The organism is Cupriavidus sp. MEYA8 (assembly GCF_059278825.1).
Genome location: NZ_JCAEMD010000003.1, coordinates 1 through 113165, shown reverse-complemented (window position 1 = coordinate 113165; position 113165 = coordinate 1). Strand labels below are relative to the sequence as shown.

Annotated in this window: 92 protein-coding genes and 26 pseudogenes (1 of these 118 running past the window's edge); 57 read left to right on the top strand and 61 right to left on the bottom strand. The window is 62.1% G+C overall.

The window, feature by feature from the left end; all coding sequences use genetic code 11:
- From AC5WJ1_RS28465 to AC5WJ1_RS28445, 5 genes and pseudogenes are all read left to right on the top strand, one after another.
- Window positions 1–438 (top strand): annotated as a pseudogene (locus tag AC5WJ1_RS28465) (Ig-like domain-containing protein) (its annotated part extends 888 nt beyond the left edge of the window); the annotation flags it as partial.
- Window positions 439–780: 342 nt separating this feature from the next.
- Window positions 781–1593 (top strand): calcium-binding protein, encoded by an 813-nt coding sequence (locus AC5WJ1_RS28460; RefSeq protein ID WP_494477389.1) that lies wholly within the window; start codon window positions 781–783, stop codon window positions 1591–1593.
- A 117-nt stretch (window positions 1594–1710) separates the two neighbouring features.
- Complete coding sequence (locus AC5WJ1_RS28455; protein ID WP_494477294.1) at window positions 1711–3141, top strand: TolC family protein; 1431 nt, start codon at window positions 1711–1713, stop codon at window positions 3139–3141.
- Between the two features lie 55 nt (window positions 3142–3196).
- Window positions 3197–4980 (top strand): annotated as a pseudogene (locus AC5WJ1_RS28450) (type I secretion system permease/ATPase); the annotation flags it as partial.
- Window positions 4977–6149: a beta-barrel domain-containing protein gene (locus AC5WJ1_RS28445; RefSeq protein WP_494477293.1), complete on the top strand. Its 1173-nt coding sequence runs from the start codon at window positions 4977–4979 to the stop codon at window positions 6147–6149. The pseudogene AC5WJ1_RS28450 and the gene AC5WJ1_RS28445, both read left to right, overlap by 4 nt.
- Before the next feature lie 250 nt (window positions 6150–6399).
- Here the strand turns inward: AC5WJ1_RS28445 and AC5WJ1_RS28440 are convergent.
- Window positions 6400–7040: pseudogene (locus AC5WJ1_RS28440) on the bottom strand (IS6 family transposase).
- Window positions 7041–7330: 290 nt separating this feature from the next.
- Between AC5WJ1_RS28440 and AC5WJ1_RS28435 the strand changes: the two are divergent.
- The gene (locus AC5WJ1_RS28435; RefSeq protein ID WP_494477292.1) at window positions 7331–7954 is read left to right on the top strand and encodes a class I SAM-dependent methyltransferase; all 624 of its coding nucleotides are present in this window, start codon (window positions 7331–7333) and stop codon (window positions 7952–7954) included.
- Here the strand turns inward: AC5WJ1_RS28435 and AC5WJ1_RS28430 are convergent.
- From AC5WJ1_RS28430 to AC5WJ1_RS28380, 11 genes and pseudogenes are all read right to left on the bottom strand, one after another.
- Window positions 7910–9004: pseudogene (locus AC5WJ1_RS28430) on the bottom strand (CaiB/BaiF CoA transferase family protein). The gene AC5WJ1_RS28435 and the pseudogene AC5WJ1_RS28430 sit on opposite strands and share 45 nt — an antisense overlap.
- A gap of 155 nt (window positions 9005–9159) precedes the next feature.
- Window positions 9160–9642: a hypothetical protein gene (locus tag AC5WJ1_RS28425; RefSeq protein WP_494477291.1), complete on the bottom strand. Its 483-nt coding sequence runs from the start codon at window positions 9640–9642 to the stop codon at window positions 9160–9162.
- A 298-nt stretch (window positions 9643–9940) separates the two neighbouring features.
- A complete protein-coding gene (locus AC5WJ1_RS28420) occupies window positions 9941–10801 on the bottom strand; it encodes an ABC transporter permease (protein ID WP_494477290.1) in 861 nt (286 codons plus the stop codon).
- Window positions 10794–11978 (bottom strand): ABC transporter substrate-binding protein, encoded by a 1185-nt coding sequence (locus AC5WJ1_RS28415; RefSeq protein WP_494477289.1) that lies wholly within the window; start codon window positions 11976–11978, stop codon window positions 10794–10796. The genes AC5WJ1_RS28420 and AC5WJ1_RS28415 overlap by 8 nt, the downstream gene beginning before the upstream one ends.
- Window positions 11979–12020: 42 nt before the next feature.
- Complete coding sequence (locus AC5WJ1_RS28410) at window positions 12021–12935, bottom strand: ABC transporter ATP-binding protein (protein WP_494477288.1); 915 nt, start codon at window positions 12933–12935, stop codon at window positions 12021–12023.
- Window positions 12932–14116: an acyl-CoA dehydrogenase family protein gene (locus AC5WJ1_RS28405; RefSeq protein ID WP_494477287.1), complete on the bottom strand. Its 1185-nt coding sequence runs from the start codon at window positions 14114–14116 to the stop codon at window positions 12932–12934. Before AC5WJ1_RS28405 ends, AC5WJ1_RS28410 begins: the two co-directional genes overlap by 4 nt.
- Entirely contained in the window at window positions 14113–14679 is a 567-nt protein-coding gene (locus AC5WJ1_RS28400; RefSeq protein ID WP_494477286.1) for a carboxymuconolactone decarboxylase family protein, read from the bottom strand. Before AC5WJ1_RS28400 ends, AC5WJ1_RS28405 begins: the two co-directional genes overlap by 4 nt.
- A gap of 177 nt (window positions 14680–14856) precedes the next feature.
- Window positions 14857–15921 carry an AraC family transcriptional regulator gene (locus tag AC5WJ1_RS28395; RefSeq protein WP_494477388.1) on the bottom strand — a complete coding sequence of 355 codons (1065 nt, stop codon included), beginning with the start codon at window positions 15919–15921 and terminating at the stop codon, window positions 14857–14859.
- A gap of 290 nt (window positions 15922–16211) precedes the next feature.
- Window positions 16212–16864, bottom strand: a pseudogene (locus tag AC5WJ1_RS28390) (IS6 family transposase).
- A 466-nt stretch (window positions 16865–17330) separates the two neighbouring features.
- Window positions 17331–18347, bottom strand: coding sequence for an IS110 family RNA-guided transposase (locus tag AC5WJ1_RS28385; RefSeq protein WP_494477285.1), 1017 nt, complete (start codon window positions 18345–18347; stop codon window positions 17331–17333).
- A 199-nt stretch (window positions 18348–18546) separates the two neighbouring features.
- Window positions 18547–18723, bottom strand: coding sequence for a hypothetical protein (locus AC5WJ1_RS28380; protein WP_494477410.1), 177 nt, complete (start codon window positions 18721–18723; stop codon window positions 18547–18549).
- On the opposite strand from AC5WJ1_RS28380, the gene AC5WJ1_RS28375 reads away from it, so the two are divergent.
- Window positions 18649–18879: a hypothetical protein gene (locus tag AC5WJ1_RS28375; protein WP_494477387.1), complete on the top strand. Its 231-nt coding sequence runs from the start codon at window positions 18649–18651 to the stop codon at window positions 18877–18879. The two genes, AC5WJ1_RS28380 and AC5WJ1_RS28375, sit on opposite strands and share 75 nt — an antisense overlap.
- A 10-nt stretch (window positions 18880–18889) precedes the next feature.
- Here the strand turns inward: AC5WJ1_RS28375 and AC5WJ1_RS28370 are convergent, their stop codons facing one another.
- Window positions 18890–19597: a response regulator transcription factor gene (locus AC5WJ1_RS28370; RefSeq protein WP_494477284.1), complete on the bottom strand. Its 708-nt coding sequence runs from the start codon at window positions 19595–19597 to the stop codon at window positions 18890–18892.
- 26 nt (window positions 19598–19623) lie between these two features.
- Between AC5WJ1_RS28370 and AC5WJ1_RS28365 the strand changes: the two are divergent.
- Window positions 19624–19806: pseudogene (locus AC5WJ1_RS28365) on the top strand (IS6 family transposase); the annotation flags it as partial.
- A gap of 67 nt (window positions 19807–19873) precedes the next feature.
- On the opposite strand, the gene AC5WJ1_RS28360 reads toward AC5WJ1_RS28365, so the two are convergent.
- The 8 genes from AC5WJ1_RS28360 to AC5WJ1_RS28325 all read right to left on the bottom strand — a co-directional run bounded on the left by AC5WJ1_RS28360 (window position 19874) and on the right by AC5WJ1_RS28325 (window position 28668).
- Window positions 19874–20338: a PaaI family thioesterase gene (locus AC5WJ1_RS28360; RefSeq protein ID WP_494477283.1), complete on the bottom strand. Its 465-nt coding sequence runs from the start codon at window positions 20336–20338 to the stop codon at window positions 19874–19876.
- A gap of 101 nt (window positions 20339–20439) precedes the next feature.
- Entirely contained in the window at window positions 20440–21423 is a 984-nt protein-coding gene (locus AC5WJ1_RS28355) for a Bug family tripartite tricarboxylate transporter substrate binding protein (RefSeq protein ID WP_494477282.1), read from the bottom strand.
- Window positions 21424–21526: 103 nt separating this feature from the next.
- Window positions 21527–22291 carry an SDR family NAD(P)-dependent oxidoreductase gene (locus AC5WJ1_RS28350; RefSeq protein ID WP_022540126.1) on the bottom strand — a complete coding sequence of 255 codons (765 nt, stop codon included), beginning with the start codon at window positions 22289–22291 and terminating at the stop codon, window positions 21527–21529.
- A 154-nt stretch (window positions 22292–22445) separates the two neighbouring features.
- Window positions 22446–23612: an acyl-CoA dehydrogenase family protein gene (locus tag AC5WJ1_RS28345; RefSeq protein WP_494477281.1), complete on the bottom strand. Its 1167-nt coding sequence runs from the start codon at window positions 23610–23612 to the stop codon at window positions 22446–22448.
- A gap of 173 nt (window positions 23613–23785) precedes the next feature.
- Complete coding sequence (locus AC5WJ1_RS28340) at window positions 23786–24898, bottom strand: CaiB/BaiF CoA transferase family protein (RefSeq protein WP_494477280.1); 1113 nt, start codon at window positions 24896–24898, stop codon at window positions 23786–23788.
- Window positions 24899–24997: 99 nt separating this feature from the next.
- The gene (locus AC5WJ1_RS28335; RefSeq protein ID WP_494477279.1) at window positions 24998–26128 is read right to left on the bottom strand and encodes an acyl-CoA dehydrogenase family protein; all 1131 of its coding nucleotides are present in this window, start codon (window positions 26126–26128) and stop codon (window positions 24998–25000) included.
- A gap of 52 nt (window positions 26129–26180) precedes the next feature.
- Complete coding sequence (locus tag AC5WJ1_RS28330) at window positions 26181–27767, bottom strand: AMP-binding protein (RefSeq protein WP_494477278.1); 1587 nt, start codon at window positions 27765–27767, stop codon at window positions 26181–26183.
- Between the two features lie 70 nt (window positions 27768–27837).
- Entirely contained in the window at window positions 27838–28668 is an 831-nt protein-coding gene (locus tag AC5WJ1_RS28325; protein ID WP_494477277.1) for an IclR family transcriptional regulator, read from the bottom strand.
- Between the two features lie 89 nt (window positions 28669–28757).
- Here AC5WJ1_RS28325 and AC5WJ1_RS28320 point away from each other — a divergent pair, with 89 nt between their 5' ends.
- The 10 genes and pseudogenes from AC5WJ1_RS28320 to AC5WJ1_RS28275 form a co-directional block, all read left to right on the top strand.
- Complete coding sequence (locus AC5WJ1_RS28320) at window positions 28758–29969, top strand: acetyl-CoA C-acetyltransferase (protein ID WP_494477276.1); 1212 nt, start codon at window positions 28758–28760, stop codon at window positions 29967–29969.
- A gap of 63 nt (window positions 29970–30032) precedes the next feature.
- Window positions 30033–32177, top strand: coding sequence for a 3-hydroxyacyl-CoA dehydrogenase NAD-binding domain-containing protein (locus AC5WJ1_RS28315; protein WP_494477275.1), 2145 nt, complete (start codon window positions 30033–30035; stop codon window positions 32175–32177).
- A gap of 28 nt (window positions 32178–32205) precedes the next feature.
- The gene (locus tag AC5WJ1_RS28310; protein ID WP_494477274.1) at window positions 32206–33183 is read left to right on the top strand and encodes a Bug family tripartite tricarboxylate transporter substrate binding protein; all 978 of its coding nucleotides are present in this window, start codon (window positions 32206–32208) and stop codon (window positions 33181–33183) included.
- Window positions 33184–33291: 108 nt separating this feature from the next.
- Window positions 33292–34083: an enoyl-CoA hydratase/isomerase family protein gene (locus AC5WJ1_RS28305; protein ID WP_494477273.1), complete on the top strand. Its 792-nt coding sequence runs from the start codon at window positions 33292–33294 to the stop codon at window positions 34081–34083.
- A 103-nt stretch (window positions 34084–34186) separates the two neighbouring features.
- Window positions 34187–35101 (top strand): hydroxymethylglutaryl-CoA lyase, encoded by a 915-nt coding sequence (locus AC5WJ1_RS28300; protein ID WP_494477272.1) that lies wholly within the window; start codon window positions 34187–34189, stop codon window positions 35099–35101.
- 4 nt (window positions 35102–35105) lie between these two features.
- Complete coding sequence (locus AC5WJ1_RS28295) at window positions 35106–35810, top strand: hypothetical protein (protein WP_494477271.1); 705 nt, start codon at window positions 35106–35108, stop codon at window positions 35808–35810.
- Between the two features lie 46 nt (window positions 35811–35856).
- On the top strand, window positions 35857–36543 hold the full coding sequence (locus AC5WJ1_RS28290) for a UPF0149 family protein (protein WP_494477270.1): 687 nt from the start codon (window positions 35857–35859) through the stop codon (window positions 36541–36543).
- Between the two features lie 186 nt (window positions 36544–36729).
- Entirely contained in the window at window positions 36730–37020 is a 291-nt protein-coding gene (locus AC5WJ1_RS28285; protein WP_494477269.1) for an IS4/Tn5 family transposase DNA-binding protein, read from the top strand.
- A 127-nt stretch (window positions 37021–37147) separates the two neighbouring features.
- Window positions 37148–38592: pseudogene (locus tag AC5WJ1_RS28280) on the top strand (enoyl-CoA hydratase/isomerase family protein).
- Window positions 38593–38640: 48 nt separating this feature from the next.
- Window positions 38641–39251 (top strand): annotated as a pseudogene (locus AC5WJ1_RS28275) (3-hydroxyacyl-CoA dehydrogenase family protein); the annotation flags it as partial.
- 405 nt (window positions 39252–39656) lie between these two features.
- Here AC5WJ1_RS28275 and AC5WJ1_RS28270 read toward each other — a convergent pair.
- Window positions 39657–39836: pseudogene (locus AC5WJ1_RS28270) on the bottom strand (DDE-type integrase/transposase/recombinase); the annotation flags it as partial.
- 392 nt (window positions 39837–40228) lie between these two features.
- Window positions 40229–40462 carry a hypothetical protein gene (locus AC5WJ1_RS28265; protein WP_494477268.1) on the bottom strand — a complete coding sequence of 78 codons (234 nt, stop codon included), beginning with the start codon at window positions 40460–40462 and terminating at the stop codon, window positions 40229–40231.
- A gap of 171 nt (window positions 40463–40633) precedes the next feature.
- Here AC5WJ1_RS28265 and AC5WJ1_RS28260 point away from each other — a divergent pair, with 171 nt between their 5' ends.
- The 10 genes and pseudogenes from AC5WJ1_RS28260 (at window position 40634) to AC5WJ1_RS28215 (ending at window position 48055) form a co-directional block, all read left to right on the top strand.
- Window positions 40634–41326 carry an IS6 family transposase gene (locus AC5WJ1_RS28260; RefSeq protein ID WP_494477267.1) on the top strand — a complete coding sequence of 231 codons (693 nt, stop codon included), beginning with the start codon at window positions 40634–40636 and terminating at the stop codon, window positions 41324–41326.
- A 213-nt stretch (window positions 41327–41539) separates the two neighbouring features.
- Window positions 41540–41833 carry a hypothetical protein gene (locus AC5WJ1_RS28255; RefSeq protein ID WP_494477266.1) on the top strand — a complete coding sequence of 98 codons (294 nt, stop codon included), beginning with the start codon at window positions 41540–41542 and terminating at the stop codon, window positions 41831–41833.
- A gap of 106 nt (window positions 41834–41939) precedes the next feature.
- A pseudogene (locus AC5WJ1_RS28250) lies at window positions 41940–42157 on the top strand (transposase); the annotation flags it as partial.
- A gap of 444 nt (window positions 42158–42601) precedes the next feature.
- Window positions 42602–43864, top strand: a pseudogene (locus tag AC5WJ1_RS28245) (ShlB/FhaC/HecB family hemolysin secretion/activation protein); the annotation flags it as partial.
- A 151-nt stretch (window positions 43865–44015) separates the two neighbouring features.
- Window positions 44016–44693: a CsgG/HfaB family protein gene (locus AC5WJ1_RS28240; protein WP_494477265.1), complete on the top strand. Its 678-nt coding sequence runs from the start codon at window positions 44016–44018 to the stop codon at window positions 44691–44693.
- Between the two features lie 29 nt (window positions 44694–44722).
- Complete coding sequence (locus tag AC5WJ1_RS28235) at window positions 44723–45151, top strand: DUF4810 domain-containing protein (RefSeq protein ID WP_494477264.1); 429 nt, start codon at window positions 44723–44725, stop codon at window positions 45149–45151.
- A complete protein-coding gene (locus AC5WJ1_RS28230; protein ID WP_494477263.1) occupies window positions 45148–45807 on the top strand; it encodes a DUF799 domain-containing protein in 660 nt (219 codons plus the stop codon). The genes AC5WJ1_RS28235 and AC5WJ1_RS28230 overlap by 4 nt, the downstream gene beginning before the upstream one ends.
- Window positions 45808–45921: 114 nt before the next feature.
- On the top strand, window positions 45922–46185 hold the full coding sequence (locus AC5WJ1_RS28225) for a hypothetical protein (RefSeq protein WP_494477262.1): 264 nt from the start codon (window positions 45922–45924) through the stop codon (window positions 46183–46185).
- 545 nt (window positions 46186–46730) lie between these two features.
- A complete protein-coding gene (locus tag AC5WJ1_RS28220) occupies window positions 46731–47624 on the top strand; it encodes a DUF746 domain-containing protein (protein ID WP_494477261.1) in 894 nt (297 codons plus the stop codon).
- Window positions 47621–48055 carry a hypothetical protein gene (locus AC5WJ1_RS28215; protein WP_494477260.1) on the top strand — a complete coding sequence of 145 codons (435 nt, stop codon included), beginning with the start codon at window positions 47621–47623 and terminating at the stop codon, window positions 48053–48055. Before AC5WJ1_RS28220 ends, AC5WJ1_RS28215 begins: the two co-directional genes overlap by 4 nt.
- A 216-nt stretch (window positions 48056–48271) precedes the next feature.
- Here AC5WJ1_RS28215 and AC5WJ1_RS28210 read toward each other — a convergent pair whose 3' ends face one another.
- Window positions 48272–49402, bottom strand: coding sequence for an EAL domain-containing protein (locus tag AC5WJ1_RS28210; RefSeq protein ID WP_494477259.1), 1131 nt, complete (start codon window positions 49400–49402; stop codon window positions 48272–48274).
- 191 nt (window positions 49403–49593) lie between these two features.
- Window positions 49594–49722, bottom strand: a pseudogene (locus tag AC5WJ1_RS28205) (IS5/IS1182 family transposase); the annotation flags it as partial.
- 236 nt (window positions 49723–49958) lie between these two features.
- Between AC5WJ1_RS28205 and AC5WJ1_RS28200 the strand changes: the two are divergent.
- A complete protein-coding gene (locus AC5WJ1_RS28200; RefSeq protein WP_494477409.1) occupies window positions 49959–50279 on the top strand; it encodes a hypothetical protein in 321 nt (106 codons plus the stop codon).
- Between the two features lie 127 nt (window positions 50280–50406).
- On the opposite strand, the pseudogene AC5WJ1_RS28195 reads toward AC5WJ1_RS28200, so the two are convergent.
- The 4 genes and pseudogenes from AC5WJ1_RS28195 to AC5WJ1_RS28180 form a co-directional block, all read right to left on the bottom strand.
- Window positions 50407–51425 (bottom strand): annotated as a pseudogene (locus tag AC5WJ1_RS28195) (IS30 family transposase).
- Between the two features lie 87 nt (window positions 51426–51512).
- Window positions 51513–51638: a hypothetical protein gene (locus tag AC5WJ1_RS28190; protein WP_494477258.1), complete on the bottom strand. Its 126-nt coding sequence runs from the start codon at window positions 51636–51638 to the stop codon at window positions 51513–51515.
- A 20-nt stretch (window positions 51639–51658) separates the two neighbouring features.
- On the bottom strand, window positions 51659–52813 hold the full coding sequence (locus AC5WJ1_RS28185) for a thiolase family protein (RefSeq protein ID WP_494477257.1): 1155 nt from the start codon (window positions 52811–52813) through the stop codon (window positions 51659–51661).
- On the bottom strand, window positions 52810–53190 hold the full coding sequence (locus AC5WJ1_RS28180; protein WP_494477386.1) for a Zn-ribbon domain-containing OB-fold protein: 381 nt from the start codon (window positions 53188–53190) through the stop codon (window positions 52810–52812). The genes AC5WJ1_RS28185 and AC5WJ1_RS28180 overlap by 4 nt, the downstream gene beginning before the upstream one ends.
- A 123-nt stretch (window positions 53191–53313) precedes the next feature.
- On the opposite strand from AC5WJ1_RS28180, the gene AC5WJ1_RS28175 reads away from it, so the two are divergent.
- The 7 genes from AC5WJ1_RS28175 (at window position 53314) to AC5WJ1_RS28145 (ending at window position 64120) form a co-directional block, all read left to right on the top strand.
- Window positions 53314–54063 carry an IclR family transcriptional regulator gene (locus tag AC5WJ1_RS28175; protein WP_494477256.1) on the top strand — a complete coding sequence of 250 codons (750 nt, stop codon included), beginning with the start codon at window positions 53314–53316 and terminating at the stop codon, window positions 54061–54063.
- Window positions 54064–54225: 162 nt separating this feature from the next.
- Window positions 54226–56349 (top strand): acetate--CoA ligase family protein, encoded by a 2124-nt coding sequence (locus AC5WJ1_RS28170; protein ID WP_494477255.1) that lies wholly within the window; start codon window positions 54226–54228, stop codon window positions 56347–56349.
- On the top strand, window positions 56346–57959 hold the full coding sequence (locus AC5WJ1_RS28165; protein WP_494477254.1) for an acyl-CoA carboxylase subunit beta: 1614 nt from the start codon (window positions 56346–56348) through the stop codon (window positions 57957–57959). Before AC5WJ1_RS28170 ends, AC5WJ1_RS28165 begins: the two co-directional genes overlap by 4 nt.
- 28 nt (window positions 57960–57987) lie before the next feature.
- Window positions 57988–59145 carry an acyl-CoA dehydrogenase family protein gene (locus AC5WJ1_RS28160; protein WP_494477253.1) on the top strand — a complete coding sequence of 386 codons (1158 nt, stop codon included), beginning with the start codon at window positions 57988–57990 and terminating at the stop codon, window positions 59143–59145.
- Between the two features lie 166 nt (window positions 59146–59311).
- Window positions 59312–61294 (top strand): acetyl/propionyl/methylcrotonyl-CoA carboxylase subunit alpha, encoded by a 1983-nt coding sequence (locus AC5WJ1_RS28155; RefSeq protein ID WP_494477252.1) that lies wholly within the window; start codon window positions 59312–59314, stop codon window positions 61292–61294.
- Window positions 61291–63090, top strand: a complete 1800-nt coding sequence (locus AC5WJ1_RS28150) for an acyclic terpene utilization AtuA family protein (RefSeq protein ID WP_494477251.1) — start codon at window positions 61291–61293, stop codon at window positions 63088–63090. Before AC5WJ1_RS28155 ends, AC5WJ1_RS28150 begins: the two co-directional genes overlap by 4 nt.
- Window positions 63091–63124: 34 nt before the next feature.
- Window positions 63125–64120, top strand: a complete 996-nt coding sequence (locus tag AC5WJ1_RS28145; RefSeq protein WP_494477250.1) for a Bug family tripartite tricarboxylate transporter substrate binding protein — start codon at window positions 63125–63127, stop codon at window positions 64118–64120.
- 274 nt (window positions 64121–64394) lie between these two features.
- On the opposite strand, the pseudogene AC5WJ1_RS28140 reads toward AC5WJ1_RS28145, so the two are convergent.
- Together AC5WJ1_RS28140 and AC5WJ1_RS28135 are read right to left on the bottom strand one after the other, a co-directional pair.
- Window positions 64395–64910 (bottom strand): annotated as a pseudogene (locus AC5WJ1_RS28140) (thiolase family protein); the annotation flags it as partial.
- 88 nt (window positions 64911–64998) lie between these two features.
- A complete protein-coding gene (locus tag AC5WJ1_RS28135; RefSeq protein ID WP_494477385.1) occupies window positions 64999–65697 on the bottom strand; it encodes an IS6 family transposase in 699 nt (232 codons plus the stop codon).
- Between the two features lie 60 nt (window positions 65698–65757).
- On the opposite strand from AC5WJ1_RS28135, the pseudogene AC5WJ1_RS28130 reads away from it, so the two are divergent.
- A pseudogene (locus AC5WJ1_RS28130) lies at window positions 65758–66134 on the top strand (IS6 family transposase); the annotation flags it as partial.
- A 251-nt stretch (window positions 66135–66385) separates the two neighbouring features.
- Here AC5WJ1_RS28130 and AC5WJ1_RS28125 read toward each other — a convergent pair.
- Both AC5WJ1_RS28125 and AC5WJ1_RS28120 read right to left on the bottom strand, forming a co-directional pair.
- Window positions 66386–66457: pseudogene (locus AC5WJ1_RS28125) on the bottom strand (IS6 family transposase); the annotation flags it as partial.
- Window positions 66458–66560: 103 nt separating this feature from the next.
- Window positions 66561–67706: an ISAs1 family transposase gene (locus tag AC5WJ1_RS28120; protein WP_494477246.1), complete on the bottom strand. Its 1146-nt coding sequence runs from the start codon at window positions 67704–67706 to the stop codon at window positions 66561–66563.
- Window positions 67707–67910: 204 nt separating this feature from the next.
- Here AC5WJ1_RS28120 and AC5WJ1_RS28115 point away from each other — a divergent pair.
- Window positions 67911–68492: pseudogene (locus AC5WJ1_RS28115) on the top strand (IS30 family transposase); the annotation flags it as partial.
- 49 nt (window positions 68493–68541) lie between these two features.
- Window positions 68542–70758: an AsmA family protein gene (locus AC5WJ1_RS28110; RefSeq protein WP_494477249.1), complete on the top strand. Its 2217-nt coding sequence runs from the start codon at window positions 68542–68544 to the stop codon at window positions 70756–70758.
- Window positions 70759–70884: 126 nt separating this feature from the next.
- Here the strand turns inward: AC5WJ1_RS28110 and AC5WJ1_RS28105 are convergent, their stop codons facing one another.
- Both AC5WJ1_RS28105 and istA read right to left on the bottom strand, forming a co-directional pair.
- Window positions 70885–71631, bottom strand: a complete 747-nt coding sequence (locus tag AC5WJ1_RS28105; protein ID WP_494477248.1) for an ATP-binding protein — start codon at window positions 71629–71631, stop codon at window positions 70885–70887.
- Between the two features lie 5 nt (window positions 71632–71636).
- Window positions 71637–73160 carry an IS21 family transposase gene (istA, locus tag AC5WJ1_RS28100; protein WP_494477247.1) on the bottom strand — a complete coding sequence of 508 codons (1524 nt, stop codon included), beginning with the start codon at window positions 73158–73160 and terminating at the stop codon, window positions 71637–71639.
- 197 nt (window positions 73161–73357) lie between these two features.
- On the opposite strand from istA, the pseudogene AC5WJ1_RS28095 reads away from it, so the two are divergent.
- Window positions 73358–73927 (top strand): annotated as a pseudogene (locus tag AC5WJ1_RS28095) (IS6 family transposase); the annotation flags it as partial.
- Window positions 73928–74313: 386 nt separating this feature from the next.
- On the opposite strand, the pseudogene AC5WJ1_RS28090 reads toward AC5WJ1_RS28095, so the two are convergent.
- A pseudogene (locus AC5WJ1_RS28090) lies at window positions 74314–74568 on the bottom strand (transposase); the annotation flags it as partial.
- Between AC5WJ1_RS28090 and AC5WJ1_RS28085 the strand changes: the two are divergent.
- Window positions 74565–75219: pseudogene (locus tag AC5WJ1_RS28085) on the top strand (IS6 family transposase); the annotation flags it as partial. The pseudogenes AC5WJ1_RS28090 and AC5WJ1_RS28085 overlap by 4 nt on opposite strands.
- A gap of 124 nt (window positions 75220–75343) precedes the next feature.
- Here the strand turns inward: AC5WJ1_RS28085 and AC5WJ1_RS28080 are convergent.
- A pseudogene (locus tag AC5WJ1_RS28080) lies at window positions 75344–75489 on the bottom strand (IS6 family transposase); the annotation flags it as partial.
- Window positions 75490–75650: 161 nt separating this feature from the next.
- Between AC5WJ1_RS28080 and AC5WJ1_RS28075 the strand changes: the two are divergent.
- The 3 genes from AC5WJ1_RS28075 to AC5WJ1_RS28065 all read left to right on the top strand — a co-directional run bounded on the left by AC5WJ1_RS28075 (window position 75651) and on the right by AC5WJ1_RS28065 (window position 79323).
- Complete coding sequence (locus AC5WJ1_RS28075) at window positions 75651–76796, top strand: ISAs1 family transposase (protein WP_494477246.1); 1146 nt, start codon at window positions 75651–75653, stop codon at window positions 76794–76796.
- A gap of 419 nt (window positions 76797–77215) precedes the next feature.
- Window positions 77216–77530, top strand: a complete 315-nt coding sequence (locus AC5WJ1_RS28070) for an amino acid ABC transporter permease (protein ID WP_494477245.1) — start codon at window positions 77216–77218, stop codon at window positions 77528–77530.
- A gap of 804 nt (window positions 77531–78334) precedes the next feature.
- Window positions 78335–79323 (top strand): IS630 family transposase gene (locus AC5WJ1_RS28065; RefSeq protein WP_494477153.1). Its coding sequence is split into 2 segments (ribosomal slippage): window positions 78335–78785 and window positions 78785–79323, totalling 990 coding nucleotides; the frame shifts between segments, so codons are not numbered across the junction.
- Window positions 79324–79343: 20 nt separating this feature from the next.
- On the opposite strand, the pseudogene AC5WJ1_RS28060 reads toward AC5WJ1_RS28065, so the two are convergent.
- The 3 genes and pseudogenes from AC5WJ1_RS28060 to AC5WJ1_RS28050 form a co-directional block, all read right to left on the bottom strand.
- Window positions 79344–80014: pseudogene (locus tag AC5WJ1_RS28060) on the bottom strand (heavy metal sensor histidine kinase); the annotation flags it as partial.
- Between the two features lie 53 nt (window positions 80015–80067).
- Window positions 80068–80799, bottom strand: a pseudogene (locus AC5WJ1_RS28055) (IS6 family transposase).
- A gap of 482 nt (window positions 80800–81281) precedes the next feature.
- Window positions 81282–82214, bottom strand: a complete 933-nt coding sequence (locus AC5WJ1_RS28050) for an IS110 family RNA-guided transposase (protein WP_494477244.1) — start codon at window positions 82212–82214, stop codon at window positions 81282–81284.
- 198 nt (window positions 82215–82412) lie between these two features.
- Here AC5WJ1_RS28050 and AC5WJ1_RS28045 point away from each other — a divergent pair.
- A pseudogene (locus AC5WJ1_RS28045) lies at window positions 82413–82596 on the top strand (helix-turn-helix domain-containing protein); the annotation flags it as partial.
- Window positions 82597–82652: 56 nt separating this feature from the next.
- Here AC5WJ1_RS28045 and AC5WJ1_RS28040 read toward each other — a convergent pair.
- Both AC5WJ1_RS28040 and AC5WJ1_RS28035 read right to left on the bottom strand, forming a co-directional pair.
- Complete coding sequence (locus AC5WJ1_RS28040) at window positions 82653–83354, bottom strand: response regulator transcription factor (protein ID WP_494477243.1); 702 nt, start codon at window positions 83352–83354, stop codon at window positions 82653–82655.
- A 318-nt stretch (window positions 83355–83672) separates the two neighbouring features.
- The gene (locus tag AC5WJ1_RS28035; protein WP_494477242.1) at window positions 83673–83852 is read right to left on the bottom strand and encodes a hypothetical protein; all 180 of its coding nucleotides are present in this window, start codon (window positions 83850–83852) and stop codon (window positions 83673–83675) included.
- A 660-nt stretch (window positions 83853–84512) separates the two neighbouring features.
- Here AC5WJ1_RS28035 and AC5WJ1_RS28030 point away from each other — a divergent pair.
- On the top strand, window positions 84513–85913 hold the full coding sequence (locus AC5WJ1_RS28030; RefSeq protein WP_479947548.1) for an ISNCY family transposase: 1401 nt from the start codon (window positions 84513–84515) through the stop codon (window positions 85911–85913).
- A 302-nt stretch (window positions 85914–86215) separates the two neighbouring features.
- Here the strand turns inward: AC5WJ1_RS28030 and AC5WJ1_RS28025 are convergent, their stop codons facing one another.
- From AC5WJ1_RS28025 to AC5WJ1_RS28015, 3 genes are all read right to left on the bottom strand, one after another.
- Window positions 86216–86515, bottom strand: coding sequence for a hypothetical protein (locus tag AC5WJ1_RS28025; RefSeq protein ID WP_435384804.1), 300 nt, complete (start codon window positions 86513–86515; stop codon window positions 86216–86218).
- Window positions 86516–86527: 12 nt separating this feature from the next.
- Window positions 86528–87610: an IS630 family transposase gene (locus AC5WJ1_RS28020; protein ID WP_494477241.1), complete on the bottom strand. Its 1083-nt coding sequence runs from the start codon at window positions 87608–87610 to the stop codon at window positions 86528–86530.
- A 519-nt stretch (window positions 87611–88129) separates the two neighbouring features.
- Window positions 88130–89124 (bottom strand): IS630 family transposase gene (locus AC5WJ1_RS28015; RefSeq protein WP_464225665.1). Its coding sequence is split into 2 segments (ribosomal slippage): window positions 88130–88659 and window positions 88659–89124, totalling 996 coding nucleotides; the frame shifts between segments, so codons are not numbered across the junction.
- Window positions 89125–89884: 760 nt separating this feature from the next.
- On the opposite strand from AC5WJ1_RS28015, the gene AC5WJ1_RS28010 reads away from it, so the two are divergent.
- The 5 genes from AC5WJ1_RS28010 to AC5WJ1_RS27990 all read left to right on the top strand — a co-directional run bounded on the left by AC5WJ1_RS28010 (window position 89885) and on the right by AC5WJ1_RS27990 (window position 92520).
- Window positions 89885–90367 carry a DUF6884 domain-containing protein gene (locus tag AC5WJ1_RS28010; RefSeq protein WP_494477240.1) on the top strand — a complete coding sequence of 161 codons (483 nt, stop codon included), beginning with the start codon at window positions 89885–89887 and terminating at the stop codon, window positions 90365–90367.
- Window positions 90301–90642: a hypothetical protein gene (locus AC5WJ1_RS28005; protein WP_494477239.1), complete on the top strand. Its 342-nt coding sequence runs from the start codon at window positions 90301–90303 to the stop codon at window positions 90640–90642. The genes AC5WJ1_RS28010 and AC5WJ1_RS28005 overlap by 67 nt, the downstream gene beginning before the upstream one ends.
- Window positions 90639–90971, top strand: coding sequence for a hypothetical protein (locus tag AC5WJ1_RS28000; RefSeq protein ID WP_414224724.1), 333 nt, complete (start codon window positions 90639–90641; stop codon window positions 90969–90971). Before AC5WJ1_RS28005 ends, AC5WJ1_RS28000 begins: the two co-directional genes overlap by 4 nt.
- A 50-nt stretch (window positions 90972–91021) precedes the next feature.
- The gene (locus AC5WJ1_RS27995; RefSeq protein WP_494477238.1) at window positions 91022–91984 is read left to right on the top strand and encodes a tyrosine-type recombinase/integrase; all 963 of its coding nucleotides are present in this window, start codon (window positions 91022–91024) and stop codon (window positions 91982–91984) included.
- Window positions 91985–92094: 110 nt separating this feature from the next.
- On the top strand, window positions 92095–92520 hold the full coding sequence (locus tag AC5WJ1_RS27990) for an HU family DNA-binding protein (RefSeq protein ID WP_494477237.1): 426 nt from the start codon (window positions 92095–92097) through the stop codon (window positions 92518–92520).
- Window positions 92521–92591: 71 nt separating this feature from the next.
- On the opposite strand, the gene AC5WJ1_RS27985 is transcribed toward AC5WJ1_RS27990, so the two are convergent.
- The 3 genes from AC5WJ1_RS27985 to AC5WJ1_RS27975 all read right to left on the bottom strand — a co-directional run bounded on the left by AC5WJ1_RS27985 (window position 92592) and on the right by AC5WJ1_RS27975 (window position 94628).
- On the bottom strand, window positions 92592–93752 hold the full coding sequence (locus AC5WJ1_RS27985) for a 3'-phosphoadenosine 5'-phosphosulfate sulfotransferase (RefSeq protein WP_494477236.1): 1161 nt from the start codon (window positions 93750–93752) through the stop codon (window positions 92592–92594).
- Window positions 93721–94251: a hypothetical protein gene (locus AC5WJ1_RS27980; protein WP_494477235.1), complete on the bottom strand. Its 531-nt coding sequence runs from the start codon at window positions 94249–94251 to the stop codon at window positions 93721–93723. The genes AC5WJ1_RS27985 and AC5WJ1_RS27980 overlap by 32 nt, the downstream gene beginning before the upstream one ends.
- A 176-nt stretch (window positions 94252–94427) precedes the next feature.
- Entirely contained in the window at window positions 94428–94628 is a 201-nt protein-coding gene (locus AC5WJ1_RS27975) for a cell division protein ZapA (RefSeq protein WP_494477234.1), read from the bottom strand.
- Window positions 94629–94802: 174 nt separating this feature from the next.
- Here AC5WJ1_RS27975 and AC5WJ1_RS27970 point away from each other — a divergent pair, with 174 nt between their 5' ends.
- Window positions 94803–95114 (top strand): hypothetical protein, encoded by a 312-nt coding sequence (locus tag AC5WJ1_RS27970; RefSeq protein ID WP_494477233.1) that lies wholly within the window; start codon window positions 94803–94805, stop codon window positions 95112–95114.
- Window positions 95115–95431: 317 nt separating this feature from the next.
- On the opposite strand, the gene AC5WJ1_RS27965 is transcribed toward AC5WJ1_RS27970, so the two are convergent.
- Entirely contained in the window at window positions 95432–95911 is a 480-nt protein-coding gene (locus tag AC5WJ1_RS27965) for a transposase family protein (protein WP_494477232.1), read from the bottom strand.
- Window positions 95912–96144: 233 nt separating this feature from the next.
- Between AC5WJ1_RS27965 and AC5WJ1_RS27960 the strand changes: the two genes are divergently transcribed.
- Complete coding sequence (locus AC5WJ1_RS27960) at window positions 96145–98145, top strand: IS200/IS605 family accessory protein TnpB-related protein (RefSeq protein WP_494477231.1); 2001 nt, start codon at window positions 96145–96147, stop codon at window positions 98143–98145.
- A gap of 63 nt (window positions 98146–98208) precedes the next feature.
- On the opposite strand, the gene AC5WJ1_RS27955 is transcribed toward AC5WJ1_RS27960, so the two are convergent.
- The 6 genes from AC5WJ1_RS27955 to AC5WJ1_RS27930 all read right to left on the bottom strand — a co-directional run bounded on the left by AC5WJ1_RS27955 (window position 98209) and on the right by AC5WJ1_RS27930 (window position 104647).
- Window positions 98209–98394 carry a hypothetical protein gene (locus tag AC5WJ1_RS27955; RefSeq protein WP_494477230.1) on the bottom strand — a complete coding sequence of 62 codons (186 nt, stop codon included), beginning with the start codon at window positions 98392–98394 and terminating at the stop codon, window positions 98209–98211.
- Window positions 98387–98659, bottom strand: a complete 273-nt coding sequence (locus tag AC5WJ1_RS27950; protein WP_494477229.1) for a hypothetical protein — start codon at window positions 98657–98659, stop codon at window positions 98387–98389. The genes AC5WJ1_RS27955 and AC5WJ1_RS27950 overlap by 8 nt, the downstream gene beginning before the upstream one ends.
- A gap of 118 nt (window positions 98660–98777) precedes the next feature.
- Window positions 98778–101102 (bottom strand): sbcc family protein, encoded by a 2325-nt coding sequence (locus tag AC5WJ1_RS27945; protein ID WP_494477228.1) that lies wholly within the window; start codon window positions 101100–101102, stop codon window positions 98778–98780.
- Window positions 101090–101605 (bottom strand): hypothetical protein, encoded by a 516-nt coding sequence (locus AC5WJ1_RS27940; protein ID WP_494477227.1) that lies wholly within the window; start codon window positions 101603–101605, stop codon window positions 101090–101092. The genes AC5WJ1_RS27945 and AC5WJ1_RS27940 overlap by 13 nt, the downstream gene beginning before the upstream one ends.
- Before the next feature lie 177 nt (window positions 101606–101782).
- Window positions 101783–103264, bottom strand: a complete 1482-nt coding sequence (locus AC5WJ1_RS27935; RefSeq protein ID WP_494477226.1) for a metallophosphoesterase family protein — start codon at window positions 103262–103264, stop codon at window positions 101783–101785.
- A 93-nt stretch (window positions 103265–103357) separates the two neighbouring features.
- Window positions 103358–104647, bottom strand: coding sequence for a recombination directionality factor (locus AC5WJ1_RS27930; protein WP_494477225.1), 1290 nt, complete (start codon window positions 104645–104647; stop codon window positions 103358–103360).
- Between the two features lie 788 nt (window positions 104648–105435).
- Here AC5WJ1_RS27930 and AC5WJ1_RS27925 point away from each other — a divergent pair.
- The 3 genes from AC5WJ1_RS27925 to AC5WJ1_RS27915 are packed head-to-tail and all read left to right on the top strand — an operon-like array spanning window position 105436 to window position 107100.
- Window positions 105436–106002 (top strand): hypothetical protein, encoded by a 567-nt coding sequence (locus tag AC5WJ1_RS27925; protein WP_494477224.1) that lies wholly within the window; start codon window positions 105436–105438, stop codon window positions 106000–106002.
- Window positions 105989–106684, top strand: coding sequence for a hypothetical protein (locus AC5WJ1_RS27920; RefSeq protein ID WP_494477223.1), 696 nt, complete (start codon window positions 105989–105991; stop codon window positions 106682–106684). The genes AC5WJ1_RS27925 and AC5WJ1_RS27920 overlap by 14 nt, the downstream gene beginning before the upstream one ends.
- 5 nt (window positions 106685–106689) lie before the next feature.
- On the top strand, window positions 106690–107100 hold the full coding sequence (locus AC5WJ1_RS27915; RefSeq protein WP_494477222.1) for a polymer-forming cytoskeletal protein: 411 nt from the start codon (window positions 106690–106692) through the stop codon (window positions 107098–107100).
- 96 nt (window positions 107101–107196) lie between these two features.
- On the opposite strand, the gene AC5WJ1_RS27910 is transcribed toward AC5WJ1_RS27915, so the two are convergent.
- From AC5WJ1_RS27910 to AC5WJ1_RS27890, 5 genes are all read right to left on the bottom strand, one after another.
- The gene (locus AC5WJ1_RS27910; protein ID WP_494477221.1) at window positions 107197–107571 is read right to left on the bottom strand and encodes a hypothetical protein; all 375 of its coding nucleotides are present in this window, start codon (window positions 107569–107571) and stop codon (window positions 107197–107199) included.
- Window positions 107572–107834: 263 nt separating this feature from the next.
- A complete protein-coding gene (locus AC5WJ1_RS27905) occupies window positions 107835–108803 on the bottom strand; it encodes a DUF932 domain-containing protein (protein ID WP_494477220.1) in 969 nt (322 codons plus the stop codon).
- Between the two features lie 460 nt (window positions 108804–109263).
- Window positions 109264–110820 (bottom strand): hypothetical protein, encoded by a 1557-nt coding sequence (locus AC5WJ1_RS27900; protein ID WP_494477219.1) that lies wholly within the window; start codon window positions 110818–110820, stop codon window positions 109264–109266.
- Window positions 110821–110885: 65 nt separating this feature from the next.
- On the bottom strand, window positions 110886–111275 hold the full coding sequence (locus AC5WJ1_RS27895; RefSeq protein WP_494477218.1) for a hypothetical protein: 390 nt from the start codon (window positions 111273–111275) through the stop codon (window positions 110886–110888).
- Between the two features lie 75 nt (window positions 111276–111350).
- Window positions 111351–111731: a hypothetical protein gene (locus tag AC5WJ1_RS27890; protein ID WP_494477217.1), complete on the bottom strand. Its 381-nt coding sequence runs from the start codon at window positions 111729–111731 to the stop codon at window positions 111351–111353.
- 193 nt (window positions 111732–111924) lie between these two features.
- On the opposite strand from AC5WJ1_RS27890, the pseudogene AC5WJ1_RS27885 reads away from it, so the two are divergent.
- Window positions 111925–112038, top strand: a pseudogene (locus tag AC5WJ1_RS27885) (IS110 family transposase); the annotation flags it as partial.
- On the opposite strand, the pseudogene AC5WJ1_RS27880 reads toward AC5WJ1_RS27885, so the two are convergent.
- A pseudogene (locus tag AC5WJ1_RS27880) lies at window positions 112038–113165 on the bottom strand (IS110 family RNA-guided transposase); the annotation flags it as partial. The pseudogenes AC5WJ1_RS27885 and AC5WJ1_RS27880 overlap by 1 nt on opposite strands.

Below are 113165 nucleotides of genomic sequence, written 5' to 3'. Positions count from 1 at the left end.
ACCACCGAGCCAGGCAGCACCGTCAACGTCTATGACGGCACCACGCTGATCGGCACCGTCACCGCCGACGGCGCCGGCAACTGGACGCTCACGCCGACGCTCGTCGAGGGCAACCACAGCCTTACTGCCACGACCACCGACGCGGCGGGCAACACCAGTGGTGCCAGCACGCCGTTCGCCGTGACGGTGGATACCACTGCCCCTGCCGCATCCATCGCCGTCACGGGAATCACCGACGACACGGGCGTGGTCGGAGACTGGGTCACTGGCGATACCACGCCGATCTTCAGCGGCACCCTGGGCAGTCCGCTCGGCAGCGGCGAGACCGTGCAAGTCAGCCTGGACGGCGGCGCCACCTGGAGCCCGGCCAGCGTCAACGGGACTAACTGGTCGTGGTTCGCCCCAGGCCAACTCGCCGATGGTGGCTATACCCTGGAGACTCGGGTGGTGGACAACGCTGGCAACGTCGGCAACATCGCTACCCAGACCTTCACCATTGCGCATAATGTTGCCCCTGAAGCGGGGGTGACCGTTGCCGGCGGCCTGCTCGGCATCGCCGACGCTAACGTGCTGGGGCTGATCGACCTGAGTCAGCAGCAGTTCTTTACGGCCAGCGACTACAACGACAACATCCAGAATGTGGTGCTGCATTACGGTGGATTGGGCGGGATACTCTCCACGCAGCAGTTCGATGCCAACCTGGCGCTGGCCGCCGAGCTGGGGCTGCAATTCACCGTGACCAACAACCCTGGTATCCTTGGCCTCGGCGCATCGTCCGACATGACGATCACGGCGCTCGATGGCGGCCCGATCGACAATCTCAAGCTGAATGAGTTTCTCGCCTCGATCACCCTGGATAGCGGCGGGCTGGCTGGCACCAACGTGGACCTGCTCAACAGCATCAGCATCACGGCCACCGATTCCACAGTCCTCACGGGCTCAGCGACCGCCGGCCAGCTTCTGTCCGTCGGCGTCCTGACGACCCTGCTGGACAGTTCGCAATCATCCTCCATCATCGAGGGCACGTCAGGCAACGACACAGTCACGGGGACTGCGGGCAACGACCGCCTATACGGCTATGCCGGCGACGATACGCTGGATGCCGGCGACGGCAATGACCTGCTGCGGGGCGGCGCGGGTAACGACGTGCTGTTGGGCGGCGCGGGCAACGACATCCTGATCGGTGGCAGCGGCAACGATACGCTCACCGGCGGCGCCGGCGGCGACGTGTTCCTGTGGGAGGTCAACGCGGCGGATAACGGCGGCGGCAACGGTACCGACGTCATCACTGACTTCACGGTTGCCGCCAGCCCCGACGACCCCGCCGCCGACCGGCTCGATGTCTCTCACCTGCTGGTTGGCTACCAGGCGGATGCCGATGGCCCAGCGCACTATGTCAATGGAACGCCAACCATTGATGCCGGCGATACGATCGCCAACTACCTCACGGTCACCAATGTCGGCGGCAATACGGTCGTCACCATCGACCGCGACGGCAGCGGCACCGCTTTTGCGCCGCAAACTCTGGTCACGCTGAACAATGTGACGACCAACCTGGAGACGCTTCTGGCGAATCATCAGATCGTAGTCTGAACGGCGTGTCCGCAGAGGCGTGCCTGCCTCTGCGGACAGGCTTCAAGCGGGAATGCCGGCTGGCATTCCCGGCTCGCGATGCGCGAGCTGCCGTGCCCTTGTCTGCCCGCGAAGTTCATGACGCCCCCTTTCTTCACCCGTTTGGCATGCCCTCGTCCACAGTTGAACTCCTCCTTGCCCCGGCAAGGCTCCCCGCTTGCCCTGCCGCTCGTGCTCGCCGTGATAGCGGCCATCGCTCCCGCACAAGCCGGTGCCGTGGCGTTCGCCGCCGATATGCCCTACCCGGCGCGCGCTGCGCCCGAAGCGCAGGCAGCCGGCCCGGTCCGCCGGGTTGCCATTGACGGCCTGACCTTGCGAAATGCGGTCGGCATCGCGATCTCGCGCCACCCCGACATCAGCCGCGCCAATGCCGTCGTGGCTCAGAGCACGTCCGAGGTAGAGGTGGCGCGGGCCGCCTGGTACCCCAAGATCGAATATGGCGTGCTGCCCGGCTACGGCGGCGGCTTCGGCAGCGGCGGCAACAGTAGCGGGGCCCGTGCCACGCTTGCCGTCAAACAGCTACTCTACGACTTCGGACGCACCGCGAGCCGGGTCTCGGCAGCTGACGCTACACTGAACAAGCAGCAATATCTGCTTGCCGACACGGTTGAAACGGTGGCCTACAACACCGCAGCCAGCTTTATCGAGCTCGCGGCAAGCCAGGACGTGATTGCTGCCGCCAAGCGTCAGGTCGCCGCCCTGGGTGAAATACGGGTAAAGATCGTCGACCGGGTCAAAGCCGGGCTTTCGGTGTCTTCCGACCGCAACCTCGCTGACGTTGCCATCCTGCGCGCACAAGCCGAGGTGCTGAAGGCGAATACGCGCTTCGATGTTGCCGCCTCAAAGCTTGCGGAGCTAATCGGCACGCGGCCGCAACGGGTCAGCAATCTCGGCGCGAGCGCCGAGTATGTACGGCGGCTTGGTGATACTGGCCTGGATACCGAGGGGACGCCATCGGTCCTCGCCGCCGGCGCTGCCAGGGATGCTGCCGAGGCAAGGCTCCGGCTGGCCGAGGCCGAGCGATTTCCCTCGATCGGCATCGGCTTCAGCCGTTCGGTGTCGACTGGGCGCGCCAATGCCAACGACGATACCTGGGTGGGCTTGTCACTGACCGGTGACTTCTCGCTGGGCAATCTGGCCCAGCACCGGATCGCGGCTGCCGAGGCCGACCGGCGCGCGGCGTCGGATGCGCTCGAGAACCAGCGGCTGGTGACGCGAACCGCGCTCAACGCCGCCGCCACCGAGGCTGCCGGCGCCGCGGCGCGGTTGTCGAGCTACGAGCAGATCATTGGCCTGTCGCACGCCTCGCGCGATCTTTACTGGCAGGAATACATGCTGAACAAGCGATCGCTGACTGAAGTCTTCAATCCGGAGCGCGAGATCTTCCTCGCTGAGGTCGAATGGACCAACGCCATTGCCGACGGCCTGCTCGCGCAGATCAAGACCTACGTGGCAGTGGGCAAGCTGGTGGAACTGCTGCGCGAGCACGGAGGACAACGCGATGAGTGAAGCCGCTCCCCCGGAATCGAACCGCCCGGCCGCCGGGCCGGCGCTTGAACGCGACCCGTCGCGGCACCGCCGCGTGGATGCCTACCTGGCCGAAAGGCCCGAATCCTGGCTCAGAGACATCTTCGCCGGCCACTGGAAAGGCCTGCTCGAGCTCGGCGCCGGTTCGCTCTTCAGTAACCTGTTGGCGATCGCCACCTCGCTGTTCGCCATGCAGGTCTGGGACCGCGTGGTTCCCGCACGCTCCACCCATATGTTGTGGGTGCTGGCTTCCGGCGTGGGCCTCGCGCTCCTGCTCGAACTGGTGCTCAGGACGGCGCGCGTCTCCATTGCGGACCATCTCGGCAAGCAGGCCGACCTGAAGCTCTCGGCGATGTTCTTCACGCGCGTGCTCGATATCCGCAACGATGCCCGCCCCAAGGTCGCCGGGCACGCTGATCGCGCAGTTGCGCGACCTGGAGCAACTGCGCGAGCTGCTCACCTCAAGCACCCTGGGCGTGCTGATCGACCTGCCCTTTGTCGCCGCCTTCCTGTTCATCATCTGGATCCTGGGCGGGCCGCTCGTGCTGGTGCCCCTGGCGGCGATCCCGTTGCTGGTGCTGCCCGGCATCGTGGCCCAGATTCCGCTGTCAAGGCTGTCGCAGCAGGGACTTGCCGAAGCCGCGCTCAGGAACGCCATCCTGATGGAATCCATATACCGCGCCGAAGACATCAAGGCGCTGCAGGCAGAGCCGCGCTTCTGCCTGCTGTGGGACCGCGCCAACCAGGTCAGCGCCAACATCGGCCTGAAGCAGCGTTGCCCTGGCGGGGCTGCTGATCAACATCTCGCAGACGGCACAGCAGCTCGCCTATGTCGGCGTGCTGATCGCCGGGGTCTATGGCATTCTCGACGCCAGCCTGTCTTTTGGCGCGGTGCTGGCCTGTTCCATCCTCACCAGCCGCACCATTGCGCCGCTTTCCCAGATTCCCGCCGTGCTGGGGCGCATCCAGAATGTCCGCGCCGGCAAGCTCGGGCTGGACCGGCTGCTGTCCCTGCCGGTCGACCATGACGCAAATAAGGATACCTATCACAAGCCGTCACTGTACGGCCGCTACCAGTTCGACGACGTGGTCTACCGCTTCGATCCACAGGACCGGCCGGCGCTGGTCGTGCCGCGGCTGACGATCAAGCCCGGTGAACGCATCGCCATCCTTGGCCGCGTCGGCGCCGGCAAATCCACGCTGCTGCGGCTCGCCGCCGGCCTTGCCGTGCCCGGCCAGGGCCGTGTCCTGCTAGACGACACGCCGATGGCGCTGATCGACGTCGACGATATCCGACGCAATGTCGGGGCGGTCCTGCAGGATTCGAGCCTGTTCTACGGCTCGCTGCGCGAGAACCTGCGCATCGCCAATCCGCAAGCCAGCGACGAGGATATCCTGGCGGCCATGCACCTGTCTTGCGCGGACCAGCTCGTGCTCAACCAGCCGCACGGGCTTGACCTGACGCTGCGCGAAAGCGGGCTGGGCCTGTCCGGCGGCCAGAAGCAGGCGCTCATCTTGGCGAGGACCTTCCTGCGCGCACCCAACGTGCTGTTGCTGGACGAGCCAACCGCCTCGCTGGACGAAGCCACCGAGCATGCGGTCATCAATCGCCTGAAGAACTGGCTCGGCCATCGGACGCTGATCGTTGCCACCCATCGCTATTCCGTGCTGGCGCTGGTGGACCGGATCCTCGTCATCGACGGCGGACGGATCGTGCGCGACGGCCCGAAGCACGAAATCCTGATGGCCCTGAAAGGCGAAGCGGCTGCCGAAGGACCCGGCCAGGCCCAAGCGGCCGTGGCGGCGGAGGCAACACCATGAGCGGCCATTCCACCTCAACGCGCGGCGAACAAAGTGGCCCGCCGGCGCGGCTTCTTCTATGGCTGATCATCGCGGCAATCTCGGCCTTCTTCGTCTGGGCGGCCTTTGCCGGGCTCGATGAAGTTGCCGTTGGCGAGGGCAAGGTGACGCCGGCTTCCAAAGGCCAGGTGATCCAGAGCCTGGAGGGCGGCATCCTGTCCGAGCTGGCGGTGCGCGAAGGCGACGTGGTCGAGGCCGGCCAGAAGCTGGCCACGCTGGACCCTGTGCAGGCGCGCTCCTCGATGGAAGAGACACTTGAACGCATCGCCGCATTGCAGGCACGCGCTGCACGCCTGCAGGCTGAAATGAATGACCGCGGCGAAGTCACCTTCCCTGCCGAGCTGGCCCGGGACACCGCCGTTGTCGACCGCGAGCGCCAGTTGTTCGTGGCGAACCGGCGGGCCTTCAAGGAGAACGTCGCCAATCTTCGCGAGCAGTTGCGCCTGGCCGAGGACGAGCTCAGGATCGCAATGCCGCTGCTGAAGAGTGGCGCCACCAACGAGGTCGAGATCCTGCGGCTGAAGCAGAAGGCCGCCGAGTTCTCCACCAAACTGGCTGCCACGCAGAGCGAATACTATGTTGCCCTCAAGGCGGACTACGCCACCACGATGGCCGACCTGGGGCCGCTGCTGAAGATCCGCGAGGGCCGCGCCGACCAGTTGCGCCGCACCGTGATCACCTCGCCCGCGCGCGGCATCGTCAAGGATATCCGGGTCTCCACGATCGGCGGCGTGATCGGCGCGGGCGGCGTGCTGATGGAGATTGTCCCGCTCGGCGACCAGTTGCTGATCGAGGCGCGCCTGAGCCCGAGGGATATCGCCTTTATCCATCCAGGCCAGGACGCTACGGTAAAGATCACGGCGTTCGAGTCATCGGTGTATGGGTCGCTGCCTGCCAGCGTCCAAAGGATATCTCCGGACACGATCGAAGACCAGGTCGACAGGCGCATCTACTACTATCGCGTCTACGTGCTTACAGAGCATGGCTACCTGGAGACGAGGGACGGCAAGCGCCATCCGATCATGCCCGGCATGGTCGCGACCACGGAAATCAGGACCGGACGCAGGACCGTTCTGCAGTACCTGCTCAAACCACTGAATCGCGCGGCGGAGGCACTGCGCGAGCGATAGCACCAGCTTGCCCCCGGGTTCGCCACCGTCACGGATGCCCTGAACGAGCCTCCGGCTCGGAACGTCGATCCCGACCCCGAGATCAGGCTCGGTTTTATCGCAATAAGCCTCCGGTAGAATGAGCCGGTATTCGAACTCAGGCAAGGTGGGCAGTGGTGATGAACGCGGAGATTGCGAAGGTATTGAAGCGCCTGGGCTCTGTCGCAATAAAGCGAGCGAGGGCGGAACGAAGCCTGGGGGCACTGTTGCCTTATGCAGCCAGGGAATAGAACTGCTGCGCAGCCGACGGATTGCTCCCTTCGTGGCACTGCATTTGGCCTTTGGCGCTCATATGCATGAGCTCAATGCCGCCCAGCAAGATGCGGGCGCAGCGGAAGTCCTTGAAGCCAAGCATTGGTCGAGTCTGGCGCTTGATGGCCCGATGGTCCTGCTCGACGATGTTGTTCAGATATTTGACCTGTCGAATGGCGATGGGAGCTCCCTGCTCGGCGTTGATGTCGCGCAGGGCCGCCAGGTTGGCCGGGCTGCCGTCGATGGTCACTGAGTCGGGCTGGCCGTTATGCGCGATGGCCTTCTCGAAAAACCGCCGCGCCGCAGCCTTGTCACGCTGGGCGCGCAGCAGGAAGTCGATGGTATGGCCCGCCTTGTCGACCGCCCGCTACAGATACTTCCACTGGCCGCGTACCAGGATGTAGGTCTCGTCCATGCGCCAGCTTTTCCCCACCGGGCGCTTGCGAGAGCGAAAGATCTTGTTTTCAACGCCGGCAGCAATTTCAGCGCCCAGCGGTGCACGGTCGAATGGTCAACCGAGATGCCACGCTCGGCCATCATTTGCCCGAGATGACGCAGGCTCAGCGGGTAGGCCACATACCACCGCACGCAGGTCAGCATCACCTCCAGCGGGTAGTGCAGACGCTTCAATACCTTCCCACTTCCAAGTTCATGACCGCTGCCAACACCTGCTGAATTCGACAGCGGCCCATTCTACCGGAGGCTTATTGCGACAGAGCCGTCGGCCGAGACCAGCGATGTTCAGCCACCCGCCGGTAATTCCTGGCTGTCTGTCTATGGTGTCAAGACGAGCCGGTCGCATCGCGACGGAACACCGACTCGAAGTTGGGTGCAATCTAGAGGCCATGCAGGCGCTAGAATCTTAGCGAACCAATCTCCGGGGGAAAGGGATGCAATCGAAGACTCATTGGGAACACATCTACACGGCGAAATCGTCTACTGAAGTCAGTTGGTATCAGCCGCACGCGACGCTGTCGCTGGGTCTGATTAAACGAATCGGCCTCGGGCTGGATACCGCGATCATCGATGTCGGCGGCGGCGCATCAACGCTGACAGATGATTTGGTCGCTCTTGGTTACCACAACCTCTCCGTGCTGGATCTCTCCGGCGAAGCGCTGGCCGTGGCGCGTAGACGGCTCGGAGAGAAAAAGTCCGGGCTCGTGCAATGGATTGAGGCTGATGTCACTTCTGCCCCATTGCCAGAGCGGTCCTTTGATGTTTGGCATGACCGCGCGGTGTTTCACTTCCTCACAGACGAGGCCGACCGCTGCGCGTATGTCGATCAGGTAATGCGTGCGGTAAAGCCGGGCGGCCACGTAATCGTCGCCACCTTCGCTCCTGACGGACCCTCCGAGTGCAGCGGTCTTCCAGTAGTCCAGTACGACGCGGGTTCCCTACACAGTGAATTCGGCCCGGCATTCAAACTGGTCGAACACGACGAAGAAGCACACGTCACGCCGGCGGGGCGCTTACAGCATTTCATCTACTGCCACTGTGTTATTAAACCGCATTGACCTGAGTCCGTCACCGCTGTCGGGAAGCGACGAGTCACCGAGAAACGCAGCGGGCTGCGCAGCGAAGGCGCATCCACGCCCCTTGCATGCGGCATGCTTCACCAGGAGTTCACGGTGCTGCACCTGCGGATCGGCAAAGACTTCGTCCATGCGGTTGATCGGCCCGCACGGGACGACTGCGCGTTCTAGCACGGCAAGCAGGTCCGCGGATTTCCACGTGCCGATGCGCGCATCGAGCAGCTCGCGTAGCTGCGGCCGGTTGTCGACGCGGCCCGTGTTCAGGCGGAAGCGTTCATCCGCTATCAGTTCCGGGCAGCCCAGCACTTTGCACAGCGCGGCGACCTGGCCGTCGCTGCCGACGCCGATGATCAGCTGGCCGTCGGCGCGGCGGAACACCTCCGACGGGGCCGCCACCGGATTGGTGTTGCCCACGCGCTGGGGTACCTTGCCGGTCATGTGGTAGCCCAGGGCCAGGTGTCCGTTGGCCGCGACCGATGCATCGATCATGGCGGCATCGATGTACTGGCCTTCCCCGGTGGCCTGCCGATGGTAGAGCGCACCCATCAGGGCGACAGAGGCATAGAGGCCGGTCTGAATGTCTGTCAGCGGAATCGCGGTGCGCATCGGCGCGGCCCCCGGACTGCCGTCGGGCTGGCCACAGGTGCTCATCAGGCCCGCCATGCCTTGTAGGACGAAATCATAAGCGGGGCGCGTGGCATAGGGGCCGTCGGCGCCGAAGCCGGTCACCGAACAATAAATGATGTCGGCGCGCACGGCGCAGATCGATTCGTAGTCCAGCCCGTACTTCTTCAGACTGCCGGCCTTGTAGTTTTCCACCACCACGTCGCATTGCGCGGCGAGGCGGCGTACCAGCTCGGCGCCTTCCGGCTGCGAGATGTCGACGGTGACAGACTACTTGCACCGGTTGCAGCACAGGAAGAAGGCTGAGTCGTTGGTCTGCTGGCCATTGGCGTTGGTCAGGAATGGCCCCAACTTGCGGGTGTCGTCGCCATCGCCGGGCTTTTCGATCTTGTAGACCGTGGCGCCCATGTCGGCCATGTTCTGCGTGGCCCAAGGCCCGGCAACGACGCGGGTTTCTCGAACTCAAGATCGAAGAACTGGTCGTTGCCCACACGTGCCGAGTTCGACTTCGGCCAATTCAACTTGAGGCTTACTGCGACAAAACCTGTCTTCAGATGTTCTGGTCAGACGGCCTGCTTGAGCGCATCGCAGTCATCCATCTCTGCCTTCAGAGCGACGGTCCGCGCCAGGTCCAGAAGTTCAGCGCTTGGCAACCGCTCGGTGTACCGGCGCAGCGCTTCAAGGCATGTGCGACAAGCATCGATATCGGCCTGCGTGAGGGCATCGCCCTCAGCAAGCGTGGCACAGGGCCGCTGTAGCGGCGCCACGCCAGCGCAGATTCCGGGCGCGCGTATTCCGGCAATCACAAAGATTTCGGTCCACAAGTCGATCATCTCGTCAACCGCGATCGACTGGCCAGCCTCGAAGTAGTGCGTCCGTATCTTGCCCTCATTATTGACGTCGAAGGCTTTCCCGGTTTCCAGCCGGGCAAGAATGAGTTCCATTGGCGCAAACTTGCTCAGTTTCCACGGTTGGAGGCGCATGCCGGCGGCAGGTTCGTATCCGCGCGGCCGATAAGCCTTGCGGGGCTTCTTCGACTTAGCCATCGGCTCTACTTCGGTCGAGTCAGTTCGCACAAGGCCGTTGACTGCATAGCTGGGCCTCCCAGCCTGTGAGTTCGCGCCGCTGCGGCCCATAGCGGTGCGTCGAGGTGTGCAGCGTTTCCAACTTCCCACTGAAAGCACCTACATGAGCGCAATCCTCCGGGGCATCAAAGTCCTCGACCTGATGTGCCCGGCGCGGTCTGGCAGACTCGAACCGGGCGCTTTCCATAGATTTCCTGCGAGCTACTTCCCGGCTCTTTCAGCTTTTTCCTGCCAGGGTCGATGACGATGTGGGCACCACTCACTCATCGGCTATCGCGCCGCTAAAGCGACGGTAGATGAAGCGTGCCGCCCAGTCGAGTGCGAAGCCGAGCACGCCGATGACGAGAATGACGGCCGTGAGTTCCGAATAGGCCAACCGGTCGCGAGTGTCGAGAATCAAATAGCCCAGTCCGGCGTTCACGCCCAGCATTTCTGCCGGTACCAACACGATCCAAAGAATGCCGATGGCAAGACGTACGCCCGTCAGCACATGAGCGGCAATACCCGGCACATACACGTGCCAGAGCATTTCCCAGCGGGTGGCTGCGAGGCTCTCCCCCAACTGCACCCAGCGCCGGTCGATTTGCGTAACGCCTGAGGCGGTGCTCATCACCAGCGGCCACAGCGCCGCAAACGCCAGCAGAAAGTACACGGCAGGGTCACCAACGCCGAGCGACATCACCGCGATCGGCATCCACGACAACGGCGATATCATGCGCAGGAATTGCAGCGAAGGTGTGATCGTCGCATTGAGCCAGCGGATGCGTCCGATCAGAAAGCCGAGCGGCACACCCAGCACCAGCGCCCATGCGAGACCGAAACCGATGCGTCGAAAGCTCGCCAGAATATGCAGGCTCAGTTGCTCGTCTCGAAACAGATCGGGAAGCGCGGTCAGTGCTGCCGCCGGTGAGAACTGTGCGGCCAGCGAGCCCGGCGTGGTCAGCAGCGAGACGCTGAGCCACCAGATTGCGACAATGCCCGCCAGCCCCGCCAAACCGAGCCAAGCGCGGCGGCCGCTTGGCGCGGCGTTCGCGGCGCCCGCGCCATTCGGTGCCTGCACGTCCGACACACCGGACACGCCGGGTTCAGCGCTCGCCTTTGCGGACATTAGGTCAGACAACGATGACCTCCTGACGCGTAAAGCCATCCGGCAACCCGAAGGCCTTCATGCCGCCCGCAGCCGCAATGCTCTTCTTCACGAAGCGGTCGTCGACCAGATCGCGTGCGACAAATGCTGGGTCGAGCTTGGCAAGGAACTGGGTGTTGCCTTCCACCTGCGTCTTCTGCATATGGCGCACGAGAGCTTCGGTGTAGCTGGGGTACGGATACGGTTGGAAGTCGACGCGATTCACGTGCCAGTTGGCATGCACGATCGCCTTGTCAGCCAAATAGCGGCCTTCTTCCGCCGCGGCCGGGGCCAGCACGCGCTGCAGTACCTGGAACGGATGCGGCGTGTAGCGATTCTCCCCTTCCTTCGAGAGCAACATGGCAGCGTCTTTCGGATGTGCACGTGTCCATGCCTGCGCCTTCACGATCGCGTCGACGACCTTCTGCGTCCACTCGGGGCGCGCGCTCAAATCGCGCTCATGCATCGTGACCACGCAGCACGCATGGTTCTTCCATACGTCGCCGGTAAAGCGCAGCACCTTGCCGACCTTGAGGTTCTCAGCTGCGGCGTTAAACGGCTCCGCCACGATATAACCGGCAATCTGCTTGGCAGCAAGCGCCGGCGGCATGTCCGACGGGGCCATCACGATCAGATTGACTTCATTGGCTGCAAGGGCGCCCGACTTCTTGAGCACCGGCGTCAAACCGTTTGTCGCCAGCACGCTTTGCAGAACCACGTTATGAATCGAATACCAGAACGGCACGGCAACCGTCTTGCCGCCAAGGTCGCTCACTTTGTTGATGTCGTTCGTCACAGTGATGGCACTGCCGTTGACGTGGTTCCATGCCACGACCTTCGCCTGCGCCTGACTGCCGTAACGCGCCCAGACCGTCATCGGCGAGAGCAGGTGAACGACGTTGACCTGCCCCGAGAGAAACGACTCGATCAACTGCGCCCAGCTGCGCAGCAGTGTCGGCTTCTCCGCCTTGATACCCGCCTGCTCGAAGTACCCGTTGTTGTGCGCGACGAGCAACGGTGTGGCATCGGTCAAAGGCAGATAGCCGATGCGCAACGGTGCATCGGGCTCGGCAGCCGCGCGTGCTGCGGCCGAGGCCAGCAGCGGTGCAGCACCTGCCACGGTCATCATCGAAGCAAGTTTGAGCCATTCACGGCGGGAAATTTGGCACATGAAGTAGAGATCCCCGTAGGTCTGGTCGGTGTGGTTGGATGTTTACCGCGCGTGAGGTGCAGTGTCTGACACGTCTGCCGCATGCGTCGTGTCGCGGGACATCGCGCGTTGCAGCGCTTGCAGGATTTCGATGCGCAGCGCGCTCAGCGCCTCCACCTGGGTGTCACGCGGCGCGGGAATGTCGACGCGCCATTGCGCGAGCGTACGGCCATGATTGCCGAGCAGCACGATGCGGTCGGAGACGAGCAGCGCTTCGTCGATATCATGCGTGACCAGCACGGTTGCCGCGCCGGTATCGCGCACGACGGTGCCTAACAAGCGCTGCATGTCGGCGCGCGTGACTTCATCGAGTGCACCAAACGGCTCGTCAAGCAGCAACGCACGCGGTTGACGCGCAAGGCAGCGCGCAAGCGCAACGCGCTGCGCCATGCCCCCCGAGAGCTCGCGCGGGTGCAGATGATGCGCATGGGCAAGGCCAACTTCTGTGAGTGCCGCATCGATGCGCTCACGACGGGTATCGCGCGACAACTTGGGCTGGCGCGCAAATGTGAGGCCGAAGGCCACATTGCGTTCGACCGAGAGCCATGGTAGCAGGCAGGGGTCTTGAAATGCGAGCGCGATGTCGGGGCGGGGGCCGCTCAGAGGCGTTCCGTCGACATCGACGCTGCCGGCACTCGGCGGGAGCAGTCCGGCGGCAATGCGCAGCAGCGTCGACTTGCCGGAACCGCTCGGACCCAGTACGGAAACGAGTTCACCGGGAGCAACGCTCAGATCGACACCCCGCAGAATCTCTCGCGGCCCGTAGGCCAGTCCGATGTTGCGCAGCGTGAGGAAAGGCGAGACGTTTGCGGTTGCGGTTGCGGTCGCAAACGCAGTCACAGCGCGCGAGGCATCCTTGTGCGCCGGGGCGATGAACGTATCGGAATGCGCGCGTTGCGTCGCCGTGGGTTGGGTCATGACGCGGTTCCGGTACTGGATCTCGCGGGAGCTGCCGCGAGTTGCGCAGCCTCCGCCCGCTGGGCCGCCAGTTGATCCTTCAACTGCACGAGACTCGGGGTCACGATCGGCACAAAGGCCGCTTCGCGTTGGCGGCGAGCAACGCCTGACAGTCCGCGCAGATAGCCACGTCCGCCGCCCGTTTGCACTTCAAGTGTGGCGGCATCGTGAACAACGCGCGCCAAGGCGATGCGCAACTCGAACAGCTCTGCAGGGGCTGTGACGAACTCGCCCTGGGCGACGCCTGACTTCAGACGCGTGGCCAGCATATCGAGCTGGTCTGCGAGTGCGCCAACCTCGTCGGCCACTGCCCCGCGCGCAACCGGGCCACCGTCGTTCGTCCCGGCAAGACTGCGGCGCGCGAGGCCGAGTGACATACCGCATTGCAGTCCGAGGAACGCCGGTCGCACGCGCACAAGCCAGGTGGGTGCGTTGTCGGTAATGCGATCGTTGTCGTCCAGCGGCGTGCCGGACATTTGCAGCGCAGCCGTGTTGGTCCCGCGCAGGCCGATCAGGTCGAGATCGTCGCTACGCGTCACACCCGGTGCGTCGTGGGCAATGGCGAAGATCGACGGCGGGCCGCCTGTCTCGTGGTCGGCGGCGGCTGCCGCCACAAAGCTCTGCTTCCGCAGGTTGGTGATCCACGGCAAGCCGCCGCTCACATGCCACGCGGGCGCTGCGCCATCGCTGCTACGATCGGTCGCGCGAATTTGCAGCGGTTCGATTGCCGACAGAAATTTCATCGCGTTCGACAGCCCTGTCGCTCCGGCAAGTTTGCCCGTGAGCAGCGCCGGCAGCAAGCGCTCGCGCAGGCCGCGATTCGGGCTTTGCAGCAGGTACTCGATAAATGTACGCTGACCCCACAGCACGAACGCTGCTGCGAACGAGTGGTTCGCCACTTCCGCGATACTGTCGATGGCATCGTCGATCGTGCCACCAGCCCCGCCCAGTTCCGTGGGCACGCCAATGCGCAGCAGGCCGGCTCGCGCCAGTTGCGGCACGACGTCGGCGCTCAGCGTGGCATCGGTGTCCAGCGTTTCCGCATGGGCATCGAGCCACGTGGCAAGCGCAGGTGCCCGGGCCGCGAGGCCGTTGGGAGCTTCTTTGGCGACAGGGGTGGAGGGGCTGGCGTGCGTGCTCATTCCACTTGACCTTTCGGCTCCCAGCGATACGCGGCCAGTTGCGGATTCAGTTCGTTTTGCGAGAGATTGTTGGCGAAGTTGCACAGCGTCGCGAGCGATACGCCGAGCACCACTTCGAGGGCTGCCCTGTCGTCGAAGCCCGCCGCCTTGAATGCTGCGAATTCGGCGTCGGAGACTGCGCCGCGTGTGGCGATTACGGCGCGGGTGAAGACTGCAACGGCATCCAGCTTTGCGTCGGACAACGTCTGTTGATCGCGGATTTCATGGACCAGCGCTTCGGGAAGCTGAGCCTTCTTGAGTGCCACGGCCGTGTGGCCCGCCACGCAGAAGCCGCAGCCATGAATGCCTGCTGCCGTGATCTGCACGACCTCGCGCTCGGCAAGCGTCAGGCTCGCGCGGCCGTTGATCGCCCCCACCGTCAGGTAGGTCTCGAGTGCCGTCGGCGCATTGGCGAGCGAGGCCACCAGGTTCGGCAGGAAGCCATTCGCCGCAAGCGACTTTTCCAGAAACGGACGGCTCGCCTCGGGGGCGGTCTCAAGGGTATTCAATGGCAGTCGGCTCATATCGGGCTCCTCACAGTCGAGCTTCCATTGTGCAGAGGCGCAGCCAGGCACTCAATGCGCGCGCGTCTGGAAATCCTGCGGATTCGTCTCTCATACGACGGGCGACGGTGGCCGTGTTATGTCCGGGGATCCGCAACGCGGCGTTGTTCTTCACGTCCTCCACGTGAGGCGAGCGCGTCAATGTAACGCGTAATGCGTGACAGTTGCGTCGGAGGACGGCGGTGCCGAAAGAGTGGCCGCGCTGTTGTCCGGGCTCGCTTGGCGGCGCCACGCGCCCGGCTGCATGCCCGTCACTCGCTTGAAAGCCTGCGCGAACGCCGACTCGGACTGGTAGCCGACCTGTTCCGCAGTCTCCGACAACGACACGCCAGCGCGCAGCAGCGCCGCCGCCGTTTTCATACGCACAAGCGTCACGAATTGCGCCGGCGGTTGGCCGCCGATTTCGGCAAACTGCTTGCAGAATCGTGCGCGCGACATGTGCACGAATTCCGCCATGGTATCAGTCGTCCAGCGCTCGCCCGGCGACTCGATGATGGCGACCGCGAGTCGGCAGAATACGTCGCGTCGCATCAGGCGCCACATGCCCGGCGCGAAATTCTCGGCATACACGGCTTCGCGCAACGCATAGTAGAAAAGCAGGTCGGTCAGACGAGCCAGTAACGGCGATGGCGTCTCGCCCGGGCGGCGCGCTTCCGCTTGAATCAGCGCGAATACCTGTGTCAGCCCGTTATGCCGGCCACTGTCCCGTCGCGCAATGATCGGGTTCGGCAACATACCCAATACTAACGCGTCAAGATCAGTGCGGAATTCGAAGAACCCGCAGGCGAGGCCTACTGAGGGGGGGGTGGGGTATGCTTTGTTCGCTTGGTGTTCTTCGTACGTTTGGCGATCTCGCGAAGGCAATGCCGTCATCTGGCCCTCCCGCGCGGAAAAGTCCACCGGAGGTTTTGCATGCGAAGACAAACAATGACTGATGTCCGAGAGAAGGAACACCGCATCGCCCTTGTTCAACCTGATCGAACGCGACAGCTGCGCGCCATCCGCACCTAAGTGGAGATAGCACTCGCCATCCAACACCACATGGAAACTCGCCCGCTGATGCCCCGCCGTCGACGCCTGAAACACCCCGCAATATTCCCCCACATGGAATAACGTGCTCTTTAATTCAAGCCCCGCCAACAACCAATCCGCAACCGGATCAGGATGCGCAGGATGTTCCATCGATACCGGCTCTCGCGACATGACTTCCAACTCTTGACTCGTGCTGCCAAAACCCCTAGCAAAACGTTATGCTCCCAGCCCACATGCCAACCGACAACTATTTTTTGGTTGGATGCTTATGATTCGGAAGTCGATGTGGGAGGGCGCGGCGGTGGAAGGGCGACATTGCTTCATTTGCAACACCTCTCCCTACTCGCGCGGCGGCTCTGTCGCAATAAGCGAGCGAGGGCGGAACGAAGCCTTGGGGCGCTGTTGCCTTATGCAGCCAGGGAATAGAACTGCTGCGCAGCCGACGGATTGCTCCCTTCGTATCACTGCATTTGGCCTTTGGCGATCTTATGCATGAGCTCAATGCCGCCCAGCAAGATGCGGGCGCAGCGGAAGTCCTTGAAGCCAAACATTGGTCGAGTCTGGCGCTTAATGGCCCGATGGTCCTGCTCGACGATGTTGTTCAGGTACTTGACCTGGCGAATGGCGTTGGGCGTTTCCCGTTCGGCGTTGAGGTCGTGCAGCGCCGCCAGGTTGGCCGGGCTGCCGTCGATGGTCACCGTGTCAGGCTGGCCGTGCTGCGCGATGGCCTTCTCGAAAAACCGCCGCGCCGCAGCCTTGTCACGCTGGGCGCGCAGCAGGAAGTCGATGGTATGGCCCGCCTTGTCGACCGCCCGGTACAGATGTAGGTCTCGTCCATGCGCCAGCTTTTCCCCACCGGGCGCTTGCGAGAGCGAGTGTTCTTATTCAACGCCGGCAGCAACTTCAGCGCCCAGCGGTGTACGGTCGAATGGTCAACCGAGATGCCACGCTCGACCATCATCTCCTCGAGATGACGCAGGCTCAGCGGATAGGCGACATACCACCGCACGCAGGTCAGCATCACCTCCAGCGGGTAGTGCAGACGCTTCAATACCTTCCCAACTTCCGAGTTCAAGACCGCTGCCAACACTTGCTGAAATCGACACCGGCCCATTCTACCGGAGGCTTATTGCGACACCCATTAGTCGGCCGAAGTCAAGGCGCAAATCTTCCCCATCGCCGGATTGGCATGATGATGATCATTTTCATCGTCATGCCAATCCGGCGAAATTCCTTCCGTTATCCTGTCGCAGGCTGCCTGCAGGGCCAGCGGTATCGCATCCGTTTTCTCGCGCCTGGTTGCGAACCGGATCGCACCAGACACCCATCGGGATCAAGCGATCGGCGATGAATTGTCGATCGCCCTGGCGGCGGTGCCGCCCCAGAGAAACGTTGGTGCCAGACAAGGTCCAATGGGTTTCAGAACCGTGGCTGTTGCCTGCGCAACGCCAGTCAAGCGTGGCTCATTGTCTAGGCGACCCGGTTATCTGCAAACAGGAAGCGGGGCAAAGGGAAGACCCAATCAGAGCCATGGCTTTTCACCAGTCGCAATACCGGGCTCGTTCCCCTTGCACCGCCTTTTAGCCAAAGCAGCGGGTTACGTCAAATGGCTTGTGCTCCCGAAGCATGTGATAGCAGGCGCGCGCCAGCTTGTGCGCCAGCGCCTTGATCGCGACAATCCCGTTACGTGCACGTTTCTTGCGCTCGTAAAAGCGCCTGGCTTCCGGGCACGAGCGCATGGCGAAGTTCGCCGCCTCGACAAATGCCCACGCCAGATACTTGTTGCCGTTCTTTGTATTGCCTTCGCCTTTCTTCCTGCTATTGCTTTCGCGCCGGCTGTCCACACAGCGGCAGTACGAACTGAAATCACCAACCTCGGTGAAACGCGAGATGGTTCCGGTTTCCAGCATGATCGTGGTTGCCAGAACCGGACCAATGCCGGGCACCGACTTCAGCAACACGTAGTCGGGTTGCAGTTTCACCCGCTCCATGAGTCGATTCTCGAGGATTTCGATCTGCTCCTGCAAGGTTTGCATCACCGCCAGATTGGCCTGCATCGCGAGTGCCACATCCGGTGCAAAGCCGAATTCGCTGACCTGTGTCTGGTCCAGACGCTTGACCCGTTCACCCCGCATCTGCCCACCAGTGTGGCGTGAGAACAGGTTCTCGATCGCGAGGATCTGGGCCGTTCGACACTGCACCAGTTGCATGCGCTTGCGCGAGAGATCGCGCACCGGACGTTCTTCTGCTGGATAAAGGTAGCCTTCTGGCAATAGCCCCAGACGCAGCAGTTGTGCGAGATGGGCAGCATCCGCGAAGTCCCCACTATATTTCAACCCCTCGTACTGCTTGATCGCTGCGGGGTTCGCCAGATGCACTTGGTAGCCATCTTTTATCAGGCCATCAACCAGCCAGTACCAATTAAACGTGGCTTCGATTACCACCCCCACCAGCTCGTCACGATGCGGCGCCAGGGCCGTCCGGATCTGGACCGGATCGTTTGGTAACCGCCGCTGGTAGATAACCCGGTCAGCTTCATCGCTGACCACAACCACACTGTTGTTCGAGTGCAGGTCGATTCCACTAAACTTGTTCATGCCGGCCTCCTGTGCGTCACGTCAGTTCGCAACTCGACTCTACGCCAGCCGTTCGACCCGAACGGAGGAGAGGCCGGCTATATGATTATCAGAGCCCGGGAGGCGTCCACATAAGCGGCTCGAAGAGCGAAGCGGTGCGATGGGGAGAAGTGGTGAAGAAGAAGGGGTGAGGCTGGAGTAGATGAGGGCGGCGTGGTTGTCAGGCGAATGCACGCCTGACTGTCGCGCTTCCGTTGCTGACATAAAGGGAAGCGCTTTGCTTCCCTTCTTCACCTTGTGCCTGCAGGCGACCATTCCCGCGGTGTGTGACGTAACCGCCGAGGCTATCCTGACCGAAATCGGCGTCGACATGACGCGCTTTCCCGATGCTGCCCATCTGATATCCTGGCCGGCCTTTGCCCACGTAACGACGAGAGCGCGGCAAGCGGCGCAGCACCCGCGTGCGCAAGAGCGGTGCATGGCTGAAGAGCACACTGGTCACCGCTGCATGGGCCGACATTCGTCCACCCTTGAATCTTCAAACTGGCTCTAAAAATTATAATTCAATAATTAATGACGTCCAGTCGATATCCGATCGTATAGATGCCCTTCAATAATACGCCGGTGTCTGGGCCAAGCTTGAGTTTGCGCCTGATCTTATAGATGTGTGTATCTAGCGTGCGAGAGCCGAGGCTCTCTATGCATTGTCCCCATACGCGGACCAATACCGTCTCTCTAGTTACAATGGAGCCGACATTCCTAAACAGCAATTCTACAATCTCATATTCTTTTGGTGAAAGCGTCACCTGCTCATTTTTTAGTAGTACTGTCTTCTCCGAGCAGTTGATCAGGTAGTCGCCCAACCTTATATTGCTTTCATATTCTGTTATAGCCTGATAACGCCGCACGACATTGCTGATCCTAGCGATTAGCTCTGATTCTTGCGGAGGCTTTGCAATATAGTGATCAGCCCCAGCCTCGAAGGCCTTTACAACATCGTGCTCCAAAGTGGAGTTTGTCAGCATTACTATCGGGAGACGATTACAGTTACGTCTGATCCAGTGAACTATCTCCAACCCATCAATATCCGGCAGGCGTCTGTCCAATAGGATCACGGAGGGTAGGCGTCGACGTAGCGCATATAGGGCCTTCGCCCCATCGTGAAAGACAACGACTGAGAACCGAGATCTTTGAAGAACAAATTTTAGGTAATTTGCTTGTTCTTCATCATCCTCAACGACATATATCAAAATGGATCTTTCTTCGGACATAATTGCGCGAACTTATTATTTATTTTATAAAACGTTTCGCTGACCCGAAGCGCACGCAGGCTTTGCTCTCCCACTCCGGTTCCGATCCGCCAGCACTTCGCCCTCAAGCGGCAGCTGCTGCGCGCTTCGCTTTACCGCGACACCTCGGCGCTCGCTTCTCGGCATGGCGCGAATTCACCGAACTCACCCAAGATCCGACTGCCGCATGAGGCGGAACTTCACCCCCCGTCCTATTGCGGCCAAAACTCGGCCAACGTTACAGTGCCCCTGATTGGGCTATACCCGCGGCGCAAACGCCGCAAAGATCGCGGTGGCCCGCACCAGGCAACGATCGCCCGCAAAAAGTCGGCACGTCCCGTAACGCAGGCGCGAGCCAAGCTTGTCGAACTCCACCCGTGCTTCGACCCAGTCGCCAAGGCGCGCCGAGTCCAGATAGTCCAGGCTCAGGTTCACTGTGACGGCGGTCGCTGACCGCCCCATTTCCAACAACATCATTGCGCCGATCGCTGTATCCGCGAGGGTCGCCAACATTCCGCCATGGGGCATACCAAGGGGGTTCAGGTGGCTTTCGTCGATACGCACCCCAAGCGTTCGACGCTCCTCGTGAACATAGAGCTCGCCAAAGTTTGCCATGTACCCGCCTCGCTTGCGAAAGGCGACAAAGCCTTCCGGCACGCCGGCATGTGTTTGCGGCGTATCAGCGCAAGAAGCTTCAGTCATAGAGATCTCAATTGCAGTCATGGTTTCATCCACAGAAGCGCGAACTGCGCCAGGCTACTCGCGGCAACTTGCAACCGGCGATTGACTTGCCCAGCGCTGCACTGCGCGCCGCTTCGATCAGCCTAGTCAAGACTCAGACTCGAATGACGGACGATCTGGCCCCAAAGTCGCTGCTCGCTATCGACGAAGGCGGCGAACTTTGCCTGCGGCTGTCCTCCCGGGAGGCTTCCCATCTCCCTGATCTTGGCCACGACTTCGGGATCGTGCATGGCCTTGATCAGGCTGTCCTGCAGCTTGGCGACAATGGCCGGCGAGGTCTTGGCCGAGACGAAGAATCCGGCCCAGCCCGTCACCACGAAGTCATTGACGCCTGCTTGCGCCATGGTTGGCACCTCCGGCAGGCTGGCAACGCGTTCGGCGCTGGTAACTGCCAGGGCACGCAGTTTCCCCGCGCGTATCTGTGGCAGCGCTTGCGTGAGGTTGTCGAACATGAAAGTGGTTTCACCGGACACCAGTGAGGTGGTGGCCGGAACCGAGCCGCGGTAAGGCACATGAATGGCCTTGGTGCCAGTGCGCATCCCAAACATTTCACCGCTCAGGTGCGTGGTTTGCCCGATGCCGGCGGAGGGGAAGCTAAGCTGCCCCGGCCGACTCTTCAGTTCCGCGATCAGGTCCGCGACCGTCCTGATCGAGGACTGCGCGTTGACCACCAGTACATTTGGGAACACGATCAGATCAGTGAGCGGAATAAAATCCGCGGGGCGATAGGGCAGTTGCTTATAGGCGCTGTAGTTGATGGCGTGGGAACCGGTATTGCCCGCCACCAGGGTGTAGCCGTCTGCCGGTGCCCGGAGCAGTGCCTGCACGCCGATAATGCCACCGCTTCCGGGGCGGTTGTCGATGATGACAGGCTGGCCCAGCAGGCCAGTGAGCTTCTGTGCCACGAGGCGGGCCGGAATGTCGATGGTGCCCCCCGGCGCCCCCGGAACGATGATGGTGATCGCCCGCTCCGGCCAGGCTGCCGCCGCCGGCGCCGTGACGGCGGCCGAGAATGTGGCCACCAGCGACAACCCAAGCGCCGCCTTGATCAATAGCTTGAAACGCATAGTTCTTCTCCTCCACGTAGTGGTGTGGTCGCCAGTGGGCCGGCCGGATCATTCCGGCTCTTGCAGCCCCACTGCGCGAACCTGTGTGCGCCCGGCGCGGTCTTTAGCGCGCGGCCATCCGGATGGCACCGTCAAGGCGAATGGTTTCGCCATTGATCATCGGATTTTCAAGGATGTGCAGCGCCGTCGAAGCAAACTCGTCCGGTTTGCCCAGGCGTGCCGGATGCGGAACGGAAGCGCTGAGCGCGGCGCGCACAGTCTCCGGCAAGCGATCCAGGATTGGGGTATCGAACACGCCCGGCGCGATGGTGCTGACGCGGATCAGGCGCTGGGCCAGGTCGCGCGCGGCCACCAGCGTCATGCCGACCACGCCGGCCTTGGCCGAAGCGTAGGGGATCTGGCCGATCTGACCCTCGTAGGCAGCCACCGAGGCGGTGAGCACGCAGGCACCGCGCTCACCGTCGACGGGTTCGTTCTTTGCCATGCGCGCCGCCGCCAGCCGCAGCGAGTTGAAGGTGCCGATCAGGTTGATCCGTACGATCGATTCGTATTTCTCGATCGATCCAGGTGTTCCGTCCTTCTCGACCAGCCGCACGGTACCGCCCAGTCCCGCGCAGTGGACCAGCGCGCGCAGCGGGCCAAGCGATTCGGCCGTGTCGTAGACGCGGCCCATCTGCTCCGTATCGCAGACGTCCGCCTGTACGAAGCGCGCCTTGTCGCCAAGTACCTGCATGGCGGCGGCGCCCCGCTCTGCCGACAGGTCGGCGATGACCACGGCGACGCCTCGTTCGAGCAAACGGCGGGCGGTGGCCAGTCCCAGGCCAGAGGCGCCCCCGGTAACCACGGCAGACATGTTTTCAAGCTTCATCTTGGTTCTCCTATCCTTCTTGGTGTAATCCATCCTGGATCGACTGTCGCGATCCGGGTCAACGCCGCGCAACGACTGCAGCGTTGGTCATGCGCCCAGGCGTGCGCAGCGGACTCCAGCCGCGGCGGCCAGCAGTAAGCGTTTGCGCGTCGATTCAGTACGATTTCGGCAGGCCCAGCACGCGCTCGGCAATAAAGCACATGATCAGCTGCGGGCTGACCGGCGCGATACGCGGGATATACGACTCGCGTAGCAATCGCTCGACCCGGTACTCGCGCGAGTAGCCCATGCCACCCAGCGTCAGGATGGCGGTCTGGCAAGCGTTGTGTCCCGCTTCCGCGGCCAGGTATTTGGCCGTGTTGGCCTCGGCGCCGCAAGGCTCGCCGGCGTCGTAGAGTGCGGCAGCCTTGAGCATCATGAGGTTGGCCGCCTCGAGCTGCATCCATGCCTGCGCCAGCGGATGCTGCACGCCCTGGTTCATACCGATCGGACGGCCGAACACGACGCGCTCCTTGGCATATTGCGTGGCGATGGCCAGCGCCGCGCGGCCCAGGCCGACAGCCTCGGATGCGATCAGGATGCGCTCCGGGTTAAGCCCGTGCAGGATGTACTCAAAGCCGCGCCCTTCCTCCCCAATGCGGTCTTCCTCGGGAATGAACAGGTCGTCGATGAACAGCATGTTGGTGTCGACGGCGGCGCGGCCCATCTTGTCGATCTCGCGGATCTCGATCTTGCTGCGGTCTACCTTGGTGTAGAACAACGACAGGCCATCGGTGGGCTTCTTCACCGATTCCAGTGTCTGCGTGCGCGCCAGCAGCAGCATGCGGTCCGCCACCTGCGCGGTGGAGATCCAGATCTTGCGGCCGCTCACCGAATAGCCGCCCGGCACCTTTTTGGCGAAGGTCTTTAGCTTGCTTGTGTCGAGCCCCGCATCGGGTTCGGTCACGCCAAAGCAAGCTTTCTCCTGGCCGGCGATCAGGGGCGGCAGGTAACGGCGCTTCTGTTCGTCGGTGGCGAACACCACCACCGGATTCAGGCCGAACACGTTCATGTGCACCGCCGAAGCGCCGGTCATGCCCGCGCCGGACTGCGAAATGGTCTGCGTCACCAGCGCGGCCTCCAGAATGCCAAGGCCGGCGCCGCCAAACGCTTCCGGCATGGCCACGCCCAGCCACCCGCCCTCGCACAGCGCCTTGTAGAACTCATGCGGATAGGTGCCGGACTTGTCGAGCCGGTCCCAGTACTCCATGTCGAACTGTGAGCAGACCGCCTGGACTGCCTCCACGATAGACTTCTGCTCTTCGGAAAATTGAAAGTTCATTTCTGATCCTTGCTCAGATTGAGGTTTGAGATCGTGAACGACGCCGTGCCCGCCCCTGGGATTCGATCAGGATGGCTGCACCGCTGGTTCGGGATGCCGATCAAAGGTGTTCCGACCCGGAATCCGAGTCGTTTGCCACGGGCGCTCGTGCCGAAATGGAAAATGAGTCAGTTTCAGGAGCGCCAGAGCCGAGCTTTTGCCGGGTCATCGAGTGCACTCTCTATCTCCACGGTATGCTGCCCGCGCGTTGGAATCGGACCGGGTGCCGCAGCTTTTCCATCGAAGCGCGGTGCCGGCCTTGCCTGAAGCTCGCCATCCTCCTCAAAGTAAATGCCGCGTGCTACGTTGTGCGGATGTCTGGCTGCCTCATCCGGACTGAGCACGGGGGCAAAGCAGACATCGGTACCTTCCAGCAACGCACACCATTCGGCGCGGGTCTTGCTGGCAAAGATCCCGGTCAGGTGGCTGTGTAATTCGGGCCACTGCTGGCGGTCCCACTGCGAGCTGTAGCGCGGATCGGCGGCGAGGCCGAGATGCTCCAGGAGCAATGCGTAGAACTGGGGCTCAATAGCGCCAACGGTGATGTAGCCACCGTCGGCGCAACGATAGGTTGAATAAAAGTGCGAGCTGTCATGTATGCTGGCACCCCGCTCACCGCTGATGAAGCCCTTGCGACGTGCGCCCAGGAGCAACTGGAGCATATGGGCTGAGCCGTCAACGATCGCCGCGTCTACTACGGTGCCCTTCCCGGTTCTGCGCGCATTCAGGACGCCGGACAGAATCCCCACCGCAAGATAGAGCGCGCCACCGCCGACGTCACCGATAACGGTGAAGGGGGACGAAGGTGGTTCCGCTGCGGTGCCGGCGTAGTGCAGCGCACCGGATAGCGAGATGTAGTTGTTGTCATGCCCCGCAACCTGGGCCAGGGGCCCGGTCTGGCCCCAGCCGGTCATGCGGCCGAAGACCAGCCGTGGATTGCGCGCCATGCACACATCCGGGCCAAGGCCCAGGCGCTCCATGACGCCGGGCCGCATGCCCTCGATCAGCACATCGGCATCCTCGATCAGCCGCAAGACAATGTCGCGGCCCTCCGGGGTCTTCAGGTCTGCGACGATCGAGCGCTTGCCACGGTTCAACAGCTGGCTATCGGCTTCCGATTGGCCTTGCGTTGTATTTGTTGGGCGCTCGACCGCAATAACGTCTGCGCCGAGATCGGCCAGGTGCATGGCACAGAATGGCCCTGGCCCGATCCCGCAGATCTCCACAATTTTTAATCCCGACAGCATTCCTTACCCCCTCCAACAAGCTTCGGCGTGACGCGCCCTCAGCCGTCTGCAATGACAGCCGCCGCCGATCCCACCTAACCGACGGCCGGTGTTGCCAGATCACAGGCTGCGGCCGATGATTTCCTTCATGATCTCCGACGTGCCGCCATAGATCCGCTGCACGCGGCTGTCCACGAAGGCACGCGCGATTCCATACTCGCGCATGAAGCCGTAGCCACCGTGCAACTGCAGCAGTTCATCGACCGCCTGCCCCTGCGCCTCGGAGGCATACAGCTTGGCCATGGCCGCCATGTCGGTCGAGAGCTTCTTCTCGAAATGCAGTGCGATGCAGTGATCGACAAAAATGCGGCAGGCCACGGTCTTCGCCTTGATTTCCGCCAGCTTGAAGCGTGTGTTCTGCAGGTCGAACACTGGCTGCCCAAAGGCCTTGCGGCTCTTGGTATAGGCGATGGTGTCTTCCAGCATGGTCTCCATCACGATCGGGCTGCGCACCGCGATCATCAGCCGCTCCTGCGCGAGCTGGTGCATCAGGTAGCTGAAGCCCTTGCCTTCCCCGCCCAGCAGGTTCGCGACCGGCACGCGCACCTCGTCAAAGAAAAGCTCGGACGTGTCCTGCGCCTTCAGGCCGATCTTCTCCAGCAGCGGGCCCTTGGTAAAGCCAGGCGTGCCGGCTTCCACCACGATGAGGCTTATGCCGCGCGTGCCGGCGGCGGGATCGGTCTTGCACGCCACAATCACCAGGTCAGAATTGGAGCCATTGGTGATGAATGTTTTCTGGCCGTTGATGACATAGCTGTCACCGTCGCGCCGCGCGGTGGTACGCAGCGATTTCAGGTCGCTGCCAATGCCCGGCTCAGTCATGGCGATGGCACCGATCTTTTCGCCGCGCGCCATCGGCGGCAGCCAGCGTTCCTTCTGCGCCTCGGTGCCGTAGGCCAGGATGTAGGGCGCGACGATGTCCGAGTGCAGCGGAAAGCCAGGGCCAGTGGCCAGCACGCGCATCAGTTCCTCGATGACGACGATGGAATGCCCGAAGTCGCCGCCGCCACCACCGTACTGCTCGGGGATGGCGCACAGCAGCAGGCCTTCGCGGCCGGCCTTGAGCCAGGCCTCGCGGGGCACGCAGCCGGCCTTTTCCCATTCATGGTGGTTGGGCGCGATCTCGCGCTGGACGAATTTGCGAACCTGATCGCGGAACTGTTCGTGATCTTCGCGGAGGGCTGTGCGCATATTGGATGTCTCCTTGGAATGATGAAGGTCTGGATCGGTGCGACGAAACGCTTCAGTTGCCCGCCGCCGAGTCTGCCGCCGCGGCTGCGTACTGATTGATGAGCAGCCGCTTGTAAAGCTTGCCGTTTTCCAACCGCGGCAGCGTCGTGACGAAATCCACGCTGCGCGGACATTTGACGTGCGAGATGTGCTGACGGCAGAACTCCATTAGCGCCGCGGCCAGCTCCGGCGTGGGCTGCTGTGATGGCTGCAGTTCGACCACCGCCTTGACTGCTTCGCCGAACTCCGGATGTGGCACGCCGATGACGGCGACATCCGCCACGCCGGGGTAGGTGGCGAGCAGGTTCTCGATTTCCTGCGGGTAGATGTTGACCCCGCCTGACAGGATCAGGTCAGTCCGGCGCCCGGAGAGATACAGATAGCCGCCCTCATCCACGTGGCCGATATCGCCGAAGGTCGCGCAGCCCTGCGTATCGTAGGCTTCGGCGGTTTTCTGCGGATCGTTGTGGTAGGCAAAGCGCGGCGCGCCCGAGAACCAGATGCGGCCCTGCTGCCCCGCTGGCACCTGCTGGCCCGCCTCGTCCTTGATGTGGATCTTGCCCAGCAGTGCGGGTCCAACCGTTCCCGGCCTGCGCAGCCACTGCTCGCTGTCGACGCCAGTCAGACCGATGCCCTCGGAGCCGCCGTAGTACTCGTACCAGACCTTGCCCCACCAGTCGATCATGCGCTGCTTGACGTCTGGCGGGCACGGCGCGGCGGCATGGATCGCCACGCGCATGCTCGACAGGTCGGCCTGCGCACGCACTGCGTCGGGCAGTGCCAGCAGGCGGATCATCATGGTCGGCACCCACTGGCTGTGCGTGACGCGGTACTGCGCGATCAGCCGCAAGGCCTGTTCGGGGTCAAAGCGGCTCGACACGATGTTCTCGCCACCCCAGTCGATATTGCGCATCACGCTGCGCATCGGCGCCGCGTGATAGAGCGGCGCCATGGTCAGGTAGACGGTGTCGTGGCCGAAACCGAAGAATTCGCGCCAGACCACGGCATCATAGGCGTCGCGGAAGCGGTCGGCGAACGGCGCCAGCGGGCGCCGGATGCCCTTGGGCTTGCCGGTGGTGCCGGAGGAGTAGAGGAAGTCGCGTCCCACCGCGCGCTCAGGCAGCGGCGCGCCACTGTCGTAGCCGGCAAGCGCCTGGGCAAAGGACAGGAAGCCTGGCGCTTCGCCGTCGAGCAGGTATTTTTCGCCGGTCCAGCCGTCGCCGGCCTCCGTTGCCAGTTCGGCAGCCAGTTCTGCTGTCTTGCGCGTGGCGACCAGCAGCCTGGCGCCGCAGTCGCGCAGGATGTAGTCCACTTCCGCCGGATTCAGGTGCACGCTCACCGGCGTGTAGTAGAGCCCGGCACGCCGCGCGCCCCAGGCCAGCGCGAACATGGCCGGGTGGTTCTCCATCAGCAGGGCAATGCCCTCGCCCTCCTGCAGGCCGGCACCGATCAGCCATTGCGCGACCTGGTTGGCGCGCGCGTCGAGTTCCCCGTAGGTCAGGGCCAACGCCGCCTGCCCGTCGATGAGTCGCACGGCGGCTCTGTTCGGCTGGACCTGTGCCCAGTGGGCGAGCCGGTCCACGGTCTGTAGTGTCTCCATGTCTCCTCTCTCTTCTGTGTCCGGCACGCCTTGAAGGGCGCGATCGCCGTTAGTTCAATCAGGAATCCAGTCAGCTGTAGGTGGTGGCAGGAATACCCATCGCAGCTTCGATGCTGCGCGCCATCGTGGCCAGGCGCGGACCCACGTCATCCACCAGCTGGCCCGGCTGCAACTCGAAGCTCGGCACGGTGCAGGCGAACACATAGATCTCGTCTGGCGTGTTGGACCGCACCGGCACGGCAACGGTATCGAGCTGGCGCTGCAGGTCGCCCTGGCTGATGCAGAAGCCGCGTTCAGCCAGATCCCGGCGCGCGTCCGACATGCGATCGGCCAACCAAGCACCGTGCTCGGGATCGCTGGCGAGCATTGCGTCGATATAGCGCTGGCCCTGTTCCGGCGGCAGTGCCAAAAGGTAGGCCCGTCCCTTCGCCGTGCGCGACAGCGAGATATGACTGCCCATCGCCGGACGCACCGTCTCGCACTCCTTGGCCTGGGCCAGCTCGATGAAAACCAGGTCGAGCCCGGCGCCCAGCCCCAGCGAAACCTGTCCTCGCACGCGGTCGGCCAGTGCTTGCATGGGCCCGAAGGCCAACTGCCGGATGTGCACCCGCGCTAGCAGCGGCGATGCCAGGCGCGCCATTCCCGGCGCCGGCTGGAAGCGCCCGGTCAGCTCGTCATAGCGCAGCAGGCCAGCCTCGCACAGCGTGGCGGCCAGGCGGAACAAGGTCGGCCGCGGCAGCCCGGTGACAGCCATGAGGTCACGAGCATTCAGCTCCGGCGTCTCGGGACTGAAGGCCTGGAGGATGCCGATGCCGCGCGCCAGCGCACTATTTGCGGCGGTTCCACCACTTTCAACCTGCGAACCTTGCTGAATCTCTTGAATTTGAGTCTCTGGTTTCATTTTGACTCTCCTTTTTCTGAATTATGAACAAAAAGTTTGACTGCTGCAAATCTTTTCGAGACACTTATCTCACTTTTTGAGGAGACACGATGACCGACGCATTCATCTATGATGCCGTGCGCACCCCGCGCGGCAAGGGCAAGCCCGGCGCAGGCGCGCTGTATGAAATCAAGCCGATTGATCTTGTCGTCACATTACTGGAGGCGCTGCGCCAGCGCCACGACCTTGACCCGGCGCGCGTGGACGATCTCATCATGGGCATCAGCTCGGCCGTCGGTGACCAGGGTTCCTGCCTACCGCGCATCGCCGCGCTGTGCGCACCGGGCGGCTGGACCCAGGTGCCCGGCATGGCGCTGCAGCGCTTCTGCGGCGCGGGCCTGGAAGCGCTCAATATCGCCGCGGAGAAGGTCCGCTCGGGCTGGCACGACCTGATCGCCGCCGGCGGCGTGGAGTCGATGTCGCGCCTGGGCCTCGGCGCCTCCGGCGGTGCCTGGATCTATGACCCGGCCACGAGCCTGAAGATCGCTTATGTGCCGCAGGGATTCAGTGCCGACATGGTCGCCGCGCTGCATGGCTTTTGCCGCGAACAGCTCGACGAGTACGCCCTGCGCTCGCAGGCGCTCGCCGCCGCGGCCCGGCGCGAGGGGCATTTTGCGCGCTCGCTGGTGCCGGTGCGCGATGCCAGCGGGCTGGTGGTGCTGGACCATGACGAATACATTCGCGAAGAAACCACCGCAGCCTCGCTGGCGTCGCTCAAGCCGGCCTTTGGCGGCGCGGCCGGCGCGGCCAACGCCGTGGTAGCCCGCCAGCGCTATCCGGAACTCGACCATATCGATGCCGTGCACACCGCCGGCAACTCCTCGGGGATCGTCGATGGTGCCGGCCTGGTGCTGATCGGCAGCGAGCGCATCGGCCAGGAGCTTGGCCTGCGTCCGCGCGGGCGCATCCTTGGCACGGGCCTGGCGTCGGTGGAGGCCACGCTGATGCTGACCGGCCCGGTGCCGGCCACGCAGAAGGCGCTGGCCAAGGCCGGCCTGCGTGCCGACCAGATCGATCTGTTCGAGGTCAACGAAGCCTTTGCCGCGGTGCCGCTGCATTTTGCCAAGACACTCGGGGTGCCGCTGCAGAAGATCAACGTCAATGGCGGTTCCATCGCCATGGGCCATCCGATCGGCGCTACCGGCGCGATCATCGTCGGCACCCTGCTCGATGAACTGGAACGCCGGCAGCAACGCTACGGCGTGGCCACGCTGTGCGTGGCCGGTGGCATGGGCGTGGCCACGGTCATCGAACGCCTCTGAGCCCCCCAGAGATCCAGAACCACGCTCGCAGCCCATTCAGCCTGCCCAGCCGGAGACCCCAAGATGCAAGCCCCGATCCAGTACCACAAGTCCACCGACGGCATCGTCACCCTCACCTTCGACGCGCCGGAACAAAGCGTCAACACCATGTCCGACGCCATGCGGCAGTGCTTTGCCGACATGGTGACCCGCCTGGAAGCGGAGAAGGACGATATCGCCGGCGTCATCCTGACGTCCGCCAAGGAAACCTTCTTCGCCGGCGGCGACCTGAACCGCCTCTACAAGATGCAGCCCGCCGATGCGCAGCGGCTGTTCGAAGCCACTGAGCTCGGCAAGAATACCTTGCGCCGGCTCGAAACACTGGGCAAGCCGGTGGTGGCCGCGCTCAATGGCACCGCGCTGGGCGGTGGCTTCGAGATCGCACTGGCCTGCCACCATCGCATCGCGCTGGACAAGCCCAAGGTCCAGTTCGGCCTGCCCGAAGCCACGCTGGGCCTGATGCCCGGCGCCGGCGGCGTGGTACGCATGACCCGCCTGCTCGGGCTGGCGGCGAGCCAGCCTTACCTGCAGGACAGCAAGCTCATGTCCCCTGCCGAGGCCGTCAAGAGCGGGCTGGTCCACGCGCTGGCCGACTCGAAGCAGGCGCTGCTTGACGCCGCGTGCGCCTGGATCATCGGCCACCCCGCGAGCACCCAGCCCTGGGACGTCAAGGGCTACGTGCCGCCGGGCGGCTGGAACGATGCGGACGGCCCCAAGCGCTGGATCTCCACCGCCGCTGCCGCGGTACGAGCCAAGACCAAGGGCTGTTACCCGGCGCCGGAAGCGATCCTGTGCGCCTCGGTCGAAGGCATGCAGGTGGACTTCGACACCGCGAGCCGCATCGAATCGCGCTACTTCGTGCAGCTCGTCACCGGCAAGGTATCCAAGAACATCCTGCGCACCTTCTGGTTCCGTGCCAACGAGATCAAGTCGGGCGCGCAGCGTCCGCAAGGCATCCCCAAGGGCAAGGTTGGCGCGCTGGCCGTGCTGGGCGCGGGCATGATGGGTAAGGGCATCGCCTACGTGGCCGCTACGCGCGGCATCGACGTGTGGGTCAAGGACGCGACCCTGGCACAGGCCGCCGGCGCGCGCGATGCCGCCGACAAGCTGCTCGCCAAGCGCGAAGAGAAGGGCGAGATCGATGCCGCCCGTCGCCGTGAGATCGTGGAGCGCATCCGCCCGGTGGAGCGCTATGAAGACCTGTCACACGTCGACCTGATCATCGAAGCCGTGCCCGAGAGCCCTGCGCTGAAGGCCGAGATCACGCGGTCCGCGGAGCCGTTGTTGGCGGACCACGCGTTCTGGGCATCGAACACGTCCACGCTGCCGATCACGGGCCTGGCCGAGGCGTCCGGGCGCCCGGACCGTTTCATCGGCCTGCATTTCTTTTCGCCAGTGCACCGCATGCAGCTGGTGGAGGTGATCAAGGGCGAGCGCACGTCAAAGGAGACGCTGGCCCACGCGCTGGACTTCGTCATGCAGCTCGGCAAGACCCCGATCGTCGTCAACGACAGCCGGGGCTTCTTCACCAGCCGTGTGTTCAGCACCTTCACGCGCGAGGGCGTGGCGATGCTAGGTGAAGGCCAAGACCCGGCCGCAATCGAGGCGGCGGCCGCGTTTGCCGGTTTTCCCGTGGGACCGCTCGCGGTGCTGGACGAAGTCAGCCTGAGTCTCTCCTACAACAACAGGCTTGAGACGCTCGCAGCGCATGCAGCCGAAGGCCGCCCCCTTCCTGTGCACCCGGCAGATGCCGTGATGGCGCGCATGCTCGACGAATTCGGCCGCAAGGGGCGCGCGGCCGGCGGCGGCTTCTACGACTACCCGGCTGAGGGCGGCAAGGTGTTCTGGAGCGGACTGGAGCACCATTTCCTGCGTCCCGACGAGCAGTTCCCGCAGCAGGACAAGCAGGACCGGCTTCTCTTCTCCATGGCGCTGGAATCGGTGCGGATCCTGGAGGAAGGCGTGCTCGACAGTGCGGGCGACGGCGACATCGGCTCGGTGCTTGGCATTGGCTTTCCGCGCTGGACTGGAGGCGTGTTCCAGTTCCTCAACCAGTACGGCCTGGACAAGGCCGTGGCACGCGCCACGTACCTGGCTGAGCACTATGGCGAGCGCTTCGCACCCCCTCAACTGCTGAAGGACAAGGCAGCACGCGGTGAACAGTTCTGACCGTACGGAACATTGAAAGGAGACAACCATGCAACCCACTAAGACGCTCGCCACTGCCCTTGTTGCAGCCACTTTCGCCGGCGCCGCCGGCTCAGCCCTTGCCGCGGACTACCCGAGTCGACCGATCCGGCTGGTAGTGCCCTACGCCGCCGGCGGCACCATCGACCTGATGGCGCGCATGCTCGGACCGAAGCTGCACGCCGCATTGGGCCAGCCGGTGGTGGTGGAAAACCGCCCCGGCGGCGGCACCACCATCGGCGCCGCTTCCGTGGCGCGGGCCGACGCCGATGGCTATACCCTGTTCCTTGGCTCCAATGCGGCCTTCACCATCAGCCCGCAAGTGATGTCGAACGTGCAGTACGACCCGCTGCGCAGTTTCGCGTCCATCGGCACGCTGGCGTCGTTTCCGAACCTGATCCTCGTCGCCCCGCAGTCGCCGTACAAGACGGTGGCCGATGTGGTGCAGGCCGCGCGCAAGTCGCCGGGCAAGATCAGCTACGCATCGTTCGGGGTGGGCAGTACCGCGCAGCTGTCGGGCGAGGCGATCAAGGTGGTCTCCGGCGCTGACATCATCGAAGTGCCCTACAAGAGCGGCGCGCAGTGCGTGCAGGCGCTGCTGTCCGGCGAAGTCACGTTTGCCTTCGACACCGCCATCGGCTCGGTACAACGCGTGAAGTCGGGCCAGCTGCGCGCGCTGGCGGTTACGTCGTCGAGCCGCCTGCCCGACCTGCCACAGGTGCCCGGCATCACTGAAGCGGGCTATCCGTCGGCCGACGTGATCGCCTGGGTAGGCCTGTTCGCGCCGGCAGCCACGCCGCCCGCGGCGCGCACTGTGCTGAGCAACGCGGTGCGCAAGCTGATGGACGATCCCGAGGTGAAGCGCCAGTTCGCCAACCTGGGGGTGCAGGCCAGCTACCTGGATGGCGATGCCACCATGCAGAAGATGCGCAGCGAATACGTGCGCTTCGGCAAGCTGGTGGAGCAGGCCAAGATCCGCGCGAATTGAGTGGACCAGCCAATGCACTGACCCTAGTCTTGCCTAAAGCGATCGATGGCTGAGTTCCGTCTGTCACGGAGCTCAGCCCTGACGCTCCAGCCTGACCTCGAAATCACGATGAGCTATACGACCCTCTCCCTCGCCCGCGAAGGCCATCTCGCACGCGTCACCTTGAATCGCCCCGACGTCCGCAACGCCTTCAACGACACCCTAATCGCCGAGCTGACCAGCGCATTCAACGCCCTGTCAGAAGCCGAGGACATTCGCGTCGTTGTCCTGGCAGCCAATGGCACCGCGTTCTGCGCAGGGGCCGACCTGAACTGGATGAAGCGGATGGCAGACTACTCGCGCGAAGAGAACTTCGACGATGCCAGGCAGCTTGCGCGAATGCTTCATGCCATCTGGGCTTGCCAGAAGCCGGTCATCGCTGCGGTCCAGGGTGACACGTACGCGGGCGGCATGGGGCTGGTCGCCGCCTGCGACATCGCGGTTGCGGCGAATCACGCAAACTTCTGCCTGTCCGAAGCGCGCATCGGCCTGATACCCGCCACCATCGGGCCGTACGTGATCCGTGCCATGGGCGAGCAGGCGGCGCGCCGCTACTTCGTCACCGCCGAGCGATTCGATGCGCTGCATGCGCTTCAGCTCGGTTTCGTGCACGAAGTTGTAGCAACTGAGGCGCTGGAAATGAAGGTTGCCGAGATCGCAAGAACGCTTGCCGCAAACAGCCCCGCGGCCGTGCGCGAAAGCAAGCGCCTGGTCCAGAACATCTCCGGCCGCCCGGTTAGCCTCGATCTCATCAACGAAACCGCGGACATGATCGCCACGGTCCGCTCCAGCCCGGAGGGACGCGAAGGTGTGCGCGCCTTCCTCGAGAAGCGCAAACCCTCCTGGCTTGCGGTCGCCTGAATCATTGCCCGGATCGGCAAGCGCAACCGCGGTCCGGGTGCTTCAACTACGGAGCGTATCCATGCAACGCCCCCCTTCCCCACGCCTCCCAGCCGGCCTTCCCATGCGCGTCAAAGTGGTCGAGGTCGGCCCGCGGGACGGCCTGCAGAATGAACGGCCGTACATACCGGCCAGCATCAAGGTTGATCTCATCAACCGCCTTGCACGCAGCGGGCTGACCGCGATTGAAAGCGCGTCCTTCGTCTCGCCAAAATGGGTCCCCCAAATGGCAGACGGGCACGAAGTCATGCAGGGCATCGACCGTGTCCGAGGCACGACGTACTCCGCCCTCACGCCAAATATGAAGGGTTTCGAAAGTGCGATGCTGGCCGGGGCCGATGAAGTCGTCATTTTCGGCGCTGCCAGTGAGGCCTTCTCGCACCGGAACATCAACTGCTCGATCGCGGAGTCCATCCAGCGCTTTGAGCCAGTGGCCAACGCGGCCAAGGCAGCGGGCATGCGCCTGCGGGCCAGCGTCTCCTGCGCATTGGGTTGTCCATACCAGGGAGAGGTTCGCCCTGATTCCGTGCGGAATGTCGTGGCCCGTTTCGCGGACCTGGGCTGCGATGAAATCGACATTGCCGACACCATTGGCGTGGGTACGCCGGGGCGAGTTCAGGAAGTCATGGACGCAGCTGCCAGCGCATTCCGGCTAGACAGGCTCGCGGGCCATTTCCATGACACGTATGGCCAGGCACTCGCGAACATTCTCGCCAGCCTGGAGGTCGGCGTCAGTGCATTCCATTCCTCCGTCGCGGGGCTTGGTGGCTGCCCGTATGCCGCCGGCGCGACAGGCAACGTCGCCACCGAGGACTTGCTCTTTCTCCTGCACGGCCTGGGTATCGAAACCGGAGTTAACCTCGACGCAGTCGTGGACGCGGGAGCATTCATATCCGGGGCATTGGGACGGCAAGGCGCATCGCGCGTCGCAAACGCCTTGCTGGCCAAGCGTGCCAACCTGTGCAGCAACGCAGACTGAACCCATGAACTGGCATAGTCGCGCTGGCATGGGGCTGCTAGGCAGTTCCTGCAATCGTCAAGACGACGCGGAGAGCGGCCAGGCTGCCGGCGTTCCCAATCGCTGCGTGGTGCTCTCTGCATACACACATAGGGAAGTTGTCTTGCGCCAGCTTTCCTTTCCCTATGCGGTCTCGGTCGACCTGGAGCGGCAAATAGCGTGGTGCAACGACCGCTCGGCGTCAAGAACACTGCGGCCTGGCCGCCCTGCAACCGTGCCATCGCTCACCCGGTTCGACTTGCATCTTTCGGCGAATGCCAGCGTACGCCTCCAGGTCCAGGCTGGGGATGTGAAAGTTTCGTCGCACCAGACCAGCAAGCCAATGACCCACACGCTCGCCCGTCGCGTCTTCCTCCAGCCAGGTCGGAACTGGACGCGGCATGAGTTTGCATCGCTGCTGCGCCTGTCTACCGGCGACTTGTCACGTCTGTTGTTCTCTGAAGGGGAATGCATGCGGGATACCGTCCGGTCAAGCCGCCTTTGCAGGCTTCTGGTGGACCTTCCGGATCTCCCGAAACTCGACACCCGGCTCTCCGAAGCTTACGGCTTCCAATATCAGTACCTTCTTGAAGAGGCCGTGTATGAATCCTTCGGTGTCACGCTGCCAACCCTGACAGCGTTGGTCCGACAAAACAGCAACGTCATCCCCTGGCACCGTCCGAACAAGTAGCGACCGCATCCAGAGATGGCTGGAAAAAACCGTAGAGTCCGATTCGATGAACCAGATATCCAGCCAACCGCCTACCCTTGAGGAACTTGCTCGCCTTGCCACATTTCTTGACGCCATCGGAGCCATGAATATCGAAATGCTCGATGGCTACTTCACAGCATTGATCTGCGGTCCGGACAAGGTGCTCCCGGGCGAGTCTTTGCCGAAAGTGTGGAGTGACAAGTATTTGGTTGACACAGATGAGCAGGCCTCAGCCATCCTTGGGCTGATGATACGTCACTGGAATGCGATCGCAGCGAATCTGCAAAGCTCACTGGAGTCCGCCGACGCGTATCTGCCGGTCCTCATCGAACGTGTCGATGGTGTCGCGCCCGGCAACGATTGGGCACACGGGTTCATTCAGGGCGTACAAACATGCCCGGAAAGCTGGAGTCCCCTGTTCTATGACGAGGATCACTGCGGCCTGATTGCCGCGATCATGATCCTGCATTACGAACACGACCCGAATCCAAAGATGCGGTCTCCAGGCATCCCTGCCGAAAAGCGCGACGAGTTGCTGAGACTGATGATCCATGCAGTCCCGCTGATCTACCGCTATTTCGAGCCGTATAGACAGGCGCCGAAATCCAGGCTGCAACGCGGCTCGCCAGAAGGATTGGATGAGCCGTGTCCGTGCGGTAGCGGCCGTGATCTAGAGCATTGCTGTCTCGGCCCGACGCGCACATTGCATTAATTAGCGATACCGAGTGAAAGCAGATACGGACGCTGTTTTTCAAACAAGCGCCCGTTGAGGGCATCCCCTTATACAGAAGTAGGACCGTCTCGGCAGCGTGGCATGGAGCCTGAGGCCGCGGAATTTTCGAGGTAAGGGGTTGTTAACTTCGCCAGACTCGCGTTTACTCTCGGATTTTGGGCAGCAATGGGCAACGAGTCGGGGGCATGGGTGGACGAGGAATTTGAGAGTCTGGATCTTGGCGATCCGCGGCGGGATCGGCGGGCCAAGGAATTGCTCAAGCGGTTTGCGGCCCTGCCTACGGCGAGCATTCCCGGTGCGTGCGATGACTGGTCGCAAACCATTGCGGCGTATCGGTTTCTCGGCAATGAGCAGATCGATTGGCGGGACGTGATGCAGCCGCATTGGGAGCGCACGGCGGAAAGAGTCGCGCAGTTTCCGGTGGTGCTGTGCGTCGCTGATTCGACCGAGTTGTAACGCGGTGCACCGCGTTACAACTCAAATGCGGTGTGAATTTTAATGCTTAGTAGCTCGGCGAAATCGACGTAGGTGGACCGGATCTTAAGGCATTTCGAGTGCCACCTATCCAGCGTTGCTCCGCATAATGTTGACGTCCTTCTGGCCACTCGACCGGAGACATCCACTCAAGGAGGACGTCATGCTGAGTCAGTACTTCAAATCACCATCGCACGTTCAACGGCTTCTCTCTCGTCCCGGTAACTCGCTGCTTGAAGGTTATTCGCAGTACCTACAGCAACGCGGCTACGCAAAGATTTCCGTCTGTACCCATATCACTGCGGCATCGCATTTCTTGTATTGGTCGGGCGGAGAAGGTATAACGCCCCTTGAACTTGATGAATTGGCTCTTGATCGCTTCGCCGAGCATTTGAGCCGATGCCAATGCCAAGGCTTCGGCAATCGGCGCGCAGTTGTCTCGTTGTGTGGTGCGCGTATGTTCCTGATGCACCAAGGTAGAATCAGCCCCCACCCAATTGGGCTTGCCGCCCTTGCGGCTGATCTGAAATCCGTTCAGTTCTCCGCATTCTGCCAATGGATGCGGCAGCAGCGTGGAACTAGCGATGCGACTTTGTACAACTACGGCATTGTGTGTCACGGCGATGTCTGGGTAATGGAGATTGCCAACCCACCGGTTAATGCCGGATCCTGGGCCGTTCGCAAGGGGTTGGTGGACGCAGTGGCCGTACTGGAGGCGCGTCCCGACCTGCGCGCGGGCGTCATCATTGGCGCGGGATCGACGTTTGTTGCCGGGTCTGATATCCGGGAGTTCAACCAGCCCCTGTCCTTCCCGTCGATGGCGCAGGTAATCGAGGCCATTCGTGCGTGCAGCAAGCCTGTCGTTTCGGCCATTCATGGCTTTGCTTTTGGCGGTGGCTTCGAGCTGGCCTGGGTTGCGATGCACGGGTTGCAATGGTTGGCACGCAAGTGGGCTTGCCCGAAGTGACACTTGGCATTCTGCCCGCAGCAGGTGGCACGCAGCGCCTGCCGCGACGTGTCGGGCTGGCGCGTGCCATCCGCATGATTTGCACGGGGGAACGCATCACCACGGAACAGGCATATAAGGCGGGTCTTATTGACCGAATGGTGGAGGCCGATCTCTTGCACCACGCCGTTGAGCTGGCGCGCGCGTTGAACGGGGAGAGGCGGGATCTGCTCGACGAGCCTGTGCCACGGGAGGAGGAGGAGGCGGTCGCCGCCGCGGAGGAATTTGCGTTGCGTGTGGGGAAGAGTCGCCCAGCGGTTCGTGCGGCGATCGAGTCGATCAAGAGCGCGGCGCGGCTGCACAAAGTGGCTGGCATGGTTGCCGAGCGGGCGTTCTTTGATCAATTGCAGCTGTCGGACGACGCCGTCGCACTGCGGTACCAGTTCTTCGCGGAACGGGAGGCTGTCAAGCTGCCACCTGAGGTTCGGGTCGCGCCTCGAGCCGTGCAGGCATTGGCAGTGATCGGGGCTGGAACCATGGGCGGCGGTATCGCCATCAGTGCGCTCGAAGCGGACCTTGACGTTTTCCTGCTGGAGCAGGATGCATGAGCCCTCGAGCGTGGCGTACAGCGCATTCAATCGTACTTCAAGGGCCGCGTGGCGGACGCAAAGATGCCGGAAGCCGAGGGGGCCGCGCGGCTGGCCCGGCTGACCGCGACGCTGGACTGGAGCCTGCTGGCGTCGGCAGATGTCATCATCGAAGCCGTCTTTGAGGAACTGGCGATCAAGCAGGAAGTCTTCCGAAGAATCGATGCGCTCGCCAGGTCCGGAGCGGTGTTGGCGACCAACACGTCGTATCTGGATGTTGATGCGATCGGCGCCGTGACACACCGACCGCAGGACGTGCTGGGGCTTCACTTCTTCAGCCCGGCCAACGTCATGAAGCTCCTTGAGGTAGTGCGGGGGTCCCATACCGCACCGGACGCCCTGGCAACGGCTATGGCCATGGGCAAGCGACTGCGCAAGACACCAGTCCTGTGCGGCAACGCTTTCGGCTTTATCGGTAACCGTATTTACAACGCCTATCGCAACCAATGCGAATACATGCTGGAAGATGGCGCCTGGCCCGAAGAGGTCGATCACGCTCTGGAATTTTTTGGCTTTGCGAGGGACCCTTCTCGGTGGCCGATCTTGCCGGTCTCGACATCGCCTGGCGCATGCGCAAGGCTCAGGCGGCGAGCCGTGACCCTCGTGTGCGGTATGTCGATATTGTTGACCAGTTATGCGAGGGGGGGCGGTTCGGCCGCAAGGCTGGAGCGGGCTATTACTTGCATGACGCTGGCAAGCCGGCCGGGAAGACCAGTGACGCGGTGGTGCGGGACATCATTGAACGGGCGTCGGTCCGACGTGGGCTAACGCGACGGTCGCGGAGCACGGAAGAGATCCAGCGCCGTGCGCTGCTGGCGATGGTCAATGAAGCAGCCTTGCTGATGCGAGAGGGCGTTGCGAGCCGTGCCAGTGACATTGATGTCGTTCTTGCGCAGGGCTATGGATTTCCTCGCTGGGCTGGCGGGCCTGTGTTCTGGGCGCGAAGGCACGACCAGGCTTCCCTGCAGGCAGACCTGCGGCGCCTGGCGGAGTCTTCCGGATATGGTTTCGAGCTTGGCGACCTGTCAATGGCCTTTGGCGATCATATGCATGAGCTCAATGCCGCCCAGCAAGATGCGGGCGCAGCGGAAGTCCTTGAAGCCAAGCATTGGTCGAGTCTGGCGCTTGATGGCCCGATGCTCCTGCTCGACGATGTTGTTCAGATACTTGACCTGGCGAATGGCGATGGGCGTTTCGAGCGAAGCACGCAACAGATGCCGTTTCAGCGCGAAGTGCTGCCGGATCGGGCCGAAGTTCGACAGGAACGCCTGGGTGCGCTTCGGGTCGCGGAATCCACGCATGCGCCGCTCGCGTTCACGGGTCGGCTGGTGGCTGTTCTTGGCGCGATTGTTCACGCAAGGCTAACCGCGCTTGGGTCCAGTATGGGGTGGCCGCCAATGAGAAGGCACCTTTGGAATGGCGAAGTGTTGAGCACGGGACCGCCGCAAGCCGAGCTACGGCCTTGTGCTTCGTATCAGGGAAGACGACACCGCCGCCGAAGCAGTCGTGTCCCGTGGGCCGCTCTTTTCGCGGCCCACGGTCGGATCCTGCAAGACGTCCGTACCTGGATGGCTGCGCCTGCAGTGAGAGGCGTGGATCAGGCGCCGTCCGTAAAGGTGTCGCGCGTTCCAACGGCGTGGCTGCCGTCACTGAACGGGTCGCGCGTACCCATCGCATGAGCGCCATCAGTGAAGGAATCGCGCTGCGAGGTCACGCCGGCGTTTGCCATGCCGGCCACGCCGCCGAGCGTTGCAATAGTCAGTGCTACAAGAGCGGTTCTCTTCAATGTACGCATTTTTCTTCTCCTTGATGATTCGATGATTGGCTCCATGAGCCTTCCAACACAGTGTAGAAAGCGGTACCCTACCGAGCCGTGACACCGACATGACAAAGCGGTCATCTTGGCACTGTCACTTGTCGCTAGCAAGACAAGGCGGTTTTGTCGCAATAAGCCTCCGGTAGAATGAGCCGGTATCGAACTCAAGCAAGGTTGGCAGTGGTGATGAACGCGGCGATTGCGAAGGTATTGAAGCGCCTGCACTATCCGCTGGAGGTGATGCTGACCTGCGTGCGCTGGTATGTCGCCTATCCGCTGAGCCTACGTCATCTCGAGGAGATGATGGCCGAGCGTGGCATCTCGGTTGACCATTCGACCGTGCACCGCTGGGCGCTCAAATTGCTGCCAGCGTTGAACAAGATCTTCCGCCGGCACAAGCGACCGGTGGGCAAGAGCTGGCGCATGGACGAGACCTACATCCAGGTACGCGGTCAGTGGAAATACCTGTACCGGGCGGTCGACAAGGCGGGCCATACCATCGACTTCCTGCTGCGCGCCCAGCGTGACAAGGCCGCAGCACGGCGGTTTTTCGAGAAGGCCATCGCGCAGCACGGCCAGCCTGACACGGTGACCATCGACGGCAGCCCGGCCAACCTGGCGGCGCTGCACGACCTCAACGCCGAACGGGAAACGCCCATCGCCATTTGCCAGGTCAAGTACCTGAACAACGCCGTCGAGCAGGACCATCGGGCCATCAAGCGCCAGACTCGACCCATGCTTGGCTTCAAGGACTTCCGCTGCGCCCGCATCTTGCTGGGCGGCATTGAGCTCATGCATATGATCGCCAAAGGCCAAATGCAGTGCCACGAAGGGAGCAATCCGTCGGCTGCAGAGCAATTCTATTCCCTGGCAGCATAAGTCAGTTTTCCCCTCAGGAGTCTTCTCGTCTTCGCTCCCTTACAGCGACAGAGCCGTCCCGACATCATTTGGTGTGGTGATGATGCGGCACTGTCACGTTGGCCCTGCGATCGGATTATCAGCTTGAGAAAGGTTCAGATCCACGTGGCCGCCGCGGTCCTACACTAAAGATAACGCGGCGGCGCCCGCACAACTTGAAAAGGACATTACTTCATGAAGACCCTGGCCCAAAGCCGTAACCTCGCTGTTTATGCACTTTTCGCCATCGGCCTTTCGCTGGCCGGCACGGTCGTCCACGCTGCCACGCCGGTCGGCCAGGTTGACCCGTACACCGACGGCGCCAAGATGGGCAAGGCGGATCCGTTCACCGATGGTGCACGCGCTGTCCCGGATGCCCGTGACCCGTTCACCGATGGTGCACGCGGTGTCCAGGATGCCCGTGACCCGTTCACTGATGGCGCACGTAGTGTCCAGGACGCGCGCGAGCCGTTCTCCGATGGCGCCTGATCGCCTGCATGGCCAAGGCGGCCTCCTGCCGTGATTTCATGCGATGGCCCTGCAATCGGATTATCAGCTTGATAAAGGTTCAGACCCACGTGGCCGCCGCGGGGCACTGTCACGTTTGCTGATCGCCGTCGAACGGGCCAAGACCCAGATCCGGGAACGGGTCGAGCATCCGTTCCACGTCATTAAGAATCTCTTCGGTCATCTCAGGTTTGCTACAAGGGCCTGGTCAAGAACACGGCGCAGTTGTTCAGCCTGTTTGGTCTGGCGAATCTGGTGCTCCCCAGGAAGCTGTTGTTGGCCTCTCAGGGGAGCAATCCGTCTTGAGCGCGCAAAGCGCGCCTGAAATGGCGCGAAATGAGCGAAAAGCGTGGCGTAGCTGGGTGGTTTCTCGCTCTTTGTAAAAAACCAAAGCTAAAGCCGTTGGCAGCGTCATACGAAGACCTCGTTGAACAGCGAATCCCTTGCGGGGTATCGGCCATTTGAGGAGTCTGAATGGCGCAAGACAAAGAGAACCTACAAGGAGGATGGGGAGAATCCAAGAAATGATGGTTCCTCGTAAAGAATCGAGCGATTGCGACTCATGTGTCAAGTTTTTCCAGGGCCTTTGTTATTGATCCGGATTGGTCCATTTAGCAGCGGAACATTGAAACTGCGGTGACCGAATGAAAACCAAAATTGGTTCGCCACCATGCCTCGCTGATACGAGGCAGATTGCTCGCCACGCCCACCAGCTAGTCATTCTAGCGGGTCGGTTCTCCCAAGTATTGAATGAGAACAGAAATCTGGTTCGCTACCATGCGGCCGATATCGCCGGCATGCGCGTGGCTTCAGACTCCCTTCGCGCTTAGGTCAGTTCTTCGCCTTGCCCAGGCTGCGGTGCTCTCCAATACCGAACAGGACCAGCGCACCCGCCAGCAGCAGGAAGGGCGCGAAGGTGCCTAAACGGTGCGGGCTTCGGCCGCGCGCGCCGCGGAAGTCGGGCCGGTGGATTCCCGGCGCTGCCCACGGAGGCCCCATGCTTTCGCATCGAGCGGTTCGTCCTGTCCGACCGATTTGCCGGAGGCCGCCAAGGCACGGGGCGCTTCGCCCTTGCCGCAAGACCCATTCGCCCTTGCCCGTGTGTGGCTTGACCGCCACCGGGGCGCGTGTGTCGGCAAGCAAGGGGTGGATCTGTTCGCCAAGAGCGTGTCGCAGCGATTCTGAATCGTGGCTATGTCACTTCGCGAGTGCTGATGCCCGAGCTGGCGCTGAGCACCGGCACGCTGCGCCTGGCGCTGATTCCCGGTGTGATCGGCAAACTGCGATTCGCCGAACCTGACCTGTGAGGCACCTGGAAGTCAGCCTTCCCGGGCCGCTCCGGCGACCTGCGGAAACTGCGCGACCTCGAGCAGGCGCTGGAGCAGATGAAGCGCGTGGCAAGCCACGATGTGGGCATGCAGATTGTGGCGACCAGCATGCCGGGGCAGAGTGATGTGGTGATCTCGGTCAGGCGGAGCAAGCGCTGGACCGTGGTGGCCTCGGTGGACAATTCGGGCACGCGCGCCACGGGCAAGTGGCAAGGGAACCTGAGCGTGGGCATCGACAACCCGCTGGGTCTGAACGATCTGTTCAACGTCGGCTATAGCCAGGACCTGGCTTTGCCAACAAGGAGCAGGGTACGCGTGGCTGGAATGGCTACTACTCGGTGCCGTGGGGTTACTGGAAGGCGACCCTGTCGGCCTACTCGAACCACTATTTCCAGCAGATCGCCGGGGTAAACCAGACGTTCGTTTCCAGCGGCGGATCCGAACCGCCGACCTGAAGCTGCACCGGGTGCTCAGCCGCAGCCAGAACGACGTGTTCGGCATGCAGTTCCGTCTTACGCGGCGCTTCGGCAAGAGTTTCATCGAGGACACCGAGGTCGTGCAGCAGCGCCGCAACAACACGATCGTCGAGGTGGGCATTACTGACCGCCACTACTTCGGCACCGCTCAGTTTGACGGCACGCTGACCTACCGGCAGGGGGTGAGCGAGTTCGGTGCGCAGGACGATGTGAGCCTCGGGCGACTGTTGACGCCGCCGTGACAGGCGGACTGCAGGTGGTCTATCAGTACTGAAGTTACCTGGCGGATCAGGCCCGCCCGGTCCAACGAGAGCGAATCGGTCCGGGATGTCCCGTTCCCCCAACGCAAGGAGAAATCGAATGAAGAGGATGAGGATTGGCTACCTGCTCGGCCTGGCTGCGGCCTTTGGGCTGGCCGGGTGCGCTACCGAGACGTCGACTGCCCTACCGGTGCAGAAGGTGGAAAGTGCCAGCCGGCCATATAACGGTGTGCGTACACCCATCGCCGTCGGCAAATTCGACAACCGCTCGAACTACATGCGCGGCGTGTTCTCGGACGGTATCGACCGCTTGAGCGGCCAGGCCAAGACCAGCCTGGTCAGGCACCTCCAGCAGACCAACCGCTTCAATGTCCTTGAGCGTGAAAACCTGGACGAAATCAAGCGCGAGGCGACCATCAAGAACCAGGCCCAGCGCCTGAAGGGCGCAGACTATGTGGTAACGGGCGACATCACCGAGTTCGGTCGCAAGGAAGTCGGCGATGTGCAGCTGTTCGGCATTCTTGGCCGCGGCCGAGAGCAGGTGGCGTACGCGAAGGTCAACCTGAACATCGTGAATATCAACAGCTCGGAGGTCGTGTACTCGACCCAGGGCGCCGGCGAGTACAAATTGTCGAACCGGGAGGTGATCGGTTTCGGTGGCACAGCAAGCTATGACTCGACGCTCAATGGCAAGGTGATGGACCTGGCCATGCGCGAGGCAGTGAACAACCTGGTCAAAGCCATCGACACTGGCGCCTGGAAGCCGGGCCAGCAATGATTCCTTTCCTCAACCCAACGACAAGAACGATGACGACTAAGGTCACGCTGCGTAGAGCAGGATTCCTGTCCGCGGCCGGCAGCCTCCTGCTCGCCGGCTGCGCAGGTCCCAAGCCCATGTATCAGTGGGAGGGCTATCAGACACAGGTTTACGAGTACTTCAAAGGCGAGTCGAAAGAGGCGCAGATCACCGTGCTCGAGAGCGGCCTCGAGAAGATCAAGGCACAAGGTGGCTCGGCGCCACCGGGCTATCATGCCCAACTCGGCATGCTGTACCTGAATAGCGGCAAGGGTGAACAGATGATCAAGGAGTTCCAGACCGAGAAGACCCTCTTCCCGGAAGCCACACCTTACATGGACTTCCTGCTCAGGAACGTCAAGACTGTTCCCCGAACCGAGATCAAGCCTGACACCAAGGCCGCAGACCAGGCGGGCAACACCGCAGGGGGCAAGAAATGATGCGCCAACTTCTAACTTATGTCGCCACCCTGGGTACGGTCATGCTGTTTGCCGGCTGCGCCGCGCAGAACAAGCAAGTGGATTACGCCGCGTTCAAGGCCAGCCGACCTCGCTCGATTGTCGTGCTGCCGCCGCTGAACGAATCGCCGGACATCAAGGCTACCTACGCGATGCTGTCCCAAGCGACGTACCCGCTGGCCGAATCTGGCTACTACGTACTGCCCGTGGCGCTGGTGGATGAAACCTTCCGTCAGAACGGCCTGACCACACCTGCTGACATTCACGCCGTGGCGCCGGGCAAGCTGCGCGACATCTTCGGCGCGGACGCTGCGCTATATATCACGGTGACGCAGTATGGGTCCAAGTACCAGGTGATCAACAGCACCACGACGGTTGTCGCCAACGCCAAGCTGGTCGACCTGAAAGCCGGCAATGCATTGTGGACTGGGTCGGCCTCCGCCTCCAATCAGAATTCCGGGAACGCGGGCGGTGGCATCGTCGGCGCATTGATCGGCGCTGCGATCGCGCAGGCGATCAGCCACGCGACTGACGCCGGCTATAGCGTCGCCGGGGTTGCCAGCAATCGCCTGCTGTCAGCCGGGCAGCCGGCGGGGATTCTGTACGGGCCACGCTCGCCCAAGTACGAGTCGGACTAGCCCTAGTGAAACCGGGTCGCCTGTGCCCTTGAGCGTGCACCGACCCGGCGGAGCAGGGTCGGTGCACGCGGCCGGTTCCCATTAGCTATGGCATTCAAACGGCAGGTACCTGCCGTGGTCGTCGAAAGCGGTGCGGCGGCGATCCTCTGGTTGATTGCCAATGGCGCGATGATCTTTCCTGTCGAATGCGCCATTGTCCATGTCTGCGTCTCCATCAGCGTGCGGCGCCATCCGAAGTGTCTCCGCGGGCGGCGGCAGACCAGTTCTGCCCATTCTGATCCTCTGATTCCGAGGTGCCATGATGACTTCGAATTGTTCCCGCACGCCGCTGGCAGCCACGCTCCTGCATTACATGAGCCGCCGGCCGAGCCGGGGTAATGTGGCCAACAACCTCACCGAACGCCAGGCGCTCTGTGAGATGACTCGCAGGCGATGAGGCGGGAGGACTTTGGCATGCTCGGCATTGATCTGGAGATCCCCGTGCACAGCGCGCCATGGTGGGTCGGTCTCGGCGTGCTGCTGCTCGGGCTCTATGCGGCCTGGGAGTGGCGAGCCGCCAGTTGGACTGACGCGCATTTGCGTCAGTCCACAGCATTGCCGGCGGTGCTGTCGATCGTTGGGCTGGCTCTTGTCTGGGCCGGACTGACGATGGCGTCGAACGCTGGTGAGTTGCCGACGCGTCCGGCTCGCCGGCCCACATCCGCTGCCGCCAAGGCCACTGCGGCGCCGGACCTGGTGCCCCGAGTTAGCCATCCACCACGCGAGCCCCACCGGGTCGCGCCGCTGGCACGCCACCAACCAAGCCCCAGAGTGCCTGCAAGCGGCGTCCACCACCGCGGGGCGGCGATGGACCGGCCCGCAGTCGATAATGAAATCCTGCAGAATGCCAGAGTCACGTCAATGCGCAAGCCAGGCCTGATCCCATGTCGCGATCCCTTGCACAGAAATCCCCCCGACCCGCCTCGCCGCAACGCCGGCAGTTCGACGCGACGCAGTTCCTGTGCGCCGCTCACCACGACTATCCGGACAGCGAGGACACCGCGCTGACCGCATACCTTGAGCGGCTACTGGATGAGCATCTGTCGTCGCGGCATGAGCCCCTCCCGGAGCGTTGTCCGCAGTGCGGGGCCGCAAAGATCCGCGCCCATTGCAAGCCCAACCGCTTCATGGCGTTACCCAAGCTCCAATGCGTGTTGACAGAAGACCCCAGGCTGCCCCTGTTCCTGGAGTCGATCATTGCGCAAGTCTTTAGCCAGGACGTCACGCCGCCGGTCTGCCCGCATTGCGCGGGCACCCACACCAGACTGACTGCGGCCCGGCCGCCAGGCGGCGCCGCGCCGCAGTTCGGTTGCCACAGCTGCGGGCGCCACTTCACGCGGCTCGTTGGCACGCCGCCGGCGCGCCTGACACGCAAGGATGGCCTGTCGGCGTTCGTCCGGCTGCTCTCGCAGCAGCGCCCGCTGCCTGATGCGATTCGCGAACTCTCGTTGAGCGAGCAAACGGCGTCACCCTGGGTTGAGAAATGCCGTCTGTGGCTGCTGCAGCTGGACCCAAGCGGGGCCTACGAGCAGTTGGTCAAGCTCGGGGTCAAGCCACCTGCGCCAGTCCTGTACTGTCCGCATTGCCGCGAGGAGCGGGAAATGGCGTATCACGGCTACGCTCCAATCACACGCTTCTACCCTATGCACAACGCACGCGACAATTCCGCTGCAACAGCTGCCGGGGATTCACCCGCCTGGCAGGTGCCGCGTTATGCGCGGGCGGCGACGGCCAATAGGCCATCCTCAACACCATTGGGATCACCTTACGTAGCATGAAGCCTGAACGTACCGCGCAAGAATGCGCGGAGATCTTCGTGACCGCCCTGCGCCAGGGCCAGGCGTTGAATCGGCAGGACGTGTTGGAGCAAGGCCTGCTGAGCGGCCACGATGCCGACCGCGCGCTCAAGGCCTTGCGAGCGGCGGGCCGGATTCGGCGCAGCGCCGGCACCGAGCCCCGAGCGGTGCGCTACGAGCTGGCCGACGTCTCGCTAGGTGCACCGCACCCAGCGTCGGTACGGCCAGGCAAGCCGCGTAAGGTCTGCTTTGAAGCGCTGCTGGCGGCCTGGCGCATTCGCGTGCCACCCGCGACGCCCCAGCCGGCCTGGATGACCGGCCATCTTAACGACGCCTTTGTGCAGGAGGAGCGCCGCGAGCTGGCCGCGTTGGCGCAGGAGGGCAAACGAGCGACCCGGCGCCGCACCCGGTAGCGACATCTGCGGCCTGGGTGTAACGTACTTCGGTGCTATTACGATAAGTATCCATATGGCAATAGCATCATGCGTCAGCCAAACTGGTGTGCATTACGCGCCAGACCTCCATCCTCGCGTCGCCACCGGCCGATCCGGCGGGATTTCCCGATGCCGTCTCGCTGGCCGCGTTGCGCGCCTGGTATGAAGGACTGCCAGCCCGCGAGTCACCCCGGATCATACGGGACAATCAACCGGCAGCGGCGACGGCATCGCCAGGTAATAGCCTTGAACGCATCGCGCCCCCGTGCTCCGGGCGCACTGTAGGGCCAACTCATCTTCGACACCCTCTATAACAATATCCCTTGCAAGAGTCTTTGCAAAGTTGACGGCGCTTTGCAGTTGACCCGCGTTCGCACGATTTCTGGCGTTCGCGATGAACTTTTTGTCCAGCTTGATCAGGTCTGCCTTGCCGATCTCGATCGCGGTCTCGATGCTGTAGCCTGCGCCGAAATCGTCGATGGCAATTCGACATCCGAGTCCTTGGATGTGCCGGGCGAAAGCTTGGGCACTGCCCCGGACGCTCGGCGATACTTCAGTAATTTCCAGAACGAGGCGCTTCGCAATGTCGGGACGGGCCGTGAGTTCCAGCATTGTCGATGCCCACCAAAGGTCCTCGACCGCACTCTTCGCGGAGATGTTCACGCCAAGCGTAATCATTGGATCCAACTTCAGCATCCCAATAACGCGCTTGACGGCATAGCGATCGAGGATGCGCACGAGATGCGATTGCTCCAGGAAAGGCACGAATTCCTGGGGACTCATCACACGGCCGCCATCGGCAGAAGGAATTCGCACGAGTGCTTCCTGATAGTGGATCTTTGTGCCCTCAGTACTGTCAATCACCGGTTGGAAAAGGAACGAAGCCGCGTCGTTCATGATGGCTGACAGGGCCCACTCGACACTCGGTGCATTGACGGGTGAAGGCGTAAAGGCCATCGACGTTTTGGGGCAGACCGGCTCCAACGCACCACCTAGAACTGGGGCGCCAACTACCGCTGCATGCAGCGACGCCATGGAGGCGGCATCCCGCGTGCAGGCTAGTCGCCCGCAAAGTCTTGCCATGACCTCTTCGAGATCCTGGTAGTGGAGGTGATCCGGATACGTCCTCTCATACTGAAGGATGCGCGGCAACGCTTGAATCCGGATTTCGCCTCTCGATAGTATCGCGGCCATGCCAAGATCAGCGCAGATGCTCTGTGTATGCCACAGCGTCGCCTCCTCTACTGTCCGAAGCAACGCATCTCCATGGACGCGTTTGAGTTCCGCGCGATTGGCGAACTCAACCACCAGATGTAGGTATCTCATTTCCCTCTCTTGGGAATTCTTCTGTGTAAGCTATCATGGCACCTCCGTCTGAGATTAATTCTGAAAATTCCTGAAATCGTCTTCACATGATTTCGCCATAGCAGCTAAAAGTTCGCGCCGCCATGTGATGTCGGAATAGGCTTTGTTGCATAATCGAGCTTGAAGACAAAGGTCCCGCTGTGAGCTTGAATTCATGCGATACGGACGGAATAAGGGCGGGCGAGCGCCGTCACGCGATTGAGCACGCCCACGCGAATCGCCCCTCGGTCGCCCTGGGGGCCAATCTTGCGTGCCCACAGGCAATTGTCTGTGAGTGTCCTGTCGATCCACATCCTCACGTCACCTCTGGCGACCAGCCCGGTGTTGTATGCGCATCTTTTCGCACGATAAAGTCGAGAATCTACGCAGGTCCAGACAAAGTGGATATGACTCCGCCTGTCAATAGGGATCGGTTTTGGTTATGTTGAGGTGCATGCTGACTGAATTTCCTGAAAGCAACGTAACGGCAGTCCAATGAAGGCCGCGTCGATGATGGCCACCCCTGGAAAGCCTGGGGGTGATCGCTTCGTTCAGCCGGCCGCGCGTGAGCAATGACAACCCTTACGCCGAGTCGCTGTTCCAGACCTGCAAATTTCGGCCGAACTACCAGAGCCAGGCGCTCGTTCCTTCCGCAGCTTCGAGCGGAGCAGTCAGCCACCGCTCGCGTCTGGAGGGGTCGAGGATCGTGTATTGCAAGGATGGGAAACGCACCGGCACTTATCCGAACGTTCAGTTTACGTTTTCGGGCTTCACGTTCAAGCCGATAGCAGCATCGAACAGATACCATGGGCGATTTTCTGGCTTTCTGCCCGAGGTGAGTAACGATGCGTTTAAATAAATGAGACAGAGAGTGCGAGGCTGGCGAATGCACCGAATGACATCGGCGATGCTTGATGAACTTGCGCAGCAATCCAATACGACGATACAGGGGGCGGTTTCAAGTGCGAAGTGCAACACCCTGCAAATTATTGAACAGGCAGCTGGTCTGAGGGATTAGCCAGAACCTGAGCGAGGACTTGCAATGGGTTGTGCCAGTTAAGGGTTTTGCGAGGCCGGGTGTTGAGACTGTCGGCGATGGCATCAAGCTCCTCCTGAGAGTGGACGGACAGGTCGGTGCCCTTGGGCAAGTACTGGCGCAGCAGACCGTTGGTGTTCTCGCAGGAGCCGCGCTGCCAAGGGCTGTGCGGGTCGCAGAAGTACACGCGCACCCCGGTGGCAGCGCTGAGTTCGGCGTGCCGAGCCATCTCACGGCCCTGGTCGTAGGTCAGCGTCTGGCGCAGCGGCGCGACCAGGGATTGCAGCTTGGCGGTGAAGCCCGCCAAGGCCGAAGCAGCAGTAGCGTCGGGCATCTTGACCAGCAGTACAGCACGGCTCATGCGCTCTACTAGCACGCCCACGGCCGATTGGTTGCCCGCGCCCTTGATGAGATCACCCTCCCAGTGCCCGGGCATCAGCCGGTCGTTGACCTCGGGCGGGCGCACATGGATGCTGACCATGTCGGGAATCTGGCCGCGTCGGTCAGTGCCACGTGAGCGTGGGAGGCGCTTGACGCGGCCTTGGCGCAGGCAGGCGATAAGCTGGCGGCGCAGTTCACCTCGCGGATAGGCGTAGATGGCGTTGTAGATGGTCTCGTGGGACACGTTGCGGTCGGGCTCGTCAGGAAAGGCGCGCTTGAGCGTAGCGGAGATTTCCTGGGGCGACCACTTCTGGTCAAGGAAGTGGCGCACCACGCCCCACAGCACGCTATCAGGAGCCGGCTTAGCTGCTGGACGGCTGGCCTTGTGGCGTTGCGTACGGCAAGTTTGCGCGTTCATTGCGTCATAGCCGCCCGGGCGGTGGTATTGCGGCGAAGCTCACGCACCAGTGTCGAAGGCGCGCGGCCAAGCCTGCGAGCCATGGCTCGCAGGCTGACATCTTCTGCCTTCCAAATCTCGATGCGCATGCGTTCTTCGGGTTGAAGTTGTTGGTACTTCGTTCTTGTCATTCACCACACCTTACCGAATGGCAAGGTGTTGCACTTCAGATTTGAGGCCGCCAGCATTCAACGTCGAGGTGGTAGCCGGAACTCAGCTCACATTCGCGTCACCAGCGTTCCTGTTCCATCTTGGCCTTTGCGGTCATCGGGCCATGCATCGTGGAGGAAGGCTCGGACCTCCTGGCGAAACGCCAGTTCGTCCTCGCCATAGCGCAGATGCATGGGATGTCTCCTGACTGGAATTACAAAGTCTCAGATGTGCCAAGCACCACCGTCGCCTGACTGGACAGCTCGCCACCATTGCCGTGCGCAACAGCCAACCGGGCCGAAGGAATCTGGCGCGCGCCGGCCCGACCCATCAGCTGCTCGGTTGCCTCGACCATTGCGAAGAGCCCGTACATGCCAGGGTGGACGCAGGACAGGCCACCGCCGTTTGTGTTGACCGGCAGAGAGCCGCCTGGCGCAATGCGTCCGCCTTCCACAAAGCTGGCACCTTCCCCCTTCTTGCAGAAGCCAAGATCCTCGAGAAACAGCAGCGTGTTGATGGTGAAGGCATCGTAGAGCTGCACCACGTCGATATCCTGTGGCCGCACGCCAGCCTGCCTGAACGCACGCGGGCCGGAGAGGCGCGCTGCGGTACGGGTCAGATCCGGCATGGCGGTAATGTCCCGGTGTTCCGTCGCCGCAGCGGCGCCGAGCAGATACACGGGGTTATGCGTATGGTCCTTGGCACGGTCCGCACGCACCATCACGATCGCCGCCGCGCCATCCGTCACCAGACAGCAGTCACGCACACCCAAGGGATCGGCAACCATCCGTGCGCCCAGGTAGTCATCCATCGTCATCGGATCGCGCATGAACGCGTCGGGGTTGAGCTGTGCCCACTGTCGCGCCGCCAGCGCAACCTCGCCGAGTTGTTCGCGCTTCAAGCCGAATTCGTGCTGGTAGCGTGCCGCTGCCATCGCATACGCGCCAATGGGCCGAGGCAGCCTGTAAGGCGCCTCAAAGGCGTTCTGCCGCATCGACATGACCAGGCCGCCGGCTGCACTCCTCTGGTTGCTGCCGTAGGCAATCAGCGCCACATTGCACTGGCCGGTCGCCAGCGCCAGCGCGGCCCACATCGCATGCGTCATGAATGCGGAGCCGCCCGTCCGGTTGTTTTCCGTAATGCGTGGCGAAATTCCAAGGTACTCGGCCAGGCCGAGGCCAGACATGAAGTCATCTGGCAAGGCAACGAACAGCCCGTCGACATCCTGCGGCGTCAGCCCGACCTGGTCGAGCGCCTTGAGACTGGCCCCGACCGCCAGCTCCATGGAACTCAGTCCGGGTGCTGCACCCATGCCATGCGTTGCCGCGGCCACAATAGCGGCTTCGCCGCGCGGGAATCGGTCGATCATTGCGTGTCCTCCTCAACAGGGTCAAATACCAGCAAGGGCTTGCCGTCGATCTCGGCGACGCGGGCACGCACCCGCATGCCAATGCGCACGGCGTCCGGGTCGATGCCTTCCACCCTGCTCATCAGGCGGGGACCTTCCGCGAGTTCAATCAGCGCTACGTTGTAGTTTGGTTGTGGTGGCTTGGTGCGAACCGTGGTCGTCGAATAGACCACGCCATGCCCGGAGGCGGCGACCCACTCGAGGTCGCGGTGGCCCGTTCGCGGCGCTGCCACGCGCGGAAAGAACACATACTCGCCGCTGCTTCGCGACTGCTGCAGCATGAATCGCCCCTGCGCAAGGAAGGCGCAGAATTCCTCTTCCAATCGGTTTCCCGTCATATCGATCTCACAATGGCCGTTGACCTTCGGAGATTTCATGACACGCCCGGTGATTTACCAATCAGAAAGCCCTTGAATGTCTATAATGTGGACAAAATTTTTATTGAATAGCGACCGGTACACATGGCACCTTCCGAATCAACGGCTTCCGGCGTCCAAAGCCTGGAGCGAGCGTTTTCCTTGCTGTCACTGTTGGCCGACCATCACGTCAGTGGCATGTCGCTGCGCCAGCTTGTGCAGTTCTCCGGCTTGAGTCGGCCCACGGCATACCGCATGATCGCTTTTCTGCAACGGCTTCATTACGTGGAGCACGATCCCGCGTCGCGCATCTACCGCTTGGGCACGGCTGCCATGTTCCTGGGCTTGCACACGATGTCACGCCCTCCATTGGTTCAAGCCCACCTTCATACGATGCGGCGCCTGGCACGAAGAACCGGCGAAGGTGTCTTCCTTGTCGTCGGCATTGGCGACTACAGTTACAACCTGCATATGGAGCAGAATGCACCGCAAGACCCTGACCTGGCGCGCCTGGTGGGCGACACGCGCCTGCTGGGATTGGGCATTGGCAGCCTGACGCTGTTGTCCCGCCTGACCAATACCGAGATCCGACAGCATTACGCACGTCATGAGGTGGAATACAAGGCCAATGGCCTGAGTGTCGTACGCATCCTCACCGGTGTTGAGCGCAGCCGGAACCTGGGCTACACGCTTGCCGCAGGATTTGGTGTGGCAGGTGCCGGATACGCCTTTAAGGTACCTTCCGGTTACGCGGCAATCAGCATCGTTTCCCCCAAGGCGCGCATGCCCTTGGCGCGACGGCACGAAGTCGCTTCGCTGATCGTGGAAGAAGTGAATGCTGGATACACGAACTGAGGGCATGACCGCACCTGCCCTGCCCTCGTAGCTGCCCTCGTACTGCCGCTAGTATTGCCCCTAGTACCGCTCACATCGTGGACAAAACACGACTCCACGATTGCTGTTGCGCGGACTTTCGCATGAAATCTCCTGGACACCGGACACATAACAGGAGACACCATGCCGGCAACGCCGCATCGGCTTGAGACCACACTAAACCCGTCCTCGATCGCTATCCTGGGTGCCTCGGGCAACCCGGACCGCATCGGGGGCATCGCGCTCGATCACCTTACCCGGCTTGGTTTTGCCGGGCAGGTATTTCCCGTCAATCCCAAGTACACGGAGCTCGCTGGACGTCAGTGCTATCCGGACTTGGAGTCATTGCCAAGCGCGCCGGATGTCGCCGTGCTCGCCCTACCGGCCGACGATGTTTTGCCCATGCTGGAACGCTGTCATGCAAAGGGCATTCCCGCTGCCATCGTCTACGCTGCCGGCTACGCCGAGGTCGGCGGCGAAGGTGCCGTGCGCCAGCAGGAGCTGGTGGCTTTTTCTCAGCGCACCGGCATGCAAATCATCGGCCCCAACTGCATGGGCCTGGCGCATCTGGGGACCCGGGCCATTACGTCTTTTGTCCCCACCTTCAGGGCATTTCCGCCGGATGGCGAACCTGGCCGCGTAAGCCTGGTCACGCAAAGCGGCAGCATGTGCTCGGACATCTACGTGACTGGATGGAAGATGAACATGCGTTTCCGCCACTTCATCAATACCGGCAACGAGGCCTGCGTCGAGTTTTCCGATTACCTGGACTACCTCGTCGATGACGAGTGCACGGAAGCCATCGCCGGCTACGTGGAAGGATTGCGCGACGGCGAGAAGTTCATCTCTGCTGCAACGCGGCTGCGGGAGGCTCACAAGCCGCTGGCGCTGCTCAAGGCCGGGGAAAGCGAACGCGGCTCGGAGGTAACCCAGTCCCACACCGCTGCTCTCGCGGGCAACCGCGCCATCTATAGGGCCGCCTTCGCCCAGCTGGGTGTCATGCAAGCCAGGCACACCATGCATCTCGCGGATCTGGCCTACCTTTCGCAATTCCAACGAGGAAAGCGTGTCGGATCACGCGTCGTGGTCGCCTCGATCTCAGGTGCAATGGGCGCCGTCACTGCTGACTTGCTGAGCGCACAGGGCCTGCGCCTCCCGGATCTGTCGCGTGCCTGCCAGGACAAGCTGCTAGCCAGCGTGCCCGGCATCGCCATGGTCTGCAATCCGGTGGACATGACCGGCCAGCTGTTCAGCCGCGACCGCCTGGCCAGCGAGGTCTTGCAGACGATGCTGGCAGACGATGTCGCCGACATCCTCCTCGTGTTCGCCACAGGTTCGCTCTTTGAGCGCATCGCCCCCGAGCTCATCGAGGTGGCCGCACAAACCGACTGCCTGGTGGCCGTTATCGCTACCTCCGGCACTGCCGAGACCACGTGCCGGTTGGAAGCGGCAGGTATTCCTGTTTTTCCCGATGCAGCACGGGCAAGCGAGGCACTCGGCACCACGGTGCGCTGGGCTGAGGGCGCTGCGCGGACCGCCCATTGGAGCGCGCTGCGCCGGGCGTCGTCCGCTGCCGAGGTAACCGTATCCGTGCCCCCAGTGCGGGCGGACGAGGATCAGGTCAAGCGGTGGCTCGCTCAGTTCGGGGTGCCGGTCGGCCGGGCCGAAGTTGCAAACGACGCGACGCACGCGAAGGCCGTTGCCGAGCGCCTGGGTGGCCCGCTCGCCATGAAGATTCTGAGTCCCGACATCGCACACAAGACCGAGGTAGGTGGTGTGCGCCTGAACCTTGGTTGCGAAGCTGTAGCGCAGGCAGCTCAAGACATGCTCGCCACGGTATCCGCTGCTGCGCCGAACGCAGAGTTGCGAGGTCTATTACTACAGCCCATGGAGCAAGGCGTATGTGAACTGATCATTGGCGTCACCCGGGATCCGGTGTTCGGCCTCACCATGACCGTCGGGCTGGGAGGCATCATGACAGAACTGTTCAAGGATGTGACACACCGCCTCCTGCCGGTGGACGCCACGATGGCACGCGAAATGTTGCAAGAACTGCGTGCCTATCCGCTGATGCAAGGCTTCCGGGGCAAGCCGGTGGCCGACATCGAAGCCGTTGCGCAAGCCATCGCTGCTGTCTCCAATGCGGCCATGGCGGCAGGCCCCAACCTCACCGAACTGGAAATCAACCCGATGCTGGCGAAAGCGCAGGGCCAGGGCGCCGTGGCCCTGGACGCCCTCCTGACTTTCCGCGAGGAGTCCACGTCATGACACCCATTGAATCGCGCATTGACACATCCCATGCAACATTCTCGGACCAGCGGCGCAGCCTGTTGGCCCTGACCGAGCGCCTGCGCAAGCTCGAGCAGCGAACCCGGGAGGCTTCATCCAAGGCCAAGGCCGTTTTCGACAAGCGCGGCGCACTGCTCCCGCGCGAGCGCGTTGCGCGGCTGCTCGATCCGGGGGTCCCCTTCCTGGAAATTGGCAATCTGGCGGGCTACTGCACGGAAGGCGCCGATCCGGAGACCTCGGTCCCGGGTGGCGGGCAGATCGTCGGTATCGGCTTTGTATCCGGGGTACGTTGCATGGTGGTCGCCTCGGATTCCGCCATCAACGCAGGAGCCTATGTCGACGCGGGCAGCAGGAAGGTGCTCCGTGCCCAAGAAATTGCCGTGCAAAACCGACTGCCCTTCATCCATCTGGTGGAGTCCGCCGGCGCCAATCTGCGTGCCTATCGCGTGGAGCGCTTTATCCGCGGCGGCGGGCTGTTCTATAACCTGGCGCGGTTGTCCGCAGCCGGACTGCCTGTGATCACCGTGGTGCACGGCTCGTCGACGGCTGGCGGCGCGTATATGCCCGGGCTATCGGACTATGTGGTGATGGTACGCCAGCGCGCGCGCGCATTCCTTGCGGGCCCGCCCCTCTTGAAGGCCGCAACCGGCGAGATTGCCAGCGATGAGGAGTTGGGTGGCGCCGATATGCACGCCCAGATCAGCGGGCTCGCAGAGTATGTCGGCGAAGATGATGCCCACGCCATCGCAATTGCCCGCGATATTGTGGCAGCACTGGACTGGCAAGAGCCTCACCCGACGCCGGCGGGCAAGCCGCCTGCGCTCGACCCGGACGAACTCGCTGGTGTGATGCCGCTCGATGTCAAGAAGCCCGTCGACATGCGGGAGGTGATCGGCCGCATCGTTGATGAATCGGCCTGGCTCCCGTTCAAACCGGACTACGGTATGGCGACGCTGTGCGGACACGCTCGCATCGAAGGACAAGCCGTAGGCATCATCACCAATAATGGCCCGATCGATCCGGCCGGCGCGACCAAGGCGGCGCAGTTTATCCAGCTCTGCAATCAGTCAGCGACACCCATCATCTTCATGCAGAACACGACCGGTTTCATCGTCGGACGCATGTCCGAAGAAGCGGGGATGATCAAGCATGGGTCCAAGATGATCCAGGCGCTTTCCAATTCCCGCGTCCCGCACATCACACTGTATTGCGGCGCCTCCTTTGGTGCAGGCAACTACGGCATGTGTGGACAGTCCTTCCGGCCGCGCTTCAGCTTCTCCTGGCCCAACGCCAAGACGGCCGTCATGGGAGGAGAGCAGGCTGCCACGACCATGGAAATCGTCGCCCGCCAGCAGGCCGAACGTAAAGGCCGCCCGGTCGATGAGGGGGCGCTGGCCAGGCAGAAAGAGGAAATCATGGCCAATTTCGATCGACAGGCCAGCGCCTTCATTACCAGCGGCCTGATGCTGGACGACGGAATGATCGACCCACGCGACACCCGCGCCGTCCTGGCATTCGTGCTGGCCACGGCGCGCGAAGGCGAGCGCCGCCAGACCAACCCCGTCCAGTTCGGCGTGGCCCGTTTCTGATCAAAGATACATTTCCAGGACAAGCAAAATGTACAGCGAAGAACACCGTAGCATCATGCAGAGCATCCGCCGCTTCCTGTCGAGCGAAGTGGATCCGTTTATCGATGAATGGGAAGCCGCCGAAATTTTCCCGGCCCATGAGTTGTTCAAGAAGATGGGCAATCTCGGCTTTCTAGGCATCAACAAGCCCACAGAATACGGCGGCCTGGGTCTCGACTTTTCCTACGGAATCGCTGCCGGTGAGGCGATGGGCTATGTTCGTGCCCAGGGCGTAAGCATGGGCGCGGGCGTGCAGACCGACATGGCCACGCCAGCCCTGACCAACTTTGGTTCCGACGAACTCAAGCGCGAATTTCTGGCTCCCGCCATTGCAGGTGACGTCGTGGTATCCATCGGCGTGTCGGAACAGGGCGCGGGCTCTGACGTAGCCTCGCTAAAGACTCGTGCAAGGCGCGATGGCGACGACTATGTGATCTCCGGCTCCAAGATGTGGATTACCAATGGCACCCAGGCGGACTGGATCTGCCTGCTGTGCAACACCTCGGACGGACCTTCCCACAAGAACAAGTCCCTGATCATTGTCCCCCTCAAGGAGGGCGGAAAGCGGACCAGGGGCGTCGAGGTCCAGAAGATCAAGAAATTCGGCATGTGGTGCTCCGACACCGCCCAGATCTTCTTTGACGAGGTGCGTGTCCCGGTGCGCCACCGCATTGGCGAGGAAGGCATGGGCTTCATCTATCAGATGAAGCAATTCCAGGAAGAACGCCTTGGTGCTGCCGCTCGCCGTCTGGCTGCCATTCAACTCATCGACGAGACCGCCGAATACCTGCGCCAGCGCAAGGCGTTTGGCAAGCCGCTGCTGGACAACCAGTTCATTCAGTTCAAGCTCGCCGAACTCAAGACCGAGCTGGAAGCCCTGCGTGGACTGATCTATATGGCTACGGAAACCTACATCAACGGTGGCGACGTCGTGGAGCTCGCATCGATGGCCAAGCTCAAGGCCGGCAGGCTTTCCCGGGAGATCGCCGATTGGTGCATGCAGTTCCAGGGCGGCATGGGGTACACGTGGGACAACCCGGTCTCGCGCGCATACCGCGACTTCCGTCTTGGCTCTATCGGCGGCGGTGCCGACGAAGTGATGATGCAGGTCATCGCGAAACAAATGGGCCTGATGAGCTCGCGCTGAGACAAGGTACCTGCGCCATGAAATCCTCGAGCCAAACCGGTTTGCCGGGCGTGCGTCGTCTGCACGACGTGCTGCCCCAGCCAGGTGCCGCCACCAAAGCTGCCGCATCCCATGTCACGTCGTGCGGTGACGCTTCCCATCAAGTGCACAGCATGGAGAACGAACGATGAGCGCTCAAGCCAGGCCATTCCATACCCTGCTCGTCGCGAACCGCGGCGAAATCGCGATTCGTGTCATGCGCACGGCGCGTCACCTCGGACTGCGTACCGTGGCGATCTATTCGGAGGCGGATCGCACCAGCCCCCATGTAATCGAAGCGGACACAGCTGTCTGCGTGGGTCCCGCCGCCCCCAGAGAGTCCTATCTGAACATCGAAGCCATCCTGCACGCCGCGCGATGTGCCGGCGCGGACGCCGTGCACCCGGGCTACGGCTTTCTTGCCGAGAACGAGGACTTTGCAGAAGCGGTCGCCCGCGCTGGACTGGTGTTTGTCGGCCCGAGCCCCGAAGCGATCCGCGCGATGGGTAACAAGGCCGAAGCGAAGCGCTTGATGATGGCCGCAGGTATGCCTTGCGTGCCTGGCTATCAAGGGGAGGACCAGAGCGATGCCACCCTCTGCGCGGCGGCTCGCGATATCGGGTTTCCCATCATGGTCAAAGCCACGGCCGGCGGTGGCGGGCGCGGCATGCGCCTGGTGCATGACGCGTCGGATCTGCCTGCCGCCCTGGCCAGCGCACGTTCCGAAGCGCTCACAGCCTTCGGCTCCGACGAACTGATTCTGGAGCGCGCCGTACTCGAGCCGCGCCACATCGAGATTCAGATCCTCGCCGATCACCGCGGCCATGCCATTCATCTGGGCGAGCGCGATTGTTCGGTGCAACGCCGACACCAGAAACTGATCGAAGAGGCGCCTTCCCCTGCCGTCAGCCCGGAACTGCGCGAAGACATGGGCCTCGCAGCAACCAGGGCGGCTCGCACGATTGGCTATGTGGGGGCCGGCACCATGGAGTTCCTGCTGGACCGCTCCGGCAACTTCTATTTCATGGAGATGAACACGCGCCTCCAGGTCGAACACGCCGTGACCGAAGCCATTACCGGCCTGGATCTCGTGGAATGGCAGCTGCGTGTAGCAGCCGGTGAACCCCTGCCCTTTAGTCAGGCCTCGATCGCGTTTGATGGCCACGCGATCGAAGTACGTCTGACCGCCGAAGATGTTGCCGCCGGCTTCCTGCCACAGAGTGGACCGGTGCTGCGCTGGCGGCCTCCGGGCGACAGGTACGACGTGCGTGTCGATCACGGGCTTCGGGAGGGCGGTAGCATACCGCCGCACTATGACTCGATGGTGGCCAAGCTGGTCGCGCATGGACGCACACGTGAAGAGGCACGCCGCAAGCTGCATAGCGCAGTGCAAGATTGCGTGCTGCTGGGCGTGGCAAGCAACCAGGGCTTCCTCGCCGATTGCCTGGCCCACCCGACCTTTGTTCGTGGCGAAGCTCACACCGGATTCATCGCCCAGCATATGGGCGAGGCGCTTGCCACCGCTTGTCCCGATGCCACCATAGTGGCCATCGCCGCGCTATGCGAGGCCAAGCTGCCGGAGCGCGAGGCAGCCCGCCTGAGCCACACAGTATCGGGCGTGGATCTGGAACTCGGCAAGCATCGCTGGCGCGTCGAACTGGAACCGGGAAACAATGGCATCGCGGCCACTGTCTGGCAAGGCGCTCAGCCACAAGCCAGGCAACTGGCGATCGTGCAGGCACAGGCAGACGGCGTTTGCTGGATCGAGTGCGACGGCGTGGTGCACCGCGTGGTCCAGGCCCGGGACACCAATGGCATCCACATCTTCGTCCAGGGCCGAACCTGGCGCTTCCGGCCAGTTGACCCTCGCCGGGTCCGCGTCAAGGAAGGCGGCAGCGGTGCCGTGACTGCTCCCCTTACCGGCCGTATCGCAGCCATCAACGTCGCTGTCGGCGACGTGGTCGAGGCCGGGCAAGCCCTGGTAGTCATGGAAGCCATGAAGATGGAGCACACCCTGACCGCGCCGTTTGCTGGTCAGGTCACGGAACTGTCGGGACAGGTAGGTGGACTGGCACGAGCTGGCGGCAAGCTGGTCCATGTACAGGCTATCTCCGAGGAGCACCCAGCATGAGCACCACACGTAACGTACGCATAGGTGGCGCCTCCGGCTTCTGGGGGGATTCAGCCACTGCGACACCGCAGCTGCTCGCCGTGCCAGGTTTGCAATACCTGGTCTACGATTACCTGGCCGAAACGACGATGTCGATCATGTCGCGTGCGCGAGCCAAGAATCCGGACCTTGGCTACGCCACCGACTTCGTCCATGCGGCCATGGCGCCGTATCTGGCAGAGATCCTCAGGCGCGGGATACGGGTGGTGGCAAACGCAGGCGGGCTTAATCCGCAGGCCTGCTGTGATGCCCTGCTTGCGGTTGCCGAACGGCAAGGTCTTCGACCAAAGATCGCGGTGGTGGACGGCGACGACATCATGGCGTCAATTCCCCGCTGGGGTGCACAGGGCCTCAAGGATATGCATACCCAGGAAGCGCCTCCTGAGCACCTGATGTCGGCCAACGCCTATGTCGGCGCTCAGGGCATCGCCCGTGCCCTGTCCTGGGGCGCGGACATTGTGATTACCGGCCGCTGTGTCGATAGCGCCGTTGTCGTCGCGCCGCTGGTCCATGAGTTCAATTGGTCCTGGAGCGACTGGGACCGGCTGGCCAGCGCAACGCTCGCGGGTCACGTGATCGAATGCGGCGCCCAGGCTACGGGAGGACTGTTCACGGATTGGCAGCTCGTGAAGCACTGGGACCGCATGGGCTACCCCGTGATCGACTGTGCCGATGACGGCAGCTTCGTACTTTCCAAGCCAGAGGGTACTGGCGGGTTAATTCACCGGGCTGCCGTCGCCGAGCAGATCCTGTATGAAGTAGGCGACCCTGGCGCATATCTGATGCCCGATGTCACCTGTGACTTCCGGCAGGTTCGCACTGAGGCATTGGACGCACACCATGTGCGTGTCAGCGGCGCGCGCGGCCGCCCACCTGGTACGCATTACAAGTGCAATGGAACGTGGCTCGACGGCCATCAGATTGCGCTGGCACTGGCGATTCGCGGCATCGATGCGCCCGAGAAAGCAAAACGCACGGCTGAAGCGTTGCTGGCGCGCACCCGCCGCATGATGGCCGACAAGGGTTACCAGGATTACAGCGAAACAAGCATTGAGCTCATTGGCTGTGAGGCCCTTTACGGAGCGGACGCACGTGCACTACCCACGCGTGAAGTCCTGCTACGCCTGGCGGCGCGTCATCCCGAGCCAAAGGCGCTATTGTTTCTTCAGCGCGAATGCGCTTCATGCGGGACATCGATGGCGGCTGGCACGCGTGCCACGTTGTTCGGTCGGGCCGACGTCCAGCAGGTGGTGAAGGTATTTTCTTTCCTCGTACCAAAAGAGGAAGTTCCGTTGACCGTCCGCATGGGCAACCGCGAAGAACGGATTGCAGTCGCCTCGCTGGTCGGAGAGAACACGCTCCCCCTGCCCTTGCCAATCTCTGCCGATCACCGGGAATCGCCGGCCGGCCCAAAAGCCAACGTGCCTTTGATTGCCTTGGCCTGGGCGCGCAGCGGTGACAAGGGGGATGACGAGAACATCGGCGTCATTGCGCGCGACCCCCGATTCTTGCCACTTCTCCGGGCCCAACTGACTCCGGAGGCTGTACGGCAGTGGTTTTCGCACCTCGTTCAGGGCGAAGTGGAGTGCTACGAGGTCCCTGGTCTCAACGCGCTGAACTTCATACTGCATCAGGCATTGGGGGGCGGAGGATCTGCCAGCCTTCGGTCCGATCCGCTAGGCAAGAGCTTTGCCCAGATGCTGCTTGATTTCCCACTTACCGTGCCGGCGGACTGGGCGACCGAACCGAATCGGTAACCAATTCCCTGCCAATACAATTAAGGAGACACCCATGCCGACTAATTTCAAGAGGCGCGTTGCAATGCATGCGATGGTGGCCGGTGCCATTGCGCTAACCGCTGGCACCACGGTTGCTGAGACCGCTCCCTATCCACAAAGGCCTGTGAAAATCGTCATCCCGTTCGCGCCCGGTGGCACTTCGGACGTCATGGCTCGCCTTATCGCCGAGCAACTGGCAAAAATCTGGCAGCAGGCGGTGATCGTCGAGAACAGGACCGGAGCTTCGGGCATCGTAGCCGCCGAATCAGTGGCCAAGGCGCCCACCGATGGCTATACGGCCTTGCTCACTGTGACCGCATTGGTTCAGGCGCCCGCGCTATACAAGAAGGTCTCGTTTGACCCCCTGAAGGACTTCGCGCCGGTCTCGCAGGTGGGAACCATGCCTTTGACCCTCGCAGTGCATCCTTCCGTTCCCGCCAAGAACCTGGCTGAGTTCATTGCCTTGGCCCATGCCAAGCCCGGACATTACAGCTATGGGTCATTCGGCACCGGATCGGCGGGGCACTTGTACATTGAGCTCCTTAAGGACGCGGCAAAGATTGACATCCTTCATGTGCCGTATAAGGGCGAACGACCGGCGCTGACCGACATGCTGGGAGGTCAGCTTTCCGCGATCATCCTGTCCGTGCCAGGAGCCAAGCCCTACGCGGCCGATGGCAAGCTGATCCCGCTCGCTGTGACCGGCTCCGCCAGAGCTCAACAATTGCCCAACACCCCAACTTTCGCCGAAGCTGGATATCGCGACATCGGCCTGGAGAGTATTGGCTGGTATGGCGTACTGCTCCCGGCAAGAACGCCGAAAGACGTTGTGCAGAAATTCTCTCGTGACCTCAACTCTGTACTGAGCCGGCCTGACATCAAACAACGCATGGATGAGTACGGCATCACGCTTACCGGCTCCACGCCAGAGGCGTTTGACAAGATCATAAAAGCCGACTTTACGCGCTGGGACAATGTCATTCGGAAGAACAAGATCCAGGCGGAGTAAGCCGCTATCGCAATAAGCCTCCAGTAGCATGGCCGATCTCGAACTCAGCGCGTGTGGGTAGCGGACATGAACCTGGAGGTTGCAAAAGTCCTGAAGCGGCTGTAGCGCCAGGTCAAGGTAATGTGCTCGGCGGGGGCACAGCGGCTCGCCGCCCTCGAAGCCGGGTTCGGCATGCCGCTTGTGCATCCCAGCTCGAAAGGTGCGCGGCCGACCGACCGGCGAGACGATTCGCCCGTCATACGCGACAGGATCCGGTGCAAATCGCCATCGTCTCTCAGAGCACCTCGAACAGGCCGGCAGCCCCCTGGCCGCCGCCGATGCACATGTGTCACCACCACGTACTTGACGCCACGGCGCTTGCCGCCGATCAGAGCATGGCCGACCAGGCGCGCGCCCGACACGCCGTACGGGTGACCCACGGCGATCGCGCCGCCGTTCACGTTCAGGCGGTCCATCGGGATGCCGAGCTTGTCTGCGCAATACAGAACCTGCACCGCAAACGCTTCAGTGCCCACAGGCCGATGTCCTCCACCTTCAAGCCGGCCTTCCTGAGCAGCTTGGGCACGGCAAACACGGGGCCGATGCCCATCTCATCCGGTTCGCAGCCGGCCACGGCAAAACCGCGGAACACGCCCAGCGGTTGCAGGCCCATTGCTGCCGCCCCCTTGGCGTTCATCACCACGGCAGCCGAAGCGCCGTCGGAGAACTGGCTGGCGTTGCCTGCGGTGGTCACACCGTCGGGCATCGCGGTGCGGATTTTCGATACGCCTTCCAGCGTGGTACCGGCGCGGGTCTTGTCGCAATAAGCCTCCGGTAGAATGAGGGCTCTGTCGCTGTAAGGGAGCGAAGACGAGAAGACTCCTGAGGGGAAAACTGACTTATGCTGCCAGGGAATAGAATTGCTCTGCAGCCGACGGATTGCTCCCTTCGTGGCACTGCATTTGGCCTTTGGCGATCATATGCATGAGCTCAATGCCGCCCAGCAAGATGCGGGCGCAGCGGAAGTCCTTGAAGCCAAGCATTGGTCGAGTCTGGCGCTTGATGGCCCGATGCTCCTGCTCGACGATGTTGTTCAGATACTTGACCTGGCGAATGGCGATGGGCGTTTCCCGTTCGGCGTTGAGGTCGTGCAGCGCCACCAGGTTGGCTTGGCCCGGGCTGCCGTCGATGGTCACCGTGTCAGGCTGGCCGTGCTGCGCGATGGCCTTCTCGAAAAAGCGCCGTGCTGCGGCCTTGTCACGCTGGGCGCGCAGCAGGAAGTCGATGGTATTGCCCGCCTTGTCGACCGCCCGGTACAGATACTTCCACTGGCCGCGTACCAGGATGTAGGTCTCGTCCATGCGCCAGCTTTTTCCCACCGGGCGCTTGCGAGAGCGAAAGATCTTGTTCAACGCCGGCAGCAACTTCAGCGCCCAGTGGTGTACGGTCGAATGGTCCACCGAGATGCCACGCTCGGCCATCATCTCTTCGAGATGGCGCAGGCTCAGCGGATAGGCGACATACCACCGCACGCAGGTCAGCATCACCTCCAGCGGATAGTGCAGGCGCTTCAATACCTTCGCAATCTCCGCGTTCATCACCACTGCCAACCTTGCCTGAGTTCGATATCGGCTCATTCTACCGGAGGCATATTGCGACAAAACCTCTCGGTTGACCATTCGACCGTATACCGCTGGGCGCTGAAGTTGCTGCCGGCGCTAAACAGAATCTTTCTCCGCTCCAAGCGCCCAGTGGCGAAAAGCTGGCGCATGGACGAGACCTACATCCTGGTACGCGGCCAGTGGAAGTATCTGTACCGGGCGGTCGACAAGGCGGGCAATACCATCGACTTCCTGCTGCGCTCAGCGTGACAAGGCCGCAGCACGGCCAGCCCGACTCAGTGACCATCGACGGCAGCCCGGCCAACCTGGCGGCGCTGCACGACCTCAACGCCGAACGGGAAACGCCCATCGCCATTCGCCAGGTCAAGTACCTGACCAATGTCGTCGAGCAGGAGCATCGGGCCATCAAGCGGCTGCCCAGCATTTCTATTCCCTGGCTGCATAAGGCAACAGCGCCGCCAGGGTTCGTTCCGCCCTCGCTCGCTTATTGCGACAGAGCCCCACATACCACCGCACGCAGGTCAGCATCACCTACAGCAGATAGTTCAGTCGCTTCAATACCTTCGCAATCTCCGCGTTCATCACCACTGCCCACCTTGTCTGAGTTCGATACCGGCTCATTCTACCGGAGGCTTATTGCGACAAAACCCGCAAAGTCATATCAATACCAACGCACCGCACAGCTGATGACCACGGCGGGGAAACGGTGACCGTGATAGAGCGACTTCTTCTTCATCGTACCATCTTACGCGACCTCGCCAACGTGACAGTGGCCTCCTCGAACTGACAAGAACAACAACAGGGCGGCACAGGGCCATCGCATGAAATGTGACGGAAATCTAAACGTCGTTCCAGCCAAGCAATTGAGCCAGATAGCAGTCGTTAGCGCAGGCCAGCATACGGCGGTTCTTCAAGCCGGCTTTGATGGTGCGATCCTGTCGTAGCAGGTTCATGGCAATGCGCCTGAGAATGGCGAAGTTGTGCGCTGCATTCTGGACACGCACTCGGCACTGATCTTCGTCGAAGGCCACGTCCAGAGTCCAGTGCATGGCGTTCTCGATGGCCCAGTGTGATCGGATTGCGTGGGCGATGCGCGCGGCATCCGGCGGCAAGCTGGACACGTAGTAACGTCGTTCCTTTGCAACGCTGTCGCCGATTTCCCTCGTGGACTCGATGATGGCTGCCGAGCGTGCGTGAGGCCATGGGGCGAAGGCGACGTTCGCTGTGCTTTGGCGCAGCGTGGCCCAGTCGATCACCGTACAGTGGCGTGTCTCGATGCGCCCGTGTCCCTTGTCAATGTCGCGATGCTCGCGTACCACTTGGGCGCGCCTGTCGGCCGGGAGATGCTCGATCGCCGCAAGCGCCTTGTGGATGTGCGCCAGCGGCGTGGGCTGGTTTGCCTTGACGGCTAGTACATAGTCCGCGCCGGCGGGCACAATCTGTCGGGCAATCGCCTGCTGGCAACCCATCGCATCGATAGTGATGATTGCGCCCTTGAGCAGCAGGGCGTCGAGCAACTCTGGAATCGCCGTGATCTCATTGCTCTTCTGGGCCGTGCGCACCTGTCCGAGCACCATGCCCAGTCCAGCCCCATAGGCCGAAACCAGGTGAATCGCGCGCTGACCGCGCTGATGTGAGCCGCGCACGGTCTTGCCATCGATCGCCACCACCTGGTCAGCCAGGGTGGGAAACAGGTGCTGAGTCCACCGGATAAAGCAGGCCTCAAACTGCTTGGGATTGAGCGCTGCGAACACCCGCCCGAAGGTATCGTGGGAGGGAATGCCATTGGTCAGGGGAATGTGGCGCCGCAGCCAATCAAGCTTGGCGTTCCCCCACAACTCGATCCCGACCCAGCTATCCGCACCCGCCAGAATCGCGCAGAGCGCGACCGCCAGCATCTCCGTCAAGCTATGGGCCGGCGTACGGCGTCGCGGATCTTCCAGATCACCAAAGGCATCTTCAATACTCAGGGCTGCTGCTTCCATAGCCTGCCGTCGAAAAGACGACAGTAAACCCAGGATTCGCCCTTGTTTACAAGCCGCCCCCGTAAGCCATTGATCGTAAACACGATTTCATGCAATGGCCCTGCGGGGCGGCATAGCTATTCAGATTTCCTCAGATATTGGCTGCACCATTTCTTCTAAACTTCCCCTGCTGTTCGATTTATCCTCGAGACACGTGCATCACTGCGCGCCAAGCGCCTGCTGCGCTCGCGTGGCACCGACCGGCGCGGCCAGATTGCCGACATGGTCAGTCATCCACGTGCGCCCGCCCCAGGTGAACGACCCGGCTCATGCCCGGGCTTTGGGAGGGCGACCTCATCAAGCGTGCGGGCCAACCGCTTGGCGAGGGTGTCCTGCTTGAGCGCATGAGCCGTGCCGTACTGCTGGTCAAAATGCCCGACGCCACCGCTACTTCGGCCCTGGCGAGCTTCACCGCCAAGCTGAAATCCCTCGTGGCGCCGCTACGCCACACGTTGACCTACGACCAGCGCCGTGAGATGCCCCAGCACACAGAACTGAGCGCTGCCACTGGCGTGCGCGTGTACTTCTGCGAACCGCAAAGCCCATGGCAGCGCGGCAACTGCGAAAACACCAACGGTCTGCTGCGTCTGTACTTACCCAAGGGCACCGACCTGTCCGTCCACTCTCAGGAGCAGCTTGATGCCATCGCCGACAGCGTCAATAGCCGGCCACGCGTTCAACTGGCACACCCCACTGCAAGTCCTTGCTCAGATCCTGGCCAACCCTTCGGACCGGCTTCATGTTTAGTAACCTGCGGGGTGTTGCACTTCGCACTTGAAACCTGCCAAGAATAACGATGCGAACTTCCAGCAAACTCGCCCTCGGACTGTTCATCACACCCGTCGTCATTGTGACGGCGGCGGTCATCTTTGTGCTGACGTTCGACTGGAGTCGCGCCAAGCCGTACCTGAATGACCGCGTGTCCCAGGCCATCGACCGCCCCTTTGCCATCAATGGCGACTTGGTACTCACCTGGAAGAAGCCAGAAGACGAATCCCGCTGGCGCGCTTATGTGCCGTGGCCGCGCCTGATCGCCAACGACATCACCATCGGCAACCCGGAGTGGGCCAAGCAACCGCACGTGGTGACCGTGCGCCAGCTCACCTTCGTGCTGGAGCCACTGTCGCTGCTGGCGCACCGTATCGTTATCCCGAGCGTGACGCTCGATACGCCGGCCATTGCGTTGGAGCGCGACAAACAGAACCGCAACAACTGGACGTTCAGGTTCAACGAAGCCGGCGACAACACGTCCTCCGACTGGAAACTGCAGTTGCGCGAAATCGCTTTCAGCAAGGGCACGTTGGCGTTGGATGACGACATCGAGCGCATCCACCTGGCCGCCACCATCGATACGGTTGACAGCCAAGCGTTGTATGCCGCCGCCAACGGCACGGCCATCAAGAGCGAGGAGCAACCGGCCTTGGTACCCACCGCGTCCGGTGCTGGCGCGAACGCACCCGTCGCGTCCGACCCGCGGCAGCCCTACGGCATCACCTGGACGGTCAAGGGCACGTACAACAAAGCCGCCATCAACGGCAGCGGCAAGGCCGGCGGTGTGTTGCGCCTGCAAGACGCGCGACACCCCTACCCGCTGCAAGCCGACGTGACGGTCGGTAAGACGCGCATCGACTTGGCCGGCACGCTCACCAATCCGGCCAGCCTCACCTCGCTGGACCTGCGCCTGCATCTTTCGGGCGCGAGCCTAGCGCAATTGTATCCGCTGACTGGCGTGGTGCTGCCCGAGTCGCCGCCGTTCGACACGCGCGGCCGATTGATCGGCGAGCTGCGCGAGCAGGGCTCGGACTGGCGCTACGAGAAGTTCAGCGGCCGCGTGGGCGGGTCCGACATGGGCGGCACGCTGACCTTTACCATGCGTGAGCCGCGCCCGCAATTGACCGGCGAGTTGATCTCGCACCAACTGCTGTTTGCCGACCTGGCCCCGATCATCGGTGCCGACTCCAACGCCAACAAGGCACGTCGCGACGAGACCGTACGCCAGCCGGCCGACAAGGTGCTGCCGGCCGAGCCATTCCGCACCGACCGCTGGAAGGCCATCGACGCCGACGTGAAGTTCACCGGCGAGCGCATCGTCCACAGCAGTGATCTGCCGATCGACCACCTCGTCACACACGTCAAGTTGCACGACGGAGTGCTCACGCTCGACCCGCTCAACTTTGGCATCGCGGGCGGCACGCTCACCTCCAACATCCAGCTCGACGGCCATGCCACGCCGATGCAGGCGCGTGCGGCACTAGTTGCGCGGCACGTCAAGATCAAGCAGCTCCTCCCGAACGTGGATTCGATGCGCGCCAGCGTGGGTGAGGTCAACGGCGACGCGCGGCTTTCCGCCACTGGCAACTCGGTCGCCGCGCTGCTCGGCGCGTCCAACGGCGAGGTGAAGCTGCTCGTGGAACAAGGCACCGTCAGCAAGTTCGTCCTCGAAGTCATGGGGCTGAACGTCGGCAACGTGATCCTCACCAAGCTCTTTGGCGATAAGCAGGTCACCATCAACTGCGCGGCCGCCGACTTTGCCGTGAGCAACGGGCTGGCGCAGGCGCGCACCTTCGTGGTCGATACGCAGGACGCGGTCATCGACGTGACCGGCGCGACCAGCTTCAAGCAGGAGGCACTGGACTTCACCATCCACCCCGATTCGAAGGGGTTGCGCGTGTTCTCGCTACGCACACCACTGTATGTGAAGGGCACTTACAAAGACCCGGATGTGTCGATCAACCCGGCTGTGGTTGCGCTGCGCGCGGGTGCGGTGGTGGCGTTGGCATTTGCAGCACCGATTGCGGCTGTGCTGCCGGTGCTGAACTTCACGCCCGCGCCGGAGAGTGCATGCGGCAAGCTGCTAGCCGACGTACGCCAGCGCCCGACCGCTCCGCCACCGGGCAAGACGTATAGCAGCAAGAATCCGGGCCGTACACCGGAGGGTGAGCTGAAGTCGACGCAGCCGGCCTCGCGCCTCGCTCCGCCGCCCGCGCGCGACGCGATGACGTCCGGTGGTTGACCGGAACCTTAGATTCCGCGTCCCGGCGTTGAGGGTTTTGCCTAAGCGGCTGGTTGCATCGAGCCTTGCCGCCGTTCCCCTGAGTTCATCGTCCCGCGTGCCAGGAAGTCGGCGCGCGCACGGCGGTCAAGGGGAAAAGTGTCGGGTTGGTGCGGCCCGCAGCGCAGCGAGGACACGGCCCGGCACGCCCTTGGCCGCCGTGCGCGCGTCGCCTACCCATCGCGGAACTGGGCGATGAACGGGGGAGCGGTGGCAAGGCGTGCTAAGGGCACTGTCACGTTGGCGAGGTCGCGTATGATGGCGCGATGAAGCGATGAGGTCGTGGAAGTCCTCGTCTTCGGGTGCCCGCATGGGCTTGAGGCCGAAGTCGTCGATGATGAGCAGCGGCACCTTGGCGAGCGCCTGGAAGCGCCGCTCGAAGGACCCGACGGCGTGGGCGCTGCGCAGCGCGCTCAGCAAGCGGGCCTGCGTCATGAACAGGACATCATGGCCATGCCGCGCGGCGGCGTGGCCCAAGGCCTGCGCCAGATGGGACTTCCCGGTACCGCACGGCCCAGCAATCAGCACGCAAACCTTCTCGTCCACGAAGCGGCAGGTGGCCAGGTCGTGAATGGAGGCCCGGTTGACGTTGGGCAGGCGGTCGAAGTTGAAGCCCTCGATGGTCTTCTGGCCGCGGAAGTTGGCGCGCCGCATCCGGGAATCGAGCTTGCGCTGATCGCGCCTGGCGATCTCGTCCTGGATGAGCAAGGTGAGGAAGTCGGTGTAAGCCAGCTTGCGATCAATGGCTTCGCGGTTGCGGGCTTCCAGCGAGTCGAGAATGCCGGACAGGCGCAGTTGCTTCAGAGCGGAGGTCAGTTCGGGAATCGGATTCATAGCATTCAATGGACGAGGAGCGTTTGGGTATCGCGGCAGAATCGGCCGCCATGGGTGTAAGTCGTGGCCGGGGCGACCAGATCGGCCGATAGCCAGGTTTGATCGAGCCCCTTCTGCAGGATCAGCTTGACGGCCTTGTAGGTAGGCGTGCCGAAGTGGTTTGCACGTCGGCATGCGGCTTCCAGGCGTACAGCACCATATTGCTCGGCCATACGCAGCACGCCCTGGACGGTGCGAAGCTTGATCAATACCTGGTCGCCGAAGAACGCGTGGACCAGCGCGTTGCAGGACGGGCCGATCTGTTGCGCGCGCTGCAGGCACCATTGGGTGTCGTGCATTTGCCAGGCCTGGGCTGCTGGCGGCATGTGGTCGGCAACGGTGGCCCGCATGCCGGCAGAAGATTGCCGAACATGAGAAGCGATCAACGTGTGCTCGTGGTAGATCTGCACCATGGTCTCGGTGGCCTTGAGCCAGACCTCGTTGCCGACGAAGCGAAATGGCACTGAGTAGTAGGCATACTGGAACTGAACATGGGCATCGCGGTGAGCCTTGGCCTTGGCCCAGGTGGCCAGCTCCGGCGGCACGTCCGGCAATGGCAGCAAGATCGACTTCTCGACTTCGGCAAAGCGCGTCAGTGGACGCTCCCGGGTGGTACCGTGAATCCGGTTGCCGGCTTCGCCGTTCCCCCAGTCTTGGTCCTGGCGGTTGGCGTCGGCCAGGTCGCGGAATTCGCGCAGCGGCAGGAAGCTGGACTTCACGTACTTGACGCCGGATTCCACGATCCCCTTCTTGGCCGGGTCTCGCGGTGGGCATGGGTCGATCCGGAAGCCATAGCCCTCGGCGCATTGCGCATAGGATCGCTGCACTTCCGGTTCGTAGATGCAGGCCTTGGTGATGGCGCACTTGGGGTTATCGATGATGAGCCGGGCCGGCACGCCATTGAACCATTCGAAGGCATGCCGATGGCACTGCAACCAGGTGGCAACGGACTGGTCGCGCACAACCTCGACGTACTGGTGCCGGGACCAGCACAGGGTCATCACGAAGAACCAGGTCTTGTGGATCTCGCCCGTGTGCACGTCCGTGATGGTCGGGCCGGCGCCGAAGTCAATCTGGGCTGCTTCGCCTGGCTTGAACTCCAGCCGCATCGGGACATCGGGCACCGCCTCGCCGCGGACCTGCTGAATTAGCCGGTAGACAGACGAGTAACTACCACCGTAGCCGTGGTTGCGCACCAGTGCGCCGTGGATGGCGCTACCGGGAACCCCGGCCGCCACCCATTGGGTTACCTGTTCTCGCCATGGCTCCACGGAGGAGACATGGCTGGCCGGGAGGTTTGGCTTGCCGCCGAAGATCGCAGCCGGCTCGGTGTCGTCCGGCAACGCGCTGCCAGCAACCAACCAGCCGCGTTGAATGGCCGTCTCTCGGACCATGCGTAGCTTCTTGCGGCCCATGACCTTGGCGCGGTCAATGTCGCGATCGGAATCGCCCTGGCGCATGCGCACCAGGACCTGTCGGTAATGGAACATCTCGAACTTCCTGTTCAAAACCACCCTCCCGGGAAATGCTATGGGAGGACGGAAGCTGATAGAAGTTCGACCCCCGGATCCAGCCGGGTGGCGCCTTTATGCCGAAAACGAACTGGCGCCTTCGTGCCGAAAGATTGCCGGCGCCATTGCGCCGAAAAACTTGTGGCGCTATGCGCCGGAAATCAACTGGCGCCTTTATGCCGAAAACGCTTTGGCACCTTCACGGCGAAAACTCACACCTGAGCCTGCGCGATATCGAGGAACTGCTGTTCGAGCGCGGTGTCGTCGTGACCTACGAGACGATTCGCCGCTGGTGCGATAAATTCGGCGCTGGGTTCGCGCATCGTGTGAACGCCGCACGGCGCAAGCCGGGGACCACCTGGCATCTCGACGAGATGTTCGTGACGCTGCGCGGCGAACCCTACCTGCTATGGCGGGCGGTCACCGAGCATGGCGCCGAACTCGACATCCTGCTGCAGAAGCGGCGCGACAAGGCCGCGGCCAAACGCTTCTTCCTACGCGTGCTGCGTTCCTGCCCAGCGCCGCGCAAGATTGTCACGGATCAACTGCGCAGCTATCCGGCCGCAAAGGCCGACATCCCGGCGCTGGCCAGCGTCAAGCACGTGTTCGTGAAGGCCGCCGCCCGTGTGAACAATCGCGCCGAGAACAGCCACCAACCCATCCGTGAACGCGAGCGGCGCATGCGTGGATTCCGCAACCCGAAGCGCACGCAGGCCTTCCTGTCGGGCTCTGTCGCTGTAAGGGAGCGAAGACGAGAAGAATCCTGGAAAACTGACCTATGCTGCCAGTGAACAGAATTGCTCTGCAGCAGGCAGATTGCTCCCTTCGTGGCACTGCATTTGGCCTTTGGCGATCATATGCATGTATATGAACGCCTCCCGTTTGCGAAGGGATTTCGTCTGCTTTGACGTACAGAATTGGTTGCTGCTGTATATGCGGCCTTGCTGCAGCGAATACGGAGGCTGCGGGCCCCCATGAAATCCGCTGACTCACACCTCATTGAGTTCACGAGCTCAAGGCTCTTATGCATATTCAGGTTTAGCGAGTCCCGGTCCAACCTGTCTTGTCATTGCATTCGATTGCCGACGCGACCTTTCGACGTGTATTAATCCTCCACGCAGCGCTAAACCGTTCAGGCTGGCTTCGCGCTCACATGACCTTGCTGGTACGTTCGATCGTGGGCGAGAATTGCCCAAATCGTCCGCGCTATCTTGTTGGCCAGCGCTACGGTTACCACGGTCGGCGGTCTGTGCTTCCGGATCTGCTCGACCCAGGGGCCGGGTTCCTTCTTGTGGGACAGCACGCTGCGCGCACCGTGTATCAGCAGCGTGCGCAGATACGTGTCACCGCGCCTGCTGATACCCAGCAGCGTCACTTTGCCTCCGTTTCAATCTCAGCCTGCGCGACATTGAGGAATTGCTGTTCGAGCGTGGCGTGGTCGTCAGCTACGAGACGATCCGCCGCTGGTGCGACAAATTCGGCGCTGGCTTCGCGCATCGCGTCAAGGCTGCGCGGCGCAAGCCGGGCACCACCTGGCACCTCGACGAGAGGTTCGTGACGCTGCGCGGCGAACCCTACCTGCTGTGGCGGGCGGTCGACGAACATGGCGCCGAACTCGACATCCTGCTACAGAGGCGGCGCGACAAGGCTGCGGCCAAACGCTTCTTCCTGCGCGTGCTGCGTTCCTGCCCGGCGCCGCGCCAGATCGTCACGGACCAGCTGTGCAGCTACCCGGCCGCAAAGGCCGACATCCCGGCGCTGGCCAGCGTCAAGCACGTGTTCGTGAAGGCCGCCGCCCGTGTGAACAATCGCACCGAGATGCCACCAGCCGACCCGTGAACGCGAGCGGCGCATGCGTGGATTGCGCGACCCGAAGCGCACGCAGGCGTTCCTGTCGAACTTCGGCCCGATCCGGCAGCACTTCGCGCTGAAACGGCTTCTGTTGCGTGCTTCGCTCTATCGCAAGCAGCTTGCCGCGAGGTTTGCCGCCTGGCATGAAGTCACTGAAGTGGCCCGAAATCCGTCAACCGCTTCCTGAGCACCGGGGCTCGCTCGCCACTGCCTTGTCTTGCTAGCGGCAAGTTGACAGTGCCGCAAAATGTTGCCGGATTGGCCCGAAGGTGGACAGGAAGTCCTGGGTGCGCTTCGGGTCGCGGAATCCAAGTCTCGTTGCTGACGACCACGCCACGCTCGAACAGCAATTCCTCGATGTCGCGCAGGCGAGGTTGAAACGGAAATACCAGCGCATCGCACAGCTGATGACGACGGCGGGGAAACGGTGACCGTGATAGCGCGACTTCTTCTTCATCGCGCCATCGTACGCGACCTCGCCAACGTGACAATACCGATTGCACTGCGATCGGATTCAGGGCCATTGCATGAAATCGTGTTTACGATCAATGGCTTACGGGGGTGGCTTGTAAACAAGGGCGAATCCTGGGTTTACTGTCGTCTTTTCGACGGCAGGCTATGGAAGCAGCAGCCCTGAGTATTGAAGATGCCTTTGGTGATCTGGAAGATCCGCGACGCCGTACGCCGGCCCATAGCTTGACGGAGATGCTGGCGGTCGCGCTCTGCGCGATTCTGGCGGGTGCGGATAGCTGGGTCGGGATCGAGTTGTGGGGGAACGCCAAGCTTGATTGGCTGCGGCGCCACATTCCCCTGACCAATGGCATTCCCTCCCACGATACCTTCGGGCGGGTGTTCGCAGCGCTCAATCCCAAGCAGTTTGAGGCCTGCTTTATCCGGTGGACTCAGCACCTGTTTCCCACCCTGGCTGACCAGGTGGTGGCGATCGATGGCAAGACCGTGCGCGGCTCACATCAGCGCGGTCAGCGCGCGATTCACCTGGTTTCGGCCTATGGGGCTGGACTGGGCATGGTGCTCGGACAGGTGCGCACGGCCCAGAAGAGCAATGAGATCACGGCGATTCCAGAGTTGCTCGACGCCCTGCTGCTCAAGGGCGCAATCATCACTATCGATGCGATGGGTTGCCAGCAGGCGATTGCCCGACAGATTGTGCCCGCCGGCGCGGACTATGTACTAGCCGTCAAGGCAAACCAGCCCACGCCGCTGGCGCACATCCACAAGGCGCTTGCGGCGATCGAGCATCTCCCGGCCGACAGGCGCGCCCAAGTGGTACGCGAGCATCGCGACATTGACAAGGGACACGGGCGCATCGAGACACGCCACTGTACGGTGATCGACTGGGCCACGCTGCGCCAAAGCACAGCGAACGTCGCCTTCGCCCCATGGCCTCACGCACGCTCGGCAGCCATCATCGAGTCCACCAGGGAAATCGGCGACAGCGTTGCAAAGGAACGACGTTACTACGTGTCCAGCTTGCCGCCGGATGCCGCGCGCATCGCCCACGCAATCCGATCACACTGGGCCATCGAGAACGCCATGCACTGGACTCTGGACGTGGCCTTCGACGAAGATCAGTGCCGAGTGCGTGTCCAGAATGCAGCGCACAACTTCGCCATTCTCAGGCGCATTGCCATGAACCTGCTACGACAGGATCGCACCATCAAAGCCGGCTTGAAGAACCGCCGCATGCTGGCCTGCGCTAACGACTGCTATCTGGCTCAATTGCTTGGCTGGAACGACGTTTAGATTTCCGTCACATTTCATGCGATGGCCCTGCGATCGGATTATCGGCTTGAGAAAGGTTCAGACCCAAGTGGCCGCCGCGGTCCTACACTGCTACGCAGGTCAGATCACCTCCAGAGGATAGTGCAAGCGCTTCAACACCTCCCAATTTCCGTGTCCATCACGGCTGCCCACACTGGCTGAGTTCGACTCCGGCAATTCTATCCCGAGCTTACTGCGACAAAACCCGATGCAGGGAAAGGCGGCGCGCTGGGACGTATGATTGTCCTGTCTTCTGGATAAAGAGTTTCCGTTGCTGTTCAATCCCGACGGGTGTTGCGTCAACTTGCAGGTCGGGGCTCCCGTTATGGATCTGAACAGCAAGCCCAGCTCGATGTTCGACCACAACCGCTGCCAGGAAGGCGGCATTCATTGGAGTCACCATGAAAAATTTTGTCATTATTGCCTTTGCCCTGAGCCTGGGCGCTGCTTCTGTTGCTGCACAGGCGCAGACCGCTGGCAAAGTGGATCCGTACACCCAGGGTGCCAAGGTTGGCAAGGCCGACCCCTATACCGACGGCGCAAAGGTCGGCAAGGCTGACCCGTACCTCGACGGTGCCAAGGCTGGCGACAAGTTCGATCCGTACACGGAAGGTGCCAATAAGAGCACGCGTGAGGATCTGACGGACACCAAAACGAAGACTTCGCACAAGAAGCACAGCAAGAAGGTTGCGCCTGCCGCAGCGGCCAGTAACTGAGGCACGAACTGTGATTGAGTGTCGGTACCACTACTGACCCATGAGGGCGCTTCGGCGCCCCTTTTTTATAGATCGCGCAGATACACACTCAGGAGCGTCCATGCCAGGCGTGATCAACACCTCGAACACTCTTTAGGCCCTTCAGGAAAAGCTGGCGCCCTCGCTGTCTAGCGCGATGAGTTCCACAACAGGTCGTGGCACTGTCACGTTGGCGCCGCCGACCGAGTAGCGGGTACGACCAGGAGCGTTGAGAACGACCTCGTCGCGTACAGGCCGACCACTCCTCCGCAAGCCTTCCTCTACTGGCAGCCGCGCACTGCCACTTCCTCTTCGATCTGCATCGGCTGAGCACGCACGTTGTCTTGCTCCAGCTTCCTGCCTGTACGCCGCATCTGGTGCGACACGCGCCGGCTGCCGACGGCGCAGGCGGGGTCCGAGGGAGACAAAAAGAACGCCAAGCGACCGGGAAAGTATCGCTTGGCGCGGAGGCAGCAACAGGCGAAGTTTATACGAGGGTGAGCAACAGATTTCTCAGAAAATCTGAATGGCTATGCCGCCCGTCAGGGCCATCGCATGAAATGTGACGGAAATCTAAACGTCGTTCCAGCCAAGCAATTGAGCCAGAGCCCCGAGCCTTTCCGAATCGTAATCGGCGCGCCATGGCGGTAATGTGCGCCCGCCGCCGACGGCCCCCCCCTGGTTAGGCCAGTACGTCGCCCCCCCTATTGAGACTTGTATAAATCATGACAACCGATTCGAGTCTGACGCGTTATCTGATCAAGGCGTTGATGGGGAGTCGATTGCATGGCTGGGAAGATGGACGAAGCGACCAGAAAGCGGGTTCGCGCTGGACGGATGCTGTTAGCGAACAAGCCGGTCGCGGAGGTTGCGGCTGCGGTGGGCGTGGCACGGCAGACGGTGTACACGTGGAAGGCGCGGCTGGACGAAGGCGGCATCGATGCGCTGCGCACCATGGCCCGTGGACGGCCGTCGTTGCTCGACGATGCCCAGCGCGAGCAGCTGTGTCGTGCCTTGCTGCAGCGCCCCACCGAGCATGGCTTTGGCACCGAACTGTGGACGCTCAAACGGGTGCGTCTACTCATCGAGCAACGCTTCGGGGTGTCATACAACGAGGCCCATGTCTGGCGCATTCTGGATTCGCTCGGCTTCTCGCCCCAACGCCCAGATCGACGCGCTATCGAACGCGACGAGGACGCCGTCCTGGCGTGGAAGCGCAAGACCTGGCCAGCGCTCAAAAAAAGTGTAAGCGGGAGCAACGACTGATCGTCTTCATTGACGAGTCTGGGCTCTCGGAGCGCCCCACGCGCGTGCGGACATGGGCTCCGAAAGGTCAAACGCCAGTCATCCAGTTTCATTTCAACTGGAAACATGTCTCGGCCATCGCGGGAATGAGTTATCACAACTGCCTGTTCCGCCTTTACGACGGCGCGATCAAGAGTGCGCAGATCGTGGAGTTCCTCAAGGCACTGCGCGCGCACCTCAAGCGCCGCCTGATGATCATCTGGGACGGCGCCGCGCAGCACAAGAGTCGCATCGTGCGCGACTACCTCGATAGCACTGGTGGTGCAGTGCAGATGGCCTTTGTCCCGCCCTACAGCCCGGACCTGAATCCAGTGGAGTATCTCTGGGCTTGGCTCAAGCGCCATGCCCTGGCCAACTTCTGCCCACACTCGCTCGCCGAACTCAAAACGACCGCCCGCAATCGGCTGCGCAGCGCACAGCAACGCGCCAACATCATTGCCGCGTGTTGGAAGCAGGCCGAGTTGTGGTGATGTCAGCATTTATGCAAGTCTCAATAGGTTGGATGTGGCAAGCGAATGGAGAAGCGCGTTCGCCCATCGACTCGCGAAACATCGATGGTGCCGCCGTGCGCCACGACGATGGCCCGGGTGATGGCCAGCCCAAGCCCCGTGCTTTCCGACTCAGGGCGGGCGCGCGACTTGTCGGCACGGAAGAAGCGCTCGAAAAGGAACGGCAGCACGTGCGGTGCGATGGCTTCGCCGTCGTTGTCGACGGAGACCGTGACGCCATCGCCATCGCCGCTGACCGTGACCAGCACCGTGCCTTGTCCCGGCGTGTGGCGGATCGCGTTGGATAGCAGGTTGCTCAACGCGCGACGCAGCATCAGCCGGTCCCCAGGATGCGGCCGTCCCCTTGCAGTTGAAGCTGCACCGCCTTGTCGTCGGCCAGCGCGTCATAGAACCCGAACAACGCGAGGATCTCGTCGGCGAGATGAATCTCTTCCGTGCTGGGCAGCGTCAGGCTGTGCTCCATCTTCGCGAGGTAAAGCATGTCGGAGACCATGCGTGCCAAGCGTTGGAATTCTTCGGCGTTGGAAGCCAGCACGTCGCGATACTTGATGCCCTCTCGCGGCTGTGAGAGCACGACTTCTGTCTGCGTGAGCAGATTGGTGAGCGGCGTGCGCAGCTCGTGTGCGATGTCGGTCGAGAAGTCCGACAGGCGGCACTGTCAACTTGCCGCTAGCAAGACAAGGCAGTGGCGAGCGAGCCCGGTGCTCAGGAAGCGGTTGACGGATTTTGGGCCACTTCAGTGAATTCATGCCAGGCGGCAAACCTCGCGGCAAGCTGCTTGCGATAGAGCGAAGCACGCAACAGATGCCGTTTCAGCGCGAAGTGCTGCCGGATCGGGCCGAAGTTCGAAAGGAACGCCTGCGTGCGCTTCGGGTCGCGGAATCCACGCATGCGCCGCTCGCGTTCACGGGTCGGCTGGTGGCTGTTCTCGGCGCGATTGTTCACGCGAGCGGCAGCCTTCACGAATACGTGTTTGACGCCGGCCAGCTCCGGGATGTCGGCCTTTGCGGCCGGGTAGCTGCGCAGCTGGTCGGTGACGATCTGGCGCGGCGCCGGGCAGGAACGCAGCACGCGCAGGGAGAAGCGTTTGGCCGCAGCCTTGTCGCGCCGATTCTGTAGCAGGATGTCGAGTTCGGCGCCATGTTCGTCGACCGCCCGCCACAGCAGGTAGGGCTCGCCGCGCAGCGACACGGACATCTCGTCGAGGTGTCAGGTGGTGCCCGGCTTGCGCCGCGCAGCCTTGACGAGATGCGCGAAGCCAGCGCCGAATTTGTCGCACCAGCGGCGGATCGTCTCGTAGCTGACGACCACGCCACGCTCGAACAGCAATTCCTCAATGTCGCGCAGACTGAGATTGAAACGGAAATACCAACGCACCGCACAGCTGATGACGACGGCAGGGAAACGGTGACCGTGATAGCGCGACTTCTTCTTCATCGCGCCATCTTACGCGACCTCGCCAACGTGACACCCATTAGCCGGCCAGAGTCAAGGGACAAGAATTCCCCATCGTAGGGTGCAGTGGCGATGCACTGTTGCATCGCCACTGCACCCTACGAAACGCTTCTGGCAATCACTATCGTGCTGCTCGTGGAGCGGAATCGCGTCCATGTTTTCGTTTTGCTGGCTGCGAACTGAATCGCACCAGACACCCATCGGGATGAAGCTGGCTGCGAACAGATCCGCAGCCGCCCTGGCGGCATTGACCGCCCCAGAAAACCATCGGTGCCAGACCGTGTCCAAAGGCGCAATTTGCAGAGCCTTGGCTATCGCAAGCGACGCCAGTCATTCGGTGGCTCGCGGGCTGGGCGATTCAATCATCCGCAAACAGTCGGTCGGCGCAGGCCAGGGACGGCGTCCAATCAAAGCCCTGGCTGCAGGCCAGTCACGTTACTGGCTCGACCGCTTGCGCCGAACCATCAAACAAAGCATCGGTTCACATCGAACGGCTGCTGCTCGCGCAGCATGTAATAGCAGGCGCGCGCCAGTTTGTGGGCCACGGCCTTGAGCGCGACAAACCGGTTCGTGGCGCGAAGCTTGCGCTCGTAGAAGCGCCGCGCCGGTAAGCATTGGCGCAATGTGAAATTGGCGGCCTCGACGAAGGCCCACGCGAGATACGCGTTGCCGTTGCGGGTGTTGCCCTCACCTTTCTTCTTGCCATTGCTTTGCCGTGCGCTGTCCACGCAGCGGCAATACGAACTGAAATTGCCCACTTGCGCAAACCGCGTTGGGTCTCCGGTCTCCAGCATGATAGTGGTCGCCAGCGTTTGGCCGATCCCGGGCACGGTCTTCAGCAAACGATACTCGGGGCGCAACCTGACGCACTCGGCTAGCCGCTTCTCGAGGATCGCAATCTGTTGTTGCAGAGCGTCGCTGATTGCAAGATTAGCTTTGACCGCGAGGGCGACGTCGGCCGGTAGGCCGATCGCGTCCACTTGCTCGGCGGTCATGGCCTTGACCACGCGACTGCTCATCGACTCGCCCGTATGGCGCGCGAGGAGGTTCTCGATCGCCAGAATCTGGGCAGTTCGGCACCGGACCAGCCGGATGCGCTTGCGTGCCAGATCGCGCGCAGCGCGCTGCTCGCGTGGGTAGATGTAGCCTTCAGGTAGTAGCCCCAGACGTAACAACTGCGCCAGATAGGCGGCATCGGCCGCGTCTCCACTATGCTTCAACCCCTCGTAGCGCTTGATCGCTGCGACGTGCGCCAGGTGGACCTGGTAGGCCGCAAGGACCGACAGGATCTGCCCGAGATCATTGGGCAGGCGCCGCTGCAGCACGATCCGATCCTCCGCATCGCTGACCACCACTACACTGTTGTTCGAGTGCAGGTCTATTCCGCTGTACTTCATGTCGGCCTCCGTCAGGTCACGTGCATGACCTTGACTCTAGCTTCGCCGCTTCTCGTGGCGAGGCCCCGGCCGGCTATATGATTATCAAAGCCATGCCCAGCGGTTCCGAAAAATTTACTGTCGTGCTCACGTTGTGGAATTTTTATACGAGAATGTTAATGAATGATTTGGTAGGACGATAAACCGAAGTAAAACGATATACCGTCGCGGCATGAGAGTCGTGTGCAGGTAATTCGATTGCGCGCAGCGGGTTACACGTACGACGAGATTGCGGCACAACGGGGCCTGAGTCGGACTGGCGTGTTTGGCATCTGCCAGCGTCATGCCGAGGGGGGGTGCGACTGCGTTGCAAGATGCCGTCGGTGGGCGTCGGCTTGGCGAATCCGGTCAAGCATGCGGCGTGATTATCATGAATGCCGGATCAATATATTTCGATAATTAGTGAACATCCAGTCGATATCCGAGCGTATAGATGCTCTTCAATGATGCGCCAGTGTCGGGGCCAAGCTTGAGTTTGCGCCTGATCTTGTAGATGTGTGTATCTAGCGTACGAGAGCCGGGGTTCTCCGTGCATCGTCCCCATACGCGGGCCAATACCGCCTCTCTAGTTACAATGTAGCCAGCATTCCTAAACAGCAACTCTACAATCTCATATTCCTTTGGCGAAAGCGGCACCTGCTCATTTTTCAGCAGTACTGTCTTCTCCGAGCAGTTGATCAGGTATTCACCCAATCTGATATTACTTTCATATTTTGATGTAGCCTGATAACGCCGGACGACATTTTTTATCCTGGCGATTAGCTCTGATCCCTGCGGAGGCTTTGCAATATAGTGATCAGCGCCTGCCTCGAAGGCCTTAACAACATCATGCTCCAAAGTGGAATTTGTCAGCATCACTATCGGCAGACGATCACAGTTACCTCTGATCCAATGAACTATCTCTAACCCATCAACATCGGGTAGGCGTCTGTCCAATATAATGACAGAGGGCAGGCGTCGGCGTAGTGCATATAGAGCCTTTTCCCCACCGGGGAAGACAATGACCGAGAACCCGGATCCTTGAAGAACCGACTTGAGGTAATTTGCCTGTGCTTCGTCATCCTCAACGACATATACCAAAAGTGATCTTTCTTCGGGCATGATTGCGCAAACTTAATATATTTGGAAAGTGTTCATGGAGACTGCGAGCGGCTAGCCGGTCATCGAAATGAGGCCTGATGGGCACTAGCGAAGGTATGGCGCGAAAGTAGATCAACAAAGAATTGTGGAAGGCATTGCAGCCTCTTGCGCAAACGGTGGGGGCCATCGCCCAAAGGCGGTGGTCGACCGAAGGTGAACTGCAATACACATGCGGCGCATCAAACTTACCTTCGAAGGCGGCGAGTTGCCATGCAACGGCCTGCAGTCAATGCAAAGCATCGGCTACTTTCCAGTGAGTTTGACTCGCGACGATTTCCATCAATCCCAGGCGTCGCGCTTGGATTCCTTCTCATCACGCTCATGTTGTGCTCTTTGCTCGCACTCGGTGATCACTTTGTTGGTAGCCTGAAGCATCAGCGAGCCGGCAGTGAGTTTCGCGGCAAATGCCTTAAGCGCGTCCAGCGAGATCGCCTCTGTCGATAATGAATGTTGCTGCATGGTGCGTGCCCCTAATTGCGGGGATTCTCAACGGTTAATGGGCTGCCCAGGTCCCCTCCCACTATGAAGGCTATGAAGGCCTTCCATCGTCAGTCCACTCGCATTCCAGAGCATTCGGTTTCCGCACTGCCTGTATCGGGAGGTTAGCCGATTCAATACGATCTTGGGGGGGAAGGCAAGCGCGCAAGCCTCAAGTGTGCATATAGTGAACATCGATTCCGCATGCTGGCCGGTGCATGGGCGGCAACGGAGGGCCATGCGCCAAGGCATCCGATGCAGCGCTTACGTTGCGCCCTGATGCCTGGAATTCGCATGCGAATTCATCTGATCCGACGATGCCTACGGTCGGCCCGAATCCATATGCTGTCCGGCCGAAAGCCAGCCACAGCATGTCAGTCGCTGGCACATATACCGGAGACTGAAGCATGGATCAGTGCAGGCGTCGCGTATTGCAGGAACTCGACGGTCTCGCTTGAACTGATCGGCTCGCATCAAGCGGCCAAATGCGCCGTCCCAATTTAACATAAAGCAATTATGCGTTTTGTGCTTGTGTAGCGGCAAAGTTGTAATGTCCGGATTTGGCAAAGTTCAAATGTCCGCCTGAGTGCTCCATTCGTGGTATTCAGCCTGCCCGGTTGAATGCAATGGAGACGCCAGAGGATGGCTAGACCCGAGGTCATTACAGTAAGCATGCAGGAATTAGACAGGCTCAAGACGGTCCAGGCCGTGATGGATGGCCAATTGCGGCCCGGCGTGGCCGCCGAACGGTTGGAGATCACCGACCGGCAGTTTCGGCGATTGCTGGAACGCTACAAGCAGGAAGGCCCATCCGGGCTGGTATCTCGCCGGCGCGGCCGACCCAGCAACAATCGCATGCCGGCGGATCGCGAATCCGTAGCTCTTGGCCTGATTCGCGAACACTACGCCGACTTCGGCCCGACCCTGGCCGCCGAGAAGCTGCGCGAGCGCCACGGGCTCACGCTGTCCAAGGAAACGATCCGCCGACTGATGACGGTGGCCGGCCTGTGGGTGCCACGCAAACAGCGGCCGCCGAAGGTCTACCAGCCTCGTAACCGGCGCGCTTGCTATGGCGAACTGATCCAGATCGATGGCAGCGATCACCGCTGGTTTGAGGAGCGTGCCCCAGCCTGCACGCTGCTGGTGTACGTCGACGACGCCACCAGCCGGATCATGGAATTGCGCTTCACTCATGCGGAATCCACGTTCACATACTTTGCGGCGACGCGGGCCTATCTGGAGCGCCACGGCAAGCCGGTGGCGTTCTACAGCGACAAGGCCAGCGTTTTTCGGGTCAACAAGAAAGGAGCAACCAGCGGCGACGGCCACACCCAGTTTGCGCGGGCCTTGTTCGAGTTGAACATCGAAGGTATCTGCGCTAACAGCAGCCAGGCCAAGGGCCGCGTCGAACGCACGCACCTGACCTTGCAGGACCGCCTGGTCAAGGAGCTGCGCCTGCGCGGGATCAATACGATGGAGGCGGCCAATGCCTTCATGGTGGAGTTCATCGCCGACTATAACGCGCGCTTTGCCAAGGTGCCGCGCAATGAGCACAACGCCCATCGGCCGCTGCGATCGGATGAGAACCTGGATCTGATCTTCGCGTGGCGCGAGCCACGCTGTGTGTCAAAGAACCTGACGATTCAGTACGACAAGATGCTCTACCTGCTGACCGATACGCCAGAGCATCGGAAGCTGGCCGGTCGCTACATCGATGTCTATCACTACCCGGATGGCAGGATCGAGCCTCGGGCCAATGGCACAGCCCTACCCTACACCATCTACGACAAGCTGTCGGAAGTCGATCAAGGCGCGATCGTGGATAACAAGCGGCTGGGACACGTGCTGCAATTAGCGCAATACGTTCAGGAGAAGCGCGACAACACGCGGTCACTATCTGTGCCTGGCACTGAGGGAGCTCCCCGCAAACGAGGACGTCCGCCCGGCAAGAAGTCGCAGCGCTCGCTGGGCCAGAACGACATGCTGGAGGCGCTGCAGCGGTTGCAGAAGCAGTCGTGGCCGCTTAACGGAACGGAGAACTGATCTCAGCTTATTACTGGAACTCAAATTCGCTCCGCTGGCATGACAGCCCTCACCCTGAGCTGGATTCAATCGTGTCAGGCCAGCACCACCGCCCTACGGGACACCCAAAAACTGACCAAGCAAGTTGAAGACACACCGGACATTTTAACTTTGCTGGCGACCGGACATTTCAACTTTGCCTGGACAGCTTGTTGGCCGTTTTTTCTAATGTCGTACTTGGGTTAAGTTCAAATGTCGTACCCTGTCCCGGAGCGTGCCAAGCTGGCGGCTTTGCCGTCTAGTACAACATCCCGTAAATGGCTTTAATAATTATCGGGCTGCAGATATAGGTGCAGGAGCGTGACGACCACCTCGGCCATCTCGTCGAGTGTACCGTTGCCTGGCAACGGTTCCCAACGCCCGCTATGGCTGCGAAAAGCGGCGCCATAACGATTGCGGCCGAGCTCGGTCAGCCGAGCCACCACGGTCGGCTCCTCGTCGTCCAGACGTTTGATCAGCAGGTGACGCCCGTAGGCTTGCGTGACGATCTGCTCGTGGCCGAGCAGGCTGCGCAGTTGCCGCTGCAATTCGGCAGCGTAATGTTTGGCGGGTAAAGCTGGCATGTCGATCCTCGATTACGATGCGCCGGTTTGCAGCGGGTAGCCCCGGAAACTCCATTTGAACGGGCGTGCCGCCTGATTGTGCGCGCGGATAAACTGCTCGGTGCGCTCACGCAGGTGCGCGATGCTGGTGTGGCTCGCATGGCGCAGAACCCGGCGCGTGTAGCGGGCAAACCAGAGTTCGATCTGATTGACCCAACTCGCGTGCAACGGCGTGAAGTGGAAGTGAAACCGCTCATCGTGCCGTGTGTTAAACGCCTGCCAGACGGCCTGGGCACAATGTGTGTTCAGGTTGTCCCAGACGACGTGCACCTGTTTTCCCGGGTACGCGGCTGCCACGCGCTCCACGAAGGCTACCAAATCCTCCTGGGTGCGCCGGTCGCGGCAATCTGCCAGCACCTGTCCGGTATGCACGTCCAGCGCGGCAATCAACGCCTGGGTGCCGTGACGAACATATTCAAACTCACGCCGACGAAGCCGGCCCGGTGCGGGGTCACGTCCTGGGTGCTTACGCTCGATGGCCTGAATGCCTGTCTTCTCGTCGATACTGAGCACGACCGCGTTTCGAGGCGCCTTGCGGTACAGCTTGCAAATCCTGTTGACCTTCTCGCGAAAAGCCGGATCCGGGCTGTGTAGCCACTGCTGGACCCGGTGCGGACGCACGTCGCCGGCCTGCAGAATACGCTGCACCTGACTGCGACTGATTTGCTCAACGACGCCGCGCTCCACCGCGCGCGCCACAATCTCGTCGAGCGTGGGCGTGACCCGTCCCTCAGGTTCCTGCGTTTCGCACGCCAGCGCGATCAACTGCAGTCGCGCCTCGTGCGTAATGCGTGGCGGACGGCCACTGCGCTCGCCCTCACGAATGCCTTGGGCACCTTGCTGGGCAATGCGCTTGCGCCACAGGCAAACCGTCTGCACCGATACACCCAGTTCCCGCGCAATGACAGTATTGGAGTGGCCCTCGTGGGCCCACAAGGCGATACGAGCGCGCATCACATCTCGCAGCGCAGCCGTCTTCCGCTCGATCAGCGAGATCAGTTTCTGTTGTTCTTTCTTCGCCAACTTCACTGGCGTTGCATGACGACCTCGGCTCATCCCGACATGATATCGGAGGCGATTACTTATTCAAGGTATTTACGGGATGTCGTACTAGTCATCTCCAGAATACTCAAGGCGCGTGTGAAGTGATGTCCCGAAACCTCGGCGCGTCGTGCGCGAGGCGCTGGCTCGCCAGTACGGTCACACACTGCCTTGGCTGCACGAAAGGCGCCTTCCTCGATGGCTTGTCGACTGCATTTCGTGACCAGATCGGACAACATGCCAACGGCACACCGATCTATCGCTCGTATAGCTTGATCGACCCCATCGACACCCTGCTTTACCACGCCACACCCGCCCTCTCCGCCCTCCCCGCACACCAGGCTCGCGTGCTCTCGGTCTTCGAAGGGCCGAGCGGCCCCACCGCACTCAACTTGGCGGGCGCGATAGACGGGTCCATGCAGGTCGCTCGAACAACTGCCCGCCCTGCTTGCGAACAGTACTGACATCCTAACGCCAGCGCACCTCGCCCTTGGCCTCGTCAAGCATCTATTGATCTTTCCGTAAATCATGACATCACCACAACGTTGCCTGAACCCAGCACGCGGCGATGATCGAAGGCCGGTGTTGAGCGCTTTTGAGCTTGTTGCGGGCGACGGTATGCAACTCGTTGAGGTTGTCGGGGCAGAAGTTCGCAATCGCGTGACGCTTGAGCCATGCCCACAGGTACTCAACTGGGTTGAGCTCAGGGCAGTACGGTGGCAGGAAGGTCATATGAATATGTCCCTCGAGAGAATCCAGATATTCGCGGACCATTGCGGCGCGATGGGGCCTGGCCCCATCCCAGATGATCAGCAACGGCTGCTTCAGATGCGCTTTGAGCGCCTTAAGAAACTCGACCACCTGTTCTTTCTTGACGCTGCCTTCGTACAGCCGAAACAGGTAGTTGGTGCGACTCAGGCCGGCGATCGCCGACACATGGTTCCAGTTGAAATGAAACTGGATGATGGGTGTTTGCCCCTTCGGCGCCCAGGTGCGCACACGCGTGGGCCGCTCGCTGATGCCAGTCTCGTCGATAAAGACAATCAATCGGCCTTCGCGCTGGGCTTTTTTTTAAGCGCAGGCCAAGTGTGGCGCTTCCAGTGGCGCACCGCGTCTTCGTCTCGCTCGATCGCGCGACGATCTGGCTTTTGCGCGCTGAAACCCAACGCCCCAAGAATGCGCCAGATCTGCGTTTGGCTGAACTCGACGCCATACGTCCGCTTGATGAGCGAGCCGACGCGCTTGAGTGTCCATAGCTCGGTCCCAAAGCCATGCGCAGTCGGGCTTTGCAGCAACGCCCCGCGCAATTCGGCCAATTGCTCCGGCTCGAGCTTGGCTGGGCGGCCTCGACCTGGCACAGCCCGTAGCGCATCAATTCCGCCTTCATCGAGCAGAGCTTTCCACGTGTACACCGTTTGTCGGGCTACCCCCACGGCCAATGCCACCTCGGCTGGTCGCTTGCCAGCCAACAGCATCCGACCAGCTCGCAAGCGCTTCTTCGTTGCATCGTCTAACGGCTTCTTCGACACGGCGCGTATCTCCAATCAACCCGTTAGAGATGAAACGCGCCAGCCCTGAATCCGTTGTCATGTTTTTTGTAAATCTCAATAGTAGAGGTTGCGCGGCGTGCGGGGATCGGCGAAGGGAACTTCGCCACGCCGGAGGGATCACGTCACACGCCTTGCAGCCGGGGTTCATAGCCCGAGGTTGTGGCCCGTTCCTAGAGGGCGGATGCGCCCCTACAGGCCGTTGGATACCCAACCTTGATTGGTGAGCGTCAATCCGTGCGTCTTCTGCCGTTTGCCCGCGTTGGCGATGACGTCCTGAATGCCAGGTTATGACTGCTGGACAGCCGGATTCACAGCCCATTCGGCGAGATCGTTAATCTTGTCTGTGTAGGTAACCCCGGTTTCCTGGTGATCCCCGAACTTCGTCGGCAGGTCCCAGCTGACAACTGTGTCCAGCGCCGTCTTGCCAAAACAGAGATCGCCCGCCTCCCGGGCCGACGAGGTTGCTAGCGCGGACGTTGGGCGTGCCCGATAGTATTTCGTGCCGGCCTCACTGACGACGTATCGCTTGAAGGCTTTCCCTATCTATCGATCAAACTTTCGTCAGTCGATGGTAAGCAGTTCGAGTTCGCCCAAGTTTCCCATGAAAATTGGGTTCCAGGATGGCCAACAAACCTTCGGCAGCAACATTGATCGGCGGAGACCGGACGATGGCACGGCTCAACACTATCCAGGTGCGCGGCTCCCTTGACTTTGTGACTGCATCGGTAGAGTGAATAGCATGCAACGCAACTCCATGCCGATGACCACTCAGCTTTCCCTGCCCCTCACACCAAGACCCACCAGCGAGCCAGCACTGCTGTTGATGGCATGCTCGGGCATGAAGCTCGATCGGCATGCACCTGCCATTGATCTCTATACGGGCGTCATGTATCAATCGTACCGGGCACACCTGCGCAGCGATGCGGCGCCCCATGTCCTGATCCTGTCCGCACGTCACGGCTTCCTGCATCCCGACACCGAAATTGCGCCATATGACGACCGCATGACGCGGCAACGCGCCGACGAGATGATGGCCGACTTGTCGAGCTATCTTCGGCCCGGTGCCTGGCCAACTCGCGTCGGCACGGTGATGCTCGCCGGCGGCAAGGAGTATCGGCGCATCATGCGAGCCGCGCTGGCCCTGCCCTGCTTGTCGTGCACGAAACCAATGGAGGAATCGGCACGCAGCGATCGCAGCTCGGCGCCTTCCTTGCCGGGCTGAAGCCTGCGTTCCGCGACCAGATCGGCCAGCATGCCAACGGCACACCGATCTTTCGCGCCTATGAACGGATCCAGGCCGGCACAATCGCCACCCTGCGCTACCGTGCCGCGCCCGCTCTCCCCGCCCGTCAGGCTCGCGTCCTTTCGGTCTTCAACGGGCCGAGCGGCCCCACGGCCGATGTTGAGGTGGAAGAGTTTGTGCGCGGGCGCGTGAAAGTCTGCCCCCGCTGGGTCAGCGTCGCGGATCTCCAGCCTCTCACCGGGGAGCCGGCATGAGCGAACTTGACCGACAGCTGCATCGGGAAGCGCTAGAGCTATGTCAAACGGGACCGGCAACACCCGACAAACTTGTTGCGCTGGCCCATACAGGGCTGAAGGCGTGGGCGAAGATCGGCAATCTCCAGTTCCCGCCCGAAAAGCGGTATGCGCTGCTACAGGAGATCATGCGCTACTGCGCCGACGAATGCCTGCTCGCGTGCTGTTTCACGCAGGAGGATCGCTTAGAGCGGATCGCGGGCATGCTCGATGCCGCCTACCCCCGCTATGCCTGCACCCGCGCAAGGCTCGCCGCGCGCCGCAACCGTTATGGGCGGCCGCGATTCTGACCTCTCGCCTGCAAGCCATATCCGCCGCATTGCGGCGGCAGGGGTGTGGGATGGGTCAAATTCAGTATATAACAGCCGGTATGATACAAATGGACTCCCTCTGGCTCAGCAATCCCACCCTGGCCTACCGTGACTGGCAGGCGCGTGAGGCGGCTGGCGCTGATCGCCGCCCTTTCTCCGCGCGCTCAATCGTCCAGCACCAGGCGATGTTCGAGAACTTCCGACGACACCTGCTGGCGAGGAGCGCGACCGTTGCCTCATTTGGCACCGCCGAAATCGAGGCTTTTTTGCAGACGCCCGACGCCAGGTCGTACTTTCAGGGCACACGCATGCGGTACATGAAGCTGCTGGACCGCCTGTGCCGGCATCTGGTCTTCGCCGGTGTGCGCCTGGACAACCCAGCCGCCCTGATGCTCTCCGCCGAGCGCTGGCCAGACCAAGAGCCCATACCCCAGTTCCTTGACGAGGCCGAGGACGCGCGGCTGCAGGCCTATCTTCAATCCCCTGCCGACGATCTGGCCGGCTTGCGTAGCCGGGCGATCGTCGCGATGTTTCTCGCAACGGGGATTACCGCGGCGGAAGCGCGAGCCGCGCGTTTGGGGGACCTAGTGCCGGATACAAACCCGCCCTATCTCTTCGTGACGGGACATGGGGCGCGGGACGCGCGCACTGTTCACTTGGCCGAATTCGCGGTACCGCTACTTCAGGCCTGGCGCGCTCGCCGCGCAACCCATCCCGTCAAAGGCGACCTGCTTTTTACCCTTACCCCGGATGGCCGCCCCATCACCGACATGAGCTTGGGCCGGATCGTGGCCGCCGCCCTGGAAGCGATAGGATTCTCCGGCGTCGAGCCAAGTCCCCGCACGCTGCGCAATACGTTTTGCCGGCGTCAGCTGCTCGCTGGCTGCACGCACGACGACGTGACCCGGATCTTAGGACTTGCCAGCAATCGCACCTGCGACCGCATTGCCGCTACCATTTCGGCTGCCCGACGGCGAAAAATCATGAAATGATCGGGGTTTCAGCGCATCTCACTATTGCACTCGCGCTTGCATTTGCTATTCTTCGCGGATGCGATGTACGCGATATCCCGCGCGCACGCATTTCTTAATCAGATACGACTATGGCCACGAAAGCATCCGCGAAGACTGCAACGAAGACCGCCGCAAAGAAGGCTGCCCCCGCAAAGAAAGCCGCTCCGGCTAAGAAGGCTGCCGCAGCCTCCCCGGTTGCCAAGCCGCTGAAGGACACGTTCAACAAGTCGAGCCTCCTCGCCCATCTGATCGCCCAGACCGAACTTGACAAGAAGACCGTCCAAACCGTTCTGACTCACCTGGAAAACACCATGGTGAGCGCGATCCACAAGAAAGGCGCAGGCGAGTTCACCTTCCCCGGCCTGTTCAAGGTCTCGGCCATCCAGGTTCCGGCCACGAAAAAGCGCTTCGGCAAGAATCCGTTCACGGGCCAGGACCAATGGTTTGCCGCCAAACCGGCCAGCGTGAAGGTGAAGGTTCGCGCGATGAAGAAGCTGAAGGACGCCGCGATGTAATCACCACGGTTCCCACGAACCAAAGAAAAAGCCCCGAGATTTTGCGATGTCGGGGCTTTTTCCATGGGCGCTTAGAAGAGGGATTGCTGCGGCGTAGCAGCTTGCCGCCACGCCAGCTGACTGCTCGCCGGAAGGTCCTCGAAGGATGCCGCCCGCGAACGCAACGCACCCACATCGTAGTCGAGGGTGAGCCCGAGGCGATCCTTGTACGCGGTACGGCGCGCAATTTCGTCGTGCTCCGCCCGCTGCGAATGAGAAAGCGTCAGGCACCTATACTGCGCGTACCACCGGTAGCCAGCCGTCACCTGGCCGGGTCCCACGCCAACGTCATGGATCTCCAGCAAGCGATCGACCTCGAACTCTGAGATCAGGAACGCCGCCTCCGCGTCAACGGAGAACTGCTGTGCAGTAGGCAACGCCCATACTTCACGGCCATCAGCTGTGACCTGCAGCGCAGGACCACAAGCGGAGTCGGCCGTTAAGCTCTCGAGGTAGGGATCTCGCAGGCCAGTCCATTCCGCCGGTTCAGCCGTGTCGTCCCATTCCGATCCCACGTGCAGGAAGCGCGCCGTCGGCACCGCGGTCTGGGCGACTTGGGGCAGATCGGGAATGTCATACCGGACGCCCCGCTGGTGGATGTCCCGCCAGTCCGCCCATGCGGCGAAGGGTCTGGCTAGCCCATTGAGCGACTGCAGCGCATCCACGGCAACAAGCAGGTCCAGGGGCAGCAGCTCGAACTTCGGCCGCTCTCCAACGCGCTCAGCACGGCATTGCTCATCGTAGTCCAGCTGGAGCATGTACCGCACCAGTTCCCGAACCATTGTAGGGTGGTACGTGTCCGGCTGTACCTTGATCCAGCCCCCGCGGATAGTTCGACCCACCCAGTGCCGCCGCGACCAGTCAAACCGCGTGTTGCGGATAAACCGGTTCAGGCGCTGCAGGCCTGCAGCGTATGCGTAGCGCCCGTCGTACTCGATCATGTTGGCAAGGCTCTTGTCCTCTGCCATCTGGCAGACGTGGCAGCCGAGACGAGCCCCGCACTTGCCCGGCCGACGCGAGCCCGCACCTTCAAGAATTGCATCCGCCACGACGGCGCAGGACGTCCCGCCCGCATGGGCATAGATACGCCGCATATCCTCGAAGTCGGAGTAGCCGGGACGCGCCCCACTTCCATACAGCGCGATGCCCTCCCAAATATCGTCATCCTGCCAGTGGCAAACGGGGCTCAACACGAGGTCGCCGTCCTGTGCGCGCCGGCAGCGTGGCTGATTCACCGCGCTCCCGCATGCTGATGCTACGCCGCGTGCTTTCCCCAAAGCGGGTGCCAAGCAACGTCACCGGCTCCGCGTGGCCCTGTCCTCCCAACGACCGAAAGAGTTGTCGACGGAACGTGCGTTGTGGCGAAATCTTTAAGTCCGTTGAGCAATCTGCATGAGTCCCCGGAAAGCTTGGCAAGGCTCGGCCGGAGAGTACCTTGACCTGAAACGTCGCGGCCATGGCGGGCTGAACCACGCGCGTTATGACGGCTATTTCCTGACGTTTGCCAAACGCGCGCATGCGCGCCAATTCGGCCCGGTAGTGTTCGGTCACTTCAGGTGACTCGACAAGGGTGTCGCCGGTCGTGACGACAACTAGCGGGTTACCGCCGCCGGCCCGGTGGAGAGCCGCTGCATGGAGTGCCAGTGCGGCCACCATGCTGCTGTCCTTGCCTCCGCTGTAGGCGATCACCAAGGGGTGACCGGCTGATCAAGAGTTGGCAAATCGCATCGATGGCCTTGTCGACCTTCGCGTCAATGGGGTCTAGTGCCCCGACTGGGAAAAGAGAAATGGTTTCCATGATGCCTCTGAGTAGAGGCACCGCCCCACAGGGGCGATGCCCCCATGGGTTGGTTGAAATGAATTCTCTGCTACAGATCTGTCACGTACGCGAAGCAACTGCAATCTTCGCGTGACCCGGCAATCTGCTGTCCTTCCGGGCAGAGCGAGAAGTCGAAAACGTTGCTCTCGATCTCGTTGGCCAACTGGCGAAGTCGCCTGGCCGCCTCAGACGGTCCTACTGCGCCTTCGAATGCTGGTTCACAGAGGGCAATACTGACGATCAGCATCATCGGCCATCCTCCGCTGTGAACGTAGCAACAGCCGTCAGACCCGAGCGGGGGTCCAGACGGACGGACTGCCCAGGTTCAAGCTTCGGAATTTGCGCTACCACTTCGTCGGCCAGCACTCGCATGAGCGCCGCCGCCTGTGCGGGTTCGTCTAGACCGTCGAACGTCGGCCCGTTAATGGAAATCACGACCATGAGGCCCATTTGGCGTCTCCGGCTTGCTGTTGAAGGGAAAAAATTGATGGGCGGACGGGCCATCAAGACCCGTGCCGCGCATGGAAAGGAAGGCCAGTTGGTGGCAACCGCCGACGTGGCGATGTCGTGCCGCCTGGGTGGTGGCGTGACTATAGCCACGCCGAACGCACCAACCTCATTAGGCGGCGCGTTCGGCGTGCATTTCGCACTCGAATGGTTAGCCACCCTGAAGTCAGCGCCACGGCGAAAGCGCTGCCGAGCAACTGCTGGCCAAGAAGCGGATAATCTATCTTGATGACAAATAGATAGAGCGACCACACCAGAATCGCAACAATAGCGAGCACTGCTGCGCCAGGGAGGCGAGATTTAAGGGACATGCAAGACTCCAGTAGAATGAGCCTTGCCCCACCGGGACAAGGCCCCGATGGGAAAGTAGAAGATGGGCCGGTAAGCCGGCGAAGTCGATGCGTCAGTGACGCGGGAAAGTATGTAAAGGCTGTTTCATAATTCCAATGAGGCGTGATGGCGTTCGACATTGTGGACAACAGCTAGTGCCCGTACAACATCCCCAAGTCTGGTCCAATGGTAAGGGAACAATCCGCTGAGCACCTTCTAATTTTTCAGCCTAGCAAAGCAGTGTTCGATGCGGACTCTCACCTTGGAAAGCGTAGCGTTTCGCGTCTTTGAGCTTTCCTTATCCAGTTTCCAGGCGGTCTCGCCGCGCTTGATCGGACGGTGGAGCAAGCTCCCTTCGCCGGCGGCGCCAGCGTAGGCCTTGTCTGCCAACACCTTGCCGCGGAGCATGGGTAGCTCGACGTTCCAGATCCGCTTGTCATGAACGGATCCGGGGTAACTCTGGCTCACGTCCACGATCTGCCCATCTTTGCGAGTGACCACCTGAACCTTCGCGCAACGATGGTGTTTGTAGCCGGAATAGGCCTTCGCTTCCCTCGACGCGACGCGGGCGCTGGTTGAGTCCACGATCAGCACGGACCGGTTCAGTGGGGCCAAAGGCATCTCGCCGAGCGCTTGCGCGACACGCAGGACGCAGCGCGAGATGGTTGCCGAGGCGATGCCGGTAATGGCCTGCATCGCTCGCACACTCAGATGGTTGCGCCACTTGATGAGCGCTAGGCACAGGGAAACATACGCGCCATGTTGCCGTGGACGGCCAGGGCCGGAGTTTCGGAACGTGGCTTGCAATCGCCTGACCAGCCACCGAATTGTCGATTCTCTGCAGCCGGTCAGTTGTTGCAGGGCACTTCCTTGCATTAGGCCGCGCCCCAGGTACACTCTGAACCTATCACTCAACATCACTCTCTCGCATGGCACCGAAAGGCAAGGCAGACACCGCAGCGCAGGAATGGTTCGACACCGTCGAACAGCGCGTGCTCGTCCTGCCCCATCCCAAGGGAGCCTTGTTCGAAACCTGCCTCGCGCTGACGTTGCAATGCAAGAACCTCTACAACAGCATCCACTTCGCCGTCCGCAACGTCCTGACGGCCTACGTGTGGGGTTGGGAGGCTGGCTGCTGGCGCATCAAGCCGGAACTGCACGCGGAACAGGCCCGCGCGATTGCCTGTTTCAATGCGGTTGTGGAAAGTCTCAACAGCGATCGCCAGGCGAAGTTCGCGGCCGCGATCGCTGCCGGCGGTGAGAAGGCTGAAAAGGCCAAACTCACCCTGTTGCCGGTGCTCGGCGGCGAGGTTCAGAACCTCTATCGCACGGTGCTCGACATCACGGTGTTGGACAACGTGGCACGGCAGCGCCCGGACCAGCACGGCAACGTAATCTATCGCCGTTTGCCGGCGAAGGCAGCGCAACTCGTGCTCGCACGCTACCGCGACGCTTGGTCTGGATATTTCGAGGCGGAGAAGGTCTTTGCTGCAGGGGGCGCAGCAGCCCGTGCGATGACTGGCGCCCCCAAGCCGCCGAACTACCTCGCCAAGGCCGATTGCTTCGTGCTGGAGCTGCCGCTCACGCAAATTGGTTCAACCCTGATTGGGCTGGGGGATCGCCAGATCCCGGTCGACTTTGAGGAAACGCTGTCGCTCACGAGCGAACAGATGGCGGCGTGGAACGAATACCGCATTGGCGACGAAGTCGCGCGGGCAGCGGCGAAGCGCGGCTATCGAGGCGGCAAGCCGCAGCACCTGCGCATCGTCCCGCAGGGACGTGGGGTCAAAATTGAAGTCGTCATGCGCGTATCCTCGCGCCTTCCGGCCGATTCGCTGCTCGCCAAGCTAATGCAATCGCTGGGTAAGGTGTTGGAGCAGCAAGGCAGCCGTCGCAACGATGCCCTCCTGAAGGCGGTGGCCGGGCTGAACGTGCCGGCGGCGGGCGGAGACCGGGGCCTGAATAGCACGCTGACCCTGGCCTTCTCGACTGGTCACAACGCCGAAGTCATCAGCGGCGGCCGGCTTGACCTCATCCTTGGGCGGCTTGACGCGGAGATCGACGCGCTAAAGGCCACGCTGACCACGCCCCAAGTCCGTGCCCTGCAAGCCCGCAAGGAAGCGCTCGAACTCGCGGGCGAGACGCTGTCACGTCGCGAGCGCATCGACCTGGCCACCGGGCTCAAGGCGATCTACACGAATCCTGCCTACCAGACGCTGCGCGCAAGGCGCCAGCGCTGGCTCGACGACTTCTTCCATAAGCTCAGCCGCGGCGTGGTTGATCTGTGCGCCGAGCGCGGTGTGCAAGTGATCGCGCTGGGGCAGAATAAGGGATGGAAGGATGGGGTCGAGATGGGCGCCCAGCAGAATCGGCGCTTTGGGCGGGCGCCGCTGACGCGCCTGATCGACATGATTCGTTATAAGGCGCAGGCCCGTGGCATCGTCGTCGTCACGACCGAAGAGTCCTACACCAGCAAAACCAGCTTCGTCAGCAACGAGCCGCTGAAATGCCGGGAGCACGAGAAGCCGAGTAAGAAGAAAACGAAGAAGAAGGACGTTGAAGCATCACCACAACCGCGCGTGGCGCAAGCCGACACGCTGCAGGCCCAATCGGGTGCACCGATGGGCCGGCGTCTGAAGGACGAGCGGAACACGTTCGTCAACCATCGGGAAACCGGACGCCTGGCACGGGTACACGCAGATGTGAATGGGGCTTTCAATATGCTGCGAAAGGTGTTCAAGGACTTCGCCTATCATCGCGGGCTGAGCCTGAACTACCGTCTGTCGCGCGTGAGCCCAAGGTTGGGGCTCACAGCCATTTATCTGGCAACAGGTAGGCGCCGTATCGGCGCTGATTCAGGAACCGCGGGGAGCAGTACCAGGCGAAATCCTCGCAATTTCATCCCCTTGGCGACAGCCGCGGAATTATGAAACAAGCCTGTAGATTCTATGGCCGGCGATAGGGTCAAGGCAACAGGCAGCTTGCCCGATGGCTCACGCACTCTCGTCTTTGGACATCATTGCGATTTCGCAAAGCGCATAGCGGGCGAACATCTCCTGAAATGCCGCCTTCTGCTCGCCAGAGAAGAAGACACCCGCCACATCCCCGTAGTCGAGCTTCAGCCGCGCCCGGACGGCCAGACACGCCGCAGTGAGCGCATCGTCGACCAGATTAGTCACCAGCGTTGCGCTCGGCACTATTCCCCAACCAGTTCGCCAATGCATCCTGCACTCGGTTTACAGCTTCGCAGAAAATCTCCTCGTCCGCGGCGGTCTCGCGTGGAAACATGCTGCGCCACTGTCCGTCCTCATCGCAAAGCCCTCCAAATTCGTTGGCGTCGACATAGTCGTGCAGTGCAGAGAACTCGGTAATGGTTGGCGGAATCCGGCCCGCGGCAATCTCTCGTTGGATTTGTTGCATGCCAAGCTCGATGGAGGCAGCCACAAGCCCGCTCCTGGTCCTCACTTAAGCAGGAGTTGTTCGAATTCATAGTCTGAAGAAGAAAGAAAAGCCCGCTCCCCTTTCGGAGATACGGGCGTGTTGAACTATTGGAATTGCGGCCTTACTGGGCCGCGAGGGCAACTACATCGATAACGCCGTCAGCCCCGTCGACCAGGTCAGGCGTTTGCGAGATGAAGAACTCCCGTTCGTAGCCACCGATCCGCAGCACTTCGCGCTTCATCTTCATGAAGGCACGCTTGCGCTCCGGATCCAAGGGGCCATCGGCCTCGTCGGTAAATAGGGTCTGGAACGGCTGCTGCGCATCCTGCGCCCGGCACAGGGCGATTCCACGCGTCAGACACTCGTTGATCCACACCTTCTGCCCACCTGACATCACGGAGAAATCCTTCGTGCTGTCGTTGTCGGCGTCAATCACGTCGATGGCAAAGCCTTCCCGCTTCTCGCCATTGGCTAGTTCCGTCTGCGTCTGGATCGCGATGGTGAATCGCGGCCCATAGCACGCCAGCAGCAGGTCATTGACGATCTGCGTGATGGCCGGGCCCGCGTCATCGATGGACAACGCGATCACGCCATCGTTGCCCAAGCCCTTTGCCAACAGCTTCCACTGCGCGATCTGGTCGGACAGCGCTTGTGCCTTTGCCTCCGCTACCGGCAACCCGGCGAGCTCGGCATCCAGGCGTTCGCGCTCGGCCACCAGCGTGCTCTCCTGCCGGATCAGTGCTTCGATCCGGCCGGCGATAGCAGCGCCAGCCTCCCGGCTGGCAGCGATCTGGCGGTCCATCTTGGCCAGCATGCCGGTCACATCCTCTGTGGACAGCGTTGCCAGTTCCCTGCGCACCGCTTCAAGCTGGGCTTGCACGTCCGCAGCATCCCGCTTGTAGCGGTCTGCGCGGGTGCCTTCCTCCTCAGCCAAGGCTGTCAGATCACGATCGGCCTGCGCCAGCCCTTCACGGGCGGCGTCCAGCATGGGCTTCCTGGCAGCCAGGGCCGTCAAGCGCTGCAGCGACTGCTGATCGCGCTCCAGGTCGGCTCGCAATGCCGCGAAGGCACTCCGCGCCAGAGCGCGCTCGGTAAGCGTGTCCTGCATCGACTGCGCCTGCGCCTGCTTCTTGCGATAGCTGTCGCGCAGCGCTTCGACCGTCACGGCCTGCTCGCCGAGACTGGCTTTGGCGTTGCGCGCCTGTGCCAGCAACGGGCATGTGGCGTGCATCGGGTCGTCCCGGCAAGGGACAGTCTCGATGACGTCGGCCTGCAGCTTGAGCGATTTAACCAACTGCGCCGCCGAGGCACCGCGTTGTTCCAGCCCCTTGAGCTCGGAACTCAGTGCCGCATGCTCGACCTGCAACGTATCGAGCTTTTCCACAGTTGCCTGCTGGCTGGCCAGTTCCGTCTGCTTCCGGCCGATGGCAAGTTGCAAGGCATCCCGCTCGTCGGCGGCCGATTCGATGGCCGAGGCCTCCGCTAGCACTGCGCGGTGGCTTGCCGCATTTCGGTCCAGATCGCGCCGGCGCGCCGCAGCACGTCCGGCAGCCGCCTGTTCGTCGCTGGCCAGCAATATCGCCCGCTGCTCCAGCTCGCCCTTGCGCTGGTTCAATTCTCGCAACCGCGCTTCGGTACCGGTATTCGCCTCCTGCTTCGCAGCCAGCGTCGCGCGCTCCTGCATCAGCTTGGCACCCTTGGCCGTCTCCACGTTGCGGGCCTCGCGCTGGACATCCAGGCTTTCGCCCACCTGCCAGATCTCTTTGGCCACCACCGCGGCACGGTCGCGCTTTCCCGTGAGGGTCAATACGTCGCGCTGCAGGGTATCCAGCGAGCGGGTGAGCAGCTTGGCAACCTCGCCCGCTTTCGCGGACAGGTCACGCAGGTGATTGATCCCGAGCAGTTCGGCGAGCAGCTTCTTGATCTCGCCGGGCTGATAGCTGGCAAGCGGTCGGCGGTTCTGGGCAGAAAACACGCTGGTGAAGAACGCCTCGGGAGACCCGAGCACGGCCTCCAGACACCGGTTGTAGGTTTCCGCCTTGCCGTCCGACAGCGTGCCGTCAGGCAACTGCAGGGGCTTCCAGTCACCTTCAGCGTCCTTCTCGAACAGGTAGTACTCGGCCTTGCGGCTCTTGCCAGGATTGCGGAACGCGAACGCGGAGCGGTAGGTCTTGCCACCGTGCTCCCACTCCAGATCCTTCTCCGCGCGCGGGGCGCAGAGATGGTCCCAGTACGAGAACGCGTCGGCGGACATCTTGCTCGCATGGCTCGGCATGATGGGAAACGGGTGCAGGTTGTCCATGATCGTGGTCTTGCCTGCCCCATTGGGTCCGACCAGGGCGATCAGGCCACCCGGCAGCGTCGTCAGGTCCACCGTGACGCTATCGCGCTTCATGCCGTCGCGGACCCCATAGAATCCGGTGAGCATCAGTTTCAGTGGACGCATTCGGACACCTCCGTACCATTGAAGGAGTGAAGGTATTCCGGCGGCATTGCCATGACGTTGTCGTCAAACACCGGCATCTCCGCAACGGCCGGGACATCGCGTTCCGGCTTGCCAGCGATTGCGCGCTCCAGGGAGCGTCGCGCTGCGGCAAACTCGCCGGCGGCCATCTTGAGCACCGCTGGCCAATCCTCAAGGCCCGTGATGGCCCTGAGTTCGAGTTGGCTCCACTGGGAAGCCAAACCGTTGGACACTGACCAGATCAGGTCCTGCAGCTCCTTGGAAGGTGCCACGGCAAAGAAGGTGTTGCTGCCGACCTCACCAAGTGCCAGGACCAGCATGTGACCGCGCTTGGCGACCACAGTGCCGCGGCCCTGGCCGAACGGCTCGTACAGCATGCATTGAGTAAAGTCATGGGCGTCGGCCAGGCGCTTGGCCATCACCGAGCGGTCCATGCACGTCTCTTCAACGAACAGCCAGTCGGGACCGGCGTGGTACAGAATCATGATGCACTCCTGGAAAAGGACGGAGTGCGCCCCAGACGGGAAGCACCCGTCTGGGTAGATAGAAAGAGGATGGATACTGCGGGGTCGATGCGTCGAGGACGCGGGGTAAAACCGGGTTTCGACAGCCGCAAGGGCTGTCGGAACATGGCTCACATGTTCAAGGGGGTGGGCGTATTGCTACGCAAACAGATCGTCCGTCAGCCAGTCCATCGCTGGGGCTACGGTCAACGACGGCAACGATGAGGACGAGGGCGGCAAGGCCGGTTCGGCGTCCGTTACGGCCTCGGAGACTGGCGGTTCCGGAAGCGCACCAACGTCGTCTTCCAGTTCCATGCCAACCAACGCCGTTAAGGCTGGTGGCAGCGCAGGCTCAGGTGGTGGAGCATCGGATGCGGCCGCCACCGGATCGGCAACAAGATCCGCCAGCACGCGGTCGACAATCGACTGCGCATCGAGCGTTTCAAGCATCGAGAGGCTGTCCATGAGCGGATTGGCCTCAACCCCCGTCAACTCACACCAGCGTCCCAACTTCTCGGGCAACGTTGCGGCCCGGCTGATGCCTTCGGCACGACTGCGTACGGCAGGCAGCACCCGGGCTTCGAGCTTCACCTCGGCGCTCGCGCCAAAAAGAGCCGTTATGGCCTCCCGGTCCACAAGCTGCCGGTGCTCCTCGTTGACCGTCCAACGGATGCGCACGAACTTGTCGGCAGCGTTGGTGGCCATCTCGGTCAGCTGCGCCATATCCGGCGGGCCGTCGAAGTCGATGCAGACGGTCTGGCGCGCCGGTGTGGCCACCAGCGAGGCCTCGGCTCGACCGGGAGCAATCTGCCACCGCAGATAGCCCTTTTCTCCGATCTCACCATAATGGAAGCGCCCGATGGAGCCCGGATAGGCCACCACCATGCCCTCCTGAGCCCATTGCTGGGCGCGGTGAATGTGCCCGAGCATGAAGGCATCGCAGTCGGCATCGAACAGCGCACCAATGGTGAATTCGTGGTCGAATCCGGCCATCGGCACCCCGTGCTCGGTCTGGCACCCGTTGACGGTACCGTGGGAAACGCCGATCGTGCGCGCGCCCTGCGATCGCCATTGGCGATTGACGGTGCCCGCCGCCTTCAGATAGTCGGCCAGGTGATCGCCAACTGCCGTGGCAGCACTCGCCACGCCAGCCGCAGCCGCCAGCACGGCCTTGTTGACCGTCGGCACACAGGTGAACACCACCTCCGGTATGCCATGCTGCGCTACCAGCACGTCGATCTCCGCGGCGTCAAAGACTGGCCCCGCCGACGGCACGAACTGCCCCGCGCATAACGCAACCTGGTGGATACGATCCGCGACATAGACGGGATACTGTGCTCCGATGAGGCGAAACAGGTCCAGCGTGCCCGGGGGCTCGTGGCTATACGTGCCTTGCAGCATCAAAACGGGCATGCGCGCCGTCAGCTGGTGAACGCGGCGTGCCAGCGCCGAGAGTGCCGGCGTGTGCGCATCCAGGCGGTGGTCGGTGGAATCCCCGGACACCACGCCAACCTGACAGCCGGCGGCAATTGCATCATCAACCGCAAAGCCGAAACAGCGATCGGCCTCTGCCAGGTGGCCAGGGGAATAGTGCAGATCCGAGAAATGCGCGACAAGCAGGCTATCGCCTTCATTGTGCATGGTATGACCTCCAAGGGAATGTGCCGGCGCGCGGCAGAAAAGAAAAAGGGGAAGCCACATGGCTTCCCCTGACATGCCGGCACAAAGCCGGCGTTACGGTGCGACTTCGGCAGCGATCGCGGCGACCTGCTCGCGGAACGCGAGCGGACTGGTCAGCGCTGTGCGCATTTCGCCAAGCAGCTGGCGAACGTCCTGGTCACGCTTGGTCCAGCCGCGCCCGAAAGTGGCCGACGCGTAGATGCGGAACTGTGCCCGGCCCTCCTGATTGGCCAGGCCCAAACGCGCCATCAGATCCTCGAACTGACTTTCCAGGTCATCGCCGTCGACGGGCAGTGCATGGGCCGCTGGAGCATCAACAACCTGCGATTGCTGCGGCGGTTCATTGCCAGGCAGCGGCGCCTGCTCCGCTGGATGCAACTCGCCTTCCAACGCAGAAACTGCCTGTGTCGCCATCTCGAGTGCCGGCGCACGACGGTCCGACCCGTCCAGCAGGGCAGCGATATCGATCTCAGCGTCTAGCGTGATGAGCCACTGCATCTGGCGCACGGCCCTTCCGCTATCATCGATACGGCTGATCTCCACCTCCTGCTTCGCCATCCAGAACTTGACGCCCACCAGCCTGCCGCGCGCCAACGCAACGGTCTGCATGGCGGCGTGAGCCTTCTGCAGGACGTAAATTGAGGTTGTGGGCATTTCGATGAGGCCCAGGCCGGAAATGCTCGGCAGGGCGAAATAGAAACTGGCCGACAGGTTGCAGTTCCCATCCTGATATTGCGGGCACATGTGCGGATCGCAGATGCCGTCAGGGATATCGTCGTCCTGGCGCAGGATGATGGTGCGACCGCCCCAGGTTCGCTTTGCACGATTGGCGCGTGCGTCGCGCACGGGGGGCGCGTACATCTTGCAGTAGCGCCTGCCGTCCGGCCCGTACTCCGAGAAGAACTGGCGACCGCTCTGCGTCCATGCAACGAGTTGATTGGGCATATTGCTCAGCCAGTCGTCGAACGCGAAGATGACCGGGAAGCGCCAAAGACGGAAGCCGTTGCCGTCACCACGATCCTCACCGTAGCGCTGCACGATCTCTTCAGCCACTGCGGGGTTGGCGAAGTCCGAGCCGCGGCAAGTGAACCACGGCACGTTCTTGGGAACCAGCGGTGTTTTGATCCCGGTGGCCCGGTAAATCTCTTCCCCGATTCGCTCGAAGCTCTGACCCTGGGCCAACATCCGGTCATGGATCTTGATGGCTTCAGGCTTCTCGCGTGCGGCCTTGGTCAGCACCTTGATGCCGGGCCGGATCTTGCCAATGATCGGTGGGCGCGTGGGCCGCTCCTCCAGGAGGCTGCGGCGTCCGCCAGGTTCGCTGTAGGTGATGGGTGCATGCATGGTACGTCCTTTCTCCAGTCAGGAAAGCGAACGACGTCGGCCCGGATGGACGCAGCATGCTCCCGGAGGCGCTGGGCTGTGTCGGCCCCGCGCTGGGTCGTTGCGGCGATGGGAAAGCCTGACGCGCAGGCTTCCGAAAAGACTGGCGGCGCCATTGGCGCGCCAGAAACAAAAGAAGCCCGCCCCGGATTGCGCCGGCAGCGAGCTTTGATATTAGAACCTGCAATGCCACGCCCCTTCCGGGGGCGTGGCACTGAGGGAGCGGCGCGCTAATGCGCGCTGCTCGATGCTGAGGACGCAAAGTCGTCCTCGTGCAGCATGGTCACGCTGCACAGCAACCCATTTCGCGAACCCACAGGTTCGGCCGCAGGATCACGGATCGGCTCGACGGCTGCCGTTCTGCCCGGGAGGGGCCTTTGAGAGAGAGCTCCACATGATCCCGGACTCGAACGGTGTCCATCGCGTGCACTCACAAGGAGGCACCGCAAGAACGCGTATTACGAGCTGATGAGGGAAGTGTTCGGCGAAAACACTTAGCACAAGGAATATCCACACTGGTAGCCAACCAGTCGGCGCGTGCGCAAATGCACGACTTGAAGCAGAAGATGGACTCGCCAGGAGTCAGGGTCGATGCGTCAGTGACGCGATGTGTGAATGCATTGTGGCACAGAAAGTCCGTTGCAAAGAATACGAAAGCTCGCCAATTTGCCATAGCTTTCAAAGTCATCGGGCCCCCGGTTGTGTCAGACAATTTCACCCTGAGAGAGCGCTTCCGAGAACATGAAGAAATGGCCGAACAGGATCCACCCAAGATATCAGCTAGTGGGCTCAAGCCCATTGAGCGACACAACAGCGAAGAACGTCTAAGCCGCCTCACGCCGACGACGGCCTCAGCCACCCTCCACGCCTACTGCTCAAAGTTCGCGCGCGACTTCCTGGATGCACATTTTTACTATTGTTCGTCCAAATTCGTTGTCGCGCGTGGCGGCAAGATCAAGGCGCTGGACGAAGCGTTCCGCGAAGCCGAGGATTGGTATAGCAGTGCACTGAGCTGGCTTTCGAAGACTGACCAGGTCGAGATCCCCCTTTTTTACGAGGAGAAGGAAGTCAAGGTCTCCCATTCCTTCGCCGGCCGGTTGCTCAGATTGCTGATGCAGTTCGATCGGATTTTCGCCGAGACCCTCTACAGTCAGGAGTGCGATTCCATCTCCCCGGACCAACGCACGACGACAATCCAGATCGCCGCAAAGCGCATCACCGCGATCCACCAACTCTGCATTCCGGAACCCGACAAGTTCGGACCCGACGGCACACTGATTTCATCTCACCGGAGCTCCACCGATGGATATGCGTGACATCGAGCAGCTGCATGCTCAATACGCCCAACCACCCCTCACGATCGACATCTCTCCGGCGGGTGCAGCGACGGCGCCGCATCTTGGCTATGGCGGCACTTCCACCGCACCAGCAAAGGCGTCCACCTCCCCGTTCCCGTTCGCGTTGCGCGGCAATCCCCGGCTGCTGTGGGGGCTTAGCTTCGTTGCCGCCGCGGCGCTCATGTTCATCATCGGCACATCGATTGGGAAGCGGGAATCGCGTGCCGGCACCGAGCAGGTGCAGCCACTTCACTCCGCTTCCGATGCTTCCGCGCGTGTTCCGGCGGCCGACGGCCATGAATGGCCGCGCAAGACCAACAACGTCCCCGCATCGGAAGTAGCTCAGAGCACTGTATTGCCGGTATCTGCCGAGGCCGCAGTGGCGTCGGCCTCCGCAGCATCCGCTGCTGCGGTGCCCGCGGAGCAAACGCGGGAGCGATCACCAGCGGAGCCGAAGGCGGAGACAGTGAAGCGATCTGCGGCCCCGGCTGCGCCTGCGCTTGCCCCTGCACCGGCACCGGCACCGGCACCGGCACCGGCGAGGGCCGCGACCGTACCGGCTCCGGCCAAGACTGCACAGCAGCTGCCGACTAGCGCCGTGCCGGCGCGAAACACAGCGGCGCAGCATGCCAACTCCCCCACCGACATCAAGATGTTCTGAGCGCCATGGATAATCCTCCCATCTTCAGCGTGCTGCGTGCCGGCATGAGCATCCACGGCGACATTGTTTCGGACCATGGCTTCACCTGCCTGGCGCTGGTCACCGGCAACGTTGGCGCTTCCCGTGGCCTACTGCATATCGCGGCAGGCGGTGTGGTGCACGGCAACGTCGATGGCGAGCACGTCATCGTGGACGGCGTGGTCGAAGGCGATGTCGTCGGTCGGACCTCTTTGCTGATCAACGGCCGAGTGAAGGGCCGGATCGTCTACGCGGGCACTATCCGCCTGGGACCGAATGCCGCCCTGGACGGCACCATCACACGCATTCAGGCGGTCGGCTATGCACCATCCCCACAAAAGGAGGGGGTGGCCGTCACTGACTCTGCTACCGAAGCGGTGGAGGCGGCGAGCAGTTGAGGAACATGTTCCTTCCAACAAATCGAAAAGCTCAGTTCCACACCCTCTCTTTCGAGAGCAAAAAGCCCGGCAGAATTTTTCGCCGGGCTTTTTCTTTTAGTACATGCGTCGCAACGTCATCAACTCCGCCTGTGTAAAAACGTCAGGGAATGCGACCCACGGAAAGTCCACGCCGCTGGCGGGATCTCGAAACGACACATACGGAAAGTCATTGGCAGACTGCACTCTGAAGATGCGCCCGCTTCCGTCCTTGCCGCGCACTTCGTACACGGCCCCATTTACTAGATCGAATACAACCCTTCCCCGCTTTATCGTCACTGAGGATGCGGGTCCTTGCACAAATCGCTGGTCCATCCAAGCGTCATACTCCACCTGGATTGCGTGCTGCCTGACCAGGCTCTGCCACTCATCGAACAGTGTATGAAAGCGCTCCTTGTCGAAATGCGCCACATCGATTGGCTGCCGTTGCATAAGTCGCTCCGCGACTCGTTGACCTTCAGTTCTGATCGTGTTGTGACAAGCGTGGCGGCCAGGAAACGCAAGTCGCTTCGCGTCAGTGGTCCGGAACAGCCATCGAGGGTATCGGGAATAGAAATCAATCAGCATCATTGGCAACGAGGGAAAAAAAAACCCCGGACAAGTGCCGGGGCTTTGTGAGACCTAAAACGACTACTTCCATGCCAAACATCGGCATGGACCGTCGCTCGCTTTAGGGCTAGATAATTACGATGTCGTCATGCAATAAGCTTGATCGCAGCGTCCCAAGCCCGCTGCTTGAGTGCCGCGCCGGCACCGAACCAAGCCGAGTCCAGCCGATTGCCCGCATTGCGCGCTCGCTGCTGGTGATCGACGTACTCGGTGACGCTATTCACCAGCCCCCAGGCAGTCCCGGCCGCCGAAGCCAGCGTGGCGCCACGACCGTTGCCTTCGAAGAGATTGAGCACAGCCTTCAGGCCGCGCTCGTTCACCTTGTCGGGACCGGCCGAATCCGGCTTCGTCCACGGGTACGTGAACAGGCGTTGGAAGAAGCGTTCCGATTCGACCTGACTCACCTTGCGGTCGGCCAGTTCATGCATTCGTACCATGAAACCATCCCACGACGAGATGGCGATGCCCAACTCTTCCTTGACAGCGCGCGGGTCGAACTGGCTGCGGTGCGGCACCTTGACGGCGCCGCGGTTGCGGCCAAGCGCAATCTGCAGAGTGTTGTTGCAAACCACCCGTACGGAGGTGAACTGGGCAGTGGTGGCCAAGGTGCCATCGCATGCCGTGGCCAGCAGCAAGTAGCCGCGCACCTCGTCGACGCCGGCGATCTTGGTCGACTGCCCCGTGCGCGCGAGCGCCCAGAGCTTGCGACCTTCTTTGAGCACACCTGCCGTTTCGAGTTGGTAGCCCCCGACCTCGGTCAGATCGCGGTAGAAGTCGAGGATTTCCGAGGGCTGGACCACCTGGTACCGCTTCGACACCGTCGCAAGCGCCTTCTTGGTATCCGAGCGGAACAGCACCTTCTGCTGGGGGAACGAATGAATCGGATCGAGATCGTGGGAGCCGGCGCGATACATCACATCGGTTTCCTCGATTCGCCAGTTCATGCCAGCGGCGTCCGCCCACACTTCGAGCGGCTGATTGCTTTCGAGCTGGTTGCCCAGGCCGTGCCACGGGGTAGCGCCGACATAAGCCATGGTTTGTACGAGATGGGACATGATTGCTCCTGAAAATGGGATTGCGTGAGCACGGCCCCAAGGCCGGTCGCAAGAAGGGGATGGGAATGATCAGAATTCGCAGCGGGCAGGATTGCGCGCGTGCGGGACGACGCATGGCGCTTCCCGTGGCCGCGCAAAGCGGGTCCAGGGCGACGCGCCATAACGGCTACAGCAAAGGTTGGTGGGGCATGTGGGCAAGGGATGAGGCCCACAAGAGACGTCCCCACAGGGATTGTCCCTGTGGGAAGTTGCAAAGGATGGCCGGCGTGCCGGCTTGGTCGATGCGTCGCAGACGCAGGTAAAACTCGGTTCGGACTGAATGTCCTTCAGTGCGAACAGAGCTTTGTGTGTAGAGCAAAGGCTAACGCAGGCGTCGCATCCCGATGAACTCGAATGCTCAGGATATCCATGCGTGATTTGAAGAAGTTGCCCCCGGCCAGTGGCCGGGGGACAAAAGCGATCATGCGGCAAGCGCCACGGGAATAGCGCCCTGCACCAGGCGGGCACGCGCGTAGTTGAGCGTGCCGTCTTTGGCGCGCAGTGGTCGGGAAGCCCGCTTTACCGGATCATGGATCAAATAACGTCGGGCACTACCGCGTTGCTCGTCGACGAGCTGGGTGAAGCCCGCATCAATGCAGAAGTCGACATACTCGCGCCCGCTCATCACCTGGCCGGTTTCCAGACGGTATTTGACCGACTCGGCCTGGCGCGTCGCATCAGCTAGTTCACGCTCAGCACGCTTCTGCGCCTTCTCTATGGCCTCGTGAGCCTCCCATTCGGCCTGTTCAGCGTCCGAGAATCCACACAGTTGAAACAGCCGGCGGCGGCGAGTCACCGCTGGACATTGGAGAACGTCGACACCGATCTCGTCACGCAGGGCGCGCTTCGAATCCGTGTTCCAGTCCTTCGGGCCGTCGAAGATCTGCAGGACTGCCGCCACGTTGCGCTGCATGACTGCGAGCGCAACGCGGTTCGGCCACTCGTAGCCATAGGCTGCGCGGTAAGCTGCAGCGGCAGAGGCCTGGCGATCGAACTCTCGCTGGCTGATTCTCCGCGCTTCCCGCTCGGTCCTGGCCTTGTCCATGCTCTCCTGAAACTGCCGTTGGCTAATCAGAGCGTGAATCCGCGCAGCCAGGTTCGTCACCGGCTGCGCGTTGTCATCCGTCGGCGGTTTGGGCGTCGGTACAGTCCGCGGCGGTAGGATGCCGGCCTCGAACAGCGCGTCGTCGACCTCAACGTCACAGCCATCACGCGGCACATGCCGGAGTGCGGCGAGCAGCTTGCCGACATTGTGCGTCGTGATCGCAAGCTTCTCGGCACGCATGGTCCGGCAAAGCGCCTGCAACACGCTGGCCGACAATGCACCCCGTAGCGCGGGCACCTCGATCAGGGGTTGCATCCAGAGTTCATGGCGGCCGTGATGTGGGTTGTCGCGGTAGGTATTGACGATGCAATCACGGACTTTCTCGCCACGTATCAGCGCGTAGGCAACGTGAACCTCATGGCGGGCATTGGGGCTCGCATCCGGGGCATACAACGGCCCGTTAATGCCGTACCCGAAACGACGTACGAACTCGCCACAAACAAACTCAGCTATGTCGAACGCTCCCTTCTCCTCGAAGAGATCTGCCGTCTGGAAGAGCGGTCCCGCATCGGCTTGGAATATGTCGATGGCTTCCGCGGGGAAGTACGCCAGGCGGCCGGCGGCCACCACAGCGCCCCAGGACGCGCGGCTCATTTCGTGCGGGCGAAGAATTCTCCCACCCACGCGCACAATGAAGCGATCCACTTCGTCGAGGATCATGGTCAGGATGGCGCGCCGGGTGCCCGTCGGGCGGACCGCAAGATTGCCGGACGCCAGGAGCACTACCGGGATTGCCCCGCGTTCGATGTGACGCACGGAAATGTCTTCGACACGCGGCAACGCGCGGCCATCGCGGTCATCGTTCAAAAGCTGCAGCACGCCGGCGAGCGACGTGCGATTCTCGGCCTGTTGGCCGACGTGGACAACGTACATTTTGGCTCCTGAGACGGAGCACGCCCCTTCGGGGACATGCCCCGAAAGGGTGGAAAGGAAGGGAATCAGGCGAGCGCTGCAGCGCGGCGTACCGGCCTGGATCGCCGGGCGACCACGCGTGCGGCAGCGACCTGCGACAGCAGATCAGGATCCGCAACACGCCAGATTTCGCCGCGGCCAAGGCCGACCTGGTTCGACCGGCCGGTCTGGACGAACTTGCCGGTGGCCAGCAGGGCGGCCTTGAGCTCTGCCGGCAGGTTCCAGTCGGCCGACGCGAGAATTTCGTCCTCGGCAAGGTCGGCGTCCGGCACGTTCACCGACAGCGCCCCGTAGGGCATGCCATCGTCAGCGCAGACGAGTGAGAACGCCGCTCGCAGATTGGTGGAATAGACGCTCGCGCGCCGCAGCACGCCGGCGGGGTAGCTGGCCAGGCCAGCGCCATAGATTCGGTCCATCGGGATACTCCGTGAGATGGGGAGCCGGCCCGACGGGACGACGCCCGCGTGGGTGTGGAATCGGCATAGGGGCGGTCAGGATACCTGACCGGCCCCTGCCACACCACCCGGCATGCGGGTCCGCACCGGGCGGTTCGAGAAGTTGAGGTCAGGAGAATCGAGGGATACCAAGGCGGTCGAAGGCAGCCTGTCGCGAATGTCGGGCCACGCGCTCCTGAGATACTCGCCCGTGTCTTGCACCGTGCGCCCATCGACGCCGGCGCTTCCCTTGTTGGCCTTCACGCGTTTCCACGCTCGGGCCAAGTTCTCTCTGGCCAGCGCCTGTTCCAACAGATCGCCAGCCCCCCAGTCCGTTTGCTCATGCCGCGCCAGCGCCGCTTCATCACGCACGGCTTCTGACCCGGCTTCACCGTGCCTCGCCTCCGTGCGCCCCGATCTACCGGGCTTCTGATGCATTGCCTCGCCAAGCGACATGTCTCGTAACTGTCCTTCTCGTTCGGCCCTTCGCCAATAGCTCCAGCCTCACCGGCCTGTCCTCTGGCTACTTCGGCCTCTGCTAATGGGATGGACGCCCCCCACCCGTCACGGCATCGCTGTGCCAGAGTGGAGATTCCCACGTCACCACCCGAACCGAACAGGAGCGTCCACCATGCAAATTACGACAGTCGGTATCGATTTAGCGAAGAACCTCTTCCAGGTTCACGGCATCAACGGACACGGCAAGACCGTATTGAAGAAGCAGCTCAAGCGCGACCAAGTGGTTACTGGTTTAAGGTTTGCGCCAGTGGGAATCTCGCCGTCCTCGAGATAGCGCCACAGGGCAATGGCTAATCGCCGGGCAAGTGCGACAATGCCGACGCGACGCGTGCGCTTGCTGCCTGGCGCGAAGCGCGCATTGAACCATTGCGTGAGCTGACTGGTTGGCTGGTGGCGTAGCCAGCCCCATGCCAGTTCAATCATCAACGAGCGCGCTCGTTTGTTGCCCGCCTTACTGATGCCTTGTTCGACCTCACTTTCACCACTGCTATAGGGGGTCGGTGCCAGTCCCAGGCAACCTGCGACTTCGCGCCGATTGTGAAAACGGCGCCAGCCAAACAGTTCCTTAACCAGAAGCCAAGAGCTGCCCACGCCGATCCCGCTGAGCCGGGCGAGCAAGGCGATGGCTGGCTGCGTGCCAGCCTTCACGGCCTTGCACTGCTGGGCTTCGATGGTCTTGATCTGCGCTTTGACCAGCGCCAGTCGCATGACTTCACGTTCGATCTCGGCACCCAAGCCAGCAGGCAGTTGCGAGCCATGAGCGTTCCACCATTGCTTCCACGAGCGTTCACCAATGTGGGCGACCCGCAGATTGTGCAATACCAGCAGCGAGCGAACACGGTTGCTGTGGGCGGTGCGTTCCTGTTTGAGTCGGCCGAGCTCGCGGTGCAAACGTCGCTCATCTTCCTGCTCTTCAGTTGGTATCCGTGCGACTGCCCACACCCGCCGCTCGCCGGCGTGGTAGCGCATCAACATCGACAGTAGCTTGTCACAATCGAGGCGGTCGCTCTTGGCGTGCCTTGCGCGGCGGTTGACTTCGATACTGGCCGAATCCACCACGAGGTTATGGATTCCTTGCTCGGCCAACCAGCGATGCAGCCAGAAGCCGTCGCGCCCAGCTTCGTAGCAACTGCGCACCGGAGCTTGCGGCGGCAGAGCGAAGCGTGCCTTAGCTTTGGCGATGGCTTGCAGGACTGCATTCAGGTCGCTAGCTGCCAGCGTATGCCGGCTCGGTCCATGCACGCCGTCCCCCAGCGACAGCTTCCAGCTCTTGTCGCCCAGTTCGAAGGCTATGTACAGCCAGCCGGTGATCGGCGTATTCTGCCCATGAAGGGCTGTGTCAGGCGCGTCCAT

What these genes read in the sequence shown, in the direction of transcription:
- AC5WJ1_RS28460 (WP_494477389.1), top strand. Translation starts at nt 781, where the DNA reads ATGACGATCACGGCGCTCGATGGCGGCCCGATCGACAATCTCAAGCTG.
- AC5WJ1_RS28455 (WP_494477294.1), top strand. Translation starts at nt 1,711, where the DNA reads ATGACGCCCCCTTTCTTCACCCGTTTGGCATGCCCTCGTCCACAGTTG.
- AC5WJ1_RS28445 (WP_494477293.1), top strand. Translation starts at nt 4,977, where the DNA reads ATGAGCGGCCATTCCACCTCAACGCGCGGCGAACAAAGTGGCCCGCCG.
- AC5WJ1_RS28435 (WP_494477292.1), top strand. Translation starts at nt 7,331, where the DNA reads ATGCAATCGAAGACTCATTGGGAACACATCTACACGGCGAAATCGTCT.
- AC5WJ1_RS28425 (WP_494477291.1), bottom strand. Translation starts at nt 9,642, where the DNA reads ATGGCTAAGTCGAAGAAGCCCCGCAAGGCTTATCGGCCGCGCGGATAC.
- AC5WJ1_RS28415 (WP_494477289.1), bottom strand. Translation starts at nt 11,978, where the DNA reads ATGTGCCAAATTTCCCGCCGTGAATGGCTCAAACTTGCTTCGATGATG.
- AC5WJ1_RS28410 (WP_494477288.1), bottom strand. Translation starts at nt 12,935, where the DNA reads ATGACCCAACCCACGGCGACGCAACGCGCGCATTCCGATACGTTCATC.
- AC5WJ1_RS28405 (WP_494477287.1), bottom strand. Translation starts at nt 14,116, where the DNA reads ATGAGCACGCACGCCAGCCCCTCCACCCCTGTCGCCAAAGAAGCTCCC.
- AC5WJ1_RS28400 (WP_494477286.1), bottom strand. Translation starts at nt 14,679, where the DNA reads ATGAGCCGACTGCCATTGAATACCCTTGAGACCGCCCCCGAGGCGAGC.
- AC5WJ1_RS28395 (WP_494477388.1), bottom strand. Translation starts at nt 15,921, where the DNA reads ATGTCGCGAGAGCCGGTATCGATGGAACATCCTGCGCATCCTGATCCG.
- AC5WJ1_RS28385 (WP_494477285.1), bottom strand. Translation starts at nt 18,347, where the DNA reads ATGAACAAGTTTAGTGGAATCGACCTGCACTCGAACAACAGTGTGGTT.
- AC5WJ1_RS28380 (WP_494477410.1), bottom strand. Translation starts at nt 18,723, where the DNA reads ATGGGCAGCATCGGGAAAGCGCGTCATGTCGACGCCGATTTCGGTCAG.
- AC5WJ1_RS28370 (WP_494477284.1), bottom strand. Translation starts at nt 19,597, where the DNA reads ATGTCCGAAGAAAGATCCATTTTGATATATGTCGTTGAGGATGATGAA.
- AC5WJ1_RS28360 (WP_494477283.1), bottom strand. Translation starts at nt 20,338, where the DNA reads ATGACTGCAATTGAGATCTCTATGACTGAAGCTTCTTGCGCTGATACG.
- AC5WJ1_RS28355 (WP_494477282.1), bottom strand. Translation starts at nt 21,423, where the DNA reads ATGCGTTTCAAGCTATTGATCAAGGCGGCGCTTGGGTTGTCGCTGGTG.
- AC5WJ1_RS28350 (WP_022540126.1), bottom strand. Translation starts at nt 22,291, where the DNA reads ATGAAGCTTGAAAACATGTCTGCCGTGGTTACCGGGGGCGCCTCTGGC.
- AC5WJ1_RS28345 (WP_494477281.1), bottom strand. Translation starts at nt 23,612, where the DNA reads ATGAACTTTCAATTTTCCGAAGAGCAGAAGTCTATCGTGGAGGCAGTC.
- AC5WJ1_RS28340 (WP_494477280.1), bottom strand. Translation starts at nt 24,898, where the DNA reads ATGCTGTCGGGATTAAAAATTGTGGAGATCTGCGGGATCGGGCCAGGG.
- AC5WJ1_RS28335 (WP_494477279.1), bottom strand. Translation starts at nt 26,128, where the DNA reads ATGCGCACAGCCCTCCGCGAAGATCACGAACAGTTCCGCGATCAGGTT.
- AC5WJ1_RS28330 (WP_494477278.1), bottom strand. Translation starts at nt 27,767, where the DNA reads ATGGAGACACTACAGACCGTGGACCGGCTCGCCCACTGGGCACAGGTC.
- AC5WJ1_RS28325 (WP_494477277.1), bottom strand. Translation starts at nt 28,668, where the DNA reads ATGAAACCAGAGACTCAAATTCAAGAGATTCAGCAAGGTTCGCAGGTT.
- AC5WJ1_RS28320 (WP_494477276.1), top strand. Translation starts at nt 28,758, where the DNA reads ATGACCGACGCATTCATCTATGATGCCGTGCGCACCCCGCGCGGCAAG.
- AC5WJ1_RS28315 (WP_494477275.1), top strand. Translation starts at nt 30,033, where the DNA reads ATGCAAGCCCCGATCCAGTACCACAAGTCCACCGACGGCATCGTCACC.
- AC5WJ1_RS28310 (WP_494477274.1), top strand. Translation starts at nt 32,206, where the DNA reads ATGCAACCCACTAAGACGCTCGCCACTGCCCTTGTTGCAGCCACTTTC.
- AC5WJ1_RS28305 (WP_494477273.1), top strand. Translation starts at nt 33,292, where the DNA reads ATGAGCTATACGACCCTCTCCCTCGCCCGCGAAGGCCATCTCGCACGC.
- AC5WJ1_RS28300 (WP_494477272.1), top strand. Translation starts at nt 34,187, where the DNA reads ATGCGCGTCAAAGTGGTCGAGGTCGGCCCGCGGGACGGCCTGCAGAAT.
- AC5WJ1_RS28295 (WP_494477271.1), top strand. Translation starts at nt 35,106, where the DNA reads ATGAACTGGCATAGTCGCGCTGGCATGGGGCTGCTAGGCAGTTCCTGC.
- AC5WJ1_RS28290 (WP_494477270.1), top strand. Translation starts at nt 35,857, where the DNA reads ATGAACCAGATATCCAGCCAACCGCCTACCCTTGAGGAACTTGCTCGC.
- AC5WJ1_RS28285 (WP_494477269.1), top strand. Translation starts at nt 36,730, where the DNA reads ATGGGCAACGAGTCGGGGGCATGGGTGGACGAGGAATTTGAGAGTCTG.
- AC5WJ1_RS28265 (WP_494477268.1), bottom strand. Translation starts at nt 40,462, where the DNA reads ATGGAGCCAATCATCGAATCATCAAGGAGAAGAAAAATGCGTACATTG.
- AC5WJ1_RS28260 (WP_494477267.1), top strand. Translation starts at nt 40,634, where the DNA reads ATGAACGCGGCGATTGCGAAGGTATTGAAGCGCCTGCACTATCCGCTG.
- AC5WJ1_RS28255 (WP_494477266.1), top strand. Translation starts at nt 41,540, where the DNA reads ATGAAGACCCTGGCCCAAAGCCGTAACCTCGCTGTTTATGCACTTTTC.
- AC5WJ1_RS28240 (WP_494477265.1), top strand. Translation starts at nt 44,016, where the DNA reads ATGAAGAGGATGAGGATTGGCTACCTGCTCGGCCTGGCTGCGGCCTTT.
- AC5WJ1_RS28235 (WP_494477264.1), top strand. Translation starts at nt 44,723, where the DNA reads ATGACGACTAAGGTCACGCTGCGTAGAGCAGGATTCCTGTCCGCGGCC.
- AC5WJ1_RS28230 (WP_494477263.1), top strand. Translation starts at nt 45,148, where the DNA reads ATGATGCGCCAACTTCTAACTTATGTCGCCACCCTGGGTACGGTCATG.
- AC5WJ1_RS28220 (WP_494477261.1), top strand. Translation starts at nt 46,731, where the DNA reads ATGTCGCGATCCCTTGCACAGAAATCCCCCCGACCCGCCTCGCCGCAA.
- AC5WJ1_RS28215 (WP_494477260.1), top strand. Translation starts at nt 47,621, where the DNA reads ATGAAGCCTGAACGTACCGCGCAAGAATGCGCGGAGATCTTCGTGACC.
- AC5WJ1_RS28210 (WP_494477259.1), bottom strand. Translation starts at nt 49,402, where the DNA reads ATGAGATACCTACATCTGGTGGTTGAGTTCGCCAATCGCGCGGAACTC.
- AC5WJ1_RS28190 (WP_494477258.1), bottom strand. Translation starts at nt 51,638, where the DNA reads ATGCATCTGCGCTATGGCGAGGACGAACTGGCGTTTCGCCAGGAGGTC.
- AC5WJ1_RS28185 (WP_494477257.1), bottom strand. Translation starts at nt 52,813, where the DNA reads ATGATCGACCGATTCCCGCGCGGCGAAGCCGCTATTGTGGCCGCGGCA.
- AC5WJ1_RS28180 (WP_494477386.1), bottom strand. Translation starts at nt 53,190, where the DNA reads ATGACGGGAAACCGATTGGAAGAGGAATTCTGCGCCTTCCTTGCGCAG.
- AC5WJ1_RS28175 (WP_494477256.1), top strand. Translation starts at nt 53,314, where the DNA reads ATGGCACCTTCCGAATCAACGGCTTCCGGCGTCCAAAGCCTGGAGCGA.
- AC5WJ1_RS28170 (WP_494477255.1), top strand. Translation starts at nt 54,226, where the DNA reads ATGCCGGCAACGCCGCATCGGCTTGAGACCACACTAAACCCGTCCTCG.
- AC5WJ1_RS28165 (WP_494477254.1), top strand. Translation starts at nt 56,346, where the DNA reads ATGACACCCATTGAATCGCGCATTGACACATCCCATGCAACATTCTCG.
- AC5WJ1_RS28160 (WP_494477253.1), top strand. Translation starts at nt 57,988, where the DNA reads ATGTACAGCGAAGAACACCGTAGCATCATGCAGAGCATCCGCCGCTTC.
- AC5WJ1_RS28155 (WP_494477252.1), top strand. Translation starts at nt 59,312, where the DNA reads ATGAGCGCTCAAGCCAGGCCATTCCATACCCTGCTCGTCGCGAACCGC.
- AC5WJ1_RS28150 (WP_494477251.1), top strand. Translation starts at nt 61,291, where the DNA reads ATGAGCACCACACGTAACGTACGCATAGGTGGCGCCTCCGGCTTCTGG.
- AC5WJ1_RS28145 (WP_494477250.1), top strand. Translation starts at nt 63,125, where the DNA reads ATGCCGACTAATTTCAAGAGGCGCGTTGCAATGCATGCGATGGTGGCC.
- AC5WJ1_RS28135 (WP_494477385.1), bottom strand. Translation starts at nt 65,697, where the DNA reads ATGAACGCGGAGATTGCGAAGGTATTGAAGCGCCTGCACTATCCGCTG.
- AC5WJ1_RS28120 (WP_494477246.1), bottom strand. Translation starts at nt 67,706, where the DNA reads ATGGAAGCAGCAGCCCTGAGTATTGAAGATGCCTTTGGTGATCTGGAA.
- AC5WJ1_RS28110 (WP_494477249.1), top strand. Translation starts at nt 68,542, where the DNA reads ATGCGAACTTCCAGCAAACTCGCCCTCGGACTGTTCATCACACCCGTC.
- AC5WJ1_RS28105 (WP_494477248.1), bottom strand. Translation starts at nt 71,631, where the DNA reads ATGAATCCGATTCCCGAACTGACCTCCGCTCTGAAGCAACTGCGCCTG.
- istA (WP_494477247.1), bottom strand. Translation starts at nt 73,160, where the DNA reads ATGTTCCATTACCGACAGGTCCTGGTGCGCATGCGCCAGGGCGATTCC.
- AC5WJ1_RS28075 (WP_494477246.1), top strand. Translation starts at nt 75,651, where the DNA reads ATGGAAGCAGCAGCCCTGAGTATTGAAGATGCCTTTGGTGATCTGGAA.
- AC5WJ1_RS28070 (WP_494477245.1), top strand. Translation starts at nt 77,216, where the DNA reads ATGAAAAATTTTGTCATTATTGCCTTTGCCCTGAGCCTGGGCGCTGCT.
- AC5WJ1_RS28050 (WP_494477244.1), bottom strand. Translation starts at nt 82,214, where the DNA reads ATGAAGTACAGCGGAATAGACCTGCACTCGAACAACAGTGTAGTGGTG.
- AC5WJ1_RS28040 (WP_494477243.1), bottom strand. Translation starts at nt 83,354, where the DNA reads ATGCCCGAAGAAAGATCACTTTTGGTATATGTCGTTGAGGATGACGAA.
- AC5WJ1_RS28035 (WP_494477242.1), bottom strand. Translation starts at nt 83,852, where the DNA reads ATGCAGCAACATTCATTATCGACAGAGGCGATCTCGCTGGACGCGCTT.
- AC5WJ1_RS28030 (WP_479947548.1), top strand. Translation starts at nt 84,513, where the DNA reads ATGGCTAGACCCGAGGTCATTACAGTAAGCATGCAGGAATTAGACAGG.
- AC5WJ1_RS28025 (WP_435384804.1), bottom strand. Translation starts at nt 86,515, where the DNA reads ATGCCAGCTTTACCCGCCAAACATTACGCTGCCGAATTGCAGCGGCAA.
- AC5WJ1_RS28020 (WP_494477241.1), bottom strand. Translation starts at nt 87,610, where the DNA reads ATGAGCCGAGGTCGTCATGCAACGCCAGTGAAGTTGGCGAAGAAAGAA.
- AC5WJ1_RS28010 (WP_494477240.1), top strand. Translation starts at nt 89,885, where the DNA reads ATGCAACGCAACTCCATGCCGATGACCACTCAGCTTTCCCTGCCCCTC.
- AC5WJ1_RS28000 (WP_414224724.1), top strand. Translation starts at nt 90,639, where the DNA reads ATGAGCGAACTTGACCGACAGCTGCATCGGGAAGCGCTAGAGCTATGT.
- AC5WJ1_RS27995 (WP_494477238.1), top strand. Translation starts at nt 91,022, where the DNA reads ATGGGTCAAATTCAGTATATAACAGCCGGTATGATACAAATGGACTCC.
- AC5WJ1_RS27990 (WP_494477237.1), top strand. Translation starts at nt 92,095, where the DNA reads ATGGCCACGAAAGCATCCGCGAAGACTGCAACGAAGACCGCCGCAAAG.
- AC5WJ1_RS27975 (WP_494477234.1), bottom strand. Translation starts at nt 94,628, where the DNA reads ATGATGCTGATCGTCAGTATTGCCCTCTGTGAACCAGCATTCGAAGGC.
- AC5WJ1_RS27970 (WP_494477233.1), top strand. Translation starts at nt 94,803, where the DNA reads ATGGAAATCACGACCATGAGGCCCATTTGGCGTCTCCGGCTTGCTGTT.
- AC5WJ1_RS27965 (WP_494477232.1), bottom strand. Translation starts at nt 95,911, where the DNA reads ATGCAGGCCATTACCGGCATCGCCTCGGCAACCATCTCGCGCTGCGTC.
- AC5WJ1_RS27960 (WP_494477231.1), top strand. Translation starts at nt 96,145, where the DNA reads ATGGCACCGAAAGGCAAGGCAGACACCGCAGCGCAGGAATGGTTCGAC.
- AC5WJ1_RS27945 (WP_494477228.1), bottom strand. Translation starts at nt 101,102, where the DNA reads ATGCGTCCACTGAAACTGATGCTCACCGGATTCTATGGGGTCCGCGAC.
- AC5WJ1_RS27940 (WP_494477227.1), bottom strand. Translation starts at nt 101,605, where the DNA reads ATGATTCTGTACCACGCCGGTCCCGACTGGCTGTTCGTTGAAGAGACG.
- AC5WJ1_RS27935 (WP_494477226.1), bottom strand. Translation starts at nt 103,264, where the DNA reads ATGCACAATGAAGGCGATAGCCTGCTTGTCGCGCATTTCTCGGATCTG.
- AC5WJ1_RS27930 (WP_494477225.1), bottom strand. Translation starts at nt 104,647, where the DNA reads ATGCATGCACCCATCACCTACAGCGAACCTGGCGGACGCCGCAGCCTC.
- AC5WJ1_RS27925 (WP_494477224.1), top strand. Translation starts at nt 105,436, where the DNA reads ATGGCCGAACAGGATCCACCCAAGATATCAGCTAGTGGGCTCAAGCCC.
- AC5WJ1_RS27920 (WP_494477223.1), top strand. Translation starts at nt 105,989, where the DNA reads ATGGATATGCGTGACATCGAGCAGCTGCATGCTCAATACGCCCAACCA.
- AC5WJ1_RS27915 (WP_494477222.1), top strand. Translation starts at nt 106,690, where the DNA reads ATGGATAATCCTCCCATCTTCAGCGTGCTGCGTGCCGGCATGAGCATC.
- AC5WJ1_RS27910 (WP_494477221.1), bottom strand. Translation starts at nt 107,571, where the DNA reads ATGCAACGGCAGCCAATCGATGTGGCGCATTTCGACAAGGAGCGCTTT.
- AC5WJ1_RS27905 (WP_494477220.1), bottom strand. Translation starts at nt 108,803, where the DNA reads ATGTCCCATCTCGTACAAACCATGGCTTATGTCGGCGCTACCCCGTGG.
- AC5WJ1_RS27900 (WP_494477219.1), bottom strand. Translation starts at nt 110,820, where the DNA reads ATGTACGTTGTCCACGTCGGCCAACAGGCCGAGAATCGCACGTCGCTC.
- AC5WJ1_RS27895 (WP_494477218.1), bottom strand. Translation starts at nt 111,275, where the DNA reads ATGGACCGAATCTATGGCGCTGGCCTGGCCAGCTACCCCGCCGGCGTG.
- AC5WJ1_RS27890 (WP_494477217.1), bottom strand. Translation starts at nt 111,731, where the DNA reads ATGCATCAGAAGCCCGGTAGATCGGGGCGCACGGAGGCGAGGCACGGT.